The following is a 115343-nucleotide window of genomic DNA, read 5'->3' as shown; positions in this document are numbered from 1 at the left end:
CTCAAATCGCGCTGGGTGGTCATCGGGACGGTTGCGCTGATCTCGAACTTGCCGGGGCTGGGTTCGAGGTGGAAGGCAAGCGCTTCTTCTGAGGTGATACGGTTTTTGGTCACGGGATCGGCTTTCTGCTGTTTAGACAAGTCATAGACAGCAAAGCACGCGCATACAATCAGGTGACGTATTTGACCCAGTTATGTGCGGTAACGAAATTCTCGTGCCGTTCAGGGAAATCGCGCTCAAGCCGGGATAGGGCCCATCGGATCACTTGCGGGCGCTCACACCGGTTCGCGCACCAGATCATCCGCACCAAGGTCTGCCAACGGCTCCTATCTGCCTTATAGGCCAGATCCAGCGCCACCAATTCTGACTTGGGTTCATCCAGTTCCTTGTGGCAATCCGCCTTGATCAGGCAAAGCTCTGCGTCGCGGTCCAGAAATTCGGCATGATGGCCAATAAGATCTGCCGCTTTCTCCGGCGCTCCTGCCTGCAGAACACGGGTCGCGGTTTCGATCAAAATCGCCAGTTTGGTCAATTTCGGATAATGCCCCAACAAGGTAACGACAAAGGCCATAATCTCTGCTGTTGCGGCCTCACCAAGACGCACGGGAACAATGCCGTCCTGGCTGAAGTTCGGCTCTAACAAGGGGTTTTCTGTGTTGTGGTCTGCAAAAAAACTGATGTAACGACATTGCGCAGCGTTCGCCAAAGGCCAGAAATCTCCCCAACGAAACTGCGCGGTTTGCAATGTCCCAAGCTCGATCACATAGGCATCAGGATTGGCAAACAACATGTTGGTAAAGCCGGCTCCATGATAGGAAATCATCACTTCTGCCTGGGCCATGATCGCCACCTGCTCTAGCGGAGACAGGTTTTCAAACACAACATATTCAAAATCAAACAGGCGCAGATGATCAAACAACAGATCCTCACCTTCCATGTGCCGCGCTCGACTTTGGCGATCATCGCGGCCCACAAAGAACCGCTTGGGCAAATGGCTAAAATCCTCCCCCTCGATCGCCGCCAAACCGCGGTTGCGCAGGGCAATCAGTGGCGAACTGACGCAGTTCATCGCCAGAACCGCCTGACCACGCACATCCGTCAAACCACCCCCCTCAACAAACGGTTTTGGCGCAAAATCACCTATCCCACTGACGCTTTCACGTGGCGCCTGATAGTGGCCACCCAAAAAATCATAGGTCGATATGACGCTGTCGTATTCTTTCGGCGCCCGCTCAAAAAACACCCGCCCCGCGAGCTCAGGAAACAACGCATCCACAAAAGCCCTGGCGAAGGGTCTCTGTTTGTCTTCCTGGTTCGGAAAATGGAAATAAACATTTCCGGTGAAGTTATGCCCGTCCAGAACCGTCAGCTGTGACAGAGACTCGGTGATAAAATGATAGAAGTTGAACGTGTTTCGGCATTCGATAGCAACGTCAGTATCAGGCTCTAAATCGGCCAGAATCGACGGAATTTCACGCCCCGTGTTCTCATTTTGACAACCAGCAAGATAGGTCTGAACCTGATCAACGCTGTCAATCTCAGCCTCTTCATTTTCCCAATGAAACCGGTTTATCAACCGCACCCCGGAGGCGCCGTTGAGCAGCATTCTGTCCTGCACCATGATGTGGGATTTACGAAAACTCGCCTGCTCCAGATAAATCGGGGCGGCAGCGTACTCGATCGCCTTGCTAAAGGTCTTTTGCCGCTTGGTGACCGTCAGGAATGATCGTATCTTCTTGTTGATCTGCGCATGTTCGCTTACCGCAAATCCTTCGATGATGGCCCGCTCTTTGGGTCGCCAGATAAATTCCGGCCTGTTCAGCAGAAAAAACCCCGGATCGCTCCAGGGGTTGTGAAACAGGGTTTCTGGCGGCAACGACAGGTTAATCTTGTTGCGCACGGGCGGGCGGAGCTCTCATCATGTGGTGTTAACCCGATTTTATCACGAAGAATGCCCCGGTCTACCAACATCTCTGGGCGTGGCCCTCTTTCCTCAGACCGCATGGTTTTGTACAGACAGACATGCGTGGGGAGAATGCAGTGAGCGAAGAAAAAGTCACGCCGATGATGGCGCAATATCTTGAGCTTAAGGCCGGATATGCCGACGCCCTGCTGTTCTACCGGATGGGCGATTTTTACGAGATGTTTTTTGATGATGCGGTCGCTGCCGCAGAGGCATTGGATATCGCGCTGACCAAACGCGGCAAACATGCGGGCAAGGATATCCCGATGTGCGGTGTCCCCGTTCATGCCGCCGAAGGGTACTTGCTCACGCTGATCCGCAAAGGGTTTCGCGTTGCGGTGTGCGAACAAATGGAAAGCCCGGCCGAGGCGAAGAAGCGCGGGTATAAATCGGTAGTCAAACGCGATGTTGTCCGCCTTGTCACCCCCGGCACCCTGACCGAAGAGGCTTTGCTCGAACCGCGCCGCCACAATTACCTTGCTGCATTTGCCGAGGTACGTGATGCATCGGCGCTGGCTTGGGTCGATATCTCTACCGGTGCCTTTCACGTCATGCCCTTGGCAACCGTTCGGTTAAGCCCGGAACTGGCCCGCCTCACCCCATCCGAATTGATCGTGTCCGAAGCCAAAGAGCAGGAATTTGCCGAGTTAGTCTCTGATTTCGGCCTCGCTTTAACCGGGATCGCCCGCTCCGCCTTTGACAGCACCGCAGCCGAAAAACGCATCTGTGATCTGTTCGGCATTGCAACCCTTGATGCCTTCGGAAGCTTTTCCCGCGCCGAAGTTTCTGCAATGGGTGCATTGATCGATTATTTGGAGATCACTCAAAAAGGCAAACTGCCCCTCCTGCGCTCGCCCCAGAAGGAAAGCGAAGCCCGCAGCGTTCAGATTGACGCCGCTACCCGACGCAACCTGGAATTGACCCATAGCATGACAGGTGGTCGCGCTGGATCGCTTTTGTCGATCATGGATCGCACCTGTACCGCCGGCGGCGCGAGACTGCTGGAGCGCCGGATCGCAAGCCCCTCGCGGTCTTTAGAGACTGTTATCAACCGTCTTAATGCGATTTCCTTCTGCACCGAACACCGTCGCCTTGTTCAGGATATCCGCGATCATCTGCGCAAGGTGCCTGATCTTGACCGCGCCTTGTCTCGGCTTTCTTTGGATCGGGGTGGTCCGCGCGATATCGCCGCAATCCGCAATGGCCTCGCAGAGGCAGAACAACTCCAAAACCTGATCTCGCCATCTGATCTGCCAGATCTGCTTGCCACTGCGGCAAAAGGTTTGACCGGCCATACCAATCTCGTTGACCTTTTGGATGCCGCGCTGGTTGCAGAGCCGCCGCTCCTGGCCCGCGATGGCGGATTCATCGCCGAAGGCTATGACGAAGAACTGGATGCTTCGCGCAAACTGCGCGATGAAGGGCGTTCTGTCATCGCAGAAATGCAACAGAATTTCGTCTCTATCACGGGCATCTCGACACTGAAGATCAAGCACAACAATGTGCTGGGATATTTTATTGAAACCACCGCAACCCATGCAGACAAGATGCTGGCGCCACCCCTGTCCGAGACCTTTATCCATCGTCAGACAACTGCAAATCAGGTACGCTTCACAACGGTAGAATTGTCCGAAATGGAGACAAAGATTCTCAATGCGGGGAACCACGCGCTTGAGATCGAGAAACGGCTATTTGAATCCCTCAAAGCCGCCATTCTTGAAAGCGCCGCGCAGATCGGCGTCACCGCAACCGCGTTGGCCGAGATTGATCTGGCCTCGGGCCTGGCCGATCTTGCGCTGGCGGAAAACTGGACACGCCCCAAGGTGGACAACAGCCGCGCCTTTGACATCAAGGGTGGACGTCATCCCGTGGTGGAACGCGCCCTCGCCCAACAATCGGGTGAGCCGTTTATCGCCAACGATTGTGACCTCAGCGCATCGGATCAGGATGCGAATATTTGGTTACTGACCGGCCCCAATATGGCCGGTAAATCTACATTTCTGCGCCAGAACGCGCTGATCGCCCTGATGGCTCAAATGGGCAGCTTCGTCCCCGCCGCTTCTGCGCATATCGGCATGATCAGCCAGCTTTTCAGCCGGGTGGGTGCTTCGGATGACCTGGCGCGCGGCCGCTCCACATTTATGGTCGAAATGGTTGAAACCGCCGCGATTCTCAACCAAGCGGACGACCGCGCCTTGGTGATCCTCGATGAAATTGGTCGCGGCACAGCGACTTATGATGGGTTGTCGATCGCTTGGGCTACGCTTGAACATCTGCATGATGTGAACAAATCTCGGGCGCTCTTTGCCACCCATTATCACGAAATGACCGCCCTTTCCGGTAAATTGAACGGCGTTGATAACGCCACAGTCGCGGTGAAAGAATGGGAAGGCGAGGTGATCTTTCTGCACGAGGTGCGCAAGGGCGCGGCGGATCGATCTTATGGCGTACAAGTGGCGCAACTTGCCGGTTTGCCTGATGCGGTGATAGCTCGCGCCCGTGTTGTTCTTGATGCGCTGGAAAAAGGCGAACGCGAAGGCGGCGCAACTCAGAAAACCCTGATCGACGATCTACCGCTTTTCTCGGTGAGCGCCACGCGGGCCCCTGCTCCGACCCAAAAGTCCGAGGTTGAAGAACAACTCAAGACGATCATGCCAGATGAGCTGACCCCGCGTGAGGCACTTGATCTGCTGTACAAACTGAAAGAGGCGGTCAAAGACTGACCACCTCTTTCTTTTTGGCTCAATAAATACTCTCGCCGAAGGCAAGAAATCTCTTATCCCGCAGGTTGCGACGAAACCCCAACCTGTGCGGGACGAAGCAAGCGGTCATGCAACATGAACCCTTCTGCCGCAACCTGGATAATGTCACCCGCTTTGGTGCCCGGCACCGGCGCTTCGAACATGGCCTGATGATGCTGCGGATCGAATTTATCGCCGACTTCCGGCGCGATCACTTCGATCCCGTGTTTCTTGAACACATTCAGCAGCTCGCGCATGGTCAGCTCCACACCCTCAAGCAATGGGCCGGACACCTGCCGCTGCTCTTCTGTGGCGGCCTCAAGGGCGCGTTTCATATTGTCGTAAACAGGCAGCATGTCACGGGCCAGCTTTGACCCGCCATAGTTCTCCGCCTCACGGCGATCCTTGTCAGACCGCTTACGTGCATTCTCGGCATCGGCCAGCGCCCGCATGAAACGGTCTTTGTATTGATCCCGGTCTGCACGAAGCTGTTCAAGCTCCAGCGCTTCGTCATCAATCTCTGCCGCGTCCTCGGCAAATTCCTCTGCCATCGCTTGCTCAATATCGTCGAGAAAATCGTTTTCCTTAGGCTCTGCCATTTTTCACCTCTAACTCCGATCAGACACCAGTTTTCCGACCAGCTGTGCCGTGTAATTCACAATCGGCACGATACGTCCATAGTTCAGGCGAGTGGGGCCAATCACGCCGACCGCACCAATCACCTTTCGATCAGCGTTCATATAAGGGGAAAACACCAGAGAGGAACCCGAAAGTGAGAAAAGTTTGTTTTCTGAGCCGATAAAAATGCGTACACCCTCGCCGCCCTCGGCCAAATCAAGAAATTCAGCAATGTCACGCTTGCGTTCCAGATCATCAAACAGGCTGCGAATACGTTCCAGATCCTCGGCTTCCGCTTCCGTTCCCAGCAGATTCGACCGTCCTCGGACGATCAAACGCTCCGTGTTGGTATCCTCGCCTTGCCACAGTGCCAGACCACTTTCCACCATGTCGCGGGCCAGAACATCAATCTCTTGTCGCCTTTGTGCGATCTCCCGCTCAATGGTTTTTTGAAGCTCGCTGATGGTTTTACCTTCAACCAGCGCATTGAGGAAATTTGCCGCCTCCCGCATGGAACTCGGCGTTTGCCCAGGGGGTGGCGTGAACAGTCGATTTTCCACATGACCGTCCGAAAACACCAGAACCACCAGTGCCCGATCCTGCGACAGGGACACAAATTCGATATGTTTTATAGGGGCTTCGTGCTTGGGCGTCATAACCAGTGACGCCCCTTGCGTGACCCCCGACAAGGCAGAGCCAACACGATCAAGCAGACCGCCAACATCCGATGCATTGTCGCCAAGGGTCGCATCAATCTTTTCGCGGTCGGTCTCTGTCGGATCACCCAGTTCGATCATCCCGTCGACAAACATCCTCAGGCCCAGTTGTGTCGGAATACGCCCGGCGCTGACGTGCGGCGATCCCAAGACACCAAGGTACTCAAGATCCTGCATCACGTTCCGGATTGTAGCCGCACTGACCTTTTCACTGAAATCCCGTGTCAGGGTTCGTGACCCAACAGGATCACCATTGGCCAGATATCCTTCGACCACCCGGCGAAACACTTCGCGGGATCGGTCATTCATCTCGTTGAGTAGGTCAGAGGTCTCTGTCATCTTCATACCTGTTTAGGAGATAATAAAGGTGCAGCAAGGGTAAACGTCAATCGGGCTTGCATACAGCATAGGTCGGGCGCTATCCCCGGTTCAAACTGTAAAGGAATGAATATGCGTCCCTCTGGCCGGAAACTTGATGAAATGCGTGCTGTCTCTGTTGAGGTAGGCTTTACCAAACATGCCGAAGGGTCGGCGCTGATCAAGATGGGGGATACCCATGTCTTGTGTACTGCAACCATCGAAGATCGCGTTCCGCCGTTTATCAAAGGTTCCGGTTTGGGTTGGGTCACCGCAGAATACGGCATGCTGCCCCGCGCCACCAACACCCGAATGCGCCGTGAGGCCACAGCGGGCAAGCAAGGCGGCCGCACTGTTGAAATTCAACGCCTGATTGGCCGGTCTTTGCGGGCAGGTGTTGATCGCGTTGCGCTGGGCGAACGTCAGATCACCGTGGATTGCGATGTTTTGCAGGCCGATGGCGGCACCCGCTGCGCGTCGATCACCGGCGGCTGGATTGCGCTGCGCCTTGCGGTCAACAAATTGATGAAGGCCGGCGATGTGATCACCGATCCGCTGGTTGATCCAGTTGCCGCAATCAGCTGCGGCATTTACGCGGGTCAGCCCGTGCTTGATCTCGATTATCCTGAAGATTCAGAAGCAGGGGTCGACGGCAACTTCATCATGACCGGCTCAAAGCGATTGATCGAAGTTCAGATGAGCGCTGAGGGCTCCACGTACTCGCGCGATCAAATGAACCAATTGATGGACCTGGCCGAGAAAGGCGTGTCCGAACTCGTCGCGATCCAAAAGGACGTCACTGCGTGACCCGGAAATTCACAGAAACCCGCATCCTGATTGCCACCCACAACGCTGGCAAATTGGAGGAGATGCAGCAATTGTTCGCTCCGCGCGGCGTTTCTGTGGTCGGCGCGGCCGAGCTGAACCTACCAGAGCCGGAAGAGACCGAGACCACCTTTGTTGGCAATGCACGGATCAAGGCACATGCCGCAGCGCAAGCCACCGGCCTGCCTGCCCTGTCCGACGATTCAGGGATCGAGGTGGAAGCCTTGGACAATGCGCCCGGCGTGTACACTGCAGATTGGGCGGAAACCCCGACCGGCCGCGATTTCACGATGGCGATGACCAAGACGCACAATCTGCTTGAAGAAAAATCGGCACCGCACCCCCGGCGCGCCCGGTTCTGCGCCACGCTGGTTCTAGCCTGGCCCGATGGCCATGACGAAGTATTTGCGGGCCGCGTTAACGGCACTTTGGTTTGGCCGATCCGCGGCAAATTGGGCCATGGATATGACCCGATGTTCATGCCGGACGGCCATGACATCACCTTTGCCGAAATGGATGCCGATCAGAAAAACGCGATCAGCCACCGTGCTGACGCCTTTTCCAAGCTGATCACAGCTTGTTTTGACTGAAGATTGGCAAAACGGCGGCTTTGGGCTTTATATCCATTGGCCGTTTTGCGAGGCGAAATGCCCGTATTGTGATTTCAACAGCCATGTCAGCAGACAAATTGACCAACGCGCATGGCGTGATGGCTATTTGTCAGAACTCAAACGCACCGCTGCTGAAACCAAGGGCCGTGTCCTGAATGCAGTGTTCTTTGGTGGCGGGACGCCCAGCCTGATGGACCCTGATGTTGTTGCAGATGTCATCAGCGCCATCAAAACACACTGGCCCACAGCCAACGATCTTGAAATCACGCTCGAAGCAAACCCCAGTTCCGTCGAGGCGGGCCGCTTTGCCGCGTACCGTGACGCCGGGATCACCCGCGTTTCCATGGGAATACAAGCTTTGAACGACGAAGATCTCCGCCGCCTTGGCCGGATTCATACTGCAAAAGAGGCCCTGACCGCCTTTGACGTCGCAAGGGCCGCGTTTGACCGTGTCAGTTTTGATCTGATTTACGGACGCCAGAACCAAACCGCTCAGGACTGGAAGGTAGAGCTAAAGCAGGCTCTAAACCTCGCGATAGACCATATATCGCTCTACCAACTCACCATTGAACAAGGCACAGCATTTGGCGATCGTTATGCCCGTGGTGGATTACGCGGATTGCCCGATGAAGATCTGGGCGCCGATCTCTATACCCTTACCCAAGACATTTGCGACGAAATGGGAATGCCGGGATACGAAGTGTCAAATCACGCCCGCGACGGGGCGCAATCGCGACATAATCTGATCTACTGGCGATATGGTGATTACATCGGAATCGGGCCCGGCGCCCATGGTCGGGTTACGATTGAAGGCAACCGCTTTGCAACAGAATGCTTCAGCAATCCCAAAACCTGGCTTGAGAGATCATCTGATGGGACGACGGAGAAGCCACGGAGCCTGCTCGATCCATCCGAACAAGCCATCGAATTTTTGTTGATGGGCTTGCGGTTAAAGGAAGGCATTGATCCAAAGCGGTTTGCACGAATTGCTGGTAAACCGGTTTCCGAAGAAAAGATCGATCATCTGAGCGAGATTGGGATGATCAGCGCCACAGATGATCGGATTATTGTTACAAATCAAGGATTTAACGTTCTGAACGCGGTGATCGAGCACCTTATACCTAACTAAGCACCGCTCAGCACGCGGCACAATTCATCCAACTCATCCAATGAATCGTAATGAACTGTCAGCTGGCCCTTTTCTTGGCCGGGCTTATGGTTCAACACAACTTTCATCTTAAGTGCTGCTGTAAGATCGCCCTCCAACGCTTTGGTATCGGCGTCTTTCTCAACTTTGGCCGCCGGCTTTTTGCCATCGACCACGTCGCTGGCATCCGCTTGCTGTTCTTTCTTAACCAACGCCTCAGCTGCGCGAACGGACAGCCCCTTTTTGACAATCTCTCGGGCCAATTTGACGGGGTCTTGCGCGGGCACCAAAGCACGCGCATGCCCTGCACTTAGATCGCCATCCCGGACCATATCCAGGACTGGCTGTGGCAGGTTCAAAAGGCGCAGCAAGTTCGCAATATGGCTCCGGCTTTTGCCAAGCGCTTCGGCCATTTTTTCCTGGGTATGGCCAAACTTGTCCATCAATTGCCGATAACCTGCGGCCTCTTCAATCGGGTTCAGGTCGGCACGCTGAATATTCTCGATGATTGCCACCTCGAGAACTTCAACATCTGTAAATTCACGGATCACCACCGGCAGTTCATGTAGCTGCGCCAGCTGCGCTGCACGCCAGCGGCGCTCACCAGCGACGATCTCATAGGATTCATCGCTCCGCTTGCGCACGATCAACGGCTGAATGACGCCTTTCTCCTTGATCGACGCGGCCAGATCATCCAGATCTTCCTTAGCAAAACGCTTCCGCGGCTGTTCCGGGTTCGGAGAAATCCGCTCAATCGGGATATATTGCTCCGTCGCGACGGGCCCTTGTGCGGTTGTCGCTTCGGTTTCCGCGACATCCGCCATCAATGCGGACAGCCCGCGACCTAATCCGCGTTTGCGATCTTGTTTATCTGCCATCTCTGCATCCTCAGACGTTATTCTTGATCAATTCTCTAGCCAAATCCAGATAAGCCTCCGCCCCCTTGGACTGAGGATCATAGGCCAACACTGGCATAGCATAGCTTGGCGCTTCGCTCACTCTTACATTTCGTGGGATCATTGTTTCAAACACCAGATCACCCAGATTACTGCGTGCATCCAGCTCCACCTGCTGTGAAAGGTTGTTCCTTTTGTCGTACATCGTCAGCACCACGCCCTCAATCCGAAGATCCTTATTGCCGGTTTGGCGCACTTCGCGGATGGTCATCATCAGTTGTGACAATCCCTCCAGCGCAAAAAACTCGCTTTGCAGCGGGACAAGGATCGAATGGGACGCGATCATTGCATTCACGGTCAGCAAGTTAAGCGACGGCGGGCAATCAATCAGGATATAATCCAGCGCATAGCGATCCATCTGTGTTTGCCGCAATGCGTCATGCAGCAGAAAACTGCGCTTTTCGTTTGCGATCAGCTCAATATCAGCGGAACTCAGATCAACGGTCGCCGGAACGATCAACAAACCTTGATAATCCGTTTCCTGAACGACCTCATCCAGATCAATATCTTCCAAAAGCAATTCATAAGTTGTGTAAACCCTGTCCTCCAACTCAATTCCAAGTCCTGTGGAGGCATTGCCCTGCGGATCAAGATCAACAAGCAGCACCCGTTTGCCTTCCTCAACCAATGCAGCGGCGAGATTGATCGCGGTGGTCGTTTTGCCAACTCCGCCTTTTTGGTTGGCAACAGCGATAATCTTGGGGCCATCGGGGCGGGATAAGTCAGACACGGGAAATTTCCTTGATACTCAGGATCGCAGCATCAGCGCTGGTTCTACTTTTGACAGGTTCACAATCGTAGGACCACAGCTTCCGCGCCTCTTGATCCTCTTTTTTCCACTGTGCCCCCTTCGGGAACAGAGCCAGACCGCCCGGCGAAAGATGTCGTTCGGCAAAACCCAATAGAACAGACAGATCCGCCAGGGCACGGGCACTCAGGATGTCGGCGCCCAATGGATCAATTTCCTCAATACGTTCGGATTGCACTGTGATTCCCAGATCCAGCTCTCTGGACGCTGTTCGCAGGAATGCGCATTTACGCTGATCGCTCTCAACCAGCGTGAATTTAACTGGATCTGGACCTTCTGACGCTAGAATTGCCAAGACCACACCTGGAAAGCCACCTCCACTACCCAGATCAACCCAGTGTCCTTGCTTTGGCGCCAAGTCATAGATTTGTACTGAATCCACAATGTGCCTGTCCCAGATATGAGGAACGCTTGCTTTGGATATCAGATTGATTTTGACCGTCCATTTTTCAACGAGCGCAACAAATGCCTCAAGCTTGTCCAATGTTTCACGTGAAACATCCAAATCCATATCGCTCATGCAGTTTTCTTCCCAACATCGCGACGCAACCGCGCCAGAAGAAGTGTCAATGCTGCAGGGGTCATGCCGTCAATGCGGGCAGCTTGCGCCAGCGTTTCCGGTTGTGCCGACATCAGTTTCATCTTGAGCTCATTGGACAACCCGTCAAGTGCCTCATATTGAAACCCGACCGGTATTTTCTGCGCTTCATCCTTGCGCAGGGCATCAATATCCTTTTGCTGCCGCGCGAGATAGTTGGAATAGAGCGCGTCACGCTCAATCTGTTCTGAGATTTCAGAGGAGACGCCTTCAAGCTCCGGAACCAATGGCAAAATATCTTCAAACTTCATGTCAGGGAAAGAAAGCAACTGAAACGCACTTCGCCTGTTGCCATCCTGACTGATCGCAATCCCGGCCTGAATGGCCTCTTTTGGTGTGAAAGTGGCAGAGGAAAGGATTTCCTTTACCCGCAACAGCTCATTCAGTTTGGACTGAAAAGCAGATTTTCGTTGGTCGGAAACACAACCGAGCTGCATCGCCAGTGGCGTCAAGCGCTGATCGGCGTTGTCCGCGCGCAAGGAAAGCCGGAATTCGGCCCGTGAGGTGAACATCCGATAGGGTTCGCTGACCCCGCGCGTTGTCAGGTCGTCAATCATCACGCCGATATAGCTGTCTGCGCGGCTAAAGGTGATCTGATCTTTGCCCTGTGAAGAGAGCGCCGCATTCAACCCCGCAACCAAGCCTTGTGCGGCGGCTTCTTCATATCCGGTGGTGCCATTGATCTGCCCCGCGAGATACAGGCCCGGTACTTTTCGAACCTCCAGCGTCGCCTTCAGCGCGCGTGGATCAATGTAGTCATATTCAATCGCATATCCCGGTTGAAGAATGACGGCATTCTCAAGGCCCTTCATCGAACGCACGTATTCTAGCTGCACTTCTTCCGGCAAAGATGTCGAAATGCCATTCGGATAGACGGTGTAATCATCTGCGCCTTCCGGCTCCAGGAAAACTTGATGGGAATCCTTATCGGCGAACCGGACCACCTTATCTTCGATCGAGGGGCAATAGCGGGGGCCAACCCCATCAATATGTCCGCCATACATCGCGGATCGCTCGAGATTGGTGCGAATGATGTCATGGGTCTTTTCGTTGGTGTGCGTAATACCACAAGAGATTTGCGGTGCTGATGTTTGCTTGGACAAAAAGGAAAACAGGACCGGCTCTTCGTCACCGGGCTGTTCATCCAAGACATCCCAATTGATCGTGCGGCCATCCAACCTTGGTGGTGTCCCGGTTTTGAGCCGTCCCATAGGTAGGTCAAACCCATCAATCGTTTCAGCCAATTTTTCGGACGCCTTGTCACCCATTCGGCCACCGGACCGCGAAACCTCCCCGATATGAATGACACCGCGCAAAAACGTGCCAGTGGTCAAGATCACTGCATTCGCTGTGATCTGCTCACCGTCAGCAAGGACAATCCCGCAAACTCTGCCATTCTCAACAATCAGATCGACAACCTCACCAATCACGATGGTCAGGTTGTCTTGCTTCTGGGTCTCCAAGAGCATCTGTTCGCGATAGATTTTGCGATCGGACTGCGCCCGTGGGCCTTGAACCGCCGGACCTTTGCGTCGGTTCAACAACCGGAATTGGATTCCGGCCTTATCTGCGACGCGCCCCATAACACCGTCCATCGCATCAATCTCGCGCACAAGATGGCCTTTTCCGAGGCCACCAATTGCCGGATTGCACGACATAACGCCGATCCCCGCCTCGGTCATCGTTACAAGGGCGGTGTCTGCAGACATCCGTGCCGCAGCATGTGCAGCCTCCGCCCCAGCGTGACCGCCGCCAATCACAACAACTTCAAAATGTTTCACGTGAAACACTCCATTATTTTCCCAAGCAGAAGCTGGAGAATATTTCGTCCAGAAGGCTTTCTACATCAATGCGGCCGACCAACGTTTCCAAGGTTCGAATCGACGACCGCAGCTCTTCCGCAGCTATATCATAATGATCGGAGCCCCGCGCCAGTATCGCACGCACAGCGTCCAAATTCTCCGAAGCGCGTTCCATCGCTTTTCGGTGGCGCTCGTGCGTGGCGAGCCCCGCGCCCAAGCTCCGTTCCGACAGCTGATCTTGAACGCGCTTGACCAAAGCATCAATACCCTGCCCCGTCTTACCAGATATCGCGTCCTGGCTGTCATCCAATAGGTCCGCCTTCGGGCGCACAACGATATCGCCCTTCACCGGCTCAAGCATCAGAGCTTCTCCCGGTGACGCAAGAAAAATCCGGAGATCCGCGGCCCTAGCACGCGATACCGCGAGATCAACGCCAAGGGCCTCGATGACGTCATCACTCTCGCGCAAGCCAGCCGTGTCAAGCAAGGTCACTGGAAGTCCGCCAAGATCCATTCGGACCTCGATGATATCCCTGGTCGTGCCCGCAATCTCCGATGTGATAGCCGCATCACGCCCCGCAAGTGCGTTGAGTAGTGTCGATTTCCCCGCATTCGGCGCGCCAACAATGGCCACTTCAAAACCGCTGCGAATCCGCTCAGCAATCTTTGTGCCGGCAATTTCACCATCCAGATCGGACATGACGCCCTTCAGCAACGCATCTACTTCAGGCGTCACATCAACGGGCACGTCTTCATCAGCGAAATCGATTGTAGCTTCCAGAAGGGCCGCCGCACGAATCAAGTCTTTTCGCCAGCGTTCTACCTGATCTCCGAGATGACCGGACAGAACACGAAATGCCTGTTTGCGCTGCGCTTCGGTCTCCGCATCAATCAGATCGGCAAGTCCCTCAACCTGCGCCAGATCCAAGCGCTCGTTTTCGAGGGCGCGACGGGTGAACTCACCCGCCTCAGCCAGGCGTGCATCTGGAAAGGACGCGAGCAGTTCAAGACAGGACCGGACCACAGCGATACTGCCATGCAATTGGAATTCGACAACATTTTCACCGGTAAAACTGTTGGGGCCGGCAAAAGGCAGGATCAACGCTTCGTCAATCACCTCTCCGGTCTGCGTTCTTACCAAACGCAGTCCCGCGCGATGGGATTTAGGCAATGGGCCTGCGATCCTTTCCGCGATTTCAAAGGCGGACGGCCCCGACAAGCGGACGACAGAAACGCCAGCCCGCCCCCCAGCCGTCGCTTGGGCAAAGATCGTGTCCATAAATCATAACCTATTGTTATTATTAAATAACTCAGGTGTTCATCGAATCGAAGAAATCCGAATTGGTCTTGGTTTGTTTGAGTTTTCCAATCAGGAATTCAATCGCATCCGTCGTCCCCATCGGGTTGAGGATCCGGCGCAGAACAAAGGTTTTCTGCAGATCGATCTTATCAACCAACAGATCTTCTTTTCGTGTGCCGGATTTGAGGATGTCGATGGCCGGGAACACACGCTTGTCAGCGATCTTGCGATCGAGAACAATCTCGGAGTTACCCGTGCCCTTGAACTCTTCAAAGATAACTTCATCCATCCGGCTGCCTGTGTCGATCAGGGCCGTTGCGATGATGGTCAGCGAACCGCCCTCTTCGATGTTTCGTGCCGCACCGAAGAAACGCTTGGGGCGTTGCAGGGCGTTGGCATCCACACCACCTGTCAGAACTTTACCGGAGGAAGGAACAACGGTGTTGAACGCACGACCAAGTCGCGTGATGGAATCGAGCAAGATCACCACGTCGCGCTTGTGTTCAACCAGACGCTTGGCCTTTTCGATGACCATGTCGGAAACCGCCACGTGACGCGTCGCCGGTTCGTCAAAGGTAGAGGACACAACCTCCCCTTTCACGGACCGTTGCATATCGGTGACTTCTTCCGGCCGTTCGTCGATCAGCAGGACAATCAGATAACACTCAGGATGGTTCTTTTCGATCGAGTTGGCGATATTTTGCAGCAGAACCGTCTTACCGGTACGCGGCGGCGCGACGATCAAGGAACGCTGTCCTTTACCGATGGGCGACACCAGATCAATGATCCGCGCGGAGCGGTCTTTGACTGTCGGATCTTCAACTTCCATCGTCAGACGCTCATCAGGGTAAAGCGGTGTGAGGTTTTCGAAAGCAACCTTGTGACGCGCCTTCTCAGGCTCTTCAAAGTTGATCTTTGTGACCTCGGTCAGGGCGAAGTACCGTTCACTGTCGTCAGGAGCCTTGATCAGCCCCTCAATGGTGTCTCCGGTCCGCAGGGACCACTGACGGATCATCTCGGGCGAGACATAGATATCATCCGGGCCCGGAAGATAGTTCGCCTCCGGAGAGCGCAGAAAGCCAAATCCATCCTGCAAAACCTCCAAAACGCCGTCACCGGAAATTTCCCAACCCTCATCCGCGCGTTCGCGCAGGATTTGGAACATCATTTCACCCTTGCGCATCGTGGAGGCGTTTTCGATCTCAAGATCTTCGGCCATCGCCAAAAGGTTCTTGGGCGTTTGCGCCTTTAGGTCAGCGAGGTTCAGCGTATCGGTTGTCATGAATAATCCTGTGCAGCCCAGGCAAAAGCGGGGCTGTGCGTCATTGGAATGTAAATGCTAGGTCGCCCTCCCGGACGGGAAGGTGCGCTTGGTATAAGCAGAGGCCAAGAGACTGTCAATATTTCAGAATTTGACCACCACAGAGATCACGATCACGATCAGCAGAACAGTTGGTACTTCGTTCATCATGCGGAATTGCCGACCTGTGATGTGGTTCTCGCCTCGTTGAAATGCTTTCATGCGGATAACGAGCCAAGTGTGAAACAACGTCATCAGAATAACGCAGATTGCTTTGCTATAGGGCCAGACCGCAGACCAATCGACGATCCCTGGTGTGAAGGCCAAAAGCAGCCCAAAGGTCCAGGTGGCATGCATAGCGGGCCGCATGATCACATTGGCCAGTTTGAATTCCATCATTGCAAAGAGATCATGCTTTTCTCCGCTTAGCCCAGCCTGTTCGGTATGATGCACAAACAATCGCGGCAGATAGAACAGCGCGGCCATCCAAGCGATGACCGAGATGATATGAAAGGATTTCGTCCAAGGGTAAGCAAGGGCAAGCAGATCAGACATATCCCACTCCGTTCTTTCGGCCCTTCTTATAATAATAAGAAAGATAAGAAAGATGATGTTGTTTGTAGGGAGCAGAAAATCTGTGGATTAAAGAATTACTCAAGGTTTATCCCGAACTGAAGAACTCTGAACCTGTTCTGTGCATATAAATTGATTAAAGGAAATTTAATAAAATTAAATCAAATGGTTAAGACATAATATGGGTAAAAATATCGTGGATAACTCACGGGATAAACTGCGCCATGACCGATTCCTCCCACGTCGAGAGTTTTCCTTATCCTATTGGGTGGGAATCGCGAACAAACCAGCGGTTATGGCAAAAACCGTCAAACCTGCCCTCAGCTTTTGAATTCTGCATCAGAAGTCCTTAAGAAATGCCTAACGTCACACACAAGGTTATCCACATGCCACAGCCGTTCATCCTGGCCTCCGGCTCTGTAATCCGCCACAAGCTGCTGGATCAGGCTGGTGTGATGCATCAGATCACCAAACCACGTGTTGATGAAGAGATGATCAAAGCCGCGCTTTTGGCAGAGGAGGCAACGCCTCGCGATATTGCCGATGCCCTGGCCGAGATGAAAGCCACAAAGATCAGCGAAAAACACCCCGGTGCCTTGGTATTGGGTTGTGATCAGGTGCTGGACCATCGCGGCACTTTGTTGTCCAAGCCCGAAACTCCCCAGGACGCCATCACCCAACTTCAATCATTGCGAGGGGATCGGCACAGTTTGCTGTCGGCTGCCGTCCTTTGCGAAGATGGCAAACCGATCTGGCGGCATGTCGGACAAGTACGTTTGCGGATGCGCGAAATCAGCGATGCCTATCTGCAAGACTATGTTGATCGCAACTGGGAGAGTATTCGCCACGCGGTTGGTTGCTATAAACTTGAAGAAGAAGGTGTACGTCTGTTTTCCAACATACAGGGGGATTACTTTCATGTCCTTGGTATGCCACTTTTGGAACTGCTCAATTACCTGACCCTGCGCGGAGATCTCCCCAAATGACTTTGGCAAAAATACCCTTGGCCGGTGTGATTGGATCTCCGATCGCGCATTCCAAATCGCCGCAGGTTCATGGGCATTGGCTCAAAACCTATGGCATTCAAGGGCATTATATCCCGATGGATGTCGCCGCCGCTGATCTTGAACAGGTGATCCGAAGCTTGCCTCGCATGGGATTTGTCGGGGTGAACGTGACAATCCCCCACAAGGAAGCGGTGATGCAAATCGCGGACCTTGTTACGGACCGCGCCATCCTTATCGGTGCGTCAAACACGCTGATATTCCGCAAAGATGGCAAAATTCATGCAGACAATACAGATGGTTATGGGTTTCTCGAAAACCTGAAGACGGGCGCTCCAAACTGGCAACCGAAGTCAGGGCCTGCCGCGATCCTGGGTGCTGGCGGCGCGGCGCGGGCGGTGATTGCGTCACTTTTGGATGCGGGTGTGCCAGAAATTTACATTTCCAACCGCACGCGCGTCCGAGCTGAAAAACTGGTGTCGGATTTTGGCAATCGTCTGCGCGTGTTTGACTGGGTTCAGGCGGGCAACATGTTCGACGATGCCGCGCTGGTGGTGAACACCACATCACTTGGTATGGTCGGCAAAGGTGAATTGCGTGTCCCGCTGGATGGCCTGACAAAAAACACCGTGGTCACTGATCTGGTCTATGCGCCGCTGAAAACCAACCTTCTGGCGACCGCAGAAGAGATGGGGTGCACCACTGTCGATGGCTTGGGCATGTTGTTGCATCAAGCGGTGCCGGGTTTTGAACGTTGGTTTGGCAAACGACCCGAAGTGGACCGCGCCACCCGTGCGGCGGCGTTGCGCTGATGTTTCTGCTGGGGCTGACCGGATCTATCGGTATGGGCAAATCCACGACAGCCCAGATGTTCGCGGATGCGGGCTGCGCGGTTTGGGATGCGGATGCGGCGGTACATCGGCTTTATGCAAAGGGGGGTGCAGCGGTGCCGTTGTTCGCTGAGGTCTTTCCGCAAGCCATCGTCGATGGCGCGGTGTCTCGACCAGCCCTCAAAGATATCATCGCAAGTGACCCCAACGCCTTGAAACAGATCGAACAGATTGTGCATCCGCTGGTCGGTCAGGACCGAGCCGATTTCATCGCAGCCGCGACCACCGATATCATCGTCTTGGACATCCCGATCCTGTTTGAAACCGGCGGTGACGCCCAGATGGATGCGGTTGCCTGTGTGACCGTCGATCCACAAATCCAAAAAGACCGGGTGATGGCACGCGGCACCATGACCGAAGCGCAATTCGAAACAATCCTCGCCAAGCAGATGCCGAACGACGAAAAATGCGCACGATCAGATTTTGTTATCCCCACGGACACCCTTGAAACAGCGCAAAAAGCGGTAAAATCCACACTGCGCAGCATTCGGGAGAGGCTAAACCATGCGTGAGATTGTTCTCGATACGGAAACAACGGGCTTTGATCCCGAGAGCGGCGACCGGATTGTCGAAATCGGCGCGGTGGAACTGATGGGGCATGTCGCCACCGGCGAAACCTATCATGTTTACATCAACCCTGAACGCTATATGCCCGATGAGGCGTTTCAGGTGCATGGGCTTGGGGATGAGTTTCTTGCTGACAAACCCAAATTTGCGGAAATTGGACAGAGCTTTCTGGATTTTATTGGCGATTCCAAACTGATCATTCACAACGCCTCGTTCGACATCAAGTTTCTCAATGCAGAGCTGAAATGGATGAACCTGCCGCAGATCCCTTGGGAACAGGCGATTGATACGCTGGCCATCGCCCGCAAACGGTTCCCCGGTTCCCCGGCATCGCTGGATGCGTTGTGCCGCAGGTTTGGCATCGACAACAGCTCCCGCACCTTGCACGGCGCTTTGCTCGACAGTGAAATTCTGGCGGAAGTCTATCTGGAGCTGATCGGCGGCCGACAGCCGGATTTTGCACTGTCATCGGCACCGGATCAGAAGTCTGGGACGGTTGTCGAGGCCTGGAAAGCCAAACCACGGCCAAACCCCCTGCCCTCACGGCTCAGCGAGGAAGAAGCCGCCGCCCATGCCGAGTTTCTCGGGCACCTGGGCGACGACGTGCTTTGGTCTAAACTTTAAGCGTTCTCGGGAGACGCCTCGGAGGCTTCTGCCTGACGGCGGGCCACTTCGTTGCGATACATGGACATGAAGTCGATGTTTTCGAGGTTCAGCGGCGGGAAGCCACCGTCACGGGTAACATCGCTGACCACGCGGCGCAGGAACGGGAAGATCATACGCGGGCATTCGATCAACAAGAACGGGTGGATCTGGTCGTCTGGCACATTCTCGATGTGGAAAATGCCGACGTAGTCGATCTCAAGCACAAACAGCGTCGTATCCGTGCCTTTGTTCTTGGACGTTACGTTCAGCTTGATCGCACTTTCGTACTGGTGGTCTGTGCCGTGTTTTTTCGCATCAAGGTTCACCTGAACCTGCACATCTGGCTGCACGTCAGACGGAGCGCCCTGTTGTGCCATGATGTTTTCGAAAGACATGTCGCGGATATATTGCCCCAAGACACGCATTTGTGGTTGTGCTGGTGCTGCTTCTTCGGCCATCGGATTTTCCCTCAAGAAATATAAATCTCAGGGGACTTAGCAGGTTGGCACGCGGCCCTCAATGCTTTGTCCAGCCTGAGGGGCCACTGTCCCGGTCAGCCGGTTCGGAAATTTCGTGGTAGTCGCCATCAATGATCTCGTCCTTATGCGGATCAGATCGGGGCGGGCCGCTGCGTTGTGTGAAGCCTTGAACAGTAAACCGCGCTCGGATTGCACGGAATGCGGCCTGTCTGAACTGCGGCACCAACAACGCGAATCCAACGGCATCGGTGAAAAAACCCGGCGTCAGCAACAAAGCGCCGGCAAAAAGGATCATCGCACCGTGCACCAGCGGTTCGGTGGGATCGCGCATATCGGAAAAAGAGCTGCGAAGTTGGCCCAAGGCCATTATCCCCTGATTGCGCACCAACCAAGTGCCCAAGACCGCTGTGATAAGCACAATTGCCAAGGTCCAGCCAAGACCAATGGCACCCCCGATTTGGATAAACAGGCTGATCTCGATCAGGGGTACAGCGATAAATGCGATCAAAAGCCACATATGCAAACGTCCTTTCAGGTGGGGCGGAGTGGACTTGCCCCAGTCAAGCACCTACATAAGAGCTTAACTGATATGTTTCCATGGTTTGCCCAAATGAGGTCCCGATGAATTCACCTATAATACAGCTTCTGGTCTTGGCCGGTATTGCGGTATTCCTGATTTTGCGCCTGAAAAACGTGTTGGGAACGCGCGAGGGTTTTGAAAAACCCCCCGTCATCGATCATGAGCCGGCACGCCGTTCTGGCCCTGCTTTCGAAGTGATCGAAGGTGGGCCGGATCTGGACATCACCGACCACGTTCCAGAAGACAGCGACGCTGCCAAGGCGCTGGCCGAGATGAAGCGGCTTGAACCTTCCTTTGGCGTCAGTGATTTTCTCGGCGGCGCACGCGGCGCCTATGAAATGATCGTAATGGGCTACGAGCGTGGCGAATTGGCCGAGATCCAGCCATTCCTGTCCGAAGATATCTATGAAAGCTTTGTTGACGGCGTGGCTGCTCGCGAAGATCAGGGACTGACCATTGAAGCCAACTTTATCGGCGTGCGTGAGATGGAGTTGGTGAATGCCACACTTGATCCGGACACCAAAGAGGCGGAGATGACGATCCGTTTCGTGGCTGAACTGACGTCTGCCGTGCGTGATCGTGGCGGTGATATCGTTGAGGGCAGCGTCACGGACATCAAACGCCAGAAAGACACCTGGGTGTTTGCCCGCATCATGGGCTCGGATGATCCGAATTGGCTGCTGGTCTCTACAGACGGGTAACCGGTGCGCTTGCCGCACTGGCCATGGCGGGGATCGCTGAGGTGAGCCCTGCAAACGCCAGTGATGTGACCTATCAAGTGTTGTCCTTTGAACAGCTGAACGGCTGGGCAAAGGACGATCACGGCAAGGCGCTCAGGGTATTTCTCAACACCTGCCGTGACATGAAAGACCCCGATTGGCGGTCATTGTGCCAGTTTGCCGAAGCCGATCCCGAACCGCGCCAGTTTTTCGAATTGTTCTTTCGCCCTGTTCTGATCGAGGACGGCCAAGACCCCCTTTTCACTGGCTACTTCGAGCCGGAGCTGGACGGCGATCTGTATCGGTCGTCCCGCTATCGCTATCCGGTTTACAAAATGCCGCCAGAGGCATTGCGCAGCAATCCCTGGCTGACCCGCCGGGAGATCCTGACCAGTGACGTGATGACGGGCCGCGGGCTTGAAATTGCATGGGTCGATGATCCGGTAGAGTTGTTTTTCCTGCAAATCCAGGGATCTGGTCGCATCCGCCTGCCCGGTGGGCGGTCCATACGCGTTGGCTATCGCGGCTCCAACGGGCATCCCTATAGATCCATCGGTGTGGAATTGGTGCGCCGCGGTATATATGACGCCCATCAAGTGAGTGCGCAGGTGATCAAAAACTGGGTGCGGCGCAACCCGGTGCAGGGGCGCGATCTTTTGTTTCACAATCCCTCTTACGTGTTCTTCCGCGAGGTCAGCAAAGTGCCTGCAGATCAAGGGCCATTGGGCGCCATGAATCGCTCGGTGACAGACATGCGATCTGTGGCTGTTGACCCGCGATATGTGACATTGGGTGCGCCCGTTTGGTTGGAGAAAGACGGCAAAAATCCATTACGCCGTTTGATGATTGCGCAAGACACAGGATCTGCGATCAAGGGCGCGCAGCGGGCCGATATTTTCTTTGGCACCGGTGATCGCGCCGGTCGGGCGGCGGGCAAGTTGCGCGATCCCGGACGCATGGTTGTGCTGATGCCGATCCAACGCGCCTATGCTCTGCTACCGGAAAGCGCGATATGAAAAAGCGTGGTTTGAACGACGAAGATCTGGCGCTCTGGCGCAGGGTAACGGACCGGACAGAGCGGCTTGACCTCAAATCGCTGTTTCGGGCCGAGATTGACGCCCCCCACCCGACCGCGCCCGCCATCCGCCGCGCCCAAGCTGCGCTGAGCGGTAAGGGCAGCGGGATGCCGCGCAAGGCGCCCACATCTGTTTCGCCGGCTTTTGCTGATCCGCTTGGGCCGGCTTCGGTTCAGATGGACAAGAAAGCCTTTACCAAGCTCAAGCGCGGCAAGATCAAACCCGAAGGCAAGATCGACCTGCATGGCATGACCCTTGATCAGGCGCATCCGGTGCTCAACCGGTACATTCTGAACGCCCATCGCAATGGCAAACGTCTGGTTCTGGTGGTCACCGGCAAGGGCAAGCGCCGCGATGAGGGTGGGCCAATTCCCGTTCGATATGGTGTGTTGCGCCATCAGGTTTTGCACTGGCTGAATGCGCCGCCCCTGTCATCCGTGGTGATGCAGGTCAGCCAGGCCCATGTCAGCCATGGGGCCGATGGTGCCTATTATGTCTACCTCAGGCGGCACCGCTAGCGCCCCAAAGTGGGCCGGTATTTGACGATGCCAAATGTTGCAAGGCCCGCGGCGGCAAAATAATAGACGGCGATGGGCAACATTTGATCGGGAAAATCCACCCCAAAATCAATGAACGCACCTGTGATACCCGGCCCAATCGCAGACCCGAATACCATCAGCGCCGCCGCGACAGATTTGATCGATCCGATATGGCGCGTGCCATAATATTCGGGCCAGAATGCTGAGGCGCCGGTGGATTGGAGCCCCTGCCCCACACCAAAGATCATCAATCCAATGCCCGCCCAAAAGATCGTATCGGCATAGGCCAACACCGCAAAGCCGAGGCCGAACGGGATCATCTGAATCGGCACAACGCGGCTGACACCAAAGCGGTCAATCGCCCAGCCCGAGGCGAAGGTCGCAACCACCGCAGCCAGCGTATAGACCGGCATCAAGGCGACAAAGGCGACAAGTTCCCATCCCTTAACCTCGACAAGATGCACTTGCTGAAAAAACAGTGCGGTGCCCCAGGCGGAAGGGCCGACTACCATCGGAATCATCAGGAAAAACAAGCCAGAGCGCAACATTTCACCGCGCGTCCAATGACGGCCATGCATTCCGGCGATCTGCGCCTCGTCCGCCATGCTTTGCGGTGTACGCTCTTGGCGCAGGAGGATCAGCAGGAATGGAATGGTCAGGATCACCAGCGCCGCCGCAAGCAGCCAAAGATTGCGCCAATGCATCACGGCAAAGAGCGCGACAAACACAACCGGCAAAATCGCCTGCCCCGCAGCGAACCCCATGGAAGCGAGCGACAACGCCTTGCCGCGCGATGCCTCGAACCAACGCACCATCGCCACCGCGCCCAACTGTGACATCATCCCCTGTCCCGTCAGCCGCAGCGCATAGATGACAAGAACCAGCAATATCCATTGGGTCACCCAAGCCATCGCAACGCAGGCCAAGGCGAGACCAACCATCACCAACAGCGCCAATGCCCGCACACGAAACCGGTCCGTCAGGACGCCCGCCCAGATCATCGTGATCGCGGAAAGTGTGGTGCCGATGGTGTAAATGCCACCCCACTGGCCATCCGACAGTCCAAAATCACCTTTGATCTCACCGGCAAACAGCGAGATGAAATAGGTTTGCCCATAGGACGAGGTGAATGTGATCAGAAAGCCGGCCAGCAAAAACAGCCAGTTCCGGTGCATAAATCGGAAATAGTCCATGCCCTTTCATCGGTCAGGTGAAAGGGAATGAAAAGAGACAATCTTTGGATGAGGCCAGCGGCGGCGCCGGTCTTATATGTGGTTGTCGCCCGCCCGCTAGCTTATCAAAGCACGTAGCGGCTCAGATCCGCAGAGCGTGTCAATTCGCCAAGGTTCTGTTCAACGAACGCGGCATCCACCACCACTTCGTCTCCGGATCGGTCCGGCGCGGTAAAGGACAATTCCTCAAACACCCGTTCCATCACGGTATAAAGGCGCCGTGCGCCAATGTTCTCGATCGATTGGTTCACATCCGCCGCAATCTTGGCCAGGGCCGCGATCCCTTCGGGGGTGAAGGAAACGGTCACTTCTTCGGTGCCCATCAACGCGGTGTATTGCAGCGTCAACGCGTTGTCGGTTTCGGTGAGAATGCGCACAAAATCCGCCTCGGTCAGCGCGCGCAACTCAACCCGGATTGGCAAACGCCCCTGCAATTCCGGCAACAGGTCGGATGGCTTTGCGATGTGGAACGCGCCAGATGCGATAAACAGGACATGATCAGTCTTTACCGGCCCGTGTTTGGTGCTGACGGTGGTGCCTTCGATTAGGGGCAACAGATCGCGCTGCACACCTTCGCGGCTTACATCGCCGCCACGGGCATCAGATCGGGCACAGACCTTGTCGATCTCATCAAGAAAGACGATCCCGTTCTGCTCAACCGCCTCGATCGCCGCCCGCGTGACGGTTTCATCATCCAGCAATTTATCGGCTTCTTCGCTGATCAGGGTTTCATAGCTTTCTGCAACCGACAGACGCTTTTTCGTGGTGCGTCCGCCCATCGCCTTGCCAAACATATCGCCAAGGTTCAGCATCCCCGCCCCGGGTTGTCCGGGGATATCCATCATCTGGAAGGGGTTGGAATTGTCCGAAAGCTCCAGATCGATCATCGTATCGTCCAGCTCTCCTGCTTTGAGCTTTTTGCGGAACATCTCTCGGGTGCCTTCGCGGGCGTCCGTCCCCGCGATGGCATCGATCACACGCTCTTCGGCTGCTTTATGGGCACTCGCCTTGACGTCTTCGCGCATATGTTCGCGGGTCATCGCGATAGAGGCATCGACCAGATCGCGCACGATCTGTTCAACATCGCGCCCGACATAGCCCACTTCGGTAAACTTGGTCGCCTCAACCTTGAGAAACGGCGCACGGGCCAGTTTGGCCAAACGGCGGCTGATCTCGGTTTTGCCAACGCCTGTGGGCCCGATCATCAGTATGTTCTTGGGATAGACTTCATCACGCAGATCGTCCGAAAGCTGTTTGCGCCGCCAACGGTTGCGCAGGGCCACGGCCACGGCACGCTTGGCGTCTGCTTGGCCAATGATAAAACGGTCAAGTTCCGAGACGATTTCACGGGGGGTCAGATCGGTCATTGGCTGATTTTCTCCACGGTCAGGTTGCCGTTTGTGTAAACGCAGATGTCAGAGGCAATGGCCATCGCATCCCGGGCGACAGCTTCGGCGTCGCGGTCGCTATCGATCAGGCCCCGTGCGGCCGCCAGGGCAAAATTTCCACCTGATCCAATGGCCGCCACATCATGTTCAGGCTCCAGCACATCACCGGCACCGGTGATCACCAACAGGTCGTTGCCGTCGGTCACTATCAACATCGCCTCAAGTTTCTGCAGATATTTGTCGGTGCGCCAATCCTTGGCCAATTCCACACTTGCACGGGCCAATTGGCCGGGCGTCGCTTCAAGCTTGGCTTCCAGACGTTCCAGCAAGGTAAAGGCGTCGGCGGTCGATCCGGCAAATCCGGCAACCACGTCAAAGCCGCCCGGAGACAACCGCCGCACTTTGCGGGCTGTTCCCTTGATCACGGTCTGGCCAAGACTCACCTGACCGTCCCCCGCAATCACCACTTCACCGGCCTTCTTGACCCCAATAATCGTGGTCCCGTGCCAGCCGGGAAAATCCTGATGTGCCATGCGCGGCCTCCTGTCTGCTTGGGGACTATATGGCCTTCTCGCTGGTTGCGTACAAGGGTGGCTGCCCTTGCCCGCCCTTTGATCTCTGGATAGCGTTCCTTGATGAAAGAACTTTGCATATATCTGGAGCCTGATCTGCGCAAAAGCGCGGAGGCAGGTGCGCATAATTTTATCAATCTGGTGCGTGATGTTGCAGAGAAATCCTTATTTAGGGTCACATTTCATGATCAGCCAGCCGTCAAAGGCAATGCCAGCACTTATACCCTGTCTCACATGTCCGCCCCACCCGCCGAGCGCGGTTTGGTGTTTCGGCGGGCCTATCACTATCCGTTCTGGCAAATCGAGGCGACGACAGAGCGTTGGCGATGGGATGTTGCCAAGGCCAGATTTGACCCGGCAATCCATCACCCCGATGCCAAGCGTTTCTATACTTATTGGCAAAACCGGCTTTTTGGCGCGGCGGCCGGCCAGGCAACCAAAGACGGATATATCTATGTTCCGCTTCAGGGTAAGCTAACCGCACACCGCTCATTCCAACGATGTTCACCGATCGAGATGATTGAGCATTGTTTGAGGCATGGCGGCGCACGACCGGTTGTGGCCTGCTTGCACCCCAATGAAACCTATTCGGCAGCAGAATTGACGGCGCTTGATGAACTTTCGGGGCGCCACAGCCAATTGTCGGTCGAAACCGGCAATATGGAACAACGTTTGCAGCATTGTGACTTTGTCGTCAGCCAAAATTCAGCCGCGGCCTTTGCAGGATACTTCTTTGGTAAACCTGCATTGCTGTTTGGCAAAATTGACTTTCATCACATCGCCGTGGCCGCAGATATCCCGCATTTGTCAGATAGCTTTCATGCCGCCGCCACTGCGCAACCAGCGTTTGATCGGTATGTGCATTGGTTCTGGCAGCAAAACTGCATAAACGCGGGGAAGCCCGACGCGAAGGTCAGAATTGCATCGCGTTTTCAACGATTTGGCTGGCCTATAGAATAAGGGCGCCCACTTGGGACGCCCTCAAACCATCTTATCATCAAAGCCTTAGATCGACTCTTCGATCCAGCTTTGCAGCGCTGCTTTTGGCTTGGCGCCTGCCATGTTGGATACAACTTGGCCATCTTTGAAGATGAACAACGCCGGAATGCCGCGCACACCCATCTGGGCAGGTGAATTCGGGTTCTCGTCCACGTTTACTTTGACGATCTTAACTTTACCGTCCATTTCTGCGGACAGTTCTTCCAAAGACGGGCCGATTTGTTTGCATGGGCCGCACCATTCGGCCCAGAAATCCACCACGACTGGGATATCTGAATTTTTGACTTCGGCGTCGAACGTTGAGTCCGTAACTGCGACGGTGGCCATGATGCTCTCCTGACAGGAATTGGGTTCGAACAGAACCTATGAACGCATGCCCCCCGCGTCAAGATATGGCGAGCACTCTAGCGCGGATGTCACAATATTGTGGGGCAATTCCATCAACTGGCAGGTCGATGTCCATAGAATGGCTGTGCGGATGTCACGATCCGGGTAGATCTGCGCGAGCATCCTCGCATAGGCGCCCATCTGCCGAAGAATACCGTCGGGACACTGTTCCGGTCTATCCGGTACGATCCGATTGGTTTTGAAATCTACAGCTGTGACCGCACCATCGGTTATGATCAACCTGTCGATCAATCCGTGTAGTCGGGCCTGTCCGATCTGGGCTGTTATCGGAACCTCGGCCAATGTGCCGGGCGCAAAAATACCGACGAGGGCAGGGTCATTCAAAACTTGCAGAGCCTCTTGATAGGCCTGTTCTGTCATTTCCGGAGCGTTTGCCGAAACCATTTGCGTGGCAGCGCTTGCACGGTCCAGAGCGGTAAGTGGTGCCAGACGCTCCAACATATTATGCACCACTGTCCCGTAAAGCATGGCGCGCTCCTTGTCCTCTCCTGCATCTCCGGGCAAGGCCTTTGCGCCACCGAGATCAGATGGAGAAAGCGCCCCTTGCTTTAGAGAATAGATGGGCGCAGGTGTCGCAAAAACAGGGTCTAACTCAGTGTTTTCTTCAAGATCGGTCACATGATCAACCGTATCAAGGCTGTCCCAATCGCCCTCCGCAAACCGCAAAGTGCCATCATCCCCCACAGGAACAGCGTTTGCATGACCCATCGCCGCTTGGGCAATTTGATACCAGGACGATCCATCATTTGACAGATCCCCGGCAGCAGCAACAATCAGCCATTTTTCCGCGCGGGTCATCGCCACGTATAGCAATCTCAACCGTTCCTGAAACTGCGCGTCTTTCATGCTGTCGATGGTTTTCCTGAGGGCCGCTGGCATATCCGCTGCGGCGGCCTTCCAAATTGGTACACCTTCCATCCGGACAATTTCATCCTTGACAGTGATGTCGCGTCGCCCCGTATCGGGCAAGATAACAATGGGCGCCTCAAGCCCCTTTGCTCCATGTACCGTCATCACGCGGATCTGGTCCGAGGCACTGTCAATCTGGCGCTTGATCTCCAGATCGTCAGTTTGCATCCAGACGATAAAGCCGGTCAAGCTGGGCACATTGCTGCGCTCATAGGACAAGGCCTGCGACAGCATCGCGTTGATCCCATCCTCAGCCTCGGCGCCCAAACGAGCCAATAATTTGCGGCGTCCATCATGCCGGGTGAGGATGCATTCGATCAAATCATACGGGCGTAGAAAATCAACGCGCGCCCGCAGATCCTCCAATATAGAGACTGTTTTCGAATGATCTTCCCGATTGCGCAACGCCTGCCAGAGATGGCGTTCACTGCGCCGGTGGGCGAGATCGAACAACATCTGTTCGGACCATCCAAACAGGGGCGATTTCAACGCGGTCGCCAAAGATAGATCATCATCTGGCGTCGCCAGGAATGACAACAACGCCGCCAGATCCTTGACGGCAAGTTCCGCCCCAACTTTCAGCCTGTCCGCCCCCGCAATTGGCAGGTTCGCGGCCTTACAAGCACGGATAATCTCGGAAAACAGGGCAGAGCGGCGCTGCACCAGGATCAAGAAATCACCGGCACGGACACGGCGGCGGGCAAAGACGCCGGGCGTGTCGGTGTCTTCGGGAATGTAGTGTTCTTCGTTGATCAGCGTGGCGATCCGTGCCGCGATTTGCTCGGCGAGGATGACACTGTGATGCCGGGCACTGCGCCTGTCCACCGGATCGGTCCAGATGCGGTCTTCGTTGTCGTCCGCTTTTTCCACCACAGGCCACAGATCAACACGGCCGGGCAGGGCGGCTTTGAACGGTTTGTGCTGCGTTTTTTTGTCGAGACCGGATTGAAGGTCTGGATCAAAAGCAGTGTCTACAAGGCGTAAAATGGCCGAAGAGGACCGAAAGGAATAGTCCAGACTGCGATGCTGAAACAGTTTGCCGGCCTCGACGATCTTTTCCTCAAACATCAGACTTTTACGATCAAATTCCAACGGGTCGGCGCCCTGAAAGGAATAGATCGATTGCTTCTTGTCACCGACCACAAACAGGGTCCGTTCAACGTCAGACCGCGCACCGGACCCGCTGTAAAACTCGTCTGTCAGGCGCTCGATCACATCCCATTGCCGTGGCGAAGTATCCTGCGCTTCGTCAACGAGAATATGATCAATCCCCCCGTCAATGCGGAACAACACCCATGCGGCGACGGCCTTGTCGGTCAAAAGGGCGCGGGCCTTGAGAATGAGATCGTCGAAATCGAGCCAGCCACGCGCCTGCTTGGCGGCCTCATAGCGCGATAGGAATGCCTTGGCGAACTTGTGTAGCGCATGGGTTTTTTCCGCCAATGCCAAAGCCAGACGCGCCTCACGGGCCTCTTCGACCCGCATCATAAGTTGTTCCAGCGCAGGCATCGCATCTGCGATGACCTTTTGTGTGGGTTTGGTTGGGAAACTGCCGATCTTTGCAGTAAACGGGGATTTTGCGCCTGCTCCGGTCAGGAAAACACCTTCGAGGGTTGGGAGGGCAGACAAATCAAATGACCCGATTTGCGCCAAAACATCTCCGGCTTTGGTGTCGTTTCCACCTTTCGCAATCAAATGGGGCGTGATTGCTTTTATGAGATCTGCCTCGCTTCCCAAAAAGACCGATTGTTCGATCGACGCGCGGCTGAGGTCCGGTTTCTGACCCAAAAGTTGCAGCAATTCCGGCCAATCTGGAGAGGCTGCAAAAGCGTCACGCAGCCCGACAATACTGCGGGTCAGCTTGCTAAAATCCTCGCCGGTGTAGAACCGTGCAATTTCCGCAATCAGGGGGCCGTCATGATCTTCCGCCATGGCATCCACGATGTCTGCACGCAGCAAGTCTGCTGCGCGATCTTCGATCTCGGAAAATTGTGGACTGACCCCGGCTTCGAGTGGAAAGCGCCGCAATAGAGACGCGCAAAAGGAGTGGATGGTTTGAATCTTCAGACCGCCCGGCGCCTCAATCGCCAGTGCAAACAAGGTGCGTGCCTTGCGCAGTTCAGCGGGATCAAGATCATCGCTCAGGCCCAGATCAGCCATCGCTTTGCGCAAGGCAGCATCATCAAGCATGGCCCATTCGCCAAGACGCTTAAAAAGCCGGTTTTGCATCTCTGATGCGGCGGCTTTTGTATAGGTCAGACACAAAATATGCTGTGGCTCGACACCGCTAAGAAGCAGCCGCGCCACCCTGTCCGTCAAAACCCGCGTTTTGCCCGACCCCGCGTTCGCCGCGAGCCAAGTAGAGGCATCTGGCCGTGCCGCATCAATCTGGGCGCGGGTGGCATCGTCAAAGTCCGGCATCATGTCAGATCCTCCGGCGAGGCAACTGTGGTTCCGTCCCATTCGCCAAAGCGGGCAAGCTGGTCATAATCGCCTGCCGCCTCTTCGGTTTTGACCATTCGGCGGGATGTGAACCCTTGCGCTGCGGTGAGGTAGCTTGCGATCAGTTCTTGCAACCCTGCCAGCACTTCGGCGGGGGGCTCCTCATCCAAGGGGGCGGAAATTTCGACTGGTTTCGACCCTAAACCGATGAAAATCGCATTTGCGACCGGTGCTGCACCCACCTCGGCAAAGCCGCCCTCTTCGACCATCGCCGCTTCGATCAGAAGTTGTTTGTCGAACAGTTTTTGTTCTTTTTTGCTGGGCGGCGTGCCGGTCTTGTAATCATAGATCAGCGCATCACCGGCATCAGTCAGGTCAATTCTGTCGGCAAAACCAGTGAGCGTGAAACCAAGTTCTTCGAAAACGTGTTTGCCGCGGGCGGCCTTTTCAAAGGCCACGGGGGAAGAATAACTTTGCCGTTTGGCTTCTTGCGCGATGAACCAATCGGCCACCCGCTCGATCCGCGCCAACCACATCGCACGGGCGGCCGGCCAGGGCGCTTCGGCTTCGAGAACTTCGCGGGCAATTGACAGCAGATGATCCTTGGTCAAATGCGCCGCATTGGCGCCGACGGATTTGACGAACCGTTCCATGATTTCATGCAAGACAATGCCGCGCACCGGGGCGTCCGGGGATTGTACCAGTGGATTGATCTGTCTCAGGCGCAATGTGTGTTTGGCATAAATGGCATAGGGATCGCGGATCAAGCGCTTGATCTCGGTGACAGAAAGCGCGTGCGGGCGGGCAATGACCGGCGGGCGGGGCGATGGGCGCGGGGCAGGGGTGCTGCGGATGGTTTCTTCCAATGCCCGCACTTGTTTGGTCCAGTATTCTCCACGCGCGCGCATCGCGGCCCAGGCTTTGGCACCGTCTTCTTGCGGCAAACCGTTCAGCAGATTGCCCAAACGATTGAGCCATCGTGATGGCACGGTTTCTGCCTCGTCTGATCTGATTGCGCGTGTGATCCAGACCTCCGGAGCGGCGATGGCCTGTTGATAATCATGCGCGGACAGACCGATGCGCCGCTCAGGAAGCAGCAAACCGGCTTGCAGGCGCATCTGGCGGTTGAGCCATGGATCGGGCGGCGGTGCTTCGGGCCATGTGCCATCATTCAAGCCGCCCATAATGACCAGATCAGCGCCCTGAACACGGGCCTCCAAGGTGCCCCAGATCATGACGCCGGGATGCGGCGCATCGCGGTCACGCACTTCGCCACCCGATAGAACAGCACCCAGCAGATCTGTAAAATCACCGGCAGACATGGCGCCGCCAAAAACGGCTTGCTGAGACAAATCCGCCATCAGTTTTTCCGCCGCCTGTCCGGCCTTGCGACGCCACAATTCGTGGTCGTCTGTGCCTGACGGACCAGCCGCAATCCTACCTGCAAGATCGAGATGGCGCTGCACCCAAGTGGTCAAGGCCTGATCACCAGTGGTTGCATGGCAACAAAACGTTTGACCAACCCAATTGGCCCACTCAAGAAATGCACCCGGCTCTTCGATCTTGTCCGCGGCCTTCTGCGCGATCCGGGCAAGGCCGTCTGGATTGGGATAGGGCAAACCATCGCGGCGGATCTGCATCTCAAGGCGCTGGGTATGCAGCTGATGCAGGTTCCGGTCCGCACCACTATGGGTGAGCGGGTGTTTGAGCAAAGTCAGCAAGGCCTCTGCATCCAGCTTGCGCAGAAACAACGCTGCTACATGGCGCAGAAACCGGCCCGGCGGCGACAATTGCAGCGGCGTGCCTGCACTGTCGTCCGGAAGGATATTCCAACGATCCAGCGCCGAGGTTACTTGCCGGGTCAACATCCGGTCGGGCGTGATCAACGCAGCGGTTTTCCCCTCTTCGACCGCCTTGCGAAGGCGCAGTGCGATGGTCAATGCCTCGATGCGCGGCGTTGGTGCCTCCACAAGGGTCATCCCAGCCGTTGCAGCGGTCAGACCGGCCAGGCCCGGTCCCTCGCTGAGCCATGCATGGGTGACAGGTGCCGGGCGCAAAGACAGGGAAACAAGCGCATTGCGGGTGGGTGAGGGTGGATCCCCTTTGGCCCAGGGGCGGATATCCTTGCGCGGCAATTCGAGCGCCTGCATCAAGTGCCGAAACCGGTATTGCGGGTGGTCCTCGGACAGCAGTTCCTGATCCAGCTGCGCCCAAACCGCGGTGGGCATGTCAAAATCAAACCCCGGCAGGACAAGCGCACCCTGCGGCAGCTTTGCCACCGCCTGCATCAGCAATGAGGTGGTCCCGCGCGAGCCTGTGGAACCGGCAAGGATCACGGGATTTTGCGGTGGATTGGCCTGCCATGCGGCAATAATTTGCAAGGTCAACTGCCTTTGCCGCGCTTCTGCATCCGGCGCGCTGCCCGTTTGGCCAAGATAGCCGTGGGCAATTTCGATAAACCTTTTGGCGCGATCCCAATGCCCGGATTGATCGCTGACATCGAGATTCTCAATGGCGCTGATATCAACGCCTTCTCCCTGCATTTCGTCCATCAACGCCGCCAGACTGTCTGACAAGGCATAAAGCGATGCACGCGGGGCCAATGTAGGGTCTGCCTCCAACAGACCGGACAGCAATTGAATAAGCTCAAGCCGCCGTTGCAGAGCAGGGATTGCAGGCGGGGCTGTGACGCCGGGCACCATTGTGTCCAATTCTCCCAACAACCGGATGCGGGGCAAAAACCCTGCTGGCCCATTGTCGAAAATATCCCGCAAGCGCCGCGCCATCCGGCGGGTGTTCACGATCAGATCAACCCGCGCCATTGCATCCGGCGGCGCATCTTTCAGCCGCACGCGAAGACCGTCCGCAAGCGCGGCAGGAAAATCTACACCTGGGGCCAATCCAAAGACTCTGGCGCTATCTGATGGATCAAACATGGTGCTGCTCCAGCATTTCTTCGGCCAATGCGATTCCGCCGGGATGCCCCACGTCACACCACTTTCCGGGGTAGCGCAGGCCGCATAGCCGCCCTTTGGACTGCATCATGTCCCACAAAAGGTTGAGGGAAAATATGCGGTCTTTGATGTCGTGCAAAAGTTCGGTTCTGATGATCTGAATGCCGCCGTAAACGACGCCCGGACCGCGCGACAATGTGCCGTCGTCAGCCAGCGTAAAATCTCCAGATCCGGCATGACCCACCGCCTGTGCGGTTGGAACACAGACCAAAAGCGCATCCATCGTCGCTGGGTTCCAGGCATCGCGCAGCAGATGCAACGGGTTCGGCCCGGCCCAGATCGCATCGGTGTTCATGGTGAATACCGGACCTTCGCCAAGCAAAGGCAACGCATTTCGCAAGCCCCCGCCGGTGTCCAGAATATCGGGCGTTTCGATCAAAGTCTCAACGCCCTGCACCTCAAGATGATACTGCAGCTTTTGCGGCTTATAGTGCAGATTGGCGACCACGCGCCCCGTGCCATGGGTCAGGTCCAATGCGTGATCCACCAGCGCCTTGCCCGCGACCTTGATCATTGGTTTCGGCTGATCCTTGGTCAGGTGTTTCATCCGCGTGCCAAAACCGGCGGCAAACATCATTACGGCTGTGGGGTGGTCGCGCATCGGTTTTTCAAATCCATCAAAAATTCAGGTGTCGGGCGGGCAAGAAAGGGATCAAGCAGGTATTTCACCTCGTGCAGGTCGGGGTGTTTCAGGTTGCGCATCACATAGCCCCAGACCCGCGGGATCATATCGACATAATGGGCCTTGCCATCCCGCAGGCAAAGCCTTGCAAAAATACCCAGAATGCGCAGATTTCTTTGCAAACCAAGCGTGGCATAGGCGTTTTGATACTCTGTGCGCGGCCTGTCTGTGCAGGCGAGATAATGATCGATCATCGCAGCTTCGATCATTGGATCCACATCGCGGCGGGCGTCTTGCATGATTGATACCAGATCATAGGCGGGATGCCCCAACAGAGCGTCTTGAAAGTCCAAGATACCGACGCGCGCCGCGCCTGTCCGGTTGGGCAACCAAAGCAGGTTTTGCGCATGGTAATCGCGCAGGATCACGACCTGCTCTGCTTGTGAAACCCTCTCGGCAAGCGGGCGGAACACATTATCGAACGCGCGGCCAAGATGGTCAAACCCTTCAGGAACGTACCAATCAAAGAACAGCCCCGTCATTTCAATCAGCCAATTGGCATCACACAGGGGCAAGGATGGCAGCGGCGCGGTGTGCAATTGGACCAGCACATCAATACTGGCGCGATAAAGCGGCAGTTGCGCCTCGGCGTTCTTTGCCATGAGATCGGCAAAAAGATCATCACCAAGATCCTCAATGATCAGAAACCCTTCCTCTGCATTCTGATGATAGATCTGCGGTGCGGACAGATCTTGGCCGTGCAAAAAATCGGCGATTGCGACAAACGGCCGGATGTCTTCGCCTTTGTGGGGCGGGGCATCCATGAGGATGGCGGTTTCGCCGTTGGCACGGGTCAATCGGTCATACCGGCGGTTTGATGCATCTCCCGCGACCAGCGCGCGGCCAGCATCGGACCAGCCGGACCGGGCCAAGAATTGATCCAGCCGGATCGCGCGATCGCTCATGGATGGATTGCTCCCAGCTTGTCCGCCCATTTAGACCCTTTCCAACGCATCATCAGCTGTCGGGCGTTGTCATCTTCGCCGGGCTCGATGGAGATGTGAAGGGCATTGTCCGGGGTCAACGGCCCAAGCCTGTCAGGCCATTCGACCAGACAAACGGCACTCTCGAAGGCATCGGTCAATCCCAGCTCTTCAATCTCGAAAACCGAGGTGAGACGGTACAGGTCGGCATGCCAGATCTCGCCGATATCGGTGTCGTAGGTTTGCACCAAGGTGAAGGTTGGCGAGGGCACATCTTCTGGCATGTCCAGCACCGATTGGATCAAAGATCGCGCGAAATGGGTCTTCCCTGCGCCGACATCACCGGTCAGCAAAATGACGTCTCCTGCGGTCAGTCGGGAGGCCAATCTCGCGGCCAAAAGGGTCATCTCATCCGCGCCCGAGATTGATACTGAAAGATGATGTGCAGACATGCCATATGGTGACGGCCATGCCGGATGACTGCAAGATCAAAGCGGCGCTTGGTCAGCTATTTTTCCAGCTCATCGCGGCGCGATGCGGCGGGGTCATTTGCAGCGCTTCGATTGCGAAATCGAACCAAGGTAGAACCCGAGGTAATCCCCCGTACTTCGCAGGTCAACGCGTCGCCGTTCTTGAGGTACAGTGTCATATCCCAAGGGGTTCCGGTGCCGCGTTCAGAGATGCATTTCGCAATTTCCGGCCAAAGGGCGCTGGGCTGGCAAAGCCGGGACCACAGATCAATGCAATCGCCAATCGTGGTTTCGACAAAGCCGGTACCAGGGTCGTGGCCCCACAAATCCCGATAGGCCAGATTGCAACAGGTCAATGCGCCGCTGGCCGAAAACACAACCAAGCCATCCTCGACCACATCAATCAGGGATTGTCCCAGCTCAAGCTCGCTCCGAAAACTGCGGGTCAAGGATACTTCGGCGCTGATATCTTCAAACAGGAAAGCGGTGGCGCCGTCCGGGTGCGGCCTTCCTTCCACGCTAAAGGTGCGCCCGTCTTCGAGGTTCCAGGTTTCCTCATAGGAGGTGTCGGACGCAGCCGCGATCAAATCAGTGATGGCCTGCCGCCAGGAGGCATAATTCTTGGGTTCCGGCATTATGCGGTCTTCGCGCAACTGGTCAAAAAAGGACAATATCTGCGGGCGGCTGCTGAGAAATTTTGGCGTCAGATGTGTCAGATCCACGAGTGCCGGATTGAACAGAACCAACTGTCCGCGCCGATCAAATATGGCCAAACCCACCGACAAATGCGCAAAGGTCTTGGCGAGGCTCTGGACAAAGTCGCGCTGGGCTTGTTCGGCCTCAACCAATGCGTTGATGCAGTTGGCGTGGCACACAGTGATGCTGCCCATCTGGATGGATGTCACCTCGTACCAATCGGGCAAATCAAGAGGATCAAGGCGCAGGGTCACACGGCGCGGTCCATCGCCGGACGTGATCGGAAAAAGCGGTGTTTCAGGATCGGCATCTGGCCCCCGTGCAAGCTCATGCAGAACGGTGTAGGCGGGGTTTGACCAACAGACCGCACCCTCAGCGTTCAGATGCCAAACCGGGTTGATCATTGTATCGCTGCTAAGCCGAAGCGCGTTCATCTCCTGCGCGATGGCAGGTGTGATCGGGGTGGTGGTGGACGGCTCTTCAACGGGGGTCAGCGTGACCCAACACAGGGCGTCACGCCAACGCAGTTCAATGTTATGCGGCGGCGCTGCCTGCCCTTGGGGCTGCAACACAACGCTGCCTTGCGGGCCTGAGCCGGGCACCGGGGGAAAATCAGGAAATGTCGGGATCAATGTGTCGCGGATATCCTGCCATGCGTGCAGACCCGGCTCGACTGCGAAATGCCGCAGGGCGCTGTCGGTGCCATGTTGCAGGACGCCATCGGTGAACAGCAGCGCCATCGGTTCAATCGGTGTGGTGGCGGTGACATGGGACCGGGACAGATAACTTTGCGCCAAGCCAGCCGCCACAATGGCCGTCAGGACAATGACAACAATCTCAAAGAGTTCCAGAAACAAGCCACACCTCCGCAGAGATTAACAAAGCATGGAAAGTGGGTTGAAATAGTTAACAAACCATTAATGGCTCTGGGTGCGCCTTAATTTATGAAGTGATTAGAGGGTTTTGCCCCAATGGCTGCTCATGATCGCGGGTGTTGAGGGTCCGGCGCGGCCATGTCACCTCGACCACGGCGCCAGTGCGATCCCCCGCTTTGCGGTCGTCACTGCCATTCGCAAACCGCAGCGTCGCACCTGACCGCTCCAGCAAGGTTTTTGCGATGAAAAGGCCCAGCCCCATGCCTTCGTATTCCGGTCTTGCGGATTTGTTCTTTTCGGGTGAACGGCGGCGCATGAACGGATCGCCAATCCGGCCCAGAAGATACGGTGGAAAGCCCGGACCGTCGTCGATAATGCGCACGGTGACGGTTTCTTCGGTCCAATCGGCGCTGACCCACACCCGTTCGCTTGCGAAATCAACGGCGTTTTGCACAAGATTGCGCAGCCCGTGTACAATCTCGGGTTTGCGCAGGATCAAGGGCTGGCTTTTGCGCTGGGCGGCAGTGAAGGCCTGATCTATCAACACCTCCTTGCCCCGGTTCATATGCGGCTCTGCCGCCTCCAGAACCACCGTCTCAAGTGGCGCTTTGTGCAGGTGCAAATCATCTTTTCCCGCACTTCCCATATCGCGCAGAATGTCGCGGCATCTGTCTGCCTGATCGCGGATCAGGGCTGCGTCATCGGCAAGGTCAGGATGGTCAGCCAGGTCATTCATCAATTCGACACTGGTGAGTTTGATCGTCGCAAGCGGTGTGCCAAGCTCATGCGCGGCGGCGGCGATGACGCCGCCCAGATCGGTCAGCTTTTGTTCCCGTGCCAAGGCCATTTGCGTGGCCGAAAGGGCATCCCCCATCGAGTGAACCTCGGTCGTGACGCGCCGCGAATAGGCGCTGGTAAACACAATGGCGATGATCAAGGCGGTCCATTGACCAAAAATGAACAGGCCCGGAAGGCGCAGGATATCTCCACTTTGGCTGGTGAGCGGAAGGTGAAAGACCGCCAGCCCAGTGACCAGAATAATGGCTGTGGAACACAGCACCACGGTGGATCGCAGGCTAAGCGCGGTGGCCGAAATGGTCACTGGCCCCAAAACCAAAAGAGAGAAAGGATTGTTCAAACCGCCGGTCAGGAACAGCAAGAATCCCAATTGCAACAGATCGAACATGACCATCAACAGGTTTTCGCGTTCGGACAGGCGCTTGTTTTCCGGAAACACCAGCGTCGCGACCAGATTCCCGATTACCGATGCGCCGATGGCAAGGTAGCAGAACCCCAGTTCCAGTTGCAGCCCATAAACCAGCTGGGCCACGGTGATGGCGATCAATTGGCCAGTGATCGCAACCCAGCGCAGCAGGATCATTGTGCGCAGACGGATCCAGTTGGCCCGCGTGCGCGCGGTGAGGGGTCTGATATTCGCCTGCGTCATCTGCGCACCTTATGTTTATTGGCCGTTACATCGCCGAAAATGTAGCGTAGGTCTGCCGCCGAGTCCGATCAAGACCACCGTTGGTAGGAGAGAATTATGAACCGCACGATCGCTATTTCAGCCGCCGCAGCCGCCGCCGCGCTTTTGCTGGGCACCTATTTTATTACTTCGGGAACCAAGAGCGACGATAAATTTGCCCAATGCCGGTCTGCTGCAGTCGCCGGAGAGTTGGGCGGCCCGTTCGAGTTGGTCAACGCCCAAGGTCAGACAGTCACCGACAAAGACGTGATTACAGAGCCAACATTGATCTATTTCGGGTATACCTACTGCCCCGATGTTTGCCCGCTTGATGTGGACCGCAATGCCAGCGCCATCGAGATCCTTGAAGAGCGCGGAACGATGGTGACACCGGTTTTCATCTCCATTGACCCTGCCCGCGACACACCTGAGGTGGTTGGTGAATTTGCCGAAGTCATGCATCCGCGTATGATCGGGCTCACTGGCTCTGCCGAGCAGGTCAAAGTGGCCAGCATGGCCTATCGCACCTACTACAAGGCGCATGAGGCAGTGGATGACGAATATTTGGTGGACCACTCGACCTTTAGTTATCTGGTGATGCCTGAAGAAGGGTTTGTCGAGTATTTCCGCCGCGAAACCACGCCCGAACAGATGGCAGACCAGATTGGGTGTTTTGTCGATCAACTCTGAGCGTTTGACGCGGCTTAGCGTCGCGCCATATGGTTAATGGTAGACGGAAATTTCCAGATGAGGCTGTGACCTGATGCAAGACACCCCAAATATCGGCGCGGACAAGTCACTATTGCTTGTGGATGATGATGAGCCGTTTCTGCGCCGATTGGCCAAGGCAATGGAAAAACGCGGCTTTGAAGTTGAGACCGCGGACAGTGTTGCCGCCGGCAAGGCCATCGCAACTGCGCGTCCGCCAGCCTATGCGGTGATTGATCTGCGGCTCGAAGATGGCAATGGCCTCGACGTGGTGGAGGTGCTGCGCGAACGCCGTGAAGATTGCCGGGTGGTTGTGCTGACGGGGTACGGTGCGATCGCCACGGCTGTTGCCGCGGTCAAGATCGGCGCGACGGATTATCTGTCCAAACCTGCGGACGCCAATGACATCACCAATGCGCTTTTGGTGCCTGAAGGGGACATGCCGCCGCCGCCCGACAACCCGATGAGCGCGGACCGCGTGCGTTGGGAACATATTCAGCGCGTGTACGAGCTGTGTGATCGCAATGTGTCCGAAACAGCGCGGCGGCTGAACATGCACCGCCGCACACTTCAGCGGATTTTGGCAAAGCGTTCACCGAGATAGGGTTTGACGGTCAAAGATTGTACCGCTTGCTGATGCGGTCAACATACATGCCGTTGCCCAGCAATACATTGGGGTGGCGTGCATAGTCTTCGAAACCGCGGCTTTGGTAATATGCAAGACCGCCGCTGTTGTCGGCACGGATGGTTGCATTGATCCATTCATAATTCAGCGCAACAGCCGCTTTGCGGGTCGCTTCAAACAGTTTTGACCCGATGCCAAGCCCGGTTTGCCCGACCTGAACGAAGGTCGCGATGTCGCAGGCCGCTGCGGGCAGTTTCGCCTTGGGTTCAATCGACTGAAAACCAAGTAACGCGCCCTTGGGGTCTTCTGCCACATGCCAAACGGATTGATCGGGGGCTTGGGCAAACCAGCCAAGCAAAGTGTCGCGCGTCACTTCGTTGGTAAAGGCCGTGGTGCCCCCCTCGCGGATGATCTCGTTCAGCAAACCCGCCATTGGACGTGCGTCCAGCCGCCCCGCAACACGCACATTTATCAAGTCGTCTCTCCCAACAACTGTGCATGGCGTGCGGTAAATTCTGTACGTACTTCAAGGGGGGGTCTCAGGATGATCCGCAGATCCGCGATCAGCGCCGCGTCGGGACGCCCGAAAAACTTGCTGGCCTCAGCTTCGGAAAAGCCCGCTATCTGGGTTGCTTCCATCCAGGCACTGATTTTATCGGCGCGTTTGATTTGTTTTTTGGCGCTGGCCGGAATCGCAGCAGGCAAGCCAAACCGCAGATGAATTGCCGCCGTCAATCGGTCATCCAATGCGCCGTAGCCGGGCCCAACCGCTGCCTTAACCGGAGAAATCATATCGCCGATCACATATTCCGGCGCATCATGCAAAAGCGCGGCAAGCCGCCATTTGGCTGGCGCCTTGGGGTTGATCCGGCCAAAGATCGTTTCGACCAAAAGCGAATGTTCCGCGACGGAGTAGGCATAATCGCCCATGGTCTGACCGTTCCAGCGGGCCACAAAGGCCAGCCCATGCGCAATGTCTTCAATCTCGATATCCACCGGGGTCGGGTCCAGCAGATCAAGCCTGCGACCGGACAGCATCCGCTGCCATGCACGGGGTTGTTGCGCCATGAACCGGGCCTCATCTCATCTGCAATTGGAACCATTTGTTGGCTTCATCTGTTAATTCCACGAAGGAGAGAGCCATGAAACCCGTTTTTTCGATATCCGCTGTTTTGATTGCAATTGGACTGTCCGCCCCCGCCGCGGCGGCCGATACCGTCTGCATGCCATCGGGAGAGATGAAAGCCTCTCTGATCGATTGGTACGGCGAAAGACCTGTCTCAGAACCAAGCGAAAACCGGGAGCAATTGTGGGTTTCCGAGCAAACCGGCACATGGACGTTGATTAAAGCGCTGGCGGACGGGAATGCCTGCGTTCTGGCCCAGGGCGAAGATTGGATGGCCGGCGCAAATCAGGATGAACTGATTGCTGCGCTTGACTAAGCCCCGCTGCCGCCCATTTGAAACGAACAATCATTGAGACCGCTGCCTAAAAATGATAGGCGGCGGTCAAATTTGTTATGAGGTGCCACATGGCCGAAGATTATATCGTCAAAGACATCACCCTTGCCGCCTATGGGCGTAAGGAACTGGATATCGCAGAAACCGAAATGCCCGGCCTGATGGCGCTGCGCGATGAATACGGGGAAAGCAAACCTCTGAAGGGGTCGCGCATCGTTGGATCGTTGCACATGACCATCCAGACCGCTGTTTTGATTGAAACGCTGGTGGCACTGGGCGCCGATGTGCGCTGGGCCTCCTGCAACATCTTCTCCACGCAGGACCATGCCGCGGCTGCCATTGCTGAATCCGGCGTGCCAGTTTTTGCGATCAAGGGTCAAACCCTTGTAGAGCATTGGGATTATCTGGACCGTTCCTTCATGTTCCCCGATGGACCGAACCTGATTTTGGATGATGGCGGCGATGCGACATTGTACATCTTGTTGGGGGCACGTGTGGAGAATGGCGAAGACGATCTGATCGCCATCCCGAAATCCGAAGAAGAAGAAGCGATCTTTGCCCAGATCAAGAAACGCATGGCGGCCAGCCCCGGTTGGTTCACCAAAATGCGTGATCAGATTGTTGGCGTGTCCGAAGAAACCACAACCGGTGTTCACCGCCTGTATGAACTGGTCCGCGACGGGCAATTGCCCTTCCCGGCGATCAACGTGAACGATTCTGTCACCAAGTCGAAGTTCGACAACAAATATGGCTGTAAGGAATCTCTGGTCGACGGTATCCGCCGCGCCACTGACACGATGATGGCGGGCAAAGTCGCAGTCGTTATGGGGTATGGCGACGTTGGCAAAGGCTCGGCCGCCTCGCTGCGCGGCGCAGGCGCCCGCGTCAAAGTCACCGAAGTTGATCCGATCTGTGCGCTGCAAGCGGCAATGGACGGCTTTGAAGTTGTCCTGCTCGAAGATGTCGTCGGTTCGGCAGATATCTTCATCACCACCACCGGCAACAAAGACGTGATCCGCATCGAGCACATGCGCGAAATGAAGGACATGGCGATTGTCGGCAACATTGGCCACTTCGACAACGAAATTCAGGTTGCCGCACTGAAGAACCACAAATGGACCAACATCAAGGAACAGGTGGACATGATCGAGATGCCAAACGGCAACCGGCTGATCCTTCTGTCCGAAGGGCGTTTGCTGAACCTTGGCAACGCCACGGGCCACCCGTCCTTTGTCATGTCTGCCTCTTTTACCAATCAGGTCTTGGCGCAGATTGAGCTGTGGACCAAGGGCGACAACTACAAGAACGACGTTTACATCCTGCCCAAGCATCTGGACGAAAAGGTCGCACGCCTTCATCTGGACCGGATCGGCGTGAAGCTGAGCAAGCTGGACCCGGAGCAAGCTGCCTACATCGGCGTCAGCCCGGATGGCCCGTTCAAGCCAGAGCACTACCGCTACTGATCAAACGCAACAGAATGTGACAAAGGCCGGGGTCGACAATTGCCCCGGCCTTTCTATGTCTGATGGGTGATTGTAATTTGGGGTTAAGCCTGTGCGGTTTGTGTCAGCAGTGTTTTCGATCTGCATTCTGCTTTCTGCGCTGGCCTTGTTCTTGATCGCCCATCCACAATCACCGCTTCCGCCACAATGGAACCCCCTCAAACCGCTATCTGTGACCGACCCCATCACGCCCATGACGTCTTGGAAGCTGAGGCAGGCTCTATCCGCTGACAGCCTCTGCCGCGCGGCGCTGGGCACCGGTGCCGCGTTTCAGGATCTCCCTGATTTTGAACAGAGTGCACAGTGCCACATCAAACCGCAGGTGCGCCTGACCTCTGTGGGTGACGCCAGGATGCGCCCTCTCAACACCCGCTGCCAAACAGCTCTGCGTTTGGCGATGTGGCATCAGCATTCCATCACGCCAAAGGCACAGGACATTCTGAACCAGCCTGTGCGCGAGATCCTTCATCTATCAAGCTACAACTGCCGTGAAATCCGCACGGCCAGCGGCCCAACCGGGCGGATGAGCACCCATGCAACGGCTGACGCGGTGGACATTCGGGGCTTTGTCATGGCGGAGGGTCAAAGGATCCTGTTGCAGGATCATTGGCAGGACGGTGGTGAACGGGGCGGATTTCTGCGGGCGGCGCGGGATGGCGCATGCGATTGGTTTCGCCTGACGCTTGGCCCGGATTACAACGCCCTGCATTCAGATCACTTCCATTTGCAGCACACCGGTTGGGGCCTTTGCCGATAAAGACGAGGGCGATCAGCCGTGAAGCAAGGGTGCATATGCGACGACAACGCCAGAAATTTCCCCTTTGTCGGTTTGGGATTACGGATTAGTCTCTGCCCGAGATCAGGCATTCTGATCAGTCAATTCAATTTAAGGTGGGAGAATTCTGTATGGGCAAGCGTGACGAATGGATCGCAAAATATGCGGACGATCTGAAGAACAAATGTGGCATGACGCCAGACATGGACCTGTTGACCAAGGTGACAATCGGTTGCGGTCCGTCGATCTATAACGCGGATGCACAAACCGTTGCGGCCAGTCAGGAAAGTGAGCTGGAGTTGGTCAAAAACAACTTTCTCATCAAAAAACTGGGCATGTCCGACAGCCCTGAATTGATGGCGGGTATCAACAAGGCGATCGAAACATATGGCAAATCCGAGCGGAACAAATACCGCGCCGTGATCTATTACATGCTGACCAAGCATTTTGGCAAAGAGGCCGTTTACGGCTAAGCTCGTCCCGATCTATCATTCTGACGCCCGCTTTTGGTTAAGCGGGCGTTCTTTTTTCGATCTGTGTTTGAAACATCATTTTCTTGGCCCGACGCCGCGCAAATGCTATGAAACTCAAAGGCCAGTAAGGCCAGAACAGATTTCGATACGTGTGCGGGGTTATGGGAGCGCACGGGGTGAGAAGGGTTCTGGCATCTGTGCCGGAACCCTTTTTCCGTTTCAGAACAGCATCAGCACCAGACCAATGACCGCGCAGCCGAACGTGGCATAGCCGCTGTCGATCAAGGTCAGGCGAAACGGGCGGCCGGCATAGCCATTGTTGATCATGATCCATGGGCTGATGAAAAACAGGCCGATGCCCAGGCCGGACAGCAACCCCTTGCCCATTGTGTCAATTCCCGAGAGGGAAAACGTATGTCGCATCATCCCCGCCACAAGGATCATGGCGATCCCGGCAAGGATAAAGGGCGTCTTGGAGTATCCTTCAGGCTTGCCATCCGCACCAAGCTTGAGACCCACGGCATCCATCCAGGGCTTTGAAAGCACGCTGTACCAGACCGCCCCAAAGGCAAACCCCGCTGCCGCGGCAATAATCACTGCTAGAAAATCCATTTCGTCCCTCCAGTTTTAGGCATTCTACGCAGCCAAGGCGGAAAATTGCCAGATAATTGGAGAAGTCTGCGATGTCGGAGGGTGGCCTGTATTTGCTCTGACCATTGTCCCCGGTAATCACAGACCAATGGTCAGGGAGATTGAAATGACCGAAAGGGCGCTGCCATGTTTTCTATAGTTCAAGGCTCGGTTTTCCCCAAATCACAGATCACCTGCCATTCTTTTTCGGTCACGGGCTGCACAGACAAGCGGGAATTTTTGACCAACACCATCTCTGCAAGTCGCGGATCCGTTTTGATTTGATCCAACGTCACAGGCACCTCAAAGGCGCGGATGGCCTTGATATCCACGCATTCCCAACGGTCATCGTCGGTCGTGCTGTCGGGGTGGGATTCGGCGCAAACCTCGACGATCCCGACCACTGATTTTTCCTTCATCGAATGATAAAAGAACCCCCGGTCGCCGAGTTTCATTTCGCGCATGAAGTTGCGGGCCTGATAGTTGCGCACGCCATCCCATTCTTCGCCCGCCGCGCCCTTGGCCACCTGATCATCCCAGCCCCAAGTGTTGGGTTCCGATTTGAAAAGCCAATACGCCATCAGCCGATCACCCTGTTCCAATGGGTCAGGGTCACGGACTGGAACAAACCGGCCTTGGCATATGGGTCATTCTCTGCCCAGCTTTGGGCGGCCGCCAAATCTGGCACATCCAGAATGATCAAAGATCCGATCATCCCACCATCTGCATCCAAAAGCGGACCGGCCTGCGCAACCAGATCAGTTGATTTGAGGTAATCCAAATGCGCTGGCCGGTTTTCCTTGCGGATCTCCAGGGCGCCAGGTTTGTCATGGGCCATCAGGGCAACAAGCATATCATTCTTCCTTTAGTGGTCGGGCCAAAAGTGATTTCATCGCATCCGGTACATCTTGCCTGCCATCCAGCACGGCTGCAACGGCGGCGGTGATTGGCATCTCCAGATCGGCGGACAGGCTCAATTCATTAACAGCGCGGGCCGTTGCGGCGCCTTCAACTGTGGTTGTGGGGTCAAAAGTTTCACCGCATCCCAACGCAAGTCCAAGCCGGTAATTTCGCGATTGATCAGAGGTACAGGTCAGAGTCAGATCACCAAATCCGGACAAGCCGGACAGCGTGCTTGGTTTGGCGTTCAAATGACGGGCAAGCCGCTGCATTTCCGCATAGCCGCGGGTCATCAAAGCGGCGCGCGCACTTTCACCCAATCCCGCACCCATCGCGGCCCCGCAGGCAATCGCGATGACGTTCTTCAAAGCCCCACCCAGCTCCGCTCCAATGGTGTCATTGGTGCGGTAAAGGCGTATATTTGCCGTTGTTAGGGTCTGTTGCAGATATTTGCCCGCTTTGTCATCGGCGCAAGCAAGGGTGAGTGCGGTCGGCAGGCCACGTGCGATATCGGCGGCAAAGCTAGGGCCAGTCAGGATGGCCGCAATTGCATCTGGCACCTCCTGACGGATCACAGAAACCGGCCCGATACCCGTGGTCAGTTCAATACCTTTGCAGCAAGCCACCAGGTGTTTTCCTGACAGAATATTGGCGTTCGCCGACAGGATTTGGCGCAGTTTTTGCATCGGAACAGCCAGCAGAATGATGTCTGCGCGCTCGATGTCATTCAAGTTATCAGTGAGTGTCAGGTTCTCGGGGAAAGGACAGCCCGGCAATCGTGCCGTGTTTTCGCGCCGTGCCGTCATATCACGCAGATCTCTTGCCCAAAGGGTGACTGGGCCTGATCCAGCCAGCGATATTGCCAAAGCTGTGCCAAAAGCTCCGGCACCTAGGACCGCAATGCTCATGCTTTAGCTCCCTTCTTTCCCGATCCAAGCATGGACGGGGCGGTTTGGTCCAACGGCCAGCGGGGCCGTGCAGAGAGGGTCAGATCATCCGCGGGCCGCTGCTGTGCCTGTTCGGCAGCGGCATAGGCGATCATCGCGGCATTGTCGGTGCAAAGGGCAAGCGGCGGCGCAATAAAGTTGGCCTTGTATTGATCTGAAACAGTCTCTAACGCCTCGCGTATGGCGGAATTTGACGCAACGCCGCCGGCGACACATAGGCTGCGATCAACACCGTCTGGATAGTGATCAAAGGCACGGCGCGTCTTTTCTGCGAGTACATCCACAACAGCAGCCTGAAATCCGGCAGCGAGGTCAGATTGATCCTGTTTGGTCAAACCGCCTTGCGCGGACACCAATGCATCCCTTTGCCGCAACACAGCGGTTTTGAGCCCGGAAAACGACATATCGCTGCCCGGACGATCAAGAAGGGGGCGGGGAAAGGCAAAACGCTTTGGATCACCGGCCATTGCCGCCTGTTCGATGGACGGTCCGCCGGGTTGGGGCAGGGCGATCAAACGCGCAACCTTGTCAAAAGCTTCCCCCGGCGCATCGTCGATTGTACCGCCAATACGTTTGTAGCTGTCAGGGCCAGAAACCATCAAGAACTGGCAATGGCCCCCCGAAACCAAAAGCATCAGGTAGGGGTAAGGCACATTGTCCGTCATCCGCGGAGTCAACGCATGGCCGGCGAGGTGATTCACACCATAAAGCGGCTTGCCCGTCGCTGCGGACAATCCCTTGGCGCACATAACGCCAGAAACAACCCCGCCAATCAGCCCCGGACCAGAGGTCACCCCAATGGCATCAATGTCGGATAGGTCCAACTTTGCTTTTATTAGAGCCTGTTCAACACAAAAATCCAGCTTTTCCGCATGGGCGCGGGCCGCGATCTCTGGTACCACGCCGCCAAAGGCCGCATGCAGTTCCGTTTGTCCGGCCACGACCGATGACAGAACTTCTGCACCCTTGTCGCTGACACGCACCAATGCCGCTGCGGTGTCATCGCAGCTGCTTTCAATGCCGAGAATGGTCATGGTCTTTGTCATGGCGCTATCCGTTGCATGGGGCGTCCCTCGCAGGTAACACCGCAGAGAGGGGCAAACAATGCCGAGACATTCAATGACCAAGCCGATTTTGTTGATCACACGGCCCAAGCGAAGCGCGGAAAAGTTCCTCGCACGGCTTGACCCCACGCTTTTGACCAAGGTGGATGTTGTGCTGTCGCCTTTGTTAGAGATTGTTCCGACCCAAGCCGTGGTGGACCTAGATGTTTCTGCCGCAGTCATATTCACCTCTGCCAATGCGGTTCAATTTGGCCCGCCGGGGCAGGGGCGCACGGCCTATTGCGTGGGCGAGCAGACCGCAGAGGCCGCAACTGCCCAAGGCTGGCGCGTTGCTTTCGCCGCGCGGGACGCGGATGATCTGGTTGCACGGCTGAGTGTTGATGCGCCCAGCGGTCCGTTGACCCATCTGGCCGGAAAACACCGCAGGGGCGAGATCGCGGCGCGTTTGGCGCAAATCGGGATCGAGACAGAAGTGATTGAAGTCTATGATCAGGCGCTTGTGCCGTTGACCGCTGACGCCCAAGCGGCGCTCTGCAGTCAAACAAGGGTTTTGCTGCCGCTTTTCTCCCCGAGAACCGCGGGGCATTTTGCCGCAGAGTTCCGGTCGGTGCAGAACCTCCAAATCGTCGCAATCAGCGCAGCGGTAGTTGACGCCTTGGGCGAAAAGGCGCCTGTGGATGTGATCATTGCAAAGGCACCAACAGGCAAAGATATGGTGCAATGTATTGAAAAACAGCTGCGCACCTACAGCTTAGCTTGAAGGCAGGTTTGATTGCCGGATACAATCGGGTGGTTAAACTGATCTGTCGGTCAGAATCGGAAAGGTTGCAGAGTGGCTAAAGCGAAGAGACCCGTTACCGGAAACTCCTCCACATCAGCGAAAGCCGGTTCAGGAGGCAGGGAAACCGCATCCCGCGCACCCAAAGTATCAAAGCCGGTCCGGGCGAAGCCCAAGACCTCAAGCGCCAAACCAAAGGCTGCCGCATCCAAGGCAACAACGGCCAAAGCGACGGCGGCAAAAACGGTTTCCGAGACAACAGCAGACAAAGCTACGGTAAAGGAAAAAACCGTTGCGGCAGCAGAACAGAAAAAACCGGAAGCCGCAAAATCGCCGGAAGCACCAAAACATACCGAAGCCGCAAAACCAGCGGACGCAAGCAAGCCGTCCACGTCAACAGCCAAGCCAGGGGAATCTGCACCGAATTCATCCGAGACCAGCGGGGCAAAGCAAACCACTCCGCCTCCTGCAAGCCCTGACAAGCCCTTGCCGCCAACACCGGCACCTCAAGACCGCCAGAGCATTTTTCTGCCGCTGGTTCTGGGTGGCGCTGTAGCCTTTGGTGCAGGATTTTTGGTCTCGCAGCTCGACCTGTTCAATTTGCGCGGCGATACCTCCGCAGTGACAGCGCAACTGGCCGCCCAAGCGAACCGGATCGCAGCGCTGGAAAATGCTGAACCTGCAGCAGCGCCTGTTGCGAACACTGATGAAATAAACGCGCAGATCGCGGCAATCGAAGGCCAACTTGCCGGTTTGCAAGATCGCCTGACCGCGGTTGAGAAACAACCCACCGGCGAGGGCGCGTCGAACACTGCGATAGCCGCCTATGAGCGGGATCTGGCGGCCCTGCAGGCGTCGGTCGAGGCACAGAAAGCCGAGATCGAAGCATTGCTCAACAACGCCAAATCCGTAGAAGAGGCGACCGCCGATGCGGCGCGGCAGGCGACACTGCAAAATGCGCTGGCGCAGGTGACCGCGGCGGTCAACTCCGGTGCGCCTTTTGATGAACCACTGGCACAGCTCAAGGCTGGCGGATTGGCAGATGTGCCTGAAGCCCTTGATACGCTGTCTCAATCTGGTGTGGTGACGCTGGTCAATTTGCAAACACGCTTCCCCGATGCGGCCCGCGCAGCATTGACAGATGCCCGCGCGGCAGGTGCTCAGGACGGCGAAGACGGTTTTGGCGGGTTCTTGCGCCGCCAATTGGGTGCCCGGTCTGTGGCGCCGCGCGAAGGCAGTGACCCCGACGCGGTGCTATCACGGGCCGAAGACGCGGTGCGCAACGGACGGCTTGGCGACGCGCTGAGTGAGCTTGAGACTCTGCCCGATCCATCCAAGGCGGCGATGCAAGATTGGTTAACCGACGCCCGCGCCCGCTATGATGCAAAACAGGCGATCCAAACCCTGTCCCAACGCCTGACGGCAAACTGAGGTACATGAATATATGCTGTGGTCATTGATCAAGATTATCCTGTTTGTCGCGGCGGTTGCGGTACTGGCATGGGGCGCTGGCTTCCTTTTGGAAAGCGAAGGCGGCGTTCAGGTGACGGTGCTGGGTACTGAGTATAGCTTTGGACCGCTGCAATCGGTTATTGCCGTGGGGCTCTTGATCATTGCAGTTTGGCTGCTGATCAAAGTCGTATCGCTTTTGGTCGCGACCTGGCATTTCCTGAACGGCGACGAGACCGCGCTGTCGCGGTACTTTGACCGCAACCGGGAGCGTAAAGGTTATGACGCATTGGCCGAAGGGCTGATGGCGCTGGCCAGTGGTGAGGGCCGTGTGGCGATGGCCAAGGCTGCGAAAGCCGACAAGTATCTCGACAAACCCGCGCTGACCAACTTGTTGACGGCGCAGGCGGCGGAATTGGCCGGTGATCGGCGTAAGGCGGAGGAGACCTATCGCAAGCTGGTTGAGGACGAATCCACCCGGTTTGTCGGTGTCCGCGGCATCATGAAACAAAAACTGGCTGATGGTGATACGGAAACAGCATTGAAGCTGGCGGAGAAAGCCTTTGCGCTGAAGCCCAAGCACGAGGAAACCGGTGATGTTCTTTTGAAGCTGCAGGCGGAAAAAGAAGACTGGTCCGGTGCACGGCAGACCCTCAGTGCCAAGTTGAAGAACGGACAGTTGCCGCGTGACGTACACAAGCGGCGCGATGCGGTTCTGGCCTTGTCAGAGGCCAAGGATGTCATTGCAGAGGGCAAGAGCATCGAGGCGCGGGAGGCGGCCATTGTGGCCAATAAAATGTCGCCCGATCTGGTGCCTGCTGCCGTGATGGCGGCGCATGGATATGTGGAACAGGGCAAGCCGCGCTATGCAACACGCGTTCTGACCAAAGCCTGGAGCGTTCATCCCCATCCCGATCTTGCCGCTGCCTTTGCCGCGATTGAGCCGGACGAAAAGCCTGAAGCACGGATCAAGCGGTTTAACGCATTGGTCAAATCCCAGCCGGATCACCCCGAAACCAAGATGTTGCTCAGCGAATTGCACATTGCGAACGAAGATTTCCCCCAGGCGCGGCGTGCCTTGGGTGATTTGGTGGAAAGCGATCCAACCGCACGTTCCGTGACCCTGATGGCGGCGATTGAGCGCGGCGAAGGCGCATCTGACACTATCGTCAAGGGCTGGCTGGCGCGAGCACTGACCGTGTCGCGCGGTCCGCAGTGGATTTGCGAAAACTGCCACCATATCCATTCCGGATGGCATCCGATTTGCGAAAACTGCAAGAGCTTTGACACCCTTGAATGGAAAACCCCGCCGATGTCCGAGGTCGCGATGCCGGGGGGTGTTCAGATGCTGCCGTTGATTGTTGGTGCGATTGAAGACAACTCGGGCGCAGATGGCCCCGGCCCTGTCAAAGACACCGATGCGATTGAGGATGCCGAATTGGTGGATGATACGGCAGAAGGTGACGCAAAGACGTCTTAACCGGGAACCTTATTTCCCCTTCCAGACCGGGTCACGTTTCTCCGCAAAGGCGCGGGCGCCTTCCATTTGATCCTCAGAGGCGTAAAGCCGGTCAACCGTTGGCAATTGCCGTTTGGTGATCCGGTTCATGGTATCCTGAAACTTGCTGTCTTCGGCGTCGCGCACGATTTCCTTGATGGCGGCGTAGACCAGCGGCGGACCGGAGGCAAGCAGGCGTGCCAGCTCCCATGCACGGTCCAGCAGTTGATCGCCGGGCACAATCTCGTTGATCAGACCCCACGTCTTGGCCTCGGTCACGTCAAACCAGCGCCCGGTCAAAAGCAGTTCCATCGCGATGTGATAGGGGATGCGTTTGGGCAATTTCACACTGGCGGCGTCAGCCACGGTGCCGGACCTGATCTCGGGCAGGGCAAAAGTGGCGTGATCGGCGGCAAGGATCATATCGGCGCTCAGCGCCAGTTCCAGCCCGCCCCCGCAGGCAATGCCGTTTACGGCGGCGATGATCGGTTTGTTCATGTCGCGCATTTCCTGAATGCCGCCAAATCCGCCGACGCCATAGTCGCCATCCACCGCGTCACCATCAGCAGCCGCTTTGAGATCCCATCCGGGGCAAAAGAATTTTTCCCCGCCGCCTGTGATGATTGCCACCCGCAGGTCTGGATCATCGCGGAAACCGGCAAAGACCTCACCCATCAGGCGCGAGGTTTGCAGGTCAATCGCATTGGCCTTGGGCCGGTCGAGCGTCACTTGCAAAATTGCGCCTTCGCGGTGGGTCTTGACGGGACTGTCGGTCATTGGATGGCCTTTCAATTGGATTATGCGTCGCGCCGCAGCAGCGCATCGGCGGCAATGGCATCGTGCTGCGTGCAAATCAATGGGTTGATCTCAATCTCTTGCAAGCCCGCCGTGTGGGCAAGGGCATAGTCTTGCACAGCCATCACTGCCCGCAATATCGCGGCGCGGTCGCAAGGTGGTTTGCCACGATAACCGTTCAGCAATGGTGCGATTTTCAAGCGGTCCAATGCGGCGTCAATTTCGCCCGGTCGGGCAGGCAAGAGCAAAGACACGGAATCGTTCAGGATCTCGGTCAAGACGCCACCTGCTGCGATGGTCAGGAGGTAGCCATGCGCCGGGTCGCGGACAATGCCGACCAACAGCTCGGCCAGAGCGCCTGTGATCATCTCTTCGATCAAAAATTCAGTCGCGGGCATATCATTGGCAGCGGCCAGTGTTGCGGCTTCATCATGCAGGTTGAGACAAACCGCGCCGGCTTCGGTCTTATGGGCAATACCTTCGCCCTTGAGCACTTGGGGAAAGCCGACAATGCGGGCGGCTTGGGACAGGTCATTCAGACCAGAGGCGCGCGCAGAGCGGGGAACGCGCAGGCCAAATGCGGCCAGGGCACCCTTGGCGTGGGCCTCGGAAACCAGTCGGGGGTTTGCGCAGGGTTCGGGGCACAAAACGGGGTCCGCGGCAGTGAATGGCATGACACTGGCGGCACAAGCAGCAAGTGCTTCGGTCAATCCGGAAAACGGCACAACACCCGCCGCCAGCAATTGTGTTGCCACAGCTTCGGGCATCAGCTCGGGCAGGGTTGCGGCCATGCCATATTGGCCTCCGGTTTCCTGCTGCGCGGCGATACAGGCCGCGATCACGCAATCCCAGTCTTTGGGGTCGCAGCGATCTGCACGCGGGAAATCGACAATCAGGATGGTGATGGCGATTCCGGGGTCGGACATCGCAGCAAAACAGCGGGTCATCGCGGGCACGTCACGCCAGATATAAGTGTGGTAATCCAGCGGATTGGCCAGCGCCACGCGAGGGCCAAGGGCCGCCCGCAGGTCTGATTTCTGACGTGGATTGAGCGGTGGAAAGTCTATGGCCATAGGAACAGCGGTATCGGCGGCAAGGCTGGCCTCGCCGCCCGAACAACTGATCGTCGCAATGGTGCCTTGCGGCAATGGGCCGGCAACATGCAGCAGCTTCAGAGTTTCAAGAAAAGTTGGCAAATCCGGTACGCGGGCAATGCCCAACCTGCGCAGAAGGGCGGCGGCGCCTGCGTCTTCTCCCGCCAGAGATGCGGTGTGGGAAACCGTGGCGGCACGCGCTTGATCGGAGCGGCCCACCTTTATCGCGACAATCGGTTTGCCCAGTGCCCGTGCCCGTGCCGAGAGGGCTTCAAACCCGCGCAGATCACCAAACCCTTCGATATGAAGGCCAAGCGCCGTAACGCGCGGATCATCCAGCAGCGACAGACCGATATCTGCGATACCGCATTGCGCCTGATTGCCCGCTGTGACGACGTAGGCAAGTGGCAGACCGCGGGTTTGCATAGTCAGATTGATGGCGATGTTTGAGCTTTGGGTGATCACGGCGACGCCGCCGTCACAGCGTTGGCCGCCATGCTGATCCGGCCAAAGCAACGCGCCGTCGAGATAATTCACAAAGCCATAACAATTTGGCCCAAGGATCGGCATTTCACCAGACGCCTGCAGCAACGACGCCTGCAAATCTGCACCCTCTGCATCCTCTGCCTGCGCCTCAAGAAAGCCGGAAGCAAAGCACACCGCGCCACCAGCACCCATCTGTGACAACTGGCCAACAAGGGCAACCGTCGCGTCACGGTTCACGCCGACAAAGCAGGCGTCAGGTGGTTCGGGAAGGGCGTCCAGGCTTGAAAACGCGGGCAGGCCGCCGACAGTCTCCGCCTTTGGGTGAACCGGCCAAATACCGCCCGCAAACCCCATCCTTTGGCATTGCTCCACCACCGCACGGCACCATGCACCGCCGCCGATCACCGTGATGTTGCGTGGCCTGAGAAGCCGATCCAGATTGCGGGTCATCAAGCCCCCAAGGGGCGCAACAAGTCGCGCGAAATGATGTGGCGCTGAATCTCTGATGTGCCATCCCAAATGCGTTCAACCCGTGCATCCCGCCAGAACCGTTCGATCGGGAAATCATCCATCAGCCCCATGCCGCCAAAGATCTGCAAGGTGGTATCAGTGACCCGCGCCAAGGCCTCGGAGGCGTAAACCTTGGCTGATGCGATTTCGCGATTGGCCGGAAGCCCTTTATCGAGCCGCCAAGCCGCTGACAGTGTCAGCCAATCTGCGGCGTCAATCTCGGTGATCATATCCGCGATTTGAAAACTCACGCCCTGAAACTTGCCGATCTGTTGGCCGAACTGCTTGCGTTCGGCCGCATAGTTCAGCGCGTAGTCAAAACAGCGCCGCGCCCGCCCAACGGAAAAGGCCGCAACGGTCAGCCGCGTGGCATAAAGCCATTCGTTCATCACTGCGAAACCACCATCGACCTCACCCAGAACCTGCGCGTCGGGCAGGCGGCAATTGTCGAAATAGAGGATACAGTTCTTGTATCCTTTGTGGCTGACCGAATTGTACCCGTCGCGCACCTCGAACCCCGGCGTTCCGCGATCCACGAGGAAGGTGGTGATCCGTTTTTTCGGGCCTTTGGGGGTTTCATCCACACCTGTGGCGATAAAAACGATGAAGAAATCTGCATGTTCCGCACCCGAGATGAAGTGCTTGGACCCGTTCACGACCCAGTCACCGCCATCGCGCACGGCGGTACATTTCATCCCCCGCACATCCGAACCCGCATCGGGCTCGGTCATGGCAAGTGCATCCATCCGTTCGCCGCGCACCGCAGGCAGCAGATAGCGTTCCTTTTGATCGTCGTTGCAGGCCATTAGAATGTTCTGGGGGCGCCCAAAGAAATGCGTGAGGGCCATTGAACCACGACCCAACTCGCGCTCGACAAGGGTGAAATCCACATGGCTCAACCCCGCGCCGCCGACCTCTTCGGGGAAGTTGCAGGCATAAAATCCAAGGTCGATGACTTTCTGTTTGATCGCCTCGCCCAGCTCATGCGGCACCTGGCCTGTGCGCTCTACCTCGGCCTCATGAGGATAGATCTCTTTTTCCACGAAACTGCGGACGGTTGAGACGATCATTTCTTGTTCTTCTGTCAGGCCGAAATCCATGGTGGTCCCCCAATGCGTTTTGAATAGCTTAGGGGGATTGCAGGCATCCGATGTGCAGAGTTAGTAAAGATTATGCAGGATTCCAACAAATCAAATCCAGAACCGACGCATATCGGACTATTGTTGTTCGACGGGTTTTCAAACCACTGCGTTGCAAATCTGATTGAACCCTTGCGGGCCGCAAATACGCTGGGCGGGCGCGCGCTTTACACTTGGCGCTATGTGACCACGGATGGCGCTGGTGTAGAGAGTTCAAGCGGGCTGCGCATCCTTCCAGAAGTGGCCCTGAGCGATATGCGCGGCGATGTGTTGATGGTTGCTCCGTCTTATGGCTTTCGTGCCCTGTGCCGGCCCGATGTCATCAGAAGCCTGCGGGCCGCGGCAGGCAGATTTGACCAGGTCGCGGGCCTTGATACCGGATCGTGGTTGCTGGCCGAGGCCGGGCTTCTGGACGGGTATCGCGCCACGATTCACCCCGAAGAGATCACAGCCCTGGCAGAGCAATTCCCAAAGGTGTCCGTTGAACAGGACCGTTATGTGATTGACGGTAAACGCATCACCTGTTCGGGCGCGATGGCGGCCTTTGATCTGTCCTTGCATATGGTTCTGCGTGATGGCGGTGCCAAGCTGGCCCTTGAGGTGGAGCAGTTGTTCGTGACCCGCGATGCCACGACGACGCCTGCAGAGCCGGTTCTGGGGCGCAGTAAACTGGTTCGCGCCGCGATTGCGTTTATGAACCAGCATCTGGAAACTCCGGTTTCGATTTCACGGCTCTCAAGCCAGCTTTCCTGTACCCAGCGCCGCCTAGAAGCAGCGTTCAAAGACGAAACAGGCATTACGCCGCAGCATGTTTACCGGCGGCAACGTCTGGTACTGGCGCGGCGTTTGGCGCAAACGACCCGTTTGCCTATGGCCGAAATTGCCGTGCGGTCCGGCTATCAGGATGCCAGCGCAATGGCGCGAGCGTTCCGGTCTGAATTTGGCTTAACCCCAAGCGAGGCACGCCAGATTGCACAGAGATAGAGTTTTTGCGCGTCTGTCTTTACCCGATCTTTACACTTTAGAGTTCACATAAACTTAAATTCACTCTACCTTAGGCAGAGTTGACGAAAGGTCTGGGAAGATCGGAGGTACGTCTATGGTTCGATCTGTCCGGGTTCAGGCCAGCCAAACCGCATTTGGGTTAAAGGGCAGAAATGCCACTGAATTTGTTGGCTCCGCTGCGCCTGATGGCACCGCCGGACTGACCGCGAGCTGTCTGCATTTGTATCACAAGGTGCTGCCTGAAAGCTTGATCGAAGTGGGGTCACGGCCCAGTCAAACAGGGGCGATGTTGCGCAATATTGCCCGAACCTATGGGGCGGACGCGCAGTTTGTGACGATTACACCTGATCTGACCGAGGCAAAGCGTTGCATCATGGGCCAAACCCTCCTCAAGGGCGATTTGATGTCTCTGGAGGAGGCGCTCAATTCGGTTGATGTGATCGATCTGCCCCGACCCTGGATCATGTCAACGAACCAGGCCTGTGGGTACCAAAGAATGATGACCACTCTCCATTTCGCGCTCCGACATTTGCAAACGGGTGACTTTCTTGTTCTCGAAGACCAGGATGTCGGTGGCGGACAAGGGTTGCAAAACAAGGATCGTAATGCAGGGGATGCATTGCATGACTTCCTAGACGCAAATCCCGGTGTACTGGCCAAGGATGGCCTTGATGGCGGGCAGCTTGGGCCGCGGTCTGGCCACGACACAATTTACAATCTGCGGCGGCTGTAAGTGATCATGATGCCGTGTCCCGAATTCCCAGAAGAGATCCGTCTGATCATTTGGGATCTGGATGAGACATTCTGGAACGGCACGTTGACTGAGGGAGGCATCGCGTACCGACAGGATTGTCACGATCTGGTACTTGCCCTGAACAGGCGCGGCGTGATGAACGCGATTTGTTCAAAGAATGATCACGCAAACATTGAGAGGCTTCTCAAGGCCAAGGATATCTGGGACCAGTTTATCTTTCCCAGTATTGACTGGACGGCCAAGGGCCCGCGCATCGCGGCGATGTTGGACCAAATTGGATTGCGCCCGCAATCGGTCTTGTTCATTGACGACAACCCGATGAACCTCGCCCAAGCGGCAGCGGCTGCGCCGGGTTTGAATACTGCCGGACCGGAGGTGATTTGCCATCTAAAGGACGCACCGCAACTTGCCGGAAAAGATGATCCCGACCTTTCAAGATTGGGGCAATACAAGATCAAAGAGGCAAAAAACCACGCCAAAGAGATCACGGATGACAGCAGTCTGGATTTCCTGCGAAAGAGCGACGTGCAGGTGCTTTTTGACTACGACGTTACGGCGCATTTGGATCGTGCGATTGAGCTGATCAATCGCACAAACCAGCTTAATTTTACAAAGAACCGATTGCCGGAAAACATTGAGGATGCCCGCGCGAAGCTTGGCGCGGCGTTGTCTCACAACACCAGCGACGCTGCGTTGATCCGGGTGCGGGACCGGTTTGGTGATTACGGCTATGTCGGGTTCTACCTCACGCGCCGCATCCAGAATACGCGCCGACTTGAACATTTCTGTTTTTCCTGCCGAACGCTGAATATGTTTATCGAACACTACGTTTACGATGTGCTGAACAATCCAGAGCTTCCGGTGCGTGGTGAGGTTCTTTCCGACTTGCAAAACGATCCGATAAAGGTGGATTGGATCACGCCGCTGACGCTGCTGCCAGAAAAGGAAAAACCGGCCCAAACGGTACAGAATTTCGGGCCGATATTCGCACGGGGTGGCTGTGATCTGGCCAGCTTGATGCATTATTTGACACTGCATAGCTCACAGATCACTGAAGAGTTTAACGCGCCGCGCAATGGTCAGATGTTGCGCCGCGATCATACTGCATTCTTGATGCCCGCACTGGGCGGCGGCCTTTCGGCAGCCGAGATGGAGGCAGCCCAAAGTCTGGGATATCAAGCGCAGGATTTTGAAACGGATCTGCTGTCGATATGCAGGCCCGGCTCACTTTGTTTCTTGAGCTTCTGGGCCGATGCGGACATTCCGGTTTATCGTCACAAAGACACCGGGTTGCAGGTGCCATATTGGCTTGTTGGCGCTCAAAATCATGATTTGATCGCCCGCGCTGATCTACGTGCCGCTGTGGCCAAGACAGATGTACAGCGTGAGCGACTGAATATTCTCAGCCGGTATTTTGAGCATCTTGGCCTTCTTGGCCCTGGTCAGATGGTACAGCGTTACACGCAGATATTGGATGTCATTCCACCGCAGGTGCAGATCGTCCTGATGCTGGCCAACGAACGTGGTTCATTGTTTTTTCTCAACCGGGACAAACCTCGACACAGGCATCATCAAATATTGAACACGGCCTTGCGGCAGGTGGCGGAGCAGCGCCCGAATGTAATGCTGCTCAACCCCGAAAACCACATTCACGATGCGCAAGATTTATTGGACCTGAACCATTTTCGCCGCGATGTGTATCATCGGATTTATCTCGAGCTGCTGGAGGGGCTGCGTCTGCCCAAGGCGGCATGATGAATGCATCAAGCGAAGAAAATGCGGGCAAATTGTTTTCCAACCTGTTTCTGAGCATTGGTGCAATGAAAGCCGGGACGACCTGGTTGTATGCCGTGCTGTCGCGGCATCCCGCTCTCCATTTTGCAATGGAAAAGGAAATTCACTATTTCTACCACCGCTATGTTGATCAGACCCAACTGAACGAAACCCGGCGCCTGACCGAAGCCCGAAACCGGTATTTGCCACGGTTTGACCCAAACTCCGCAAACATTGATGCGGTGCGTCATAATTTGCATTGGATCGCCAATTATCTCAGCCGTCCGGTTGATGATTTCTGGTATCGAAATCTGTTTCAAATGCGAGACAAAGAAGTCTACGCCTGTGATTTCTCCAACTTGCATGCGCTGCTTCCGGCGGCGGCTTGGCCCCGTGTCGCGGGTCATGCGGATCGGTTGCGGGTTCTTTATACGATGCGGGATCCCCTCAAACGGCTGTGGAGCCATACGAAGTTTCATCTGCAAATCACAGGCCAGATTGAAAACCTATCATCTTGGAGCGCAGAGCAATTTGAGGGGTTCGTTCGGCAACCACATATTTGGAAGAATGCTGAATACGGTGAGGTGCTGCGCAATCTGCGTGACGGTCTTCCCCGGCAAAGCCGCAAAGTGATCTTCTATGAGGATCTCCACAATGATCAGCGTGCTGTGCTCCGCCAAATCGAGACCTTTCTTGGGATTGAATCGTTTCACTATCCACAGAGCCTTCTGGAGCGACGATTTACCGAGAGTGTAAAACATCCAATGCCGGGGTTCTTTGCGGATTTGTTTGCAAGTGATGCGACACGGATTTGCAGGGAAGTGGAGCAAGAGGGTTTTGAAATACCCGAAAGCTGGTCGATCAGGGTCAGGAGCCATTAATCCTGTGTTTTTGACGCTCTTCGGATTTGGCGAATTCTCCCAAGGAGCTTCGTCGCATCTGTATGAAATTCAGCAAGAGTTCCTGTGCAACTGTGCAACTGCGCCACGTCACAGACAAAACCTGTCAAACCAGCGACACAGATTGACCGGGCCCTCAGCCTAATCGTTCCGCTGATCAACACACAGGAGTTCTTGGGCATACCGCAACAGGTTTAGATCATCCGCATTGGCGTCTTCCAACTGCTGCAGCAAGGCCCGGTCCATATGCGACTCCGGTGTCTTGGCAGAGGTATTGGCATGGACATGTTGCCAGGCAAAATCAGGGAACACCCCCCTGATGCGGCATTGTAGTGCCGCCAAGGTCTGGTCAAATGCCTCAACCAGACCAAGCACACCTGTCTCATTGATCAAAGCAGCGCCTTTTTTTGCTCTTTGGTATTCCGCCTCTGGTCCGGGGCAGAACATTGCCAACCGCCAGGCTTGAAAGCTTTTGCATTGGCGGTCTTGGGGGTTTGACAGCCTTTTCGAAACATATCCGGCCAAATCGTTGACCTTGGCCAACTTGGCGCCAAGGGTGTCCGCCTCTTGACTTCTTTCAAACCTGTAGGCCGATCTGATCCGTGACAAAGGATCTCTGAGCAGCAGGATCGGGACAATTTCGATATCGGGCAAACTGGGCAGCGGTCCCGTCACTGTATGGGATGAGAATGCCACGGCCTTCGGTGAGGACCGAATCCAATTTTCGACCTGACCGGTGTTGCCGCCCTTTCCCATGTCGAATTCGCGGGTGACCCAGCGATCTGCGAAGTTCTGCTTGAGGATGTGATCAAGCGATGTGCCTGCATTCTTGAACAGGTGGCAGTGCAAGATCACCGTGCGTGAGGGGTGGCTCATGCGAAAAACCCCGATCTTACGGCCGTGCGCAAAACAAGTCTGCCGCTTCAAACGCGCTGCGCATCTGGTTTCGGCCCCGATCAAAGCTGAAGGCATCTGCGACGTATTCCCGCCCGTTGGACGACAGCCGTTGCCAAAGCTGGTCATCGCAGGCTAACGCGGCGATTGCCCTGCGCCATTCGTCGGATGTTTCAGCGATGATGCAATCGAGACCGCTGCGCAGACCAATCCCTTCGGCGGCAATCGGCGTCAGAACTGTAGGAATGCCATGCGCGAGAGCAGAGATGACTTTGCCCTTTATGCCCGCGCCGGACAGCAGAGGCGCAATAAAAATGCGATGCCCTTGAAAGGCGTCGCTGGCGTTCTCAACGAACCCGTGCGGGTGGATCAGATCAGACGCCAACGCGCGAATGTCCTCGTTCATACTTGACCCGTAGATTGTCAAAAGGGGTGCCGCGCCGTCACAGTCCAGCAGTGGCATCACGTCCCTTGCAAACCATTTGATACCTTCCGAGTTTGGATGGTGCCGAAAGCTTCCCAAAAAAGACAAGCCGTGGCGGCCTTCAAGCTCCGGAACTTGTTCAGGAAGGGCCACCACCCAAGGACATTTGACGATCTTGGCCTGCCCATCGGTGTAGGCCTCGATGACGGAATGTTCGACGTCGGTATAGGACAGGACCACATCAACCGCCTTGATGACATCAAGTTCCTCTGTGCGCACCCTGCGGGCGCTTTCCAACTTGTTCAGATCGCCCTCGCGTTGGGCTGTACGCAACTCCCTGAGAAAGTGCAGATCGGCGTTGTTGAAGAGGATTCGAGCGCCGGGTGCATGGGCCTGGATTGTCGGCAGAACGGCCTGGGCGACATAATATCTGGTCAGATAGAAGGCATCAAAGTCCTGGGCGTGTTTGGTTAGATATTCATCCACGTTCATGAAAAACGGCGCATAGATCACCTCGATCCCCTGACGTTGTAGATCTTCGGTGTAGCTCCCCAGGTGTGCCATGTTGGTCGACATGAATGTGACCTTATAGCCAAGCGATTGCACCAGCTTCATCTCCTGAAGAGCAGCGTAAGAACCGGCGTCCTTATCCGGGCGAGGCGGAGCATAATCGATAAACAGGACCCGCCCAAAAATCCCCCGATCTTTCTCAAGATCTGGTGCGATACCTTCGGTGCCAAATTGCCCGAAGGCACTGGCCCAGCGTCGTTTGAATTTGGGTCGGTTCACTTCTTGAAATTTCTTGAACCCGGTGGAGACATCAGTGCCGGAGGTCATGCCTTCGAAGTGGTATACCTGTGACGAGGGAACGAACCATGTTGCGTATCCTGCCTCCCGAACCTTGAAGGCCAGATCAGTGTCCTCAAAATACATCGGTTCAAGATATTGCGACAGGCCGCCGATCTTGTCCCACAGGTGCCGGGGCATCATCAACGCAGCGCCTGATAGATAATCCGCTTGGCGGGCATAGCTGAAACGCGGCTCGTGGGGGTTTTGTGCCTTGCCGTAATTCCACGGGTTTCCGGACCCCCAGACGATCCCGCCGGCGTCTTGCAAGCTGCCGTCAGGGTTAAGCAGCTTGGATCCGGCAAGACCGACATTGTCAAACCGGTCAAAGGCATCAATCAAAGCATCGAGCCATCCCGCCGTGACTTCGACATCGTTGTTGAGCAAGGCGATGTAGTGACCTCTGGCCAGCTGCGCACCAGCGTTGACGGCCCGGACAAACCGCTGCGGCATTTCATTACGGATGACCTTAATTCCCGTGACGATCTTTTCGAGGTTTGCTGTCTCGTCAGTTGAGGCATCATCAACGACAATCACTTCGAACGAGGCGCGATTTGTCGCGATCAAAAGAGAGCACAAGGCAAGGTAGGTCACTTTGACCTTGTTGTGGGCTGGAATGACGATGGAAACGTCAGGCCTGTCCACCTGCGCAAAGGCAAGCGGTTCAAGTTTTACGTTTTCGTGCCCACCTTCCACGGTTTTTATTGCGTGAGCCACCTGTGCAAGGTTGGTGTCTGCCCCGGCCGCGCCGATCAGTTTTTTCAAACCATCATAACGCAGGGCGGTCTGGGCAAAAATCATTGACGGGAAAGGGGCAACCGATTCGTGCTGCATCACTTCGGCAGGGGTGACAATTGCGGGAATCAATTGCTGACTCTTGAACAGGGTGACAGAACCAGAACTGTCAGTGATGCAGACCAGATGGACATGGCCATCAAGAAACTGATCCGGCAACCGTATGACAGTGTCGTTCACCCCAATTTGCAGTGCGCTGATGTAGCGGCCATCAATGCTTAGAATCAGATCCAATTCCTCTTCGGACTGACATATCAACGTGTGCCCGAAATTCTCCCGAACGAAAAATGACGTTGTTTGCATCGGTGTCAGCGGAAAGGATTCTCCGTCAACGTTCACTGAAATCGCCTGCCCGGGCGTGAGGGCGGTTGGCAGGGGTGCACTGACCCAGGTGTTCCCGTTTTCCGTTGCCTCTCCGGAGATTTGGCGGGGTACGGCACTTGGCTCGTTGGGTTTGGCTTCACGATCCGGGGCGATCTGCGTACCCGCGATAAACATGAATGGCTCTGTGCCGGTATCGTCGGGAATATGCTGATGGTACTCAACCGCAAGCGCGACATTGCAGCTTTCGAAATGGTCCGGCAGCGGGATTGAAACGGGCAAATAGCCGCTGGCCGTTGCACCCCCCTTGAAGGCCGGATCAAAGACCACGCGATGGCGTTCCTCCCGATCGCTGAAGAGGTCCGAGAAGGTGACGATCAGATCGGCTTGAGCCCGGTGGATGGCCAGGTAGGTTTCGAGCCGCATACCTTTTCGCAATTTGGCGACGGTCAATTGATCTTCGAACGTGATGCGGCATGGAGCATCGAATTGATGGATCATCAACTGGATGGTTTGGCTGCCATTCATGCTCCAGTCAGAAAGGTAGTTGACCCAGCACGCAAAGATTTCTCCGGCTTTTGTTTCGCTCGGCTCTGATCTGATGCGGGTGGTCATCGCATCAGAAGATAGGTTGAACGGGATCGAGACACCGTGTCCGTTTACCGGTGCCTGCGCGCTAGGTGCAAACAGGCTGCGTGCGCCACCGAGGTGCAGTTCACGTGACGTCGGTCGCGCATTGTCTTCGAGATTGCCGTAAATCACACCATCCATCATCAGCAAGCAATGGAAATCGGGTATTCTCGCAAGCGTCATCAGCAACAGCCCCATCGGTAAAGAACCTTTGGAAAGTACCGCATAACAAGAGTATTGTCGATAATTAATATACTTTGGGTTGTGCTACTGATCCAGCACATCGCGATGATATCGGTTCAATAGGAACAAGCCGCAGATGCAAGTCAGCGCCGACAATCCCATTGGATAAACGACCGACACATAAGTCGGCAGATAAAACGGGTAAAAGCCGTCACGCATCAATCCGACGATGTGGACCAGCGGATTGAACCAGAGGTAATCGTTGTAGGGCTGCGGAATGCTCTCAAAGTTAAAAAAGATACAAGAAACGATGAACAACGGCCTATTCAAGACTGCCCAGGCCATCTGCCAAATAGGGAAAGCGACGGTTAGAAAACAATTGAGCGTCCCGATTCCCGTGCCAAGCGCGATGGTCAGCAAATAGGCTTGGGATATCTTTGAAAAATCCAGAATGGTTGTCGGCTTGAGAACCAGCCAGATAGAGCCGAGCAAGACAAAATGGACCATCAACTGTGTCAGGACATTCAGTGCCAGTCGCGCGATCAGTGCGTCCAGAAATGTGACCCGTGGATAGGCCAGTAGGGCGCGGCTGAATTGAATGGTTTGCGCAAGTTTTCCAGATAATTCGGTGAACATCATCAACGGTAGGATCCCCGCCGCGTAGTAAAGGGCAAAGCTGGTGCCAAGCGGCGGTGTCCGGAACCCAATGGAAAACACCAGGGTCAAAAGCGCGATGCCAGCGGCAGGTTCAAGGATGGCCCAGACATAGCCCCCCGGTGACCGGCCATAGGTCGTCGAAATCTCACGCAGGATCAACGCACCGATGGCGCGGGGCGTGGCAAACCGTGCCGATTGCGGGCGCAGCGTTTGAGGGGTTTGAGATGTGATGTGCGGCCTCCCGGCTGGTCAAAACAGTAAAGTTATGAAACTATAGGTGGCAAAGATATTCAACAATGCAACCAAAAGAGTTTTCCGATGCAGGATGATACCTCTGATCAAAGGAGGCCTGTTACAAAGGTGCGTTGGCTAAAAACCAAAGCAGGGTCCGAGCCGAAAGAAGCGCCGCTCAAGCTTGGTCCGGCCTTGCCACCCGATGACCCGGACCCGCCGAAAGTGATGAAACCGGAAATTCCGCAATTTCTTGTTGGGCCACCTGCACAACCCGCACGCACGCGTAAACGGCATTGGTTACTGTTGCTGTCTTTCGCTGTTTTGGTGCTTTTACCGTCACTGGTTACCGCGTTTTATCTTTGGCAGCGGGCGGCAGATCAATATGCGTCGGACGTGGCGTTCTCTGTCCGAACCGAGGACAAAAGCTCAGCTATTGAACTGCTTGGCGGGATCACGGAGCTGTCTGGATCAAGCTCGTCTGACACCGACATTCTGTTTGCATATCTATCCAGTCAGGAATTGGTCTCGCGGGTGAATGATCGCGTTGACCTCCGGGCCATCTGGTCACGAATCCCTCCTGAACAGGATCCTGTTTTTGCCTTTGATCCTGCGGGCACCATTGAGGATCTCCAGGCGCATTGGGATCGTAAAATCTCTGTTGTTTATGACAGCGGCACGGGACTGATTGATCTGGAAGTACGTGCTTTTGATCCCCAGGACGCCCGACGTGTTGCTCAGGCGGTGCTGGATGAATGCGCCGCGATGATCAACAGCCTGTCGGATATCGCGCAGGAAGATTCGATCAGGTATACCCGCGAGGAGCTTCAGAACGCGGTCGAACGCCTCAAAACCGCACGCCGCGCATTGACCCAATTCCGCAACCGGACCCAGATTGTCGATCCGAGTATCGATACACAAAATCAGATGGGTCTGCTCGTTACCCTGCAACAGCAACTCGCCGATGCCTTGATCGAATTTGATTTGTTGCAAGACACGACGCGCGACAATGATCCGCGCATTGCACAGGCCAGACGCCGCATAGATGTAATCAACGGACGCATCGCATCCGAGCGGCGCAAGCTGGGATTGGGAGTTGAGGGGAATGGCGACGCGGCCTTTGCGACCCTTGTTGGGGAATATGAAGGTCTCATCGTAGATCGGGAATTTGCGGAAACGGCCTATACCGCTGCCTTGGGCGCCCATGATTCCGCGCAGGCCGAGGTACGACGGCAAAGCCGGTATCTGGCCGCGCATGTCAAACCAACATTGGCCGAAAGAGCGGAGTTTCCGGAGCGGGCCAAGTTGTTGGGACTGCAGACCCTCTTTTCATTTTTTGTCTGGTCGATTTTTTGTCTGATCTACTACAGCCTGCGCGACCGGCGGTGATGTGCGATGGTGCGGCTCGAGAATCTTTGCAAGTCTTTTCGAACACGGCATGGCCGTAAGGTAATTTTCGACAACCTGACTGCGATGTTTCCAACCGGGGTTTCGGTCGCGCTTCTGGGCCGGAATGGTGCCGGGAAAAGCACCTTGCTCAGGTTGATTTCCGGCACCATCCGGCCAAGCAGTGGCTTTGTCCAATCTACGGGAACAATCTCTTATCCGGTGGGGTTCGCGGGCTCCTTTCATCCAGATCTCACAGGTGTACAGAACACCCGATTTGTCGCACGGCTTTATGGTGTAGACAGTGATGCATTGGTGGATTTTGTCGAAGACTTTGCGGAACTCGGCGGGCATTTCAGAATGCCATTCCGCACCTATTCGGCAGGCATGAAATCCCGGCTGTCCTTTGGTGTTTCCATGGGCGTACCATTCGACACTTACCTTGTGGATGAAGTGACCTCAGTTGGGGACGGGGCATTCCGTCACAAAAGTGTGCAGGTGTTTGACAAGCGACGCGAAACAGCCGGGGCGATCGTGGTCACTCACTCCGCGCCGATGGTTCGACGTCTGTGTAGCATGGCTGCGGTGTTGGAGCAGGGCAAATTGACCTTCTACCGTGATATTGATGCGGCGCTTGAACATCACGAATACAATCTGGCGCACCCTCTATAGGGGGAAGGGATACCCCGCATTCCTCAAGCAGTTGATAAAGCTGATGCTGAAAGATCTTAGGAGAGAAGGATTGTGACCAAGCGTGCTGCACCGCCGCACGGCTGATCGGCGTTTGTTCCTGATAATCCGCGAGCAGGGCCAAGATCTGATCGCGATCTGCCTTTAGATCGCAAAACGAAGTCACCATCGCGAAAGGGTGCCTGGCAGCCAGTTCCTTCGCTCCCTCAAAGTCCTTCAGGATCAGCGGCAATCCCACTTCAAACGCTTCAAGTGCGCCGATGGGCAACCCTTCGTAGCGCGAGGTCAACAAGAATGCGTCAGCCGCAGCCAGCAAGGGCCGAACATTCCGAACCGGGCCGCAAAAGGTGATGCGTTTGAACGTCGCTCTGGGCAAGCTTTTCTCAATCTTTCTCTGGAAGCGCGGCGACTGCGTGCCAACCCCTGCAAGGGTGAGCGTAAAACGGTCCGGTAAGGCAGAAAAAACCTCTAAAGCAGTGCCATAGTCCTTTTGATAACAGGCCCGCCCGGTCATCACGATATTGCCACCCGCCGTGCGCTTAATAGGTGGCAATTGCCCCAGATCAGAGCAGTTTGCCAACACGTGAAGGCGGTGTCGCGTCGCAATAGAATCCCCCAAATGCAAAATCGTCGATGCCCGCATCCGGTTGCTTAGGAAAACCAGATCCAAAGGCGGCGAAAAGCGCAAGACACAGCGCTCTGCCAGCGAAGAGCACCAGCGCAGAATCGCACGGTGACCCCGATCAAAGGGCAAGCCGTGAAAAGTAAACAAAACCGGATGGGCGGGCCGCCAAACCCTGAGCACCAGTGCGATCCGGCACAGCAGAACAGCCAGCCGCGCATGTACCCAAACCAGCGTTGCCGGTTGTTCCCGCAAAAGCCTCAGCAGGTCACGGCAGGCCCGAAAATGGCGCAGTGGCGACAGTCCAGAGGCCAATCCGGGAATGGCGTGATGTGCTGCGCCTAGCGCCCGCGCCTCGGTATAACCGCCCTGATCCGGCTCGCTGACAATTGTGATGCGGGCCCGGCCTTTCATGGCTTTCACGATATGCAGAATATGTTCAGGTACGCCGGACCGATACCCGCAGCCGCCAACCAGAACCACATGAGGGCATTTCTCAGATTTGGCCAAGGCTGGCGGCCCCCCAAAACCCAAGTGTCCCGACCGGAGTTTGCCGATAGGGCCGGACTTCGTTCAACAGCAACAACCGCTGCTGCAACGCAGCTTTGCGGGCCAGTTCGAAACGGCGCAGATCATGGCGCGCCTCCTCTGTCAAAAGCGATCTTATCTGCCCGAGCACGGCAAGGTTTTGCTGGATGCGCATGGCGAAATTGCCCTTGAGAACACCCGTCTTGCGCTTGATCTGCGCGGACATGCCATGACCCGCCCCAATCGCATTTGCGCTGTGCTGCCGATAAAGAATGCAGGGCGGTCCGCTATCATAAACCACTTTGCCGCCGGCCCCTGTGATCAATTGGTAGAGCCACCAGTCATGCGCAAAAACCGGTTGTGTTATCATGCGTGAGGCCTGCCGCGCCAACCGCGTGGCGGCGGGGTTCAACATGACGGTGTTGCCCGCTGCGACATTCTCAATCAAGGCATTCCGAAACTCAAAATCCCGATTGGGACGAGATGATTTGATGCGGCGATCCGTCTTGGGATACCAAAGCCAGCGCTGTCCGCAGTACAACGTTGGTGTTTCCTCAAACCCACAAAGTGCGGCAACAGCCCGCCCCAGTTTTTCCCTGCTCCAGACATCGTCTTGATCAGCAAAGGCGGTGTATCCCGCCTTTTCAGGCAGATTACGGATCAGACGCATATAGTTGTCGCCAAAGCCTTTTCTTGGTCCGTGACCGCAATGAATCCGCGTGGGGAACCGGTCAGAAAAGCCGCGGACAATCTGGCTGCTAAGATCCGTTGATCCATCATCGCTGAACCGCAAGACCCAGTCCTCGTGATCTTGTTCTGAAATACTATCGAGCTGTGGCTGCAGCCACTTTGCCCCGTTCAGAACGCCCATCAGAATGGTTACGGTATTGGTCATGTCGGGAGTGATAGCAGGCACAAAAAAACCATTGGTTAAAGAAGACACCTGAGATTCATAGATCGTTAAGGGTAAGCAAAGTATTAACATTTCAAAGGTTTATTCGGAGCGACTTTGGAATGGTGCCAAGAACTTGGCAAATGTTAATCAGGCGTTTCTCCACAACCGCTCGTCAGGACGGCTTTGCTTGCGCGTTGGGCAAGGCCTGGCGATATGTGATCCGCCGACTGCGCGGTCAGGGACCAAGCACGGTTGCTCCCAGCTCCGATCACCGCGTTGATCCATCAGCATTATACCTTGGCCCGGTCTGGCAGGAACTGGCACAGCACAATGGCTTTCACATCAGTGCGACACCGGCCGTTCTTCAACGCCGCAGACAGATTGCATTGATCGGCGATCTGAACCTGCCGCAATGTCGCAAATACCGTGTGGAACAGCTGGCGACGTTCTGGCAGGCGCGTGGGGTCGAGTTTACATATGCCCACTATGAGGACATTCCCCGCGCCACCTCGATCCTGCAACAGGCGACGCATCTGTTTGAATACCGTCTGAAAACCACCGACGTAACCCAGATGCTGCGCTATGAGGCGCGGCGTCTGCGACTGCCGGTGTTGTATGATCTGGACGATCCGCTTTTTTCGGTGTCGGCCTATGGCACTTACGGAAATATGGCTGCGGTTGATCCGTCTCTAAAGACCCACTTTCTCAATGAAGCGCCAAAATACCTGAGCATGATGAACGGCGCTGATGTTCTGTCGGTTTCGACACCCGGTATGATCGCCCATTCAGGGCTTTATTCTCCAAGACCCACCTACTTGCGGCGCAATTTTGCGGATTGCCAAACTCTGACCAACGGGGCCAAGGCAATGCAAACCGACCGGCCAGATGATGGGTGTTTTCGTGTGGCATTCGCAAGCGGATCACTAGGGCACGAAATGGATCTTGTGGAGATCCTGCAAGGCTTGTCGGCATTCGTTCAGGCGGATCCAAAGCGGCGGCTGATGCTGATGGGGCACGTCGATTCCAAGATACTGCCAAATGGGTTGGACAAGCAGATTGAGCGGTTCAGATTCACGGATTACGGCGCTTATCTGAACGCGCTTGCGTGTGCGGATTGTGCGGTGATGCCATTGAGTGATGATGTTTTCAACGGATGCAAATCTGCGGTGCGGGTTCTGGATGCTGCGGCTGTGGCGGTGCCTTCGATTGTGGGCAGCATTGGTGATCTCGCCGCCGTTGTACGCCACGGTGAAACGGGACTGGTCGTTGGGGCCGATCTGCGTTGGACCGAGGCTTTGGAGCTATTGGCACAAGACCTCACCTATACGAGAAACCTGGGCCGCACTGCCCGCAAGGACATCGAAACCCATTGGAGCGGAAAAGCAGAGCCACACATCATCTCGCCGGAGCTTGTTCGTTGGGTGGAAGGTTGAAAATGCGCCATATCCTGGTCGCCAATGTTTTTTTTGCCCCGCATTCCTACGGCGGCGCAACGATTGTTGCTCAAGAAGTTGCGCATGCCTTGATCCGGCGGGGTGGATTTCAAGTCACGGCTGTATCGCTCTGCTGCAGGGCCGGGATCGCCGATTATGCTGTGCTGAAAACAGAAGTCGACGGTATCGTTAACTATCAAATCAATGTGCCTGAGGGGCGAAGCTATGGTGCGGCCTACGACAATCCGGGCATCACGGCCCGGGTTGCGGAATTGATCCATACACTGGACCCTGATCTGGTTCATGCACATTGCCTTCAGGATCTTGGAACAGGTGTGATAACCGCCGCGCGGGATCAAGATGTGCCCGTGATCCTGAGCGTGCATGATTTTTGGTGGATCTGTGAGCGTCAGTTCATGATCCAAATGGATCAAACCTATTGTGGTCAGCATCCCGTCAAAATCACGCAGTGCAAGGGATGTGTTGAAAACTATTGGGCGGCGAGAACCCGGTTTGAACATCTGCAAACCATGGGCGGTCTGGTGGAGATCGTGACTTATCCCAGCCAATTTGCAAAAGGGCTGTGCGAAAATTCCGGATTTGCGACCGGTCGGGGCGTGGTTTGGGAAAACGGGATACGCCTGCCGGACAAGACTTTTGCCAAAAAGCAGAGCGCCCGCAGACGCCAAGATCGCCGACTTGTCTTTGGGTTCGTTGGGGGCCCCTCCCAGATCAAGGGATGGCCATTGATCAAGGATGCCTTTGCCGGCCTGTCAGAAACGGATTTCCGGGTGATTGTGGTTGACGGAAGCATGGATGGCTCTTGGTGGCAGGGGCATGATTTTTCGGGCTTGCCGGGGGAATGGGAAGTTCACCCAAGATTTACACAAGACGAAATGGATGAGTTTTATTCCAAGATCGACGTCCTGTTGTTTATCTCGCAATGGAAGGAAACCTTCGGCCTGGTCATCCGCGAAGCGCTTGCGCGGGGTGTGCGTGTGATCCAGACAGACAGCGGTGGCAGCACAGAACACGGCTATATTGCGCAGGAAGATTTGATACCAATCGGACCGGATCCTGCGCCGCTGCGCCGTCAGATCACCGATGCGATTGCCGCGCATCCCGCCCATATGGCGCCCTGTGCCGTCACCGATTTCGATACACAAGCCGCAGCGCTGGAGGGTCTGATTGAGCAGGCTCTCAGCAAGGCGGGCAACCACTAGAACACGATATCATCTTCGCTGAGGTCTTGCAGGTCGGTCTTGATCAACCGGATGGATGAGTTTGGCGACGTGTCGATCACGACATCCCAACCTGATTGCCGCGCAACGTTCATCACATCAGCAAAGCTGTTCAGTGTGGTCACGCCGGACAGATCCAACACCTCTTGATCGTTTTGCGTTTCAAAATCGGCCACACGGTCGTGGCCATGGCCATCGGCAAAGACAAAATGATCGGCGTTAAAATTGCCAAAGAGCAGATCGTCTCCTGCACCACCTTCGAGGGTGTCAAAACCGGCGCCACCTTGCAGCGTATCCACGCCAGCCCCGCCCAGCAAAAGATCGTCGCCCGTGCCGCCAAAAAATCGGTCATTGTCTGCGCCGCCATCAAGGGTGTCATTGCCTGCGTCTCCAAACAATGCGTCCCCCATCTGTCCCCCGGACAACAGATCATCCCCGTCGCCGCCAAACAGGCGATCAAACCCCTGGTCTCCGATCAAGGTATCATTGCCCGCCTCGCCATAAAGATTATCGGCTTGATGACCACCATCCAGCAAATCGTCACCATCTCCGCCATTGAGATAGTCAAACCCTGCATTTCCAAACAACGTATCGTTGCCGGCCTCGCCCCAAATACCATCGACCGAGGTGCCGAAGTTGCTGCCCGCGCTGAGCCAATCATCGCCATCGCCGCCATAAACGCGGTCTGGTGCTGCGCCGGCCCAAACGCGATCTGCTCCGGCGCCTCCATTGATCTGGTCAAATCCATCACCGCCCAAGATCACGTCTTGTCCGTCACCACCGTTGAGGGAGTCTGCATGACCGTCACCGCAGATCGTATCGTCGCCATCGCCGCCATTGATCGTGTCAAAACCGCCTGCACCAATCAGCAGATCATGATCGCCACCCCCGTGTATTTCGTCATTTCCCGCATCTCCCGTGACGCTGTCATTGCCTGCGCCTGCCTGAATGGTGTCATTGCCGCCCCCACCCAAGAGCCGATCGTCAGAGCCAAACCGATACATTGCCTCGCCGCGTTCGGTTCCGATCTGATCTGCGCCGCTACGGTCCAACTCAAATTCGGGCGCCGCCTGCCAGTCGGAAGTGTTTGAGGGTTGCGGTTCGGGTGCCGGATCTGAGGCAGGCGCCGGGTCTGTACGTGGCGGGGTTGTCGCCCCTGGATAGTGACCAGGGTCGGTTTCGATGCGATCCCCGGTGATCAGATTGCCAAAATCAAAGTCGTCGGCATCAAGGGCAACACCGGTTGCGCTGTGAATTTCGGTGACGTCGTCACCGATCCGTAAGTCGGCGCCATAGGACCGCGAGGAGATGCTCGTGGCGCCGATGCCATTCATCTGGCTGAATGTGGAGATGTCGATGCGGTCGGTGCCCGATTGAAAATCAAGGATCCGGTCCCGCGTGTCATCTGCCGTCAAAATGAACGTATCGCTTCCGCCACCACCGCGCATGTCATCGGCGCCTGCACCGTCCCAGATCAAATCATTGCCGTCGCCGCCATGGATCTGATCTGCGCTTGCACTGCCGCTGAGGATGTCGTCCGCGCGTGATCCGTTCAGGGGCCCACCGCTGTTGCTGGCTGCCTTGCTGATCCCAAGGTCTTGCAAGTCAACGGAGAATTCCGACAAGAATGGTGCAGCTTCGGTTGAGGCCCAGATGCGAATGCCATCGGATGTGGCCAGTGCCTCAAGCGCGGTAATGCCGTTCAGTGGCGCATCGGCAGTGGCCTCCATGCTTTGCAGATGTTGGAGCCGCCCGCCCGGCAGCATCGCGAACAGGCTGACCCCGGCATCTGATCCTGCGGCCAGCACGAAATCCTGTGCACCGATGGTTATACTTGTCACGTGAGACACATTTGCAAAACGGGTTTCGCTGCTGTCCAGCACCTGATCAACGGGCGTCATGCCGTCCGGGGATATGGCCATGACCGAAAGAGAATGACTGCCGGACGCGGCGCTCACCAGATAGAGCCCGCCGTCCGCTGCAGTGGTCACTGCCAATGCACTGGGCCGGTCCACCCACAAGCCATCCTGAGTGTCGATGTTTGAGATATGATCGAAGGATCCGTCTGGCGCTTTTTTGAACATGCTTACGCTGTCCTCGGCACCATAGCTGGCAAAAGCGTAGGTTTGGCCATTGTGGCTGCTGATCAAGACATCAGATGCGCGGGCCGTATTCAACGCGGAAGAGGTATCAATCTCTTTTGTTACAAACTGCCCGCCCGCGCCAAAGGAAACCTGAACAATACCCCCGCCGCGAAGGGCGGCGAGCCCGGATTGGCCCGTGTCCTCTACCACCAATTCGCTAAAGTATCGGGCGCTGATGTCCTGCGATGCCATGGTCGTGGAAGCGGCAAACGGGCTGCCGGCCCGGCCCGCATCCAGTGTCACACCCTGCAAATCCGCGCTGTTTAATCCGGCCATAAACAACTGATCTGGGCCTTTCAGCACCAGATCGGTGGTTTCGAGTTGTAAGTATTGCGGGGCGATCCGCCAATGCCCTTCCAGCGTTGTTTGTCCCGCACCATCGCCGATGTCGAACGCGCTGAGCCACCCGTCTCCTCGGGTTGCGGTGTACAATGTGCCGCCGTCGGAACCCGGCACAACCAACAGGTCGTTAATCCCGACCAGCGCATTTTCTTCTGCGCCGCTCAGAGTGCCTTGCACCGAAAAAACCGCTCTGACCATGAAACACCTCGCATGCTTTGCAGGTTTGGATGGCAGGCAAAACCGGATTCTGCGGGGCCGCGATTGTGGCAATCTTTTGGTTTTTCCAGCGAAGTTTAAAGGCCTGCTGTTGCCTCAAATTCGCGGCAACAGACCGACGCCGCAGAAATTGTTTACAGGACTGCAACAGGGTCCGCTGCATTCACGTTTTGGCAACCCAGAAGGAGCGTCCATGTCAGAGCAATCTCCGATTTTGTCCCTGCCCTATATCCAACCGGCGCAGGCGCAAAAACACGTCACCCACAATGAGGCGCTGCGCATTCTGGATGCGGTGACGCAGCTTGCCGTGCTTGATGCGGGTTTAACGGCACCGCCCGCCGGCCCTGCACAGGGAGACCGGTATCTTGTTGGTGCCTCCGCGACGGGGGCATGGGCGGGACAGGACCATGCGATAGCGGTCTGGGCCGATGCGGCATGGGTCTTTTTTACCCCGCGAACAGGGTGGCGCGCAGATTTGGCCACCACTGGAACGCAATTGCGCTTTGATGGGGCGCTCTGGGTTGATGCCATTCCAGCGCTGGATTTTCAGAACCTCCCGATGGTCGGGGTCGGGACGACGGCCAATGCAACCAATCGTCTGTCAGTCGCGGCGGATGCGACATTGCTCACCCATGATGGCGGTGGCCATCAGTTGAAACTCAACAAAGACTCTGCGGCAGATACCGCCAGTCTGCTGTTTCAAACCGGGTTCTCGGGACGTGCGGAAATGGGGACCGCAGGCAATGACGATTTCTCGATCAAGGTCAGCCCGGACGGCAGCACGTTTCACACTGGGTTGAGCATTGAAAGCTCATCTGGCGCCGTGCAGATCAACAGCGGCCAGCAGTTTTTCGAGGATGTGTTCATTCTGGACGATACAGCGTGGTCTTTTGATATCCCCTGGTCAAACCCATCGCGGATCCTGATGTGGCTGAGCATCAATATCGCTGCACGGTTTTACCTGTTTGCAGTGACGGGCACCTTGGTGAACGCGACCAACTTTGGGGAAATGTTCGCCAATCCGGCAGGCAGCATCAACTATCTGACAGGGCCGTTGACCGGAACCACCGGCCCGGATGGAGAGATCAGCCTGTCCATCGATACCACCGGTGCCGTGCCAAAAATGTTTATCGAAAACCGGGTCGGCAGCAACCGGCTCTTCACCCTTGCGACAATGGGAAAGTAATATGGCAAAGCGACCAAAACAGAAAAAGATCGTCTCCGAGATCGCGTACCGTGAAACTGTCTTGCCGGGGGTCGGACGGATCAGGGTGCCCGCGCATCTGAGCGATGAAGATATTCTCAAAGAGATTCTTGAAAGCGACAGCCAAGAATAGAAACACCGCGTTTCTCAATCGTTCCGTGACTTTCGGTCGGGTGCTTGCTACGCCCATGATGACCAAAAGTGACGGAGCGATTGCGTGGATTTTGTGACCCAGACCAAACTTTCCGGCGTGCTGTTGCTAAGCCCACCGAGGTTTGGCGATGAGCGTGGATTTTTTAGCGAAAGCTGGAACCGCCGCAAGATGGCAGACCATGGGATTGATCTGGATTTTGTGCAGGACAATCATTCGCTATCCTCTGCGGTGAACACAGTGCGCGGGCTACATTTTCAATCGCCGCCACATGCACAGGCAAAGCTTGTTCGTTGCGGACGCGGGGCATTGTTTGACGTTGCGGTTGACGTGCGCAAAGGCAGCGCGACCTATGGGCAATGGGTTGGTTATGATCTGACCGCTGAAAACGGGTTGCAGCTTTTGATCCCCGCAGGGTTTTTGCATGGATTTGCGACAAGGGCAGCTGACACCGAAATTATCTATAAATGCAGCGATTATTACGCGCCCGAATGTGACGGTGCGGTGCGCTTTGATGACCCTGATATCGCGATTGACTGGGGGCTGAGCGGCGATGCGATCCTGTCAGAAAAAGACAGCAAGGCGCAGGGTTTTTCAGACTTTGACAGTCCCTTCACCTTTGAGGGCGCAACATGAAGATACTGGTCACAGGCGGTGCAGGGTTTATCGGGTCGGCAGTGGTGCGGTTGGCGATCTCGCGCGGGCATGAGGTGATCAATCTCGATGCGCTGACCTATGCGGGCTGTTTGGAAAACCTCGCGCCTGTGTCTGATAACCCGCTCTATTCCTTCGAACATGTAGATATCCGTGACAGGGCTGCGCTGGATTGGGTGTTTGCCGCGCATAAGCCGCAATGCGTGATGCATTTGGCGGCAGAATCCCATGTGGATCGATCCATTGATGGGCCGGGTGATTTTATCGAGACCAACATCACCGGCACCTACAACATGCTTGAAGCGGCACGCAGCTATTGGGCGGGCTCCGGCAAGCCCGAAGATTTCCGGTTTCACCACATTTCCACTGATGAAGTGTTCGGAAGCCTCGGCGCGACAGGCATGTTCACCGAAGACACCCCTTATGATCCGCGCTCGCCTTACTCGGCCTCGAAGGCCTCAAGCGACCATCTGGTGCGGGCCTGGCATGAGACATATGGCTTGCCCGTTGTCTTGACCAATTGTTCCAACAATTACGGCCCCTACCATTTCCCTGAAAAACTGGTGCCTGTGGTGATCCTGAACGCCTTGGCGGGCAAGGACATTCCGGTCTACGGCAAGGGCGAGAACGTGCGCGATTGGCTGTTTGTCGAAGACCACGCAGATGCGCTTTTGCTGGTGATGGAAAAAGGCGCGTTGGGTCGCAGCTACAACATCGGTGGCGAGAACGAGGCCCGCAACATTGATCTGGTGCGCTCTATCTGCACGATCCTTGATGAAAAGCGGCCCAAGACGGGCAGCTATGCCGATCAGATCACATTTGTGGAAGACCGCGCGGGGCATGATCTGCGTTACGCCATTGATCCGGCGCGCATTCGTGATGAATTAGGTTGGCGGCCCTCTGTGACACTGACCGAAGGACTGGAAAAGACTGTGCAGTGGTATCTGGACAACGAAGACTGGTGGCGGGCTTTGCAAGGTCGCGATGGTGTAGGCGTTCGTTTGGGCAATAAGGGTTAGCGGGAGATGGCGATCCTTGTGTTTGGCAAATCCGGGCAAGTAGCGCGTGAGCTGGCGAAATTGCCAGAAACTCTCTGCCTTGGCCGGGATGCGGCGGATTTGACCGATCCGATGGCTTGCGCCGAAGCGATCCGGTTTCACCAGCCCGCCGCAGTGATCAACGCCGCCGCATATACTGCGGTGGATGCAGCCGAGTCAGACGAAGCACAAGCAACCTTGGTCAACGCCACGGCACCCGGCGCAATGGCCCGCGCCTGTGCCGATTTGGGCATCCCTTTGGTGCACATTTCAACTGATTATGTGTTTGCAGGGGATGGCGAGACACCGTGGCAGCCTGATGATGCGACCGCGCCTTTGGGCGCTTATGGGCGCAGCAAACTGGCCGGAGAAACAGCCGTGCGCGATGCGGGCTGTACTCACGCCATTCTGCGCACCTCATGGGTGGTTTCGGCCCATGGGGCAAACTTCGTCAAGACAATGCTGCGCCTCGGGGCAGAGCGGGGCAGCCTCAATGTGGTGGCCGATCAGATCGGTGGCCCGACCGCAGCGGCGGATATTGCGGCCGCCTGTCACCGGATTGCCCTGCAATTGATAGATGCCCCAGACAAGACCGGCACCTATCATTTCGCCGGAGCGCCCGATTGCAGTTGGGCAGATTTTGCCCGCGCCATTTTTGATGAGGCCGAATTGAATTGCACAGTGCACGACATTCCATCATCCGACTATCCAACGCCCGCCAAACGCCCTCTCAACTCGCGATTGGACTGCAGCACAACAAACAAGACCTTCGGCATTGAACGCCCACAGTGGCACGCGAGCCTCACCCAAATTCTCAAAGATCTCGGAGCATCCAAATGACACAGCGCAAAGGCATTATTCTGGCGGGTGGATCTGGCACACGGCTTTATCCGATCACCATCGGGATTTCGAAACAGCTTTTGCCGATCTATGACAAACCGATGATTTATTACCCGATTTCGGTTCTGATGCTGGCAGGTATCCGCGAAATCGCGATGATCACCACCCCGCAGGATCAAGCCCAGTTTCAGCGCAGCCTTGGCGATGGCAGCCAATGGGGCATTTCCCTGACCTATATCGTGCAACCATCTCCAGATGGTCTGGCGCAGGCCTATATCCTGGCGGAGGATTTTCTGGATGGAGCCCCCTCTGCCATGGTGCTTGGGGACAACATCTTTTTTGGGCATGGGTTGCCCGAATTGCTGGCGGACGCCGATGCACAGGAAAGTGGTGGCACGGTTTTTGGTTATCACGTGGCGGATCCGGAACGCTATGGCGTGGTTGGGTTTGATGCAGACGGCACCGCCCGCCAGATCATTGAGAAACCGGATGTACCCCCGTCAAATTATGCTGTGACCGGCCTCTATTTCCTGGATGCGGATGCGCCGCGATTGGCACGAGAGGTCACACCTTCTGCGCGTGGCGAACTTGAGATCACCACCTTGCTGGAAATGTATCTCAAGAAGGGCCAACTGCGGGTCAACCGCATGGGACGCGGCTATGCCTGGCTTGATACGGGCACACATGCCAGCCTGCTTGATGCGGGGAACTTTGTGCGGACCCTGACACAGCGACAGGGGCTCCAAACCGGTAGCCTCGAAGAGATCGCACATGACCAGGGCTGGATCAGCGATGATGAACTGGCCAAACGCGCAGAGATGTTCGAGAAAAACGAATATGGTGCCTATCTCAAAGATCTGACCGATTAAGATCAAGTCTCCCCAAACCATATGCTTTGGCATCAATGGAAGCGCGTCAAATGCACCCGAATTTCAGAGGTGTGTTACCCTTTGGCGCCCTGCCCACGGGCATAGACATCTTCATATCGGATGATGTCATCTTCGCCCAGATAATCACCTGTCTGCACCTCGATCAGCTCCATCGGAATGTCGCCGGGATTCTCCATGCGGTGGATCGCACCCAATGGAATATAAACTGATTCATTGGCGTTGATCATTTTGACTTCCAGGTTGTCCATATCCGGGCCAACCGTCACCTTGGCAGTGCCGACAACGACGATCCAATGCTCAGACCGGTGTTTGTGGCTCTGCAGGCTCAGCGCTGCGCCGGGGGTCACAACAATCCGTTTGACCTGAAACCCCTCACCAACGATCAGCGATTCAAAGAACCCCCATGGGCGGTGATCCTTGGGGAAGGTATCGGCTTGCGGTATGTTGGCGCTGCGCATTTGCTTGACCACGGTGCCCAGATCAGCGACGCAATTCCGGTCTGCCACCAAAACGGCATCGGGCATTGCAACGGCAACGATGTTTTCAAGGCCAAGCCCCACCAGTCGCTGTGCATCGTTTTCCGACCGCAGCAGCGTATTGGCACAATCTACTGCCAGTGCAGCACCCTGCGTTGCGACGCCATTTTCATCCGATTTGGCATGCAGATGCACCGCGCTCCAGCCGCCCAGATCGGACCAGTCGCCCTCATGTGCCACAACGGACAGGTTGCTGACCTTCTCCATGATCGCAAAATCGACGGAAATGTCCTCACACTTGGCCCATGCATCAGGGTCAAGGCGCAGAAAACCAAGGTCTGGTTTGGCTGCTTCAACAGATGCCGTGACATGCGCCATCATCTCCGGTGCATGGGCGGCGAAGGCATCAATCAGGGTTTGTGCGGTGTACATGAAAATGCCCGCGTTCCACAGGTAGCCACCATCGGCCAACATTCGCTTTGCTTCGGCCAGTTCCGGTTTCTCGACAAACCGTTTGAGTGGCAAAGCCCCGTTTTGCCCGCCTTCGCCCAACTCAAGATAACCATAGCCGGTTTCAGCGCGGTCAGGCGCAATGCCAAAGGTCACGATCTGACCTGCACTTGCGGCGTCCAAGCCACGTTTGATGCTATCGCGAAATGCATCGGCCTGCGTAATGTAGTGATCTGAGGGAGCAGCCAGCATCAGACCTTGCGGATTGTCCTGGGCCAGAACCAGCGCCGCGGCCAACAGGGCCGGGGCGGTGTTGCGGGCCTCCGGTTCGATCAGAACGGCACCGGGGTCAATTCCCGCATCGCCCAGCTGCTGCGTCGCGATAAACCGGAAATCGGAGTTGGTCACGATCAGCGGCGCGTTAAATCCAGCCCCGGACAGGCGTGCACTGGATTGTTGAAACAGGCTTCCGTCGCCGATCAGATTGATAAACTGCTTTGGAAAACTTTTGCGTGAAACGGGCCAAAGCCGGGTGCCTGATCCCCCACAAAGAATAACAGGGGTGATGTTGTTCGCTGCCATCGGTTGTCCTTTTTGCCTGCCGTCTTGCCTGGGTTGCAAGGCAACCGGATAAATCAATTGCCTGTTAGGCTAGCAGTTTACCAAGTTTCAAGCGACATTAGCAAAGACAAGCAGAGCCTTGCCGGTTTTTTTGGGCACGGCCATGTTCGTGAAAGAGACCAGCGAAGGCCCGGTTTGGGTGCAAAACCATAAAGGACAGGACATGGGAGCAGACACCACCGTGGATATCAGCGAGATCACGGCAGATCGTATTCGCCAGCGGACAGAACAACTGCGGGCACATATTGCCCACACTCCGGCGATTGAACTTTCATCTCGCTTGATCGGTCATGTGATGGGCGGCGGCCATGTCGCGCTCAAGCTTGAGTGTTTTCAACACACCGGAACCTTCAAGGCGCGGGGTGCGCTTTCCAATGCTCTGGCAATCCCAGAATCAGACAAAGTGGCGGGGATCACAGCGGCCAGTGCGGGCAACCATGCCATTGCCGCGGCATGGGCGGCACGCGTGACGGGCCTATCTGCGAAAGTGGTGATGCAAGACAACGCAAACCCCTTCCGGATCGCCCGGGCCGAGGCCGAAGGCGCCGAAGTGATACTGCGTGCGCCCGGAGCGCCCACATTCGCAGAAGCAGAACGCCTTTCTGCAGAAGAGGGCCGGACCTTTATTCACCCGTTCGAAGGGGTGAATACCGCGCTTGGCACGGCCGGGGTCGGCTATGAACTCATCACGGACATGCCCGATCTGGACGCAGTCGTCGTATCTGTGGGCGGTGGTGGTTTGATCAGCGGCATCGCGGCGGCGGTCAAGTTGCACAAGCCCGATTGCATGGTTTTTGGCGTGGAGCCGTCCGGCGCCGACAGCATGTCGCGGTCCTTGGCAGCGGGCCGGCCTGTGACCTTGGACAAGGTTGATACCATCGCGGACAGCCTTGGCCCGCCCATGGCATTGCCCCTGGGCCACGCCCTCTGTGCGGCCTATGTGGATGATATGGTGCGCGTCACCGATGATCAGATCTGCGCGGGTATGGTCGCACTGCAACAAGAGGCGAAACTGGCCGTGGAGCCCGCAGCCGGGGCCGCGATGGCAGGGCTGCTTGGGCCATTGCGCAAAAGATTGCAGGCAAAGCGGGTCGGTGTGGTGGTGTGCGGTGCCAATATTGATGCAGCGACCTATCAGGCACAGTTGTTGCGCGGAATGGACCACTACGGCGCATTGATGGAAATCTGAGAGCGTCGGCAGTTGCCTCTTGACCTTCTAGTGACTGGAACCCTTATGTCTGGGCTGTCAGTCAAGGAGCAGGGCCATGTCGCAGGCGCCAAAAATCTCGATCTCGGTGATGAATATGTCCTGCGGGGGCTGTGTCGGCCGCGCGGCGCGCGCGCTTGAATCCGTAGAAGGGATTGATGCGGTCACCGTCAATCTGGCAGACGAAACTGCCCATTTCTCGGCCCGTGATGACCGGGCCAAAGCAGACGCGATCGCGGCTTTGGGTGCCGCCGGATATCCGGCTGCTGACCAGACCGTGACCTTGGCGATCACTGGCATGTCCTGTGCCTCTTGCGTTGGACGGTTGGACCGCGCGTTGAAAGCTGTTCCGGGTGTGGTTGAGGCGCAGGTCAATCTGGCCGACGAAACAGCATTGGTGCGCTATGTCCCTGGCATTGTCAGCACAGCCGAACTGATCACTGCGTCCCAAAAGGCAGGCTATCCCGGAACAATCCTTGAACAGGGCCAGATGCCAGACCGCGCCGCAACCAAGGCCGAAGAGGCGCAGACCCATAAACGTGCAATGATCCTTGCGATGTGCCTCGCGCTTCCGGTTTTCATTCTGGAAATGGGCGGGCATATGGTGCCAGCTTTGCACCACCTCATCGGGCGCACCATCGGGCACCAGACCAGCTGGATCATTCAGTTTATCCTCACGTCGCTGGTTCTGGTTGGTCCGGGGCGGGCGTTCTTTGTGAAGGGCGGGCGGGCCTTGTTGCGCCGGGCGCCCAACATGGACAGCCTCGTCGCGCTGGGCGCTGGCGCGGCTTGGAGCTATTCGACCGTGGCGCTGTTTCTGCCCGCTTTGCTGCCGCAGGACAGCCGAGTTGTATATTTCGAAGCGGCGGCGGTGATTGTGGCGCTGATCCTTCTTGGCCGCTGGTTTGAGGCGCGCGCCAAGGGCCAGACCGGCAGTGCGATCCAAAAACTGGTTGGCTTGCAACCGCGCACCGCCATGGTCAAATCTGGTGCGGACTGGGTTGAAACAGCCATCGAGGATCTGCGCCCCGGTGACATTTTCCGCACCCGCCCCGGAGAGCGGATCGCCATCGACGCAAAAGTGAAATCCGGCACTGGCAGTGTGGATGAAAGCATGATCACCGGTGAACCGATGCCAGTGGTCAAATCGCCCGGTGATCCGCTGACAGGTGGCACCATCAATGGCAACGGTAGCCTGACGTGCGAGGTGACGCGTACCGGACAAGACACAACCCTGTCGCAGATCATCCGGATGGTGCAGCAGGCCCAGAATGCCCGCCTGCCGATCCAGGCGCTTGTGGATCGGGTGACGCTGTGGTTTGTCCCTGCTGTTCTTCTGATTGCTTTGCTGACGGTGTTGGTCTGGCTCGTCTTTGGGCCCGCACCGGTGGTGTCACATGCCCTGGTTGCAGGGGTTTCGGTGTTGATTATTGCCTGCCCCTGCGCGATGGGGCTCGCCACACCCACCTCGATCATGGTCGGCACAGGGCGGGCGGCACAGCTTGGCGTGTTGTTTCGGCAAGGGGATGCCTTGCAATCGCTCAGTGGGGTGGACGTGGTTGCCTTCGACAAGACCGGTACACTGACCGAAGGGCGGCCCAGCCTGACCGCCTTGGACATCGCAGCGGGGTTTGATCGCGCTGCCGTGTTGTCCCAAATCGCGGCGGTGGAGGCTTTGTCAGAACATCCGGTCGCCCGTGCGGTTGTATCAGCGGCGCAAGCCGAAGGCGTGCCGGTCCTCGTGGCCGAAGACTTCGCCGCATTGTCCGGTCAGGGTGTCACGGCGCGGGTTGCTGGTGATCTGATCCGTATCGGCAACGCGGCGATGATGGCCGATGCCGGGATAGATATATCCGAACTCCAAGGCGAGGCGGCAGCCTTGGCCGAGGATGGTAAGACGGTCTTTTTCGCCGCGCAAGAGAGCCGCGCGATGGCGCTGATTGCGGTGTCCGATCCGATCAAGGCCGAAAGCCGTGATGCGATTGCGGCCCTCAAGGCTCGCGGGATCGAGGTTGCCATGATCACTGGGGATGGCGAGCAGACAGGACAAGCCGTCGCGCGGGCGCTGGGCATCGACAAGGTGATCGCCGAGGTACTGCCAGAGGGTAAAATCACTGCGCTGGACGGTCTTGGCGGCCCGGACCGGCGGGTGGCTTTTGTCGGTGATGGGATCAATGATGCGCCGGTCCTGGCCCATGCGGATGTGGGAATCGCCATCGGAACCGGCACCGATGTGGCCATTGAAACGGCGGATGTTGTGTTGATGTCCGGCACGCTTGACGGAGTGGTTGCCGCATTTGACATCTCACGTCTGACCCTGCGCAATATCCGGCAAAATCTGGTTTGGGCTTTTGGCTATAACATCTTGTTGATTCCGGTTGCCGCGGGTCTGCTATACCCTGCGTTCGGAATGCTTTTGTCGCCGGCGATGGCGGCCGGGGCGATGGCGTTTTCATCGGTCTTTGTGCTGACAAATGCACTGCGGCTCAGACGTGCAGGAGGGGTCACATGAACATCAAAGAGGTTGGGGCAGCCACGGGTCTGCCTGTAAAAACCATCCGCTATTACGAAGATATCGGATTGGTCAGCCCCAAACGGCAAAGCAACGGATACCGTGTGTTCAGTGACACGGACCAGCACAAGCTTGCGTTTCTGGCCCGCGCCAGATCGCTGGGTTTTCCGGTGGAAAGCTGTCGCAGTCTGCTTGCCCTCTACGACGACAAGGGCCGCGCCAGCGCAGATGTGAAACAGATCGCCAAAGAACACCTCAAAGAGATCGATCGCAAACTGGCCGAGCTGTCAGCGATGCGTGACACCCTTGGGCATCTGGTAGAAGCCTGCGCGGGGGATCATCGCCCCGATTGCCCCATTCTACAGGACCTGGCCGCCCCAACCTGAGCCGCCCGGCATTGAGGTTTTATGTGACCTGCGTTTAGGTGGCGCGGCCTGCATCTCGCAGGGTTTGCGAAAGGAACAGCCGATGTATGTGATCAACCCGCCGAAACAGGCCAGCCTCGCGGTGCAAAGCACCGATGACCGGTTTCCGGTGCGGCGGATTTTCTGTGTGGGCCGGAATTATGAGGCACATGCCCGCGAGATGGGCAAAGACCCAACGCGGGAAGCGCCGTTCTTTTTCACGAAACCAGCCGATGCCGCAGTCGACACACCCTTCACCCTGCCATACCCAAAATTGACCGAGGATTTGCATCACGAGATCGAGCTGGTGATTGCGCTGGGCAAAGGCGGATCTGACATTGCCGAGGCGGATGTGATGACTCATGTTTGGGGCGCAGCCGTTGGCCTTGATATGACCCGCCGCGACCTACAGGGCGAAGCGAAAAAGATGGGCCGCCCGTGGGATTGGGGCAAAGCCTTTGACAACTCCGCGCCGATTTCTGCGATCAAGCCTATCGCGGATGTCCCAAGTGTTGAAACCGGGCGCATATGGCTGTCCGTGAACGGTGAGATCCGGCAGGATGCGGATTTGTCCGATCTGATCTGGTCGGTGCGCGAAACCGTTGCGATCCTGTCGCGGGCGATGACACTGGCCCCCGGTGATCTGATCATGACAGGCACCCCGGCGGGCGTTGGCCCGGTTGCCCCCGGCGATGTGATCACCGGCGGTGTGGATGGCATCGGAACCCTAGAAGTCAAGATCGGAGATCGCGCATGACGGATCTGGCATTGCACAATTACTTCCGGTCCTCGACCTCTGTGCGGGTGCGGGCGGCGCTGAATCTCAAGGGGCTGAGCTATGATTATATTCCGCTGTCCCTGCTCAAGGGAGAACAAGCCAGTCCCGAACATCTGGCGCTAAATCCGTCAGGTTTGGTGCCCACATTGGTCACACCGGAGGGGGCATTGCCGCAATCCTTGGCAATTTTGGAATGGCTGGAGGAGGTATATCCAGAACCGCCGTTGCTGCCATCTGATCCTTGGGCGCGGGCGCGGGTGCGCAGCCTAGCGCAGATCGTCGCATTGGACATTCATCCAGTGAACAATCTGCGTATTCTCAAACATCTCGAAGCCGAATTTGGCGTGGATGCAACGGGCAAGGCGGCGTGGTTTCGCAAATGGGCGAGCGCGGGCATGCAGGCGCTTGAAACACGGCTGGCGGCAGAACCGGAGACCGGCACGTTCTGCCATGGTGACACGGTTGGTCTGGCCGATCTGTGCCTCTACGCTCAAGTCCTTAACAACGCGCGGTTTGAGGTCGATATGAAGCCCTACCCGACGATCAGGCGCATCCATGAGGCCTGCATGGAGGTGCCAGCCTTGGCGCAAGCTGCGCCTGCCAATCAGCCTGACGCGGTGTAAGCCTGCGCATGGGCAATGACCCGCTCTGCCACGGCTTCCGGCGCGTCCCAATGGATGGAATGGCCTGCATCGGGCAGGGTGATCTGTGAAACCCCCTCGATGGCGGCGAAGGCTTGGCGCCCTTCCGCCTCGGGGATCATCAGATCCTCGGCGGCAAAAATCACCTGTGTTGGTGTTTTGATGTCCCCTGCGCGGGTACGCGGGCGGAAGTTGCGTAAGGCTTCGATCTGATGCGCCATGGCATCGACGGTCTGGGCATGGGGATAGGCCAGCGCCGCCTCGACCGCCATTTTGGCATTTTGCGGATTCTCGAAAAATGCAGGCCGGAACGCCCAAGGGTAAAGGGCATTGAGCCAAAGGGTTTCGCCCCCCTCGGCGCGGCGAATGGCCAGCAAGGTATCAAAGACATGCATCGTGCGCGGGATCCGAACGGGCGCAGAGGCCAGTATGGTCAGCGAGGCCATTGCATCGCCCACGAGGCCGGACAATTCCATCGCCATCAGTCCGCCCATCGAATGCCCGGTGACGTGATAACGCTCATGACCCAAATGCCGCATCAGCGCGGCGGCATCTTCGGCCATTTGTCCTACGCTCACCGGGGCATCCCAAGGGGTGGTCTGGCCAGTGGTGCGGTTGTCGGGGCGAATGACCGTAAAATGCGGTGTCAAGAGCCGGAGCAGAGCGCCCCAGCTGGCATTGTCGCCCATCATCCCGGCCAGCAGCAAGATCGGAGGACCGCTGCCATCGATTTCATAGTGCAGGGTGATATCATCGAGGGCCAGATCAGGCATTGAGTGTACTCCAACAGGGCAAAAGATCGCCATCGGCGGGCGTCGCTTTATAGGCGGCGCGGGCAATGGCACGGGCCAGGCATTGCGCAGCGGCATGGCCAATCAACGTGGTGTCAGGCACCGCAGGGCCGGTGCCAGTGCTCAGGGCAAAGACCAGATCGCCGTCATGGGGTGTATGGGCCGGAACGGTCGCGCGGGCAATTCCATCGTGGGCAGCGACGGCGACCCGCTGGCATTGTGCCTTGGTCAGGGGGGCATCGGTTGCAATGATGGCGATGGTGGTGTTCTCACGTGGTGACACGGCCTGCATCTTGCGGCTGTCCAATTGCAGACCCAGACCAGTTGCAGGATCAACGCCCTGTGCGCCAAACTCGTCCCCGATTTCAAATGGGGCCGCGAAAAAGTGTTTGTCGCCGGGTGTGGTCACCGCGCCAACAGGGTTGGCCGCAACGAGCGCCCCGACTGTGCTGCCATCTGGCAAAACCAACGAAGCCGAGCCAAGCCCGCCTTTGACCATCGCCGTCAATGCGCCCGTGCCTGCGCCAAAACTGCCCAGCATAAAATCAGCCGAGGCATCTTCAAACGCCGCGCGGCCAAGGGCGCGGTAGGGGTTCTCGGTCCAGTCTTTTTCACCGCCATTGAGCAGATCAAACAAGATCGCCCCCGGCACAAGCGGGATCACCGCGCCGCGCACCTGAAACCCGCGCCCCTGTGCCCTCAACCCGTCAACCACACCGGAACAGGCATCAAGCCCGTAGGCCGACCCGCCCGAAAGCACCAGCGCCTCAACCTCTGTCACGGATTTGTCTGGGGCCAGCAGATCCGTTTCCCGTGATCCGGGTGCGCCGCCCATCACATGCACAGAGGCCACAAAAGGTTCGGTGGCCGTGACAACCGTTGTCCCGGATTTCAGGACATCGTCCTGCGCGTTGCCAACCAAGAGACCGGCAACATCGGTGATCAGGTTCTTGGGACCGGGTTTCATGGAAATGTCCTTTGGTTTTGGAGGAAAGGGCGCAAGGTCATCGCCCGACCCGAAATGCATAGCTGCCGCATTGGTTTGCGGTGCGTGGCGGGCCTTCTGTGATCTCGAAAACCGCGTCACAGCTTTCGAGGCATTGCCGCCAGAAAGCCATGCCATTGGGTGCATTCTCAGCGACACCCAAGACCCAATCACCGCCCAGAGCTTGAAAGATCAGTGTTGCGGCCTCTGTCCCGATCCCGCGATTGCGAAAGGCGGGTTGAATGGTGAACTCCGTCAATTCATGGCAACCATCCTTATGGTTCCACACAAGGGCGAAACCGACTGGCGCGCCATTGAGTTCGATCACGTAAGGATGTCGGCCTGGCTCGATCCAGTAACGGTCCAGCGCGTTTGGAAAATAGACCGGCCCTTCTGGCAAAAGCTCTCGGAAATAGGCTTCTGACATGGCGTCGATGACACCTCGGTTCTGTTCTGGCACCGGTGCGATGCTGATACGGTCGGTCATGCGCGGGCCTGCTCGATCTCGGGCAAGACAGGCGCGGCAGCAATCAGCGATTGCGTATAGGGATGCGCCGGACGTTCAAACACCTCTTCGGTCTGGCCCTGTTCGACAATCTCGCCCGATTTCATCACCAACACCCGGTCCGTAACGGTGCGAACCACCGACAGATCGTGAGAAATGAACAAATAGGTCAGATCATAAGCGCCGCAGAGATCGGCCAGCAGGTCCAGGATTTGCGCCCGTACAGAAACGTCCAAGGCGCTGACCGCCTCGTCAAACAAGATCAACTCGGGCCGGATGATCAGGGCGCGGGCGATGGCGATGCGCTGGCGCTGACCGCCGGAAAACTCATGGATGTATTTGCTGGCGTCTTCGGGGGTCAGGCCGACCGCGGTCAGGGCTTCGTCAATCGCACGGGTGCGCGCCGCGCCCTGCGGTGGATCAGGCAGCAAATGAAATGGTTCGGTGATCAAACGGTCAACCCGGTGCCGTGGATTGAAACTGCCGAATGGATCTTGAAACACCACCTGCATCTGGCGGCGCACGTCCAGATTGGGCCGCGTGCCACTGAAAACGGGTGCACCGTTCAAGGTGATGCTGCCACCCTGTACCTGCTCGAGCCCCAGCAGGGCGCGGGTCAACGTAGACTTGCCGCAGCCCGATTCCCCAACAAGGCCCAGTCTTTCACCGCGTTGAATGGTGAAAGACACATCGTTCACCGCCCGAAAATATCCCGGATGCCCGAACAGGCGGGTGCGCGGAAGACGGTAGTCGCGGATCACATTGCGCACCTCAAGCAATGGTTTTGGCGGTGGCGGTTCGGGCAGTGAAACGCGATGGCTGGACGCTTCAAACAACATCTTTGTGTAGGGATGGCGCATGTTTTGCAAAAGCGCCTGAGTCTCGCCCTGTTCCACCACTTCGCCGTGACGCATGACGATGATCCGGTCGGCCATATCCGCCACCACGGCCAGATCATGGGTGATCATCAGCAGGCCCATGCCGTCTTCTTGGGCCAGTTTTTTCAGCAGCGCCAATATCTGCGCCTGCGTGGTCACATCCAATGCCGTCGTCGGCTCGTCCGCGATCAGCAAACGCGGGCGCAGGGCGATGGCCATGGCGATCACAACCCGCTGACGCTGACCCCCGCTCAGCTCATGAGGATAGCGCGACATGGGAAAACGGTCCTGGGGCAGACCGACACGGGACAGGGTTTCGGCGGCGCGGGATTCTGCCTCTTGCCGGGGTACTTCGCTGTGGTGCACGCGAATGGTCTCGGCCACCTGTGCGCCTATGGTCTGCACGGGGTTGAGTGCGGTCATCGGTTCCTGAAACACCATGCCAATGTCATTGCCGCGAATGCCGCACAGTTCCGCTTCAGTCAGCTCTGTCAAATCCTGATCGCCCAGCATGATGTGACCGCTGAGCTCGGTGCCCTTGGGCAGCAATTGCATAGTGGCCAGCGCGGTCAGGGATTTGCCTGATCCGCTCTCTCCCGTGACGGCAACAATTTCGCCGGGTGCAACCGACAGGGTCACGTCACGCAGGATTTTGAGCGCGTGAATGGACAGGGACAGATTGGTGATCTCAAGCAGGTTCATACCCGAGCCACCCGCAATCTGGGATCCAGATAGTCGCGCAACCCGTCGCCCATCAGGTTCAGCCCCAGCACTGTCAGGATGATCGCGAACCCCGGCACCAGCGCCATATGGGGTGCAATACTGACCAAGGTCTGCGCATCGGCCAGCATCCGCCCCCATGACGGTGTTGGAGGCTGTGCACCTAGGCCGACATAGCTCAGCCCCGCCTCGGCCAGAATGCCCAGCGAAAACTGGATCGTGCCCTGCACAATCAGAAGGTTGGTCACATTGGGCAAGATATGTTCAACAGAGATCCGTGCCGCGGATTTTCCTGCAACCCGTGCCGCAAGAATAAATTCCCGCTGCCACAGCGACAGCGCTGCGCCGCGGGTGATCCGGGCAAATACGGGGATGTTAAAAATGCCAATGGCAATGATGGCATTGATCGCGCCTGCACCAAAGATCGCGGTGATCAGAATGGCAATCACAAGACTGGGAAAGGCAAACACCAGATCATTGCCGCGCATGATCAATTCATCCAGCCATGTGCCTTGCCGTGCTGCCGCCCAAAGGCCCAGCGGCACGCCAAGGCCCATCCCGATACCAACAGCCACCAGCGCCACCGCAATCGAGGTGCGTGCGCCAACCATGATCATGCTTAGAATATCGCGGCCAAAATGGTCAGTTCCCAGCAGGTGTAGTGCATTGGGCGTCTTCAGCTTGTTGGCGATGTCCAAGGCGGCGTGGTCATAAGGGGTCCAGACAAAACTGATCAATGCGGCACAAACAAACACCGCAGACAACGCACCACCGATGATCAGATTGCGGATCATGTGCGCGACCTCAGCCGGGGATCAACAGCGGCGTAGGCCAGATCAACTAGGAAATTGACGGTGATGACAGAGAAGACCAAGAGCATCACCACCGATTCAACCACGATCAGATCGCGGGCGGAAATAGACTGAAACACCAGCCGCCCTAGACCGGGCAGATAGAACACCTGTTCAATGATGATCGATCCGGCCAGCAAGAAGGAAAACTGTAACCCGATGATGGTCAGCACCGGAATCAACGCATTGCGCAGCCCGTGCCGCCACAGGGCTTGCCGCGCTGTCAGGCCCTTGGCCCGTGCAGTGCGCATGAAATCTTCGCCCAGCACATCCAGCAGCGATGACCGCATGACACGGGCAAGAATGGCGGCCTGCGGCAGGGCGAGGGCGATCGCGGGCAAGGTCAGGGCATGCAGACCGGCCCAAAGCCCTTTGTCCCACCCAACGAAACCACCCGCCGCAAACCAACGCAGGTTGATCGCAAAGATCAGCACCAGCATCATGGCAAACCAGAAGTTTGGCACCGCCACGCCCAGCTGGGTTGCCCCCATCACACCGATATCGCCCGCCTGGCCCCGGCGGGAAGCCGCGTAAATTCCGGCAGGAAAGGCCAAAACGGTACTGAGAACCAAAGCGTAAAGGGCCAGCGGCAAGGACACCCACAACCGGTCAGAGATCATATCCATCACAGGGGTGCGGTAGGTATAGGAGGTGCCGAAATCACCGCTGAGCATGCCGCCCACCCAAGTCAGGTAGCGCTGCACCTTGGGCACATCGAGGCCCAGTTCAGCGCGCAAAGCAGCCAGCGTTTCAGGTTGTGCGTTCATCCCCAGCATAAAGGAGGCCGGATCACCCGGCGCGATCTCAATCACGGCAAAGATCACAATCGACGCCACAGCAAGGCTGATAAACAGCGAAATCAGGCGTTTGATCGTATAACGTAGCATTACGGGAAGGTTAGGCGCAGGAGCGGGGCGGGTCCAGAGGGCTTTGGCGGCGATGCCCTGACGAAATCGCAGTGAATTGACGCCTTGATATAGCGGTTGGTCAGGCCTCCCAAGCAGATGCCGTTTTCGTGATGACTGATATATGCCATATTTTACAACGGCTTGAGGGTATTAGGATAAAAGGCTTCATCTTCTTTAGGAACCAAATGTCAGCCGGCTGGTTGGTTTGGTGACGTTAATGAGTTTTGGAGAGTAACAATGAACACGACTGTAAAAACCCTTGCCATCGCCGCCCTCATGGGCACCGTGTCCGCACCTGCATTCGCAGACGGCCATATGAGCACATCCATGACATGTGCCGAATGGAAAGAGCTCGGTGATGAGGACCGCATGAAAGTTGCCCAAATGGCACTGGCCGAGATCGCAACAGGCGACGACGGTGAAAGCATGGAAGACAGCGCCACTGCAACTGACGATGGCGACGGTGTGACAGCTGCAGAAGCGACAGACAGCGATAACGGCAATGCCACAGGCGCAGAAGCGACAGCGAACGAATCGTCTTTGACAGCGGATGAAAACACCATCAGCGACGACGACATGGCGCTGTTCGAACGGACCTGCGACACCAACCTTGACGCTATGGTGTCCGAAGCGGCCATCGGCTCTGCCGGCACACGCTAAATCAACGGACAGTTGAACAAATTGGGGCATCCTTCGGGGTGCCCCTTTTTTTGTGTTGATGGCAAAAGCTACCGCTTGGGATAAGTATGGCGCATGAACAGCCCGCTTTTCATCGGACATGAGATTTATCGTGGCTCCAGCTATGGCCGATGGCACCCTTTGCGGGTGCCGCGTGTGTCTACGGTGATGGATCTGTCGCGGGCCTTGGGGTGGTTGCCTAAGGGCCAATTTATCACATCGCCCCGCGCCAAGCCTGAGGCATTGGTGAACTGGCACACAGCCGATTACATCGATGCGTTGCAGCGGGTCGAAGCGGACCAGATCGCAACCGCAGATGATCTCTCCCGCCATGACATCGGAAGTGTTACCAATCCGGTCTTCCCCGAGATTTTCCGGCGCCCGGCCACCGCTGCGGGTGGGTCCATCCTTGCAGGTGAGCTGCTGCGCGACGGCGGTGTTGTCTATAACCCTGCCGGCGGCACCCATCACGGTATGCCGGACCGCGCCAACGGGTTCTGCTATCTCAATGATCCCGTGCTTGCGATGCTCAGCCTGCGCCGCTTTGGCATACGGCGAATTGCCTTTGTGGATATCGATGCGCACCACCCCGATGGCGTGGAAGCAGGCTTTGGCGGCGATCCCGATTGCCTGCTGATCTCGGTGCATGAGGCACGGCTATGGCCGCGCAGTGGACCGGTCGAAAACGATGGGGGCGGAAATGCGCTCAACATTGCGGTGCCGCGCGGGTTTGACGACAGTGAAATGGCCTTTGTTCGCGATGCGCTGATCCTCCCCCGCGTGGAGGCTTTTGAGCCGGATGCGATCGTGCTGCTTTGCGGGGCGGATGCGGTCGAAGAAGATCCTTTGTCCCATTTGCACCTCAGCAACAACGCGCATTGGGATATCCTGCGCCGGCTCATGGGTATGGCGCCAAGGCTGCTTGTGCTGGGCGGGGGTGGCTATAATCCGTGGTCCGTTGGTCGTCTCTGGACCGGGATCTGGGGGATTTTGAACGGGCAGGATTTGCCTGCAACATTGCCGACGGAGGCCGAGGTTATTCTGCGGGCTTTGCGGTTTGACGGCAATCGCCGCGGCAAGAACCCGCCAGAGCATTGGTTCACGACATTGCAAGATAAACCGCGCCTCGGGGATGTGCGGGATGAGGTCAAAGAGGTTGTGCGGCAGTTGTTGTTGCGACCTGTACTTTGACCTGAAGGGGGTTAGCCAGCGATCTTGCGCATCAGTGCCTCAATCGGGCCGCGTTTGAAGACCAGCGACCAAATATTGGCATAGATCGTCGCGCCAAGACAGAACAACAGCGCTGCGCCAACCGCTTGCGCGATGGTCTGACCACCGAGCATATTCAAGGCCTCAAGCGTGCCCATTCCCACCAGGATATGCGCTATATAGAGAGTCAGTGTTTGCCGCCCAGCAGGCACGATCAACGGAAGAATGCGCCATCGGCCCAGCGGCCCTGCCACCATAAGACACAGCCCAATCACCAAAGAGGCAGCCCCGAACCCCGCCAAGCTATAAAGCGGCATCGGCGGGACCGGGTCGGTCGTGACCAGCAGGGCAAACTCCGCATCGAGCGGCACCAGCATATTTGCCAGTACGAAGCTGGCCCCTTCGGCAAAGGCCAGCGCGCCAGCGCCGAGGCCCACCAAGGCCAACTGAGCCCGGCGTTCTGACAAGGCAAGGCGGCTGAGTACGATGCCAAACAGCAAGAATCCAAGCCAAGGAATGACGGGGTGCCAGCCATTGAAAAACAGGTTCCGGACAAAGCCCGCAGGCGTCCAGAAATCGGCGTAGGCGAAGGTCTCCCAATTCCAGCCGGTGTCATATTCGAACAAGAAAACCATGGCGACAAAGGCCAGGTTGAGCGCCAGAATGGCCAAGACCAACGTGCGGGAGGACAGGGGCAAAAGCAGCACCCCAAACAGAAAGTAGAAGGCGTAATAATGCAGAATGTCGGCCTCGAAGATCAGCATGTTCATGAGGCCAATCGCCAATAAAAAAACCGCCCGGCGCAGGGATACAGACACCGTGTGATCCAAGGCTTTGCGCCCCGCCAGCCCAAGGCCGATCCCCGCCAGCACGACAAAGGTCGCTGCGGCGCGCCCTTCCAAGGCACCGCTCAGCAGGCTGAGCCAGCCGCCATCATTTTCCGCACCCATTGCGATCTTGAAGTTCACAATGACCATCCCGACAAAGGCGAGGTATCTGGCAAGATCCAAACCGGCCAGACGGCTTTGCAGGGCAGGGGGTGCGGCATTTGTCATTTGCATGATGTCTGATCTGATCTTTCAAAGGACAAGAGGTGAAATAGCGCTGATGCGGGGCTGTGGCAGAAACGCCGCGTCGCTGTGCGGTTGTCTTGCATTGACGGCGAGGCAATGTCGCAATATGCCCGCAAAAGTAGAAAGAAGTTCAAGAGTAACCTAATGAAAAATATCGTAATGGGCGCCGCTTTGGCGTTTGCCCTGGCGGCTTGTGGTGGGTCAAATGCACCAACGGCAAGCGCACCGGGCCTGAACCCCAAATCGAAAATCTCAATCCTGTTTCAGGATTTTCCTGCGGGAACCGTATGTTCTGTGACCTTGCCGTCGGGCAGATTGCAGACACCAGCCATGCCCGGAAAAATCGACTATCCTGCGGCAAACGCCAAATCACCGGTGCGCTGCCAATCGCCAGATGGCGCGGTTTATGCGGTAGATGTACCAAGTGTCCTGCCACCAGAAGAATTCCGCATCGCGGGGATCACCGCCTATGGCACCGGCCTGATCGTTTCGACGGTTTCAGGGGCTGACCTGTATCAGTTCAAAAATGAAAATGGCGTCACCCGTCGCAAGTGACCAAAAAAGAAAGGCCCCGACAATCGCGGGGCCTTTTGGGATTCTAAGGGTCAAGGATTACTCGGACCAGCTGACCGCCGTAAGGTCATTGGCCTGCGTTGGTGCATTGGCCCAAAGACCCTGAATGCCAGCTTTGGCCACTGACAGCGCCGCCAGTTGGAACAGGTAACCGTTCACGTAATCATTCGAGATGATGGTCTGCGCCTCGCCCAGCATCGCGGTGCGCATGTCTGGGTCGGTCGTGCTGTTCAGTTTGGTCATCAGCTCTTGGAAGGCCGGGTTGTCGTACTGGAAGTAATAGTCCGGGTTGGCATAGATCCCGATATCCATTGGTTCCGTATGGCTGACGATGGTCAGGCCAAAGTTCTTGCCTTTGAACACGGTTTCCAGCCATTGCGCCCATTCGACATTGCTGATCTCGGCCTTGATCCCAACAGCGGCAAGCTGTGCTGCGATGATCTCACCGCCGCGGCGGGCGTAGGATGGGGGTGGCAGGTGCAACGTGGTTTCAAACCCGTCTGGAAATCCAGCTTCGGCCAGCAGCGCCTTGGCGCGCTCGGGGTCATAATTGCTCATCCCGGTATGGTCGACATAGGCGGGGTTGTGCGGCGCAAAATGCGTGCCGATTGGGGTGCCATAGCCAAACATCGCCCCGTCGATGATCGCCTGACGGTCAATTGCATGGGCCACGGCGGCCCGCACCTTGACGTTGTCAAAGGGCGGCATCTTGTTGTTGGTCGACAGGATTGTTTCACCTTCGGTAGATCCGATCAGAACCTGAAATCGTGGGTCTGCCTCGAACTGTGGCAGATTCTCGGGCGCTGGGAAGCCGCTGAAAACGTCCACATCTTCGGCCATCATCGCAGCAAACGCCGCCGTTGGGTCAGAGATGAATTTGAAAGTGGCCTTGGACAGCACAGCGGGGGTACCCCAATAATCCGGGTTGCGGCTGATCTCGATCTTGTCGCCCTGCGACCAGCTGTCGAATTTGAAGGCGCCCGTGCCGATGGGCTGTTGCTTGATATTCTCAATGCTTTCGGGCGCGACGATCACGGCGTCACCCCAAGCGAGGTTAAACAACATGTTGCCATTGGGTTCGGACAGTTTGACCTCGACCGTTGTAGGGTCGATGACTGTCACGCTTGAGATGGCAGAATAGAGCGCCTTTTGCGCATTGGCACTGTCTTCGGCGTTGATGCGGTCGAGGCTGAATTTCACGTCTTCGGCATCCATGGTGGTGCCGTCATGGAAGGTCACACCCGAGCGCAGCTTGAATGTATAGGTCAGCCCATCATCAGAGATTTCCCAGGATTCAGCTAAACCCGGAACGACAGAGCCATCACCCATAAACCGGGTCAGCCCCTCGAACACATTGGAATAAAGCACAGAATCGATGGCCCCAGCGGCAGCAGAGGTCGGATCAAGGTGTGGCGGTTCAAGCTGCATGGCCAATGTGATGTCATCTTTGGCCATGGCTGTGCCTGCCATCAGGGCGGCAGTACTTGCGCCCAGCAGAATGGTGCGAAGGTGGAACATGGTGGTCTCCCGGTTGGTTATACCTGACGTTAACAAAAGAATCGTGCTCAAGGCCAGCATTCCTTGGTTTGATTGCCTTTGGTCAGGGGGAGAGGTATGCACCGGCCTTTTGATGGGGCGGGAGCCTGATATGTCATCTACATTGGGCATTGATTTTGGCACATCCAATTCGGCGGCGGGCTATGTCCGGGGTGGTGCTTCGGTGCTGATTGACCTTGAGGAGGGTGCGCAAACCCTGCCGACAGCAGTGTTTTTTGACTTTGAATCCAAGAAGATGCTGGTGGGGGAGCGGGCCGCGAAGGCGCTTTTGTCGGGCGAGGAGGGCCGGTATATGCGCGGACTCAAAAGCCTGCTTGGCACCCGTCTTATGCGTGAAAGCCGGATGCTCCTGGGGGAACGACTGGATTTCATTGACATTGTCGGGCGGTTTCTGGCTGAGGTAAAACGCCGCGCCGAGGCGGCGACGGGTGAATCCTTTGATCGGGCGCTGTCAGGGCGGCCCGTTCAGTTTCACACCGCAGATAAGGCCCGCAATGATCAGGCTTTGCTGGATCTGACCGAAGCCTATACCCGTGCGGGGTTTTCCGATGTGCGTTTCCTGAATGAGCCTGAGGCGGCGGCGATAGCCAATCGGGCGGCGCTAGAGGATGGTGATCTGGGTCTGGTGGTCGATATTGGCGGCGGCACATCGGATTTTACGCTGTTCCGGCAGAAGCAGGGCGGCGACATTGATATTCTGGCAAGCCATGGTGTGCGTATCGGCGGCACCGATTTTGACCGACGTTTGAGCATTGCCAAAGTGATGCCGCAACTGGGCATGGGCAGCGACATTCGTCATGCCTTTGGCAATGACACCCATGTCGCACCGAATGCGATCTTTAATGATCTGGCAACATGGCAGAAGATCCCGTTTCTTTATGGCCCTGACACCCGCCGCGCCGCGCGGGAATTGGCCAGGTTTGCGGTGCATCCCAAACGTCTGGCGCGGCTTGAAAAGGTGCTTGAGGATGAATTGGGTCATGATCTGGCCTTTGCGGTTGAGGCGGGCAAGATCATGGCCAATGACCCCACGCAGACAGATCCGGTGATCCATGTGGGCATGTTAAAATCAGGCGCGACCCTGCCTTTGCCAGCCGCCTTCATGCACAGGAAACTTGCACCTCTTGCAGATCAAATTGGCGAGGCGGCGCAAACCACGCTTGCGATGGCGGATGTGCCCGCGACGGCGGTGAACAAGTTGATCTTTGTGGGCGGGTCAGGGCTGATGCAGGTGGTCGAAGACGCCCTGCGCAAAAGCTTCCCCGCTGCGCAAATGCATCGCGGCGCGGCAATGACGGCCATTGTCAGCGGTCTGGCGATCCGATCTGCAACGGCCTTTGACGATCAACCCTGAGGCAGCAAGAGCGTTTCCAGCGCCGCGCCCATGACCTTGGCGCTGTCGATCATATCATCGATGCCAATCCACTCATCAGGTTTATGTGCCAATTCCAGAACCCCCGGCCCATAGGCAATGCAGTTTTTCAGCTTGCCGATCCGATCGATGTGTTTTTGATCATAGGTGCCGGGTGAGGCAACATATTCAGCCGGTTTGCCCATCACATCCTCAATCGCCTTTGCCACGGTCCGCACCACGGGCGCGTCCTTGTCGGTCATGGAGGGCAAGACGGAATTCAGCTCGGTCAGCTCATAGTCGAAATCGGCGCGGGTCTCGCGCAACCCTTCGAGAAGGTCGGTCACTTCGCCGCGCACCTGTTCCAAGGGTTCTTCGACCAAAAATCGGCGGTCGATGACGATACGGCAGCTGTCTGGCACACAATGGGCGGGCAGTCCTGTGAAGTCATCATCCTGTTCCCTCTGGCCGCCATGGATGGAATTGATATTCATGGTTGATTGCCGCGCCCCCTCGGGCACGACTGGCATTTCTGTCCAACGGGCCGCCATCGCCGGGAACAATTTGTCTTCAAATTCGGTCAGGACTGCCCCCATGTGCCGCACGGCGCAATCGCCCAGAAACGGCATGGAGCCATGGGCAATCTCGCCCTTTGTCTCGATCTCCGCCCACCAGCCGCCGCGATGGCCCAGACAAATGCGATCTTTGTTCAGAGGTTCGGGGATGATCACATGCTGCACGCGGGCCGGGTCGAAAAAGCCCTGTTCGGCCAGATAAGCGACACCGCCATAGCCACCGGATTCTTCATCCGCAGTGCCCGAAATCTCAACCGCGCCGGAAAAGTCGGGATGGGTTTCGATAAAGGCTTCCGCCGCGATGATAGAGGCCGCCAAGCCGCCCTTCATGTCGCAGGTGCCGCGCCCGTAGATCTTGCCATCCGAAACCTCGGCGCCAAAGGGATCAAAGGTCCAGCCTGCGCCGACCTCGACGACATCCGTGTGGCTGTTGAAATGCACACAGTCACCCGCATGACGCCCCTCGCGCCGTGCGATGATGTTCCAGCGCGGGTATTTTGTGCTGTCTCCCGGCGTGCCATGAGCGCGGATCAGTTGCGTTTCAAATCCATGCGCCGACAACCGCTTGTCCAGATACTCGCAGATCAGGCGATAATCCTGACCGGGCGGGTTCAGCGTCGGAATGCGGATCAGATCCTGGGTCAGTGCGATCAGATCGTCACGTTTGGCGGCGATGGCGGAGGCAAGTGGTGTTGTCATGGAGGCATCGTTCACCGCATCGCACGTTAAGGCAAGCCCCCTGCCAGCAGCGATGCACAATACCTCCGATTTTGGATCAGGTCTTTTCCTTGGGGTGGTCCGCGCTAGTTCAAGATTGCCGAGGATTACAGGATTGCGAAATGAACCAGACCCAAGACCCCGAACTCGAAGAAGAAATGGAAGAGCAATCCGTCAATGATGCCGCGGCTTTGTCGCCCAAGCTGATCTACGAAGTGATCCGGCGGGACGGAGAAGAGGAATTGCGACGCACCAAACGGTCGTTGATCTGGTCGGGCATTGCCGCGGGTATGTTGATCAGCCTCTCCGTCTTGGGCGAGGCTGTTTTGCGTACCTATCTGCCCGATACCCCAGGGCGCTACCTGATCGAGAACCTTGGTTATTCGCTTGGGTTTCTGGCGGTGATCATGGGCAGGATGCAGCTATTTACGGAAAACACGATTACGACGGTCCTGCCGATTATGCAGGAACGCACGTGGTACGCCTTTGGCTGTATGATGCGGCTTTGGGGTATCGTTCTGGGGGCGAATGTTGTCGGCGCATTTGTCGCCGCCGCCCTGTTTGTATTCACGCCAGCATTGTCACCTGAATTGATGCCAGCGATTGAGGGGTTGTCCCAACATGCCACAGGAATGGGCGCGAGCCAGTCGTTCTGGCGTGCCATTCCGGCCGGTATCATCGTGGCGTTGATTGTCTGGATGCTGCCTCAGGCTTCGGCATCGGCGTTTTGGTTGATTCTTGTGTTCACCTGGTTGATCGCGGCGGGGGATTTCACCCATATCGTCGCCGGATCAGTGGAAATGGCCGTGCTTGTCCTGCAAGGGTCGTTGACCGTCGGTCCCGCACTCTTTGGGTTCTTTCTGCCAGTCTTGGCGGGTAACATTATCGGCGGAACGATGATATTTACCCTCGTGGCATGGGGGCAGGTGCGCGATGATGTGGAGCCGGAATAGAACCAAGATCAGGAGACAGCCGTGAGCAGCCGTCCGCCCCTTTCCATTGGTATTCTCTGGCGGGCGCTTCGGGCGAGTTTTGCGCAGATTGCAGAAAACAACCTCGCCCTGATCGCAGCCGGTGTCGCGTTTTTCTCGATGCTCTCGTTGTTTCCGGCCTTGGCCGCGCTCATTGCATTGCTTGGGCTGATCTCTGATCCTGTTGTGGTTGTGGCCCAGTTGGAGGAGATGCGGGGCCTGCTGCCGGATGATGTTTACGAGATTATAAATGATCAGGTGGTGGCGCTGGTAACGGCCAGTGCGGATACTTTGGGATGGGCGGGGCTATTGTCACTGATGTTTGCGCTTTGGTCCGCACGGGCCGGTGTCGGCGCGATGATGACCGGGCTCAACAACGTTTATAACCGCCCCAACAGAAACACTGCGCGGCACTACTTGCGGGCCTTGCTGGTGACGTTGGCGATGGTCGCGGTTGGCATTGTTGCGTTGCTGACACTGGTGGTTATTCCGGTGGTTCTGGCGTTCTTCCCGCTTGGATTTCTGGCCAACCTGCTGGTTGATCTGTTGCGCTGGTCGATAGCGTTGATCGTTTTGTTTGTCGGTGTCGGTCTTTTGTACCGGCATGGGCTGAACCGGCACCGGGCACGGGTGTCCTGGGTGTCTCCGGGCGCAGTGCTGGCCGTGTTTTCGTGGATCGTCCTGTCAGTTGGATTTTCGTTCTACGTGGCCAATTTTGGTAATTACAATCAGGTCTACGGGTCCATCGGTGCTGTTATTGCGATGCTGATCTGGCTCTGGATCAGCAGTTTTCTGGTTCTTCTGGGCGGCTCGATCAACGCCCAGATCGACGCCCAGTCAGATCAGAACATCATCGCGTAAACGAAATCCTCATTTTTTGCTGTTCCCAATAAGGCTGGCTTTGGCCCAAGGGAAGGATGCATAAATGATCGCGATTGAAGAATTGGCACCACAGACATTGCGACTGCATCTGATAGGAAAAATCGCCGCGGGCGATCTTGAGGTGCTTGAGGCGCGGCTTGATCCATATCTTGAGGATGAAGGATCAGTGAATGCGGTGATCGACCTGTCAGAGCCGTCCCAATTTGATCAACCCACGGCCACAGATGCGGTGTCACAGCGCCTCTTGGCGCAATTGGACAAGCTGGGACGTGTCGCCATCGTGGGCGCGCGGGACGCGCTGCCGGACTTTGTGCAGGCGTTGGATGCGGTGATGCCGCCGGGGCAATTGGGCCGGTTTGATCTGACCGAACGGCAAACCGCGCAACGATTTGCGTCAGGTCCGCATTAACGCGGGTCAATCCACCGGCGCAAAACTCTCTGCACGGGCACGGGCCCAGCGGGTTTTGTTGCCCTGCAAATCCTCGGCCTTGTCGTCCAAAAGATACCCTACGGGCAGATAGTGATAAACCTCGTTGCCCTCGACCACGCTGTTGTCACCTTGCCGCATCATCAGATGTCGCGGCAAAAACTCATCAGGATGATGCAAGCCCGCCGCGCCGGTCATCTCGGCCAGGGCCTCCATCGTGTTGCGGTGAAAACGCTCCACCCGCTGGCTTTTGTGGCCAACATCCAGCGCCCTTTGCCGCAATTTGTCCTGCGTTGCGACGCCGACAGGGCAATGGTTGGTATGGCAGGCCTGCGCTTGGATGCAGCCGATGGCGAACATGAAACCACGGGCCGAATTGCACCAATCCGCCCCCAAGGCCAGGGCGCGCGCAATGTCATAGGCATGCACGATTTTGCCGGCCGCGCCAATCTTGATCCCGTCGCGCAGGCCCGCCCCGCGCAGCGTGTTGTGCACAAAGGTAAGCCCCTCGATCATCGGCATACCGACATGGTTGGAGAACTCCACCGGCGCGGCACCCGTGCCACCCTCGGCCCCGTCCACCACAATGAAATCGGGTGTGATGCCCGTCTTTAGCATCGCTTTGACCATGCACATAAATTCGCGCCTGTGGCCGATACAGAGCTTGAAACCAACAGGTTTGCCGCCTGACAAATCCCGCAACGTGCCGATAAATTCTATCATTTCGATGGGGGTAGAGAACGCCGGATGCGCGGCAGGCGACACGCAGTCCTTGCCCATCGGAACCCCGCGTGCCTCGGCAATCTCGGGGCTGATCTTGGACGCAGGCAACAGCCCGCCATGTCCGGGCTTTGCCCCCTGGCTGAGCTTCAGCTCAATCATCTTGATCTGGTCCAGTGATGCGGTTTCCCGGAACTTTTCAGGATCAAAATTGCCATCTTCGGCCCGGCATCCGAAATACCCCGACGCCACCTGATAAATCAGATCACCGCCGCCCGCCTTGTGATAACGGCTGACCGATCCTTCACCGGTATCATGGGCAAAGCCGCCCATCTTTGCCCCGGTGTTCAACGCCTGAATGGCATTGGCGGAGAGCGAGCCAAAGCTCATCGCGGAGATATTATACAGCGAGGCGGAATAGGGCTGCTTGCACTCCGGCCCGCCAATCACCGTCCGAAAATCGGGATTGGTGATATGGACCGGCTGCACCGAATGGGTGACCCAAGAATATCCCGCCTCATACACCCGTTTTCGCGTCCCAAAAGGCCGCGCGTCCTCCTGCCCCTTTGCCCGTTGATAGACCAGCGACCGGTCATCGCGGCTGAAGGGTTCTTCGTCTTGGTCGGATTCGATCAGATATTGCCGGATCTCCGGCCTGATCCCCTCAAAGAAGAAGCGCATGTGACCCAGAACAGGATAATTGCGCAGGATCGAATGGCTGGGCTGGAGAACATCATAGATGCCCATGAGGCTCAGCACGGTCAAAACGGCCAGCGGCAGCAGAAACCAGACAGACCATGCAAAAACCAGAACCAGACAGAGCAATCCCAACAGGACAACCGCGACAAACGGAACAAAGCGGGTCATGTTTTTGAGGTTTGGCATCAAAGTCTCCGACTAGGTGAATGCGATGGCCGTAGTGTGACGGGTTTGATCGCTGACGCAAGCACTTGCTATTTGCGCGGTGCTTGCATTTGTTGGCGGTCAATTGCCATCACGGGAGCGCAAAATGTCTCAAGGTCCACTTGCATCGTTGAAGGTTGTTGAGTTTTCCGGCCTTGGCCCTGCGCCTTTGGCAGGCCAATTGTTGGCGGATATGGGGGCCGAGGTGATCACTGTGGATCGTGCCGCAGCGCCCGCTGACCCAACGGATGTAAACCGGCGCGGCAAGAAGTCTGTTGTGCTGAACCTCAAATCCGATGCGGGTCTTGATGCAGCGCGGCGGTTGATTGCCGCAAGCGATGTTTTGATCGAAGGGTTCCGCCCCGGCGTGATGGAGCGGTTGGGCCTTGGTCCGGACAGCTGCCCCAAGGCGTTGATCTACGCGCGGATGACCGGCTGGGGTCAGGATGGGCCTTGGGCGCATAAAGCAGGCCATGACATCAATTATCTGTCTCTAACAGGGGCGCTTCATGCGATGGGGGCAGCAGATTCAGCGCCGGTGCCGCCATTGAATATGGTCGCGGACTACGGGGGCGGAACGATGTTCTTGATCTTTGGCATCCTGTCCGCGGTGATCGAACGCGGCGTATCTGGCAAAGGTCAGGTGGTGGATGCGGCGATGGTGGATGGTGTGCCCGCGATGATGGGGCTGATCCACGGAATGCTGGCCGAGGGATTCTGGACTCAGCACCGTGGCGCAAACTGGCTGGATGGCGGCGCGCATTTCTATCGGTGCTATACCTGTGCAGATGGAAAATATGTCTCTGTGGGCGCGTTAGAGCCACAATTTTATGCAATCCTGTTGGACAAACTGAACCTGCCCGAGGATCTGCGGACCTCGCAAAACGACCGTGAAACATGGCCGGACATGAGCGCCCGATTTGCGGATATTTTTGCCACCAAAAACCGTGATGAATGGGCAGAAATTTTCGAAGGATCAGATGCCTGTGTCGCGCCGGTTCTTGAATTTTCCGAAGCGCCCGACCACCCGCATATGGCGCTGCGGCAGTCGCTGATCAATGTGGGCGGAACAGTGCAATCTGCCCCTGCACCCCGGTTTTCGCGGAGTCAGCCAAGGCCAATCGTTGCGCCCAATGCCGTGGGCGGCGAAACAGTGGAGGTTCTGCAAGCGCTGGGGTTTTCTGATGAAGAGATCGAGACGCTGACCTAGAGACTAAATCGGGTCTGAACCTGTAGTGACCCATTTCCGCGTCACTTGATCCGCCGTGCAAAGTTACCACATTCCCGTATCGCCCCTATGCAGGATCGGGTACTCTGCCCCTATGAAAGACAACGCGCCTACAGACAGCCGGATCGATTTGGACAAGGTCATTGTCTGCCCGCAGTGCGATGCGGTTTTTCAACTTGTCCGGCCACAGCATGGTGAGCGGGCGAAATGTCAGCGCTGTCACAAGGTTCTGATCGCGCCGCGCAGAAATGCGGGCCTTCATATCATTGCAGTGGCTTTGTCTGTTTTGTTCCTGATTATCGGCGCGGCGATATTTCCATTTCTGACCATCGACGCGGCGGGCAACAAAAATGCGGTTTCAATCCTGGATGCGGCATTGGCTTTCTCGGGTGGGCCGATGATCATACTGTCATTGGCGACGGCGGCGTTGATTATTCTGTTCCCGCTGTTCCGCGTGTTGCTGACGCTCTATGTTCTAGTGCCCGTGGTGCTGGACCGACCTCCGGCCCGCCACGCCATCCGCGCATTTCGGTTGTCAGAGGCCATGCGCCCGTGGTCGATGGCAGAGATTTTTGCAATTGGCTGCGCCGTTGCATTGGTTAAGGTCGCGGATCTGGCCCATGTGGGATTTGGCCCGGCGTTCTGGATGTTTGGTATTCTTGTTGTTCTGGTGATCGCGCAGGACAGCTTTATGTGTAAATGGTCTGTATGGAACTCTCTGGAACACCCAAAAAGATCGTAAGCGCCCGTGATCTGGGTATCGTCGCCTGCACGCGCTGTTCGAAGGCGTGGCCGCTGGGCACGCAAACCTGTGCGCGCTGCGGTCATGCCCTGGTGTCACGCGATCCGATGAGCCTGCAAAGGGTCTGGGCCTATTGGCTGATGGGTCTGATCTGTTACGTGCCGGCAAATCTGTTTCCGATGCTGCAAACCAGAACGCTGTTTCAGGTGGATGAAAGCACAATCATCGGCGGTGCGGTTGAACTTGCCCATCACGGCAACCATGGCATCGCCGCGATTATCATCTTTGCCTCGGTGGTTATCCCCTTGGGCAAGTTCTGGGCGGTGGCGTTTCTCGCGCTCAGCGTCAAGAACAGGTCGATGGTGTCAAAGAACACGCGGCAGTTCCTTTACGAGGTGGTGGAATACATCGGCCGTTGGTCGATGATCGATATCTTTGTGGTTGCGATTTTGTCGTCTCTGGTGCAACTCAAGGCATTGGCCGCCATCAATCCCGGCACTGCGGCTATGTTCTTTGCTTTGTCGGTCATTTTCACGATGCTGTCCGCGCAGGCCTTCGATTCCCGCCTGATTTGGGACGTTCAAGCCAAAGAAAAACCAGCCGGTGATGGGGGCGTAGACATACATGAATGACGACCTGCCAGATGTGTCTGTATCGCCTGCCCGCAAGGTGTTCCTGAGCGGGGCATCGGTGATCTGGATCATTCCGATCCTCGCGTTGCTGGTTGCCTTGACGGTTGCGTGGCAATCCTACAACGAGCGTGGTCCCTTGATCACGGTCGAGTTTGAGAACGGCGCGGGCATTCAGGCCGGAGAAACCGAGCTGAAGTTTCGCGATGTGACGGTTGGCATTGTTGAAAAGGTCGGCTTTACCGCATCCCTGTCCAAGGTCACCGCGCAAATTCGTGTGGAAAAGGAAGTTGCGCCTTTCATTGACGCCAGCGCGGTCTTTTGGATTGTCCAGCCCGAGGTGACCGCGCAAGGAATTACCGGGCTCAGCACGGTTCTGAGCGGTGTATACATCGAGGGATCCTGGGACGATCAGGTCGGCGGTTATGCCAATCTCTTTCAAGGGGCATCTGAGGCACCGCTGATCCGTCCGGGTCAGTCGGGTCTGGAAATTGCATTCAAAACTACGGCCAACGGCCAACTGACGGACAATGCGCCCATCCTATATAAAGGCATCGAAGTGGGCCGTGTGGGCCGTGCAAAGATTGATCCGCGCAACAACTACGCCGTGGTCGAGGCGTTGATTTTCGAAGAGCATCGGACGCTCGTCAACCAATCGACCCGATTTTGGGATGCTTCCGGCTTTAGCGTGACACTTGGCCCTGCAGGCGCCGAGATTGATTTTTCCTCTCTCGCGACGCTGGTCGGCGGGGGAATCACCTTTGATACCTTTGTGTCGGGCGGTGACCGTGTTCAGGATGGCACCGTATTTGAGATTTTCCCGGACAAGGAAACAGCGCGAAACTCGGTCTTTAATGCTTCAGAGGTTACACCCTTGAAGCTGAGTGTGATCTTTGAGGACAATATCTCCGGTCTCGTGGTCGGTGCTCCAGTTGAATTGAGCGGCCTCAAGATCGGCGAGGTTGAGGCGCTGTCCGGTATTGTTGACTACAACCAGTTTGGCGACAGCCGTGTGCGTTTGAACGTAAATCTTTCGATCCAACCTGCCCGCCTTGGTCTGCCGGTCGATGTGAATGCGGAAAACGCGCTGCTGTTTCTGCAGGAACGTGTGAGCAACGGTCTGCGTGCGCGGCTGGCTTCGGCCAGTTTGCTGACTGGCGGGCTCAAGGTGGAGCTGGTGATGGTCGAAGATGCGCCCTCCGCCCGTTTGGTTGCCGATGGCGATGCATTGCCTGTCCTGCCCACAACCTTTAGCGAAACATCCGACGCGGCCGCGACCGTCGAGGGGGTGTTCACCCGTATCAACAATCTGCCGATCGAGGAATTGCTCAACAGTGCGATTTCGTTCCTCAATTCGGCAGAGGCTTTGGTCACCGACGAAGACCTGCGCGAAACGCCGCAAGATCTGCGCTTGTTGTTGGCCGAATTGCAGGGGCTTGTGACCTCGGATGATGTGCAAAACATCCCGGTGGCCCTGAACGCCACGCTCACACGGGTGGAAACGCTGGTGGCGACATTGGAACGCGAGCAGGTCGCTGAACGTCTTTCTGCCGCGTTAGAAGGCGCAACCGTCGCCGCAAATTCTGTGACGACCTCGGTCGAAGGGGTGCCCGCATTGGTGGAGCAAATCCAGGCCGTCGCGGCCAAGGCCGAAACGCTTGAACTCAACCAGCTGGTGGAGGAACTCACCGCGCTGACCAAATCCGCGGATGCTGTGATCGGAACGGAGGCTGCTGTTGCATTGCCTGGATCGCTCAAACGGGCGTTGGATGAAGTAAATTACACCTTGCAGGAATTGCGCGAGGGCGGTGCGATCGAGAATGTGAACAAGACGCTGGCTTCGGCCCGTAACGCAGCGGACAACATCGCGGTTTCGGCCAAGGATCTGCCAAATATCGTGGATCGCCTGACCCGCCTGTTTGCTCAGGCGAGCCGCACAATTGAAGGGTACAACAAGGGCGAAGAGATCAGCCGCTCCGCTCAAGATACCCTGCGTGACATTCAGAAAGCCGCCGACGCTCTTGCATCTTTGGCGCGGACCATTGAACGTAACCCCAATTCGCTTTTGCTGGGACGATAGAATGACATTTCACCGCCGGTCTTTGATTGTGGGTTTGACGCTGCTGCTGGCCGCCTGTGGCAGCGCAGAACGTTTTGCCGTCAGCACGCCCCCTGTGACCGAGAAAGTCCGCATCGCCTTTTCATCCGTGGAAGTGCGCGATGTGTCTTTGCCCAGTTATGCAGCGGCGGATGAGATCCATCTGCAAGCTGCGGACGGCACTCTCAAAAGTTCATCGGATATCCTCTGGGCCGATGCGCCGGAGCGGGCCGTCGCACTTGAGCTGAGCCGGAACCTCGCCCAGATGACCGGCAGGGCCATCGCCTCAGAACCTTGGCCGTTTGAAGCCTTTCCATCCGCACGGCTGGAACTGCGGTTTTCCGATCTTGTTGCGACAAGCGACGGGGTGTTTCGCACCACAGGCCAATATTTCGTGGCGGTTCGTGACGGTGGGCGGGAACGGTCGGGCTTGTTTGATCTGAGCGTAACGTTTGATCCCAAAGGAGGCCCCAATGCGATTGCACGGGCACGGGGGCAGCTGATCTTGGATTTGTCGCGTTACATTGCGATCAACGGGCTGAAGTAAAAAAGGCCGCACAGCGTATTGCTGCGCGACCGGCCAAGAAACCTAGAAGTCCAGGTTTTCCACATTCAGCGCGTTTTTCTGGATAAACTCGCGGCGTGGTTCGACGACATCGCCCATCAGCTTGGTAAACAAATCGTCGGCCTCGGCCATGTCTTCGACTTTGACCTGCAGCAAGGTACGGGCATCCGGATCTAGCGTGGTTTCCCACAGCTGATCAGGGTTCATTTCACCCAATCCCTTGTAGCGCTGCAAAGACAGGCCCTTTTCCCCTTCGGCCAGGATCGCGCTCAGCAGATCAAGCGGGCCATGGATGAGCTGGCTGCGGTCTTTGCGGACCAAGGTCGCAGGAAGATCATAGACGTCCTGCAAATGCTGCGTAAAGGAGCCAGAGCGCCGCGCCTCGCCAGAGCGGAGCATCTTGCCATCCAGCGTGCGCACTTCTTCGACACCGCGCAGAATGCGGGCCAGTCGCACACCGTGATCCTGAGTGATCCGGCCCTGCCAGCCGCGTTCATATTCGAGCGCGATCAGATTCAGACGGGTTGCGATCTTGTCGGCCACGCCTTGCAAGTTGTTGTCCACCGCGCCGGGAACAAAGGCACCGGCAATGGCCGCCTGTTCCAGAATATGGCGGGGGTAATGGGTCGGGAAGGCCTCAAGCACGCGGCGCAACTGGCGGGCCATATCGACAACCCGCGCCAGATCGGCGCCAGAGATTTCTTCGCCATTGCCTTGGCGCAGCAAAGCGCCCTCAATGCCCTGCTGGATCAGGTAATCATCCATCGCGGCCTGATCCTTGAGGTATACCTCGGATTTGCCGCGTGACACTTTGTAAAGTGGCGGCTGTGCGATGTAGAGATGCCCGTTTTCGATCAACTGTGGCATCTGGCGATAAAAGAACGTCAAAAGCAGCGTCCGAATGTGCGCCCCGTCAACATCCGCGTCCGTCATGATGACGATCTTATGATAGCGCAGTTTGTCTATGTTGAACTCGTCCCGCCCAATGCCGGTGCCAAGTGCCATCACCAGATTGCCGATCTCTTGCGAGCCCAGCATCCGGTCAAATCGCGCCCGTTCCACGTTCAGGATCTTACCTTTGAGGGGCAGGATCGCTTGGGTCTGGCGGTCACGTCCGGTTTGCGCAGACCCTCCCGCAGAATCACCCTCCACAAGGAAGACTTCGGTCTTGGAAGGGTCTTTTTCGGAGCAGTCCTTGAGTTTGCCAGCAAGGAAATTCACATCCATCGCGGTCTTGCGGCGGGTCAGGTCGCGGGCCTTTCGCGCAGCCTCACGGGCATGGGCCGCTTCGACGATCTTGCTGACCACGATCCGTGCTTCGTTGGGGTTTTCTTCGAACCACTCAGACAGCTTTTCGTTCACCAGTCCTTCAACCGCTGGCCGGACTTCAGACGACACCAGCTTGTCCTTGGTTTGCGAGCTGAATTTTGGATCAGGCACTTTGACCGACAAGACACAGGTCAGACCCTCGCGAGCGTCATCACCGGTAAAGTTGATCTTTTCCTTCTTTGCGATGCCAGAAGACTGGGCATAGCTGTTGATTGTGCGTGTCAGCGCCCCGCGAAAACCGGCCATATGGGTGCCGCCATCGCGCTGTGGGATGTTGTTTGTGAAAGGAAGAACATTCTCGTGATAGCTGTCGTTCCACCACATTGCGACCTCGACGCCGATATCGTCCCTTTCGCCAACAATAAAAATAGGTTCCGGCATTACAGAGGTTTTGTGCCGGTCGAGATATTTAACAAATTCTTTGACGCCGCCCTCATAAAAGAGTTCGGATCGCAACGGCTCTGCCGGGCGCTCGTCGGTTAGAATGATCCGCACACCTGAGTTCAGGAACGCCAGCTCGCGCAGGCGTTTTTCCAATGTCTCAAACGAATATTCGAGGTTCGAAAACGTATCTGTTGAGGCCATGAACCGCACTTCGGTGCCGGTGCGATCGGTGTCGCCGACAACCTCCAGATGCTTGGTGGTAAAGCCACCCTCGAAACGGGCGACATGCTCTTTGCCCTCGCGCCAGATGCGCAGCTCAAGCCAGTCTGAGAGGGCATTCACAACCGAAACGCCAACACCGTGCAGACCGCCGGAGACCTTGTAGGAATTGCTGTCGAATTTACCGCCCGCGTGCAGCTGGGTCATGATCACTTCGGCGGCGGAAACGCCTTCTTCCTCGTGGATGCCCACCGGAATGCCCCGCCCGTTGTCGCTGACCGAAACAGAGAGATCTTCGTGAATTGTGACTGTCACGGCGTCCGCATGACCGGCCAATGCCTCGTCAATTCCGTTGTCCACGACCTCGTAGACCATATGATGCAAGCCAGAGCCATCATCGGTGTCACCGATGTACATGCCGGGGCGTTTACGGACCGCTTCTAAGCCTTTGAGAACTTTGATGGAATCGGCGCCATATTCCTGTGGCGTCTGCTCATTCTCGGACATGTGGAAAAACCTTCTTCTTTTGTCCGATTTATAGTGGTTTTGCAGAGGGTTGTCACGCAAATGGCACAAGATTTTGTGCCATGATGGAAGGTGTCAGCGGGCTGCGGTCACGCGGCTTTCTCCGGCCTCTTCTGTGACTTCCAGAACCTGCGCGCGATCCCCCAGAGCGGTGAACATTTCCGCCCCGGTTCCGGTCATCCACGCCTGCGCGCCAAGCCCGCAAATCTCGTCGTAAAGGGCGGCTTGCCGGTCCGCATCCAGATGTGCAGCGACCTCATCCAGCAAGAGCAACGGCGGCGCGCCAAAGCCTTCCGCCAAGGCCCGGGCATTGGCCAGGATCAGCGAGACCAGCAACGCCTTTTGTTCCCCCGTTGAACAATCCTTGGCTGGAGTGCCCTTGGCTGCGTAAACCCCGAACAGATCGGCGCGGTGCGGTCCGATCAATGTGCGTCCCGCCGCCAGATCGCGGGTGCGATTGTCCGCAAGTGCGGCCTGCAACTCTTCCGCCTCTGCGGGCATGTCACATTCCAATGACAGGGTGGCCACCGGAAAGGCGGTTTGTGCCTGGTCTTGCGCCTCGGCAATGGCCTGAAGCGCCTGAAGGCGACCTGCGTGAATTGCCGCGCCCGCTTCGGCCATTCGAAGTTCAAGCGCGGCGTACCATGACGGCTCCCGCACCATATCCTTGAGCAATCTGTTCCGTTCGCGCATGGCTTTTTCATAAGTCAGCGCGTGTTCTGCGTGGTCGGGCAGGAAACTTAGCGTCATGCGGTCCAAGAACCGCCTTCGACCTTCCGCGCCCTCAATCCACAACCGGTCCATCGCGGGGATCAGCCAAAGCACGCGGGCGATCCGCCCCAGCGCTGTTTGCGGTGCGGCCTTGCCGTCAATACGCACCTGACGGGCATTGCCACCTTCGGACCAGACTTCGATCTCATGAACCTGATCCAGCGAATGCAGTATCGCGGTCAGCTTCCACCCCAATGCTTCGGGCCTGCGTGTCATGTCCTCGGCGCTGGCCCGGCGCAAACCGCGCCCCGGAGACAGCAAAGACACCGCTTCGATCAGGTTGGTTTTGCCCGCACCATTGGGGCCAAAGATCGCGACAGGACGTGCGTCACAATCCACCACCGCCCGCTTGTGCGAGCGGAAATGGGACAGCGTGAGCTGGGAGAGGTATAACTTACCCATCGGCGGCCCCATTTTCTTTCAAAGAAAACGGCCGGGAACTCTGATAGTTTCCGCGGGCCTCACACACGCATCGGCATGACGACATAGACAGCGGATTCGTCATTGCCTTCGCGCATCAATGTTGGATCGCCGGAAGAGTTGAACAGGAACACCGCATTTTCGCGGTCCACCTGGCTGGCGATTTCCAACAGATACTTGGCGTTAAATCCGATCTCAAGCCGTTCATCGCCGTAAGCCACTGCCAGCTCTTCTTCGGCCGCGCCACTGTCTGGGGCGTTGACCGACAGGATCAGACGGTCTTCGTCCAGTTGCAACTTTACCGCGCGGGACCGTTCGGAGCTTACAGTGGCAACACGATCGACCGCCTGCGCAAAATCGCTGGCGTCAACCTCCATCTTGCGGGTGTTGCCCTGTGGGATGACGCGGGTGTAATCGGGGAATGTGCCGTCAATGACCTTGGATGTCAGGGTAATCTCTGGCGTGGCAAAGCGGACCTTGGTTTCCGAAACTGACACGGCGACCTGCAAATCATCATCATCCAGCAGTTTGCGCAGCTCACCCACGGTTTTCCGCGGCACAATCACGCCGGGCATCTCGGCCGCGCCTTCGGGCAGATTTGCGTCAATCCGGGCAAGCCGGTGACCATCGGTCGCCACACAGCGCAGCACCTTGCCACCTGCGGAATCTGCCGTGTGCATGTAGACACCATTGAGATAGTACCGCGTTTCTTCGGTAGAGATCGCAAATTTGGATTTGTCGAACAGGCGGCGCAGCACCGGCGCCGGCGCACTGAAGTTCGAGGCATATTCAGAAGAGGCCATCACCGGGAAATCTTCACGCGGCAAGGTGGCAAGGCTAAAGTTGGAGCGGCCAGCCTCAACCGTGAGGCGGCCAGCGGCACTGTCAGCCGTCAGATTGATCAAGGCGCCATCGGGCAGCTTACGCACAATTTCATGCAGCAGCGTTGCGGACACGGTCGTCGCTCCGGCACGTTCAACCTGTGCGCCAACCTTGTCGACAACTTCGATATCCAGATCGGTGGCGCGGAAGGACACGTCGCTGCCTTCTGCCTCAATCAGCACATTGGCGAGGATCGGAATGGTATTGCGCCGCTCAACAACAGATTGTGCCTGGCTGACTGCCTTGAGCAACGCGGCGCGTTCGATGCTGAATTTCATGTGCCTTCTCCCTGAGGACTGCCGGGATAGGCAAACTACCTTGTTCCCCCGCTTTCACAAGACTTTTGTTGGTTTCGCGGAGGGAATGCAAGAGGGGCCCGAAGGCCCCTGTCATTTGGTCACGCACGCATGGTTTGTGGATCACGCCTCAAGGGCGCGGCGCAGCATTTCCAGATCTTCGGCAATCTGGCCATCTGATTGTTTCAACTCTTCAATCCGGCGCACCCCATGCATCACGGTGGTATGGTCGCGCCCGCCAAAGCGGCGGCCAATCTCGGGCAGGCTGCGGCTGGTCATCTGTTTGCACAAATACATCGCCACCTGACGGGGCCGGGCATAGCTGCGCAGGCGTTTCGGGCCGATCATATCGCTCAGACGGATGTTGTAGTGATCGCTGACTTTGCGCTGGATCTCTTCGACGGTGATCTTGCGCTCTGAATCGCGCAGAACATCGGCAAGGCAGTCCTGCGTCAGTTCCATGTTGATCTCACGCCCGACCAGTGAGGCAAAGGCGAAAAGCCGTGTCAGTGCACCCTCAAGAACCCGCACGTTTGAACTGATCCGGTGCGCGAGGAACTCCAGCACGCCATCATCAACCTCAAGGCCGGGATAGTTGCGGCGCTGAACCTCGACTTTGCTTTGCAGGATGCCAAGGCGCAATTCGTAATCGGTGGGATGCAGATCCACCACCAGACCGCATTGCAGGCGGGATTTAACACGGTCCTCAAGATCCTTGATCTCGCCGGGGGCGCGATCGGCGGAAATAATGATCTGTTTGTTTTGGTCCACCAGCGCGTTGAACGTGTGAAAGAATTCTTCTTGCGTGCTGTCTTTGCCGGCGATGAATTGCACATCGTCCACCATCAACACATCGACGGAACGAAAAATCTCTTTGAAGTCCATCATCTTGCGATCACGCAAGGCCTGAACAAACCTGTACATGAATTGTTCGGCAGACAGATAAAGCACATTCATCTGCGGTTTGCGCTGCTGCAACTCAAGCGCGATGGCGTGCATCAGGTGTGTTTTACCAAGGCCAACACCACCATACAAAAACAGCGGGTTAAAAGTGACAGGGCCACCTTCGGCAACGCGGCGGGCGGCGGCATGGGCCAGTTCGTTGGGTTTGCCGACAACAAAATTGTCAAAGCTGAAACGCGGGTCAAGCGGGGCGGTGTTCAAGACATTTGAGTTTGCAGCGGCCTGCGGCGCGGCGGTTTTTTTAGGGGGCATGACGGGTTTGGCTGCGGTCGAACCGGATTGGGCTGCCAGGGCGAAGTTCAGGCGCGATGCCTCAACACCTTCAGCGTTGATCTCATGCAGGATCAGATCGGCGAAATTCTGGCTGACGTAGTTTCCAAAAAAGTTGGTCGGCACATGCAGGGTTGCAATCCCTTCCGACACCGGACCCGGAACAAGTGGCTCAATCCAGGTTGTAAAATTGTTCTGCCCTACAGTTTTGAGAAGTCGCTGCCTAATTGCGCCCCATTGGTCCTGCGTCAT

Annotated in this window: 107 protein-coding genes and 1 pseudogene (1 of these 108 running past the window's edge); 52 read left to right on the top strand and 56 right to left on the bottom strand. The window is 56.7% G+C overall.

The window, feature by feature from the left end; translation table 11 throughout:
- Both K3754_RS00540 and K3754_RS00535 read right to left on the bottom strand, forming a co-directional pair.
- Nucleotides 1–113, bottom strand: partial view of an NADP-dependent malic enzyme gene (locus K3754_RS00540; RefSeq protein ID WP_203209527.1) — the 5' end (the start) only. 2146 nt of this gene lie to the left of the window's left edge; the window shows 113 of its 2259 coding nt (coding positions 1–113); the start codon lies at nucleotides 111–113; the stop codon falls past the left edge of the window.
- A gap of 56 nt (nucleotides 114–169) precedes the next feature.
- Nucleotides 170–1900 carry a glycosyltransferase 61 family protein gene (locus K3754_RS00535; protein WP_259939881.1) on the bottom strand — a complete coding sequence of 577 codons (1731 nt, stop codon included), beginning with the start codon at nucleotides 1898–1900 and terminating at the stop codon, nucleotides 170–172.
- Between the two features lie 164 nt (nucleotides 1901–2064).
- Here K3754_RS00535 and mutS point away from each other — a divergent pair, with 164 nt between their 5' ends.
- Complete coding sequence (gene mutS, locus K3754_RS00530) at nucleotides 2065–4686, top strand: DNA mismatch repair protein MutS (protein WP_259943418.1); 2622 nt, start codon at nucleotides 2065–2067, stop codon at nucleotides 4684–4686.
- Nucleotides 4687–4739: 53 nt separating this feature from the next.
- Here the strand turns inward: mutS and K3754_RS00525 are convergent, their stop codons facing one another.
- The gene (locus K3754_RS00525; protein ID WP_203209529.1) at nucleotides 4740–5303 is read right to left on the bottom strand and encodes a nucleotide exchange factor GrpE; all 564 of its coding nucleotides are present in this window, start codon (nucleotides 5301–5303) and stop codon (nucleotides 4740–4742) included.
- 9 nt (nucleotides 5304–5312) lie between these two features.
- Nucleotides 5313–6377: a heat-inducible transcriptional repressor HrcA gene (gene hrcA / locus K3754_RS00520; RefSeq protein WP_203209530.1), complete on the bottom strand. Its 1065-nt coding sequence runs from the start codon at nucleotides 6375–6377 to the stop codon at nucleotides 5313–5315.
- 111 nt (nucleotides 6378–6488) lie between these two features.
- Between hrcA and rph the strand changes: the two genes are divergently transcribed.
- The 3 genes from rph to hemW are packed head-to-tail and all read left to right on the top strand — an operon-like array spanning nucleotide 6489 to nucleotide 8960.
- On the top strand, nucleotides 6489–7202 hold the full coding sequence (gene rph / locus K3754_RS00515; RefSeq protein ID WP_259939876.1) for a ribonuclease PH: 714 nt from the start codon (nucleotides 6489–6491) through the stop codon (nucleotides 7200–7202).
- Nucleotides 7199–7810, top strand: a complete 612-nt coding sequence (rdgB, locus tag K3754_RS00510) for an RdgB/HAM1 family non-canonical purine NTP pyrophosphatase (protein WP_259939874.1) — start codon at nucleotides 7199–7201, stop codon at nucleotides 7808–7810. Before rph ends, rdgB begins: the two co-directional genes overlap by 4 nt.
- Nucleotides 7803–8960, top strand: coding sequence for a radical SAM family heme chaperone HemW (hemW, locus tag K3754_RS00505; RefSeq protein ID WP_259939861.1), 1158 nt, complete (start codon nucleotides 7803–7805; stop codon nucleotides 8958–8960). Before rdgB ends, hemW begins: the two co-directional genes overlap by 8 nt.
- Here hemW and K3754_RS00500 read toward each other — a convergent pair.
- The 7 genes from K3754_RS00500 to K3754_RS00470 all read right to left on the bottom strand — a co-directional run bounded on the left by K3754_RS00500 (nucleotide 8957) and on the right by K3754_RS00470 (nucleotide 16297).
- The gene (locus K3754_RS00500) at nucleotides 8957–9856 is read right to left on the bottom strand and encodes a ParB/RepB/Spo0J family partition protein (RefSeq protein ID WP_203209533.1); all 900 of its coding nucleotides are present in this window, start codon (nucleotides 9854–9856) and stop codon (nucleotides 8957–8959) included. The two genes, hemW and K3754_RS00500, sit on opposite strands and share 4 nt — an antisense overlap.
- Nucleotides 9857–9866: 10 nt before the next feature.
- The gene (locus K3754_RS00495; RefSeq protein WP_259939858.1) at nucleotides 9867–10664 is read right to left on the bottom strand and encodes a ParA family protein; all 798 of its coding nucleotides are present in this window, start codon (nucleotides 10662–10664) and stop codon (nucleotides 9867–9869) included.
- Nucleotides 10657–11262 (bottom strand): 16S rRNA (guanine(527)-N(7))-methyltransferase RsmG, encoded by a 606-nt coding sequence (gene rsmG / locus K3754_RS00490; RefSeq protein WP_203209535.1) that lies wholly within the window; start codon nucleotides 11260–11262, stop codon nucleotides 10657–10659. The genes K3754_RS00495 and rsmG overlap by 8 nt, the downstream gene beginning before the upstream one ends.
- On the bottom strand, nucleotides 11259–13121 hold the full coding sequence (gene mnmG / locus K3754_RS00485; protein WP_259939856.1) for a tRNA uridine-5-carboxymethylaminomethyl(34) synthesis enzyme MnmG: 1863 nt from the start codon (nucleotides 13119–13121) through the stop codon (nucleotides 11259–11261). The genes rsmG and mnmG overlap by 4 nt, the downstream gene beginning before the upstream one ends.
- A 13-nt stretch (nucleotides 13122–13134) precedes the next feature.
- Complete coding sequence (gene mnmE / locus K3754_RS00480) at nucleotides 13135–14421, bottom strand: tRNA uridine-5-carboxymethylaminomethyl(34) synthesis GTPase MnmE (RefSeq protein ID WP_259939854.1); 1287 nt, start codon at nucleotides 14419–14421, stop codon at nucleotides 13135–13137.
- A gap of 31 nt (nucleotides 14422–14452) precedes the next feature.
- A complete protein-coding gene (rho, locus tag K3754_RS00475; protein ID WP_203209538.1) occupies nucleotides 14453–15724 on the bottom strand; it encodes a transcription termination factor Rho in 1272 nt (423 codons plus the stop codon).
- 123 nt (nucleotides 15725–15847) lie between these two features.
- Nucleotides 15848–16297, bottom strand: coding sequence for a CopD family protein (locus K3754_RS00470; RefSeq protein ID WP_203209539.1), 450 nt, complete (start codon nucleotides 16295–16297; stop codon nucleotides 15848–15850).
- 404 nt (nucleotides 16298–16701) lie between these two features.
- On the opposite strand from K3754_RS00470, the gene K3754_RS00465 reads away from it, so the two are divergent.
- The 4 genes from K3754_RS00465 to dnaQ are packed head-to-tail and all read left to right on the top strand — an operon-like array spanning nucleotide 16702 to nucleotide 19400.
- Nucleotides 16702–17301 carry a nucleoside triphosphate pyrophosphatase gene (locus K3754_RS00465; RefSeq protein ID WP_259939845.1) on the top strand — a complete coding sequence of 200 codons (600 nt, stop codon included), beginning with the start codon at nucleotides 16702–16704 and terminating at the stop codon, nucleotides 17299–17301.
- A complete protein-coding gene (locus tag K3754_RS00460) occupies nucleotides 17298–18131 on the top strand; it encodes a shikimate dehydrogenase (RefSeq protein WP_203209541.1) in 834 nt (277 codons plus the stop codon). The genes K3754_RS00465 and K3754_RS00460 overlap by 4 nt, the downstream gene beginning before the upstream one ends.
- Entirely contained in the window at nucleotides 18131–18721 is a 591-nt protein-coding gene (gene coaE / locus K3754_RS00455; protein ID WP_259939842.1) for a dephospho-CoA kinase, read from the top strand. The genes K3754_RS00460 and coaE overlap by 1 nt, the downstream gene beginning before the upstream one ends.
- Nucleotides 18714–19400 carry a DNA polymerase III subunit epsilon gene (gene dnaQ / locus K3754_RS00450; RefSeq protein WP_259939839.1) on the top strand — a complete coding sequence of 229 codons (687 nt, stop codon included), beginning with the start codon at nucleotides 18714–18716 and terminating at the stop codon, nucleotides 19398–19400. Before coaE ends, dnaQ begins: the two co-directional genes overlap by 8 nt.
- Here the strand turns inward: dnaQ and secB are convergent.
- Both secB and K3754_RS00440 read right to left on the bottom strand, forming a co-directional pair.
- On the bottom strand, nucleotides 19397–19879 hold the full coding sequence (gene secB, locus K3754_RS00445; RefSeq protein ID WP_203209544.1) for a protein-export chaperone SecB: 483 nt from the start codon (nucleotides 19877–19879) through the stop codon (nucleotides 19397–19399). The two genes, dnaQ and secB, sit on opposite strands and share 4 nt — an antisense overlap.
- Nucleotides 19880–19937: 58 nt before the next feature.
- Nucleotides 19938–20417, bottom strand: a complete 480-nt coding sequence (locus K3754_RS00440) for an FxsA family protein (protein ID WP_259939834.1) — start codon at nucleotides 20415–20417, stop codon at nucleotides 19938–19940.
- A 104-nt stretch (nucleotides 20418–20521) separates the two neighbouring features.
- On the opposite strand from K3754_RS00440, the gene K3754_RS00435 reads away from it, so the two are divergent.
- The 3 genes from K3754_RS00435 to K3754_RS00425 are packed head-to-tail and all read left to right on the top strand — an operon-like array spanning nucleotide 20522 to nucleotide 22793.
- Nucleotides 20522–21181 carry a Tim44/TimA family putative adaptor protein gene (locus tag K3754_RS00435; protein WP_203209546.1) on the top strand — a complete coding sequence of 220 codons (660 nt, stop codon included), beginning with the start codon at nucleotides 20522–20524 and terminating at the stop codon, nucleotides 21179–21181.
- Between the two features lie 23 nt (nucleotides 21182–21204).
- The gene (locus tag K3754_RS00430) at nucleotides 21205–22215 is read left to right on the top strand and encodes a murein transglycosylase A (protein WP_259943416.1); all 1011 of its coding nucleotides are present in this window, start codon (nucleotides 21205–21207) and stop codon (nucleotides 22213–22215) included.
- Nucleotides 22212–22793, top strand: a complete 582-nt coding sequence (locus K3754_RS00425; protein WP_203209547.1) for a Smr/MutS family protein — start codon at nucleotides 22212–22214, stop codon at nucleotides 22791–22793. Before K3754_RS00430 ends, K3754_RS00425 begins: the two co-directional genes overlap by 4 nt.
- On the opposite strand, the gene K3754_RS00420 is transcribed toward K3754_RS00425, so the two are convergent.
- The 3 genes from K3754_RS00420 to hslV form a co-directional block, all read right to left on the bottom strand.
- The gene (locus tag K3754_RS00420) at nucleotides 22790–24007 is read right to left on the bottom strand and encodes an MFS transporter (RefSeq protein WP_259939833.1); all 1218 of its coding nucleotides are present in this window, start codon (nucleotides 24005–24007) and stop codon (nucleotides 22790–22792) included. The two genes, K3754_RS00425 and K3754_RS00420, sit on opposite strands and share 4 nt — an antisense overlap.
- Before the next feature lie 104 nt (nucleotides 24008–24111).
- Nucleotides 24112–25413 (bottom strand): ATP-dependent protease ATPase subunit HslU, encoded by a 1302-nt coding sequence (gene hslU, locus K3754_RS00415; protein ID WP_259939832.1) that lies wholly within the window; start codon nucleotides 25411–25413, stop codon nucleotides 24112–24114.
- Nucleotides 25410–25967, bottom strand: coding sequence for an ATP-dependent protease subunit HslV (hslV, locus tag K3754_RS00410; RefSeq protein WP_037906346.1), 558 nt, complete (start codon nucleotides 25965–25967; stop codon nucleotides 25410–25412). The genes hslU and hslV overlap by 4 nt, the downstream gene beginning before the upstream one ends.
- 102 nt (nucleotides 25968–26069) lie before the next feature.
- Here hslV and K3754_RS00405 point away from each other — a divergent pair, with 102 nt between their 5' ends.
- Nucleotides 26070–26966 carry a capsular biosynthesis protein gene (locus tag K3754_RS00405; protein WP_259939831.1) on the top strand — a complete coding sequence of 299 codons (897 nt, stop codon included), beginning with the start codon at nucleotides 26070–26072 and terminating at the stop codon, nucleotides 26964–26966.
- A gap of 45 nt (nucleotides 26967–27011) precedes the next feature.
- Here the strand turns inward: K3754_RS00405 and trxA are convergent, their stop codons facing one another.
- The 8 genes from trxA to regB form a co-directional block, all read right to left on the bottom strand.
- The gene (trxA, locus tag K3754_RS00400) at nucleotides 27012–27332 is read right to left on the bottom strand and encodes a thioredoxin (RefSeq protein ID WP_203209551.1); all 321 of its coding nucleotides are present in this window, start codon (nucleotides 27330–27332) and stop codon (nucleotides 27012–27014) included.
- A gap of 36 nt (nucleotides 27333–27368) precedes the next feature.
- Nucleotides 27369–30746: a double-strand break repair helicase AddA gene (gene addA / locus K3754_RS00395; protein WP_259939829.1), complete on the bottom strand. Its 3378-nt coding sequence runs from the start codon at nucleotides 30744–30746 to the stop codon at nucleotides 27369–27371.
- Nucleotides 30743–33700, bottom strand: a complete 2958-nt coding sequence (gene addB, locus K3754_RS00390; RefSeq protein WP_259939828.1) for a double-strand break repair protein AddB — start codon at nucleotides 33698–33700, stop codon at nucleotides 30743–30745. The genes addA and addB overlap by 4 nt, the downstream gene beginning before the upstream one ends.
- On the bottom strand, nucleotides 33693–34379 hold the full coding sequence (locus K3754_RS00385) for a nucleotidyltransferase family protein (protein WP_259939827.1): 687 nt from the start codon (nucleotides 34377–34379) through the stop codon (nucleotides 33693–33695). The genes addB and K3754_RS00385 overlap by 8 nt, the downstream gene beginning before the upstream one ends.
- Nucleotides 34355–35365, bottom strand: a complete 1011-nt coding sequence (locus K3754_RS00380; protein WP_259939825.1) for an aminoglycoside phosphotransferase family protein — start codon at nucleotides 35363–35365, stop codon at nucleotides 34355–34357. Before K3754_RS00380 ends, K3754_RS00385 begins: the two co-directional genes overlap by 25 nt.
- Nucleotides 35362–35835, bottom strand: coding sequence for a tRNA (adenosine(37)-N6)-threonylcarbamoyltransferase complex ATPase subunit type 1 TsaE (gene tsaE / locus K3754_RS00375; RefSeq protein WP_259939823.1), 474 nt, complete (start codon nucleotides 35833–35835; stop codon nucleotides 35362–35364). Before tsaE ends, K3754_RS00380 begins: the two co-directional genes overlap by 4 nt.
- A gap of 56 nt (nucleotides 35836–35891) precedes the next feature.
- A complete protein-coding gene (locus K3754_RS00370; RefSeq protein WP_259939821.1) occupies nucleotides 35892–37406 on the bottom strand; it encodes a PAS-domain containing protein in 1515 nt (504 codons plus the stop codon).
- A gap of 85 nt (nucleotides 37407–37491) precedes the next feature.
- The gene (gene regB, locus K3754_RS00365) at nucleotides 37492–38871 is read right to left on the bottom strand and encodes a sensor histidine kinase RegB (RefSeq protein ID WP_259939820.1); all 1380 of its coding nucleotides are present in this window, start codon (nucleotides 38869–38871) and stop codon (nucleotides 37492–37494) included.
- 96 nt (nucleotides 38872–38967) lie between these two features.
- On the opposite strand from regB, the gene K3754_RS00360 reads away from it, so the two are divergent.
- Together K3754_RS00360 and K3754_RS00355 are read left to right on the top strand one after the other, a co-directional pair.
- The gene (locus tag K3754_RS00360; RefSeq protein ID WP_259939813.1) at nucleotides 38968–39579 is read left to right on the top strand and encodes an SCO family protein; all 612 of its coding nucleotides are present in this window, start codon (nucleotides 38968–38970) and stop codon (nucleotides 39577–39579) included.
- A 73-nt stretch (nucleotides 39580–39652) separates the two neighbouring features.
- Complete coding sequence (locus tag K3754_RS00355) at nucleotides 39653–40201, top strand: ActR/PrrA/RegA family redox response regulator transcription factor (protein ID WP_025047458.1); 549 nt, start codon at nucleotides 39653–39655, stop codon at nucleotides 40199–40201.
- Between the two features lie 10 nt (nucleotides 40202–40211).
- On the opposite strand, the gene K3754_RS00350 is transcribed toward K3754_RS00355, so the two are convergent.
- Both K3754_RS00350 and K3754_RS00345 read right to left on the bottom strand, forming a co-directional pair.
- Nucleotides 40212–40697: a GNAT family N-acetyltransferase gene (locus K3754_RS00350; protein ID WP_259939808.1), complete on the bottom strand. Its 486-nt coding sequence runs from the start codon at nucleotides 40695–40697 to the stop codon at nucleotides 40212–40214.
- Nucleotides 40694–41290, bottom strand: coding sequence for an HD family hydrolase (locus tag K3754_RS00345; protein WP_259939806.1), 597 nt, complete (start codon nucleotides 41288–41290; stop codon nucleotides 40694–40696). Before K3754_RS00345 ends, K3754_RS00350 begins: the two co-directional genes overlap by 4 nt.
- A 74-nt stretch (nucleotides 41291–41364) precedes the next feature.
- Here K3754_RS00345 and K3754_RS00340 point away from each other — a divergent pair, with 74 nt between their 5' ends.
- From K3754_RS00340 to K3754_RS00325, 4 genes are all read left to right on the top strand, one after another.
- Nucleotides 41365–41664, top strand: a complete 300-nt coding sequence (locus K3754_RS00340) for an S-adenosyl-L-homocysteine hydrolase (RefSeq protein ID WP_259939804.1) — start codon at nucleotides 41365–41367, stop codon at nucleotides 41662–41664.
- Nucleotides 41665–41753: 89 nt separating this feature from the next.
- Entirely contained in the window at nucleotides 41754–43145 is a 1392-nt protein-coding gene (gene ahcY, locus K3754_RS00335) for an adenosylhomocysteinase (RefSeq protein WP_259939802.1), read from the top strand.
- 211 nt (nucleotides 43146–43356) lie between these two features.
- Entirely contained in the window at nucleotides 43357–43941 is a 585-nt protein-coding gene (locus tag K3754_RS00330) for an extensin family protein (RefSeq protein ID WP_259939799.1), read from the top strand.
- Nucleotides 43942–44090: 149 nt separating this feature from the next.
- Nucleotides 44091–44432, top strand: coding sequence for a DUF2853 family protein (locus tag K3754_RS00325; protein WP_203209564.1), 342 nt, complete (start codon nucleotides 44091–44093; stop codon nucleotides 44430–44432).
- 219 nt (nucleotides 44433–44651) lie between these two features.
- Here the strand turns inward: K3754_RS00325 and K3754_RS00320 are convergent, their stop codons facing one another.
- The 5 genes from K3754_RS00320 to tsaD all read right to left on the bottom strand — a co-directional run bounded on the left by K3754_RS00320 (nucleotide 44652) and on the right by tsaD (nucleotide 47955).
- Nucleotides 44652–45044 carry a DUF1761 domain-containing protein gene (locus K3754_RS00320; RefSeq protein ID WP_259939795.1) on the bottom strand — a complete coding sequence of 131 codons (393 nt, stop codon included), beginning with the start codon at nucleotides 45042–45044 and terminating at the stop codon, nucleotides 44652–44654.
- Between the two features lie 179 nt (nucleotides 45045–45223).
- Entirely contained in the window at nucleotides 45224–45643 is a 420-nt protein-coding gene (locus K3754_RS00315) for an EVE domain-containing protein (protein ID WP_203209566.1), read from the bottom strand.
- Nucleotides 45643–45915: a YciI family protein gene (locus tag K3754_RS00310; RefSeq protein ID WP_203209567.1), complete on the bottom strand. Its 273-nt coding sequence runs from the start codon at nucleotides 45913–45915 to the stop codon at nucleotides 45643–45645. The genes K3754_RS00315 and K3754_RS00310 overlap by 1 nt, the downstream gene beginning before the upstream one ends.
- Before the next feature lies 1 nt (nucleotide 45916).
- Nucleotides 45917–46870, bottom strand: a complete 954-nt coding sequence (locus K3754_RS00305; RefSeq protein WP_259939792.1) for an NAD(P)H-dependent glycerol-3-phosphate dehydrogenase — start codon at nucleotides 46868–46870, stop codon at nucleotides 45917–45919.
- A complete protein-coding gene (gene tsaD, locus K3754_RS00300; RefSeq protein WP_259939790.1) occupies nucleotides 46867–47955 on the bottom strand; it encodes a tRNA (adenosine(37)-N6)-threonylcarbamoyltransferase complex transferase subunit TsaD in 1089 nt (362 codons plus the stop codon). Before tsaD ends, K3754_RS00305 begins: the two co-directional genes overlap by 4 nt.
- 58 nt (nucleotides 47956–48013) lie before the next feature.
- On the opposite strand from tsaD, the gene K3754_RS00295 reads away from it, so the two are divergent.
- On the top strand, nucleotides 48014–48733 hold the full coding sequence (locus K3754_RS00295; RefSeq protein ID WP_259939788.1) for a uroporphyrinogen-III synthase: 720 nt from the start codon (nucleotides 48014–48016) through the stop codon (nucleotides 48731–48733).
- Between the two features lie 50 nt (nucleotides 48734–48783).
- On the opposite strand, the gene K3754_RS00290 is transcribed toward K3754_RS00295, so the two are convergent.
- Nucleotides 48784–49209 carry a hypothetical protein gene (locus K3754_RS00290; protein ID WP_259939786.1) on the bottom strand — a complete coding sequence of 142 codons (426 nt, stop codon included), beginning with the start codon at nucleotides 49207–49209 and terminating at the stop codon, nucleotides 48784–48786.
- A gap of 28 nt (nucleotides 49210–49237) precedes the next feature.
- On the opposite strand from K3754_RS00290, the gene K3754_RS00285 reads away from it, so the two are divergent.
- Nucleotides 49238–50182, top strand: a complete 945-nt coding sequence (locus K3754_RS00285; protein WP_259939781.1) for a COG4223 family protein — start codon at nucleotides 49238–49240, stop codon at nucleotides 50180–50182.
- Nucleotides 50183–50195: 13 nt separating this feature from the next.
- A complete protein-coding gene (locus tag K3754_RS00280) occupies nucleotides 50196–51680 on the top strand; it encodes a heme biosynthesis protein HemY (RefSeq protein ID WP_203209572.1) in 1485 nt (494 codons plus the stop codon).
- A 9-nt stretch (nucleotides 51681–51689) separates the two neighbouring features.
- Here the strand turns inward: K3754_RS00280 and K3754_RS00275 are convergent, their stop codons facing one another.
- From K3754_RS00275 to K3754_RS00265, 3 genes are read right to left on the bottom strand one after another with little or no spacing between them, the layout of a single operon-like run.
- Nucleotides 51690–52475, bottom strand: coding sequence for a carnitinyl-CoA dehydratase (locus K3754_RS00275; protein WP_259939774.1), 786 nt, complete (start codon nucleotides 52473–52475; stop codon nucleotides 51690–51692).
- A gap of 20 nt (nucleotides 52476–52495) precedes the next feature.
- Nucleotides 52496–54523: an acetate--CoA ligase family protein gene (locus K3754_RS00270; protein ID WP_259939765.1), complete on the bottom strand. Its 2028-nt coding sequence runs from the start codon at nucleotides 54521–54523 to the stop codon at nucleotides 52496–52498.
- Nucleotides 54523–55683 carry an acyl-CoA dehydrogenase family protein gene (locus K3754_RS00265; protein WP_203209575.1) on the bottom strand — a complete coding sequence of 387 codons (1161 nt, stop codon included), beginning with the start codon at nucleotides 55681–55683 and terminating at the stop codon, nucleotides 54523–54525. The genes K3754_RS00270 and K3754_RS00265 overlap by 1 nt, the downstream gene beginning before the upstream one ends.
- A gap of 72 nt (nucleotides 55684–55755) precedes the next feature.
- On the opposite strand from K3754_RS00265, the gene K3754_RS00260 reads away from it, so the two are divergent.
- The 4 genes from K3754_RS00260 (at nucleotide 55756) to K3754_RS00245 (ending at nucleotide 60135) form a co-directional block, all read left to right on the top strand.
- Nucleotides 55756–56706 carry a GlxA family transcriptional regulator gene (locus K3754_RS00260; protein WP_259939761.1) on the top strand — a complete coding sequence of 317 codons (951 nt, stop codon included), beginning with the start codon at nucleotides 55756–55758 and terminating at the stop codon, nucleotides 56704–56706.
- A 115-nt stretch (nucleotides 56707–56821) separates the two neighbouring features.
- Nucleotides 56822–57460 (top strand): hypothetical protein, encoded by a 639-nt coding sequence (locus tag K3754_RS00255; RefSeq protein WP_203209577.1) that lies wholly within the window; start codon nucleotides 56822–56824, stop codon nucleotides 57458–57460.
- A gap of 6 nt (nucleotides 57461–57466) precedes the next feature.
- Nucleotides 57467–59236, top strand: coding sequence for an HAD-IIIC family phosphatase (locus K3754_RS00250; protein ID WP_259939755.1), 1770 nt, complete (start codon nucleotides 57467–57469; stop codon nucleotides 59234–59236).
- Nucleotides 59233–60135 (top strand): sulfotransferase, encoded by a 903-nt coding sequence (locus K3754_RS00245; protein WP_311201453.1) that lies wholly within the window; start codon nucleotides 59233–59235, stop codon nucleotides 60133–60135. The genes K3754_RS00250 and K3754_RS00245 overlap by 4 nt, the downstream gene beginning before the upstream one ends.
- Nucleotides 60136–60294: 159 nt before the next feature.
- Here K3754_RS00245 and K3754_RS00240 read toward each other — a convergent pair whose 3' ends face one another.
- The 3 genes from K3754_RS00240 to K3754_RS00230 all read right to left on the bottom strand — a co-directional run bounded on the left by K3754_RS00240 (nucleotide 60295) and on the right by K3754_RS00230 (nucleotide 65062).
- A complete protein-coding gene (locus K3754_RS00240) occupies nucleotides 60295–61029 on the bottom strand; it encodes a sulfotransferase family protein (protein ID WP_259939752.1) in 735 nt (244 codons plus the stop codon).
- Nucleotides 61030–61045: 16 nt separating this feature from the next.
- Nucleotides 61046–64246 carry a glycosyltransferase gene (locus K3754_RS00235; protein ID WP_259939749.1) on the bottom strand — a complete coding sequence of 1067 codons (3201 nt, stop codon included), beginning with the start codon at nucleotides 64244–64246 and terminating at the stop codon, nucleotides 61046–61048.
- Between the two features lie 84 nt (nucleotides 64247–64330).
- Nucleotides 64331–65062 (bottom strand): ABC transporter permease, encoded by a 732-nt coding sequence (locus tag K3754_RS00230; RefSeq protein WP_259939746.1) that lies wholly within the window; start codon nucleotides 65060–65062, stop codon nucleotides 64331–64333.
- Between the two features lie 201 nt (nucleotides 65063–65263).
- Between K3754_RS00230 and K3754_RS00225 the strand changes: the two genes are divergently transcribed.
- Entirely contained in the window at nucleotides 65264–66523 is a 1260-nt protein-coding gene (locus tag K3754_RS00225; protein WP_259939743.1) for a capsule biosynthesis protein, read from the top strand.
- Nucleotides 66524–66529: 6 nt separating this feature from the next.
- The gene (locus tag K3754_RS00220) at nucleotides 66530–67192 is read left to right on the top strand and encodes an ABC transporter ATP-binding protein (RefSeq protein ID WP_259939740.1); all 663 of its coding nucleotides are present in this window, start codon (nucleotides 66530–66532) and stop codon (nucleotides 67190–67192) included.
- A 106-nt stretch (nucleotides 67193–67298) separates the two neighbouring features.
- On the opposite strand, the pseudogene K3754_RS00215 reads toward K3754_RS00220, so the two are convergent.
- Together K3754_RS00215 and K3754_RS00210 are read right to left on the bottom strand one after the other, a co-directional pair.
- Nucleotides 67299–68315, bottom strand: a pseudogene (locus K3754_RS00215) (glycosyltransferase); the annotation flags it as partial.
- Between the two features lie 13 nt (nucleotides 68316–68328).
- Entirely contained in the window at nucleotides 68329–69255 is a 927-nt protein-coding gene (locus tag K3754_RS00210) for a glycosyltransferase (protein ID WP_259939737.1), read from the bottom strand.
- Between the two features lie 140 nt (nucleotides 69256–69395).
- On the opposite strand from K3754_RS00210, the gene K3754_RS00205 reads away from it, so the two are divergent.
- Both K3754_RS00205 and K3754_RS00200 read left to right on the top strand, forming a co-directional pair.
- The gene (locus tag K3754_RS00205; protein WP_259939735.1) at nucleotides 69396–70688 is read left to right on the top strand and encodes a glycosyltransferase; all 1293 of its coding nucleotides are present in this window, start codon (nucleotides 69396–69398) and stop codon (nucleotides 70686–70688) included.
- 2 nt (nucleotides 70689–70690) lie between these two features.
- Nucleotides 70691–71911: a glycosyltransferase family 4 protein gene (locus K3754_RS00200; RefSeq protein ID WP_259939732.1), complete on the top strand. Its 1221-nt coding sequence runs from the start codon at nucleotides 70691–70693 to the stop codon at nucleotides 71909–71911.
- Here K3754_RS00200 and K3754_RS00195 read toward each other — a convergent pair.
- Entirely contained in the window at nucleotides 71908–74613 is a 2706-nt protein-coding gene (locus tag K3754_RS00195; RefSeq protein ID WP_259939731.1) for a calcium-binding protein, read from the bottom strand. The genes K3754_RS00200 and K3754_RS00195 overlap by 4 nt on opposite strands.
- Nucleotides 74614–74824: 211 nt before the next feature.
- Here K3754_RS00195 and K3754_RS00190 point away from each other — a divergent pair, with 211 nt between their 5' ends.
- The 6 genes from K3754_RS00190 (at nucleotide 74825) to rfbA (ending at nucleotide 79386) form a co-directional block, all read left to right on the top strand.
- A complete protein-coding gene (locus tag K3754_RS00190) occupies nucleotides 74825–75817 on the top strand; it encodes a DUF2793 domain-containing protein (RefSeq protein ID WP_259939729.1) in 993 nt (330 codons plus the stop codon).
- A 1-nt stretch (nucleotide 75818) separates the two neighbouring features.
- The gene (locus K3754_RS00185) at nucleotides 75819–75968 is read left to right on the top strand and encodes a hypothetical protein (RefSeq protein ID WP_203209588.1); all 150 of its coding nucleotides are present in this window, start codon (nucleotides 75819–75821) and stop codon (nucleotides 75966–75968) included.
- Nucleotides 75969–76061: 93 nt separating this feature from the next.
- A complete protein-coding gene (gene rfbC, locus K3754_RS00180; protein ID WP_259939726.1) occupies nucleotides 76062–76622 on the top strand; it encodes a dTDP-4-dehydrorhamnose 3,5-epimerase in 561 nt (186 codons plus the stop codon).
- On the top strand, nucleotides 76619–77659 hold the full coding sequence (rfbB, locus tag K3754_RS00175) for a dTDP-glucose 4,6-dehydratase (protein ID WP_259939724.1): 1041 nt from the start codon (nucleotides 76619–76621) through the stop codon (nucleotides 77657–77659). The genes rfbC and rfbB overlap by 4 nt, the downstream gene beginning before the upstream one ends.
- A 6-nt stretch (nucleotides 77660–77665) precedes the next feature.
- Entirely contained in the window at nucleotides 77666–78517 is an 852-nt protein-coding gene (rfbD, locus tag K3754_RS00170; protein ID WP_259939722.1) for a dTDP-4-dehydrorhamnose reductase, read from the top strand.
- Nucleotides 78514–79386, top strand: a complete 873-nt coding sequence (gene rfbA / locus K3754_RS00165) for a glucose-1-phosphate thymidylyltransferase RfbA (RefSeq protein ID WP_259939718.1) — start codon at nucleotides 78514–78516, stop codon at nucleotides 79384–79386. The genes rfbD and rfbA overlap by 4 nt, the downstream gene beginning before the upstream one ends.
- A 74-nt stretch (nucleotides 79387–79460) precedes the next feature.
- Here the strand turns inward: rfbA and K3754_RS00160 are convergent, their stop codons facing one another.
- On the bottom strand, nucleotides 79461–80915 hold the full coding sequence (locus K3754_RS00160; RefSeq protein WP_259939715.1) for a mannose-1-phosphate guanylyltransferase/mannose-6-phosphate isomerase: 1455 nt from the start codon (nucleotides 80913–80915) through the stop codon (nucleotides 79461–79463).
- Nucleotides 80916–81117: 202 nt separating this feature from the next.
- Between K3754_RS00160 and K3754_RS00155 the strand changes: the two genes are divergently transcribed.
- From K3754_RS00155 to maiA, 5 genes are all read left to right on the top strand, one after another.
- The gene (locus K3754_RS00155) at nucleotides 81118–82143 is read left to right on the top strand and encodes a pyridoxal-phosphate dependent enzyme (RefSeq protein WP_259939712.1); all 1026 of its coding nucleotides are present in this window, start codon (nucleotides 81118–81120) and stop codon (nucleotides 82141–82143) included.
- A gap of 76 nt (nucleotides 82144–82219) precedes the next feature.
- Nucleotides 82220–84673 (top strand): heavy metal translocating P-type ATPase, encoded by a 2454-nt coding sequence (locus tag K3754_RS00150; RefSeq protein ID WP_259939699.1) that lies wholly within the window; start codon nucleotides 82220–82222, stop codon nucleotides 84671–84673.
- On the top strand, nucleotides 84670–85059 hold the full coding sequence (cueR, locus tag K3754_RS00145) for a Cu(I)-responsive transcriptional regulator (RefSeq protein WP_203209596.1): 390 nt from the start codon (nucleotides 84670–84672) through the stop codon (nucleotides 85057–85059). The genes K3754_RS00150 and cueR overlap by 4 nt, the downstream gene beginning before the upstream one ends.
- An 82-nt stretch (nucleotides 85060–85141) precedes the next feature.
- Nucleotides 85142–85834, top strand: coding sequence for a fumarylacetoacetate hydrolase family protein (locus K3754_RS00140; RefSeq protein WP_259939697.1), 693 nt, complete (start codon nucleotides 85142–85144; stop codon nucleotides 85832–85834).
- Nucleotides 85831–86478 carry a maleylacetoacetate isomerase gene (gene maiA, locus K3754_RS00135; protein ID WP_203209598.1) on the top strand — a complete coding sequence of 216 codons (648 nt, stop codon included), beginning with the start codon at nucleotides 85831–85833 and terminating at the stop codon, nucleotides 86476–86478. Before K3754_RS00140 ends, maiA begins: the two co-directional genes overlap by 4 nt.
- Here maiA and K3754_RS00130 read toward each other — a convergent pair.
- Genes K3754_RS00130 through K3754_RS00105 form a run of 6 tightly spaced genes read right to left on the bottom strand, consistent with a single transcriptional unit; the run spans nucleotide 86460 to nucleotide 92113 of the window.
- Nucleotides 86460–87269, bottom strand: a complete 810-nt coding sequence (locus K3754_RS00130) for an alpha/beta fold hydrolase (RefSeq protein WP_259939694.1) — start codon at nucleotides 87267–87269, stop codon at nucleotides 86460–86462. The genes maiA and K3754_RS00130 overlap by 19 nt on opposite strands.
- The gene (locus tag K3754_RS00125) at nucleotides 87262–88254 is read right to left on the bottom strand and encodes a P1 family peptidase (protein WP_259939692.1); all 993 of its coding nucleotides are present in this window, start codon (nucleotides 88252–88254) and stop codon (nucleotides 87262–87264) included. Before K3754_RS00125 ends, K3754_RS00130 begins: the two co-directional genes overlap by 8 nt.
- Before the next feature lie 37 nt (nucleotides 88255–88291).
- Complete coding sequence (locus K3754_RS00120; RefSeq protein WP_203209601.1) at nucleotides 88292–88759, bottom strand: GNAT family N-acetyltransferase; 468 nt, start codon at nucleotides 88757–88759, stop codon at nucleotides 88292–88294.
- Nucleotides 88756–90357, bottom strand: a complete 1602-nt coding sequence (locus K3754_RS00115; RefSeq protein ID WP_259939690.1) for an ABC transporter ATP-binding protein — start codon at nucleotides 90355–90357, stop codon at nucleotides 88756–88758. The genes K3754_RS00120 and K3754_RS00115 overlap by 4 nt, the downstream gene beginning before the upstream one ends.
- The gene (locus K3754_RS00110; RefSeq protein WP_259939687.1) at nucleotides 90354–91169 is read right to left on the bottom strand and encodes an ABC transporter permease; all 816 of its coding nucleotides are present in this window, start codon (nucleotides 91167–91169) and stop codon (nucleotides 90354–90356) included. The genes K3754_RS00115 and K3754_RS00110 overlap by 4 nt, the downstream gene beginning before the upstream one ends.
- Nucleotides 91166–92113, bottom strand: a complete 948-nt coding sequence (locus tag K3754_RS00105; protein WP_203209604.1) for an ABC transporter permease — start codon at nucleotides 92111–92113, stop codon at nucleotides 91166–91168. Before K3754_RS00105 ends, K3754_RS00110 begins: the two co-directional genes overlap by 4 nt.
- Before the next feature lie 258 nt (nucleotides 92114–92371).
- On the opposite strand from K3754_RS00105, the gene K3754_RS00100 reads away from it, so the two are divergent.
- Both K3754_RS00100 and K3754_RS00095 read left to right on the top strand, forming a co-directional pair.
- Entirely contained in the window at nucleotides 92372–92794 is a 423-nt protein-coding gene (locus tag K3754_RS00100; protein ID WP_203209605.1) for a hypothetical protein, read from the top strand.
- Nucleotides 92795–92887: 93 nt separating this feature from the next.
- Nucleotides 92888–94003, top strand: a complete 1116-nt coding sequence (locus K3754_RS00095) for an acetoin utilization protein AcuC (protein WP_259939684.1) — start codon at nucleotides 92888–92890, stop codon at nucleotides 94001–94003.
- Between the two features lie 11 nt (nucleotides 94004–94014).
- On the opposite strand, the gene K3754_RS00090 is transcribed toward K3754_RS00095, so the two are convergent.
- A complete protein-coding gene (locus K3754_RS00090) occupies nucleotides 94015–95076 on the bottom strand; it encodes a DUF418 domain-containing protein (protein ID WP_259939682.1) in 1062 nt (353 codons plus the stop codon).
- 162 nt (nucleotides 95077–95238) lie between these two features.
- Here K3754_RS00090 and K3754_RS00085 point away from each other — a divergent pair, with 162 nt between their 5' ends.
- Nucleotides 95239–95649, top strand: a complete 411-nt coding sequence (locus K3754_RS00085) for a hypothetical protein (protein WP_259939679.1) — start codon at nucleotides 95239–95241, stop codon at nucleotides 95647–95649.
- A gap of 57 nt (nucleotides 95650–95706) precedes the next feature.
- Here the strand turns inward: K3754_RS00085 and K3754_RS00080 are convergent, their stop codons facing one another.
- The gene (locus tag K3754_RS00080) at nucleotides 95707–97185 is read right to left on the bottom strand and encodes an ABC transporter substrate-binding protein (RefSeq protein WP_259939675.1); all 1479 of its coding nucleotides are present in this window, start codon (nucleotides 97183–97185) and stop codon (nucleotides 95707–95709) included.
- 130 nt (nucleotides 97186–97315) lie between these two features.
- Here K3754_RS00080 and K3754_RS00075 point away from each other — a divergent pair, with 130 nt between their 5' ends.
- Nucleotides 97316–98578, top strand: coding sequence for an Hsp70 family protein (locus K3754_RS00075; protein WP_259939672.1), 1263 nt, complete (start codon nucleotides 97316–97318; stop codon nucleotides 98576–98578).
- Here the strand turns inward: K3754_RS00075 and K3754_RS00070 are convergent.
- Nucleotides 98569–99849: an acetylornithine deacetylase/succinyl-diaminopimelate desuccinylase family protein gene (locus K3754_RS00070; RefSeq protein ID WP_259939670.1), complete on the bottom strand. Its 1281-nt coding sequence runs from the start codon at nucleotides 99847–99849 to the stop codon at nucleotides 98569–98571. The genes K3754_RS00075 and K3754_RS00070 overlap by 10 nt on opposite strands.
- Nucleotides 99850–99989: 140 nt before the next feature.
- Here K3754_RS00070 and K3754_RS00065 point away from each other — a divergent pair, with 140 nt between their 5' ends.
- From K3754_RS00065 to K3754_RS00055, 3 genes are all read left to right on the top strand, one after another.
- A complete protein-coding gene (locus tag K3754_RS00065; RefSeq protein ID WP_203209612.1) occupies nucleotides 99990–100820 on the top strand; it encodes a formate/nitrite transporter family protein in 831 nt (276 codons plus the stop codon).
- A 21-nt stretch (nucleotides 100821–100841) separates the two neighbouring features.
- Nucleotides 100842–101699 (top strand): YihY/virulence factor BrkB family protein, encoded by an 858-nt coding sequence (locus tag K3754_RS00060; protein ID WP_259939665.1) that lies wholly within the window; start codon nucleotides 100842–100844, stop codon nucleotides 101697–101699.
- Between the two features lie 64 nt (nucleotides 101700–101763).
- On the top strand, nucleotides 101764–102129 hold the full coding sequence (locus K3754_RS00055) for an STAS/SEC14 domain-containing protein (RefSeq protein ID WP_259939662.1): 366 nt from the start codon (nucleotides 101764–101766) through the stop codon (nucleotides 102127–102129).
- A gap of 6 nt (nucleotides 102130–102135) precedes the next feature.
- Here the strand turns inward: K3754_RS00055 and K3754_RS00050 are convergent, their stop codons facing one another.
- Nucleotides 102136–103752 (bottom strand): FMN-binding glutamate synthase family protein, encoded by a 1617-nt coding sequence (locus tag K3754_RS00050; RefSeq protein WP_259939659.1) that lies wholly within the window; start codon nucleotides 103750–103752, stop codon nucleotides 102136–102138.
- 124 nt (nucleotides 103753–103876) lie between these two features.
- On the opposite strand from K3754_RS00050, the gene K3754_RS00045 reads away from it, so the two are divergent.
- From K3754_RS00045 to K3754_RS00025, 5 genes are all read left to right on the top strand, one after another.
- Complete coding sequence (locus K3754_RS00045; RefSeq protein WP_259939655.1) at nucleotides 103877–104980, top strand: CaiB/BaiF CoA-transferase family protein; 1104 nt, start codon at nucleotides 103877–103879, stop codon at nucleotides 104978–104980.
- A gap of 112 nt (nucleotides 104981–105092) precedes the next feature.
- Complete coding sequence (locus tag K3754_RS00040; RefSeq protein ID WP_259939652.1) at nucleotides 105093–105740, top strand: paraquat-inducible protein A; 648 nt, start codon at nucleotides 105093–105095, stop codon at nucleotides 105738–105740.
- The gene (locus K3754_RS00035) at nucleotides 105698–106372 is read left to right on the top strand and encodes a paraquat-inducible protein A (RefSeq protein WP_259939649.1); all 675 of its coding nucleotides are present in this window, start codon (nucleotides 105698–105700) and stop codon (nucleotides 106370–106372) included. Before K3754_RS00040 ends, K3754_RS00035 begins: the two co-directional genes overlap by 43 nt.
- The gene (locus K3754_RS00030; RefSeq protein ID WP_259939646.1) at nucleotides 106365–108449 is read left to right on the top strand and encodes an intermembrane transport protein PqiB; all 2085 of its coding nucleotides are present in this window, start codon (nucleotides 106365–106367) and stop codon (nucleotides 108447–108449) included. Before K3754_RS00035 ends, K3754_RS00030 begins: the two co-directional genes overlap by 8 nt.
- 1 nt (nucleotide 108450) lies before the next feature.
- Nucleotides 108451–109014, top strand: a complete 564-nt coding sequence (locus K3754_RS00025) for a membrane integrity-associated transporter subunit PqiC (RefSeq protein WP_203209620.1) — start codon at nucleotides 108451–108453, stop codon at nucleotides 109012–109014.
- 42 nt (nucleotides 109015–109056) lie between these two features.
- Here the strand turns inward: K3754_RS00025 and gyrB are convergent, their stop codons facing one another.
- The 4 genes from gyrB to dnaA form a co-directional block, all read right to left on the bottom strand.
- Nucleotides 109057–111471 carry a DNA topoisomerase (ATP-hydrolyzing) subunit B gene (gene gyrB, locus K3754_RS00020; RefSeq protein WP_259939642.1) on the bottom strand — a complete coding sequence of 805 codons (2415 nt, stop codon included), beginning with the start codon at nucleotides 111469–111471 and terminating at the stop codon, nucleotides 109057–109059.
- Between the two features lie 93 nt (nucleotides 111472–111564).
- Entirely contained in the window at nucleotides 111565–112662 is a 1098-nt protein-coding gene (recF, locus tag K3754_RS00015) for a DNA replication/repair protein RecF (protein ID WP_259939639.1), read from the bottom strand.
- Nucleotides 112663–112721: 59 nt separating this feature from the next.
- Nucleotides 112722–113840: a DNA polymerase III subunit beta gene (gene dnaN / locus K3754_RS00010; protein ID WP_203209623.1), complete on the bottom strand. Its 1119-nt coding sequence runs from the start codon at nucleotides 113838–113840 to the stop codon at nucleotides 112722–112724.
- Nucleotides 113841–113981: 141 nt separating this feature from the next.
- Complete coding sequence (dnaA, locus tag K3754_RS00005; protein ID WP_259939624.1) at nucleotides 113982–115343, bottom strand: chromosomal replication initiator protein DnaA; 1362 nt, start codon at nucleotides 115341–115343, stop codon at nucleotides 113982–113984.

Source organism: Sulfitobacter sp. M368 (genome assembly GCF_025141875.1).
Lineage (GTDB): Bacteria > Pseudomonadota > Alphaproteobacteria > Rhodobacterales > Rhodobacteraceae > Sulfitobacter > Sulfitobacter mediterraneus_A.
This window is presented reverse-complemented; position numbering and strand designations above follow the sequence as displayed.

Coding starts and splice junctions, on each gene's coding strand:
- mutS (WP_259943418.1), top strand. CDS start 2,065: ATGATGGCGCAATATCTTGAGCTTAAGGCCGGATATGCCGACGCCCTG.
- K3754_RS00525 (WP_203209529.1), bottom strand. CDS start 5,303: ATGGCAGAGCCTAAGGAAAACGATTTTCTCGACGATATTGAGCAAGCG.
- hrcA (WP_203209530.1), bottom strand. CDS start 6,377: ATGACAGAGACCTCTGACCTACTCAACGAGATGAATGACCGATCCCGC.
- rph (WP_259939876.1), top strand. CDS start 6,489: ATGCGTCCCTCTGGCCGGAAACTTGATGAAATGCGTGCTGTCTCTGTT.
- K3754_RS00500 (WP_203209533.1), bottom strand. CDS start 9,856: ATGGCAGATAAACAAGATCGCAAACGCGGATTAGGTCGCGGGCTGTCC.
- rsmG (WP_203209535.1), bottom strand. CDS start 11,262: ATGAGCGATATGGATTTGGATGTTTCACGTGAAACATTGGACAAGCTT.
- mnmE (WP_259939854.1), bottom strand. CDS start 14,421: ATGGACACGATCTTTGCCCAAGCGACGGCTGGGGGGCGGGCTGGCGTT.
- rho (WP_203209538.1), bottom strand. CDS start 15,724: ATGACAACCGATACGCTGAACCTCGCTGACCTAAAGGCGCAAACGCCC.
- K3754_RS00470 (WP_203209539.1), bottom strand. CDS start 16,297: ATGTCTGATCTGCTTGCCCTTGCTTACCCTTGGACGAAATCCTTTCAT.
- K3754_RS00465 (WP_259939845.1), top strand. CDS start 16,702: ATGCCACAGCCGTTCATCCTGGCCTCCGGCTCTGTAATCCGCCACAAG.
- K3754_RS00460 (WP_203209541.1), top strand. CDS start 17,298: ATGACTTTGGCAAAAATACCCTTGGCCGGTGTGATTGGATCTCCGATC.
- coaE (WP_259939842.1), top strand. CDS start 18,131: ATGTTTCTGCTGGGGCTGACCGGATCTATCGGTATGGGCAAATCCACG.
- dnaQ (WP_259939839.1), top strand. CDS start 18,714: ATGCGTGAGATTGTTCTCGATACGGAAACAACGGGCTTTGATCCCGAG.
- secB (WP_203209544.1), bottom strand. CDS start 19,879: ATGGCCGAAGAAGCAGCACCAGCACAACCACAAATGCGTGTCTTGGGG.
- K3754_RS00440 (WP_259939834.1), bottom strand. CDS start 20,417: ATGTGGCTTTTGATCGCATTTATCGCTGTACCCCTGATCGAGATCAGC.
- K3754_RS00435 (WP_203209546.1), top strand. CDS start 20,522: ATGAATTCACCTATAATACAGCTTCTGGTCTTGGCCGGTATTGCGGTA.
- K3754_RS00430 (WP_259943416.1), top strand. CDS start 21,205: ATGGCGGGGATCGCTGAGGTGAGCCCTGCAAACGCCAGTGATGTGACC.
- K3754_RS00425 (WP_203209547.1), top strand. CDS start 22,212: ATGAAAAAGCGTGGTTTGAACGACGAAGATCTGGCGCTCTGGCGCAGG.
- K3754_RS00420 (WP_259939833.1), bottom strand. CDS start 24,007: ATGGACTATTTCCGATTTATGCACCGGAACTGGCTGTTTTTGCTGGCC.
- hslU (WP_259939832.1), bottom strand. CDS start 25,413: ATGACCGATCTGACCCCCCGTGAAATCGTCTCGGAACTTGACCGTTTT.
- hslV (WP_037906346.1), bottom strand. CDS start 25,967: ATGGCACATCAGGATTTTCCCGGCTGGCACGGGACCACGATTATTGGG.
- K3754_RS00405 (WP_259939831.1), top strand. CDS start 26,070: ATGAAAGAACTTTGCATATATCTGGAGCCTGATCTGCGCAAAAGCGCG.
- trxA (WP_203209551.1), bottom strand. CDS start 27,332: ATGGCCACCGTCGCAGTTACGGACTCAACGTTCGACGCCGAAGTCAAA.
- addA (WP_259939829.1), bottom strand. CDS start 30,746: ATGATGCCGGACTTTGACGATGCCACCCGCGCCCAGATTGATGCGGCA.
- addB (WP_259939828.1), bottom strand. CDS start 33,700: ATGTTTGATCCATCAGATAGCGCCAGAGTCTTTGGATTGGCCCCAGGT.
- K3754_RS00385 (WP_259939827.1), bottom strand. CDS start 34,379: ATGCGCGACCACCCCACAGCCGTAATGATGTTTGCCGCCGGTTTTGGC.
- K3754_RS00380 (WP_259939825.1), bottom strand. CDS start 35,365: ATGAGCGATCGCGCGATCCGGCTGGATCAATTCTTGGCCCGGTCCGGC.
- tsaE (WP_259939823.1), bottom strand. CDS start 35,835: ATGTCTGCACATCATCTTTCAGTATCAATCTCGGGCGCGGATGAGATG.
- regB (WP_259939820.1), bottom strand. CDS start 38,871: ATGACGCAGGCGAATATCAGACCCCTCACCGCGCGCACGCGGGCCAAC.
- K3754_RS00360 (WP_259939813.1), top strand. CDS start 38,968: ATGAACCGCACGATCGCTATTTCAGCCGCCGCAGCCGCCGCCGCGCTT.
- K3754_RS00355 (WP_025047458.1), top strand. CDS start 39,653: ATGCAAGACACCCCAAATATCGGCGCGGACAAGTCACTATTGCTTGTG.
- K3754_RS00345 (WP_259939806.1), bottom strand. CDS start 41,290: ATGGCGCAACAACCCCGTGCATGGCAGCGGATGCTGTCCGGTCGCAGG.
- K3754_RS00340 (WP_259939804.1), top strand. CDS start 41,365: ATGAAACCCGTTTTTTCGATATCCGCTGTTTTGATTGCAATTGGACTG.
- ahcY (WP_259939802.1), top strand. CDS start 41,754: ATGGCCGAAGATTATATCGTCAAAGACATCACCCTTGCCGCCTATGGG.
- K3754_RS00325 (WP_203209564.1), top strand. CDS start 44,091: ATGGGCAAGCGTGACGAATGGATCGCAAAATATGCGGACGATCTGAAG.
- K3754_RS00320 (WP_259939795.1), bottom strand. CDS start 45,044: ATGGATTTTCTAGCAGTGATTATTGCCGCGGCAGCGGGGTTTGCCTTT.
- K3754_RS00315 (WP_203209566.1), bottom strand. CDS start 45,643: ATGGCGTATTGGCTTTTCAAATCGGAACCCAACACTTGGGGCTGGGAT.
- K3754_RS00310 (WP_203209567.1), bottom strand. CDS start 45,915: ATGCTTGTTGCCCTGATGGCCCATGACAAACCTGGCGCCCTGGAGATC.
- K3754_RS00305 (WP_259939792.1), bottom strand. CDS start 46,870: ATGAGCATTGCGGTCCTAGGTGCCGGAGCTTTTGGCACAGCTTTGGCA.
- tsaD (WP_259939790.1), bottom strand. CDS start 47,955: ATGACAAAGACCATGACCATTCTCGGCATTGAAAGCAGCTGCGATGAC.
- K3754_RS00295 (WP_259939788.1), top strand. CDS start 48,014: ATGCCGAGACATTCAATGACCAAGCCGATTTTGTTGATCACACGGCCC.
- K3754_RS00280 (WP_203209572.1), top strand. CDS start 50,196: ATGCTGTGGTCATTGATCAAGATTATCCTGTTTGTCGCGGCGGTTGCG.
- K3754_RS00275 (WP_259939774.1), bottom strand. CDS start 52,475: ATGACCGACAGTCCCGTCAAGACCCACCGCGAAGGCGCAATTTTGCAA.
- K3754_RS00270 (WP_259939765.1), bottom strand. CDS start 54,523: ATGACCCGCAATCTGGATCGGCTTCTCAGGCCACGCAACATCACGGTG.
- K3754_RS00265 (WP_203209575.1), bottom strand. CDS start 55,683: ATGGATTTCGGCCTGACAGAAGAACAAGAAATGATCGTCTCAACCGTC.
- K3754_RS00260 (WP_259939761.1), top strand. CDS start 55,756: ATGCAGGATTCCAACAAATCAAATCCAGAACCGACGCATATCGGACTA.
- K3754_RS00255 (WP_203209577.1), top strand. CDS start 56,822: ATGGTTCGATCTGTCCGGGTTCAGGCCAGCCAAACCGCATTTGGGTTA.
- K3754_RS00250 (WP_259939755.1), top strand. CDS start 57,467: ATGATGCCGTGTCCCGAATTCCCAGAAGAGATCCGTCTGATCATTTGG.
- K3754_RS00245 (WP_311201453.1), top strand. CDS start 59,233: ATGATGAATGCATCAAGCGAAGAAAATGCGGGCAAATTGTTTTCCAAC.
- K3754_RS00240 (WP_259939752.1), bottom strand. CDS start 61,029: ATGAGCCACCCCTCACGCACGGTGATCTTGCACTGCCACCTGTTCAAG.
- K3754_RS00235 (WP_259939749.1), bottom strand. CDS start 64,246: ATGACGCTTGCGAGAATACCCGATTTCCATTGCTTGCTGATGATGGAT.
- K3754_RS00220 (WP_259939740.1), top strand. CDS start 66,530: ATGGTGCGGCTCGAGAATCTTTGCAAGTCTTTTCGAACACGGCATGGC.
- K3754_RS00210 (WP_259939737.1), bottom strand. CDS start 69,255: ATGACCAATACCGTAACCATTCTGATGGGCGTTCTGAACGGGGCAAAG.
- K3754_RS00205 (WP_259939735.1), top strand. CDS start 69,396: ATGTTAATCAGGCGTTTCTCCACAACCGCTCGTCAGGACGGCTTTGCT.
- K3754_RS00200 (WP_259939732.1), top strand. CDS start 70,691: ATGCGCCATATCCTGGTCGCCAATGTTTTTTTTGCCCCGCATTCCTAC.
- K3754_RS00195 (WP_259939731.1), bottom strand. CDS start 74,613: ATGGTCAGAGCGGTTTTTTCGGTGCAAGGCACTCTGAGCGGCGCAGAA.
- K3754_RS00190 (WP_259939729.1), top strand. CDS start 74,825: ATGTCAGAGCAATCTCCGATTTTGTCCCTGCCCTATATCCAACCGGCG.
- K3754_RS00185 (WP_203209588.1), top strand. CDS start 75,819: ATGGCAAAGCGACCAAAACAGAAAAAGATCGTCTCCGAGATCGCGTAC.
- rfbB (WP_259939724.1), top strand. CDS start 76,619: ATGAAGATACTGGTCACAGGCGGTGCAGGGTTTATCGGGTCGGCAGTG.
- rfbD (WP_259939722.1), top strand. CDS start 77,666: ATGGCGATCCTTGTGTTTGGCAAATCCGGGCAAGTAGCGCGTGAGCTG.
- rfbA (WP_259939718.1), top strand. CDS start 78,514: ATGACACAGCGCAAAGGCATTATTCTGGCGGGTGGATCTGGCACACGG.
- K3754_RS00160 (WP_259939715.1), bottom strand. CDS start 80,915: ATGGCAGCGAACAACATCACCCCTGTTATTCTTTGTGGGGGATCAGGC.
- K3754_RS00155 (WP_259939712.1), top strand. CDS start 81,118: ATGGGAGCAGACACCACCGTGGATATCAGCGAGATCACGGCAGATCGT.
- K3754_RS00150 (WP_259939699.1), top strand. CDS start 82,220: ATGTCGCAGGCGCCAAAAATCTCGATCTCGGTGATGAATATGTCCTGC.
- cueR (WP_203209596.1), top strand. CDS start 84,670: ATGAACATCAAAGAGGTTGGGGCAGCCACGGGTCTGCCTGTAAAAACC.
- K3754_RS00140 (WP_259939697.1), top strand. CDS start 85,142: ATGTATGTGATCAACCCGCCGAAACAGGCCAGCCTCGCGGTGCAAAGC.
- maiA (WP_203209598.1), top strand. CDS start 85,831: ATGACGGATCTGGCATTGCACAATTACTTCCGGTCCTCGACCTCTGTG.
- K3754_RS00130 (WP_259939694.1), bottom strand. CDS start 87,269: ATGCCTGATCTGGCCCTCGATGATATCACCCTGCACTATGAAATCGAT.
- K3754_RS00125 (WP_259939692.1), bottom strand. CDS start 88,254: ATGAAACCCGGTCCCAAGAACCTGATCACCGATGTTGCCGGTCTCTTG.
- K3754_RS00120 (WP_203209601.1), bottom strand. CDS start 88,759: ATGACCGACCGTATCAGCATCGCACCGGTGCCAGAACAGAACCGAGGT.
- K3754_RS00115 (WP_259939690.1), bottom strand. CDS start 90,357: ATGAACCTGCTTGAGATCACCAATCTGTCCCTGTCCATTCACGCGCTC.
- K3754_RS00110 (WP_259939687.1), bottom strand. CDS start 91,169: ATGATCCGCAATCTGATCATCGGTGGTGCGTTGTCTGCGGTGTTTGTT.
- K3754_RS00105 (WP_203209604.1), bottom strand. CDS start 92,113: ATGCTACGTTATACGATCAAACGCCTGATTTCGCTGTTTATCAGCCTT.
- K3754_RS00100 (WP_203209605.1), top strand. CDS start 92,372: ATGAACACGACTGTAAAAACCCTTGCCATCGCCGCCCTCATGGGCACC.
- K3754_RS00095 (WP_259939684.1), top strand. CDS start 92,888: ATGAACAGCCCGCTTTTCATCGGACATGAGATTTATCGTGGCTCCAGC.
- K3754_RS00090 (WP_259939682.1), bottom strand. CDS start 95,076: ATGACAAATGCCGCACCCCCTGCCCTGCAAAGCCGTCTGGCCGGTTTG.
- K3754_RS00085 (WP_259939679.1), top strand. CDS start 95,239: ATGAAAAATATCGTAATGGGCGCCGCTTTGGCGTTTGCCCTGGCGGCT.
- K3754_RS00080 (WP_259939675.1), bottom strand. CDS start 97,185: ATGTTCCACCTTCGCACCATTCTGCTGGGCGCAAGTACTGCCGCCCTG.
- K3754_RS00075 (WP_259939672.1), top strand. CDS start 97,316: ATGTCATCTACATTGGGCATTGATTTTGGCACATCCAATTCGGCGGCG.
- K3754_RS00070 (WP_259939670.1), bottom strand. CDS start 99,849: ATGACAACACCACTTGCCTCCGCCATCGCCGCCAAACGTGACGATCTG.
- K3754_RS00065 (WP_203209612.1), top strand. CDS start 99,990: ATGAACCAGACCCAAGACCCCGAACTCGAAGAAGAAATGGAAGAGCAA.
- K3754_RS00055 (WP_259939662.1), top strand. CDS start 101,764: ATGATCGCGATTGAAGAATTGGCACCACAGACATTGCGACTGCATCTG.
- K3754_RS00050 (WP_259939659.1), bottom strand. CDS start 103,752: ATGCCAAACCTCAAAAACATGACCCGCTTTGTTCCGTTTGTCGCGGTT.
- K3754_RS00045 (WP_259939655.1), top strand. CDS start 103,877: ATGTCTCAAGGTCCACTTGCATCGTTGAAGGTTGTTGAGTTTTCCGGC.
- K3754_RS00040 (WP_259939652.1), top strand. CDS start 105,093: ATGAAAGACAACGCGCCTACAGACAGCCGGATCGATTTGGACAAGGTC.
- K3754_RS00035 (WP_259939649.1), top strand. CDS start 105,698: ATGGTCTGTATGGAACTCTCTGGAACACCCAAAAAGATCGTAAGCGCC.
- K3754_RS00030 (WP_259939646.1), top strand. CDS start 106,365: ATGAATGACGACCTGCCAGATGTGTCTGTATCGCCTGCCCGCAAGGTG.
- K3754_RS00025 (WP_203209620.1), top strand. CDS start 108,451: ATGACATTTCACCGCCGGTCTTTGATTGTGGGTTTGACGCTGCTGCTG.
- gyrB (WP_259939642.1), bottom strand. CDS start 111,471: ATGTCCGAGAATGAGCAGACGCCACAGGAATATGGCGCCGATTCCATC.
- recF (WP_259939639.1), bottom strand. CDS start 112,662: ATGGGTAAGTTATACCTCTCCCAGCTCACGCTGTCCCATTTCCGCTCG.
- dnaN (WP_203209623.1), bottom strand. CDS start 113,840: ATGAAATTCAGCATCGAACGCGCCGCGTTGCTCAAGGCAGTCAGCCAG.
- dnaA (WP_259939624.1), bottom strand. CDS start 115,343: ATGACGCAGGACCAATGGGGCGCAATTAGGCAGCGACTTCTCAAAACT.